Annotated in this window: 100 protein-coding genes (1 of these 100 running past the window's edge); 78 read left to right on the top strand and 22 right to left on the bottom strand. The window is 56.4% G+C overall.

The window, feature by feature from the left end:
- The 6 genes from ABD982_RS06995 to dxr form a co-directional block, all read left to right on the top strand.
- Positions 1 to 206: the 3' portion of a DivIVA domain-containing protein gene (locus tag ABD982_RS06995; protein WP_345445978.1), read on the top strand. The gene continues 385 nt to the left of window position 1, outside the view; the window shows 206 of its 591 coding nt (coding positions 386-591); its start codon lies beyond the left edge, outside the window; its stop codon occupies positions 204 to 206.
- A gap of 139 nt (positions 207 to 345) precedes the next feature.
- Positions 346 to 720: a DUF485 domain-containing protein gene (locus ABD982_RS06990; protein WP_251380780.1), complete on the top strand. Its 375-nt coding sequence runs from the start codon at positions 346 to 348 to the stop codon at positions 718 to 720.
- Positions 721 to 729: 9 nt separating this feature from the next.
- On the top strand, positions 730 to 2,364 hold the full coding sequence (locus tag ABD982_RS06985; RefSeq protein ID WP_345445976.1) for a solute symporter family protein: 1,635 nt from the start codon (positions 730 to 732) through the stop codon (positions 2,362 to 2,364).
- 170 nt (positions 2,365 to 2,534) lie between these two features.
- Positions 2,535 to 2,801: a GlsB/YeaQ/YmgE family stress response membrane protein gene (locus tag ABD982_RS06980; RefSeq protein WP_251380781.1), complete on the top strand. Its 267-nt coding sequence runs from the start codon at positions 2,535 to 2,537 to the stop codon at positions 2,799 to 2,801.
- Between the two features lie 212 nt (positions 2,802 to 3,013).
- On the top strand, positions 3,014 to 4,831 hold the full coding sequence (locus ABD982_RS06975; RefSeq protein WP_345445973.1) for an ABC transporter ATP-binding protein: 1,818 nt from the start codon (positions 3,014 to 3,016) through the stop codon (positions 4,829 to 4,831).
- 41 nt (positions 4,832 to 4,872) lie between these two features.
- Entirely contained in the window at positions 4,873 to 6,189 is a 1,317-nt protein-coding gene (gene dxr, locus ABD982_RS06970) for a 1-deoxy-D-xylulose-5-phosphate reductoisomerase (RefSeq protein ID WP_345445972.1), read from the top strand.
- Positions 6,190 to 6,263: 74 nt separating this feature from the next.
- Here the strand turns inward: dxr and pflA are convergent, their stop codons facing one another.
- The 3 genes from pflA to ABD982_RS06955 form a co-directional block, all read right to left on the bottom strand.
- Positions 6,264 to 7,136 (bottom strand): pyruvate formate-lyase-activating protein, encoded by an 873-nt coding sequence (gene pflA, locus ABD982_RS06965; RefSeq protein WP_345445971.1) that lies wholly within the window; start codon positions 7,134 to 7,136, stop codon positions 6,264 to 6,266.
- Between the two features lie 6 nt (positions 7,137 to 7,142).
- Positions 7,143 to 7,394 (bottom strand): autonomous glycyl radical cofactor GrcA2, encoded by a 252-nt coding sequence (gene grcA2, locus ABD982_RS06960; protein ID WP_251380785.1) that lies wholly within the window; start codon positions 7,392 to 7,394, stop codon positions 7,143 to 7,145.
- A 65-nt stretch (positions 7,395 to 7,459) separates the two neighbouring features.
- On the bottom strand, positions 7,460 to 9,586 hold the full coding sequence (locus ABD982_RS06955) for a pyruvate formate lyase family protein (protein ID WP_345445969.1): 2,127 nt from the start codon (positions 9,584 to 9,586) through the stop codon (positions 7,460 to 7,462).
- A gap of 670 nt (positions 9,587 to 10,256) precedes the next feature.
- Between ABD982_RS06955 and ABD982_RS06950 the strand changes: the two genes are divergently transcribed.
- Genes ABD982_RS06950 through ABD982_RS06940 form a run of 3 tightly spaced genes read left to right on the top strand, consistent with a single transcriptional unit; the run spans position 10,257 to position 13,689 of the window.
- Positions 10,257 to 11,603 carry a M50 family metallopeptidase gene (locus ABD982_RS06950; RefSeq protein ID WP_345445967.1) on the top strand — a complete coding sequence of 449 codons (1,347 nt, stop codon included), beginning with the start codon at positions 10,257 to 10,259 and terminating at the stop codon, positions 11,601 to 11,603.
- A gap of 30 nt (positions 11,604 to 11,633) precedes the next feature.
- Complete coding sequence (locus ABD982_RS06945) at positions 11,634 to 13,037, top strand: AAA family ATPase (RefSeq protein ID WP_345445966.1); 1,404 nt, start codon at positions 11,634 to 11,636, stop codon at positions 13,035 to 13,037.
- A gap of 1 nt (position 13,038) precedes the next feature.
- A complete protein-coding gene (locus ABD982_RS06940) occupies positions 13,039 to 13,689 on the top strand; it encodes a retron system putative HNH endonuclease (RefSeq protein ID WP_345445964.1) in 651 nt (216 codons plus the stop codon).
- Positions 13,690 to 14,014: 325 nt separating this feature from the next.
- Here the strand turns inward: ABD982_RS06940 and ABD982_RS06935 are convergent, their stop codons facing one another.
- The gene (locus ABD982_RS06935) at positions 14,015 to 14,686 is read right to left on the bottom strand and encodes an MOSC domain-containing protein (RefSeq protein ID WP_345445962.1); all 672 of its coding nucleotides are present in this window, start codon (positions 14,684 to 14,686) and stop codon (positions 14,015 to 14,017) included.
- A 176-nt stretch (positions 14,687 to 14,862) separates the two neighbouring features.
- Between ABD982_RS06935 and ispG the strand changes: the two genes are divergently transcribed.
- The 4 genes from ispG (at position 14,863) to ABD982_RS06915 (ending at position 20,147) form a co-directional block, all read left to right on the top strand.
- Complete coding sequence (gene ispG / locus ABD982_RS06930) at positions 14,863 to 16,029, top strand: flavodoxin-dependent (E)-4-hydroxy-3-methylbut-2-enyl-diphosphate synthase (RefSeq protein WP_345445960.1); 1,167 nt, start codon at positions 14,863 to 14,865, stop codon at positions 16,027 to 16,029.
- A 17-nt stretch (positions 16,030 to 16,046) separates the two neighbouring features.
- The gene (locus tag ABD982_RS06925) at positions 16,047 to 17,189 is read left to right on the top strand and encodes a GNAT family N-acetyltransferase (protein ID WP_345445958.1); all 1,143 of its coding nucleotides are present in this window, start codon (positions 16,047 to 16,049) and stop codon (positions 17,187 to 17,189) included.
- Positions 17,190 to 17,478: 289 nt separating this feature from the next.
- Positions 17,479 to 19,278, top strand: a complete 1,800-nt coding sequence (locus tag ABD982_RS06920; RefSeq protein WP_345445956.1) for a proline--tRNA ligase — start codon at positions 17,479 to 17,481, stop codon at positions 19,276 to 19,278.
- 83 nt (positions 19,279 to 19,361) lie between these two features.
- Positions 19,362 to 20,147 carry a TSUP family transporter gene (locus tag ABD982_RS06915; protein WP_345445954.1) on the top strand — a complete coding sequence of 262 codons (786 nt, stop codon included), beginning with the start codon at positions 19,362 to 19,364 and terminating at the stop codon, positions 20,145 to 20,147.
- Here the strand turns inward: ABD982_RS06915 and ABD982_RS06910 are convergent.
- Positions 20,144 to 20,998, bottom strand: coding sequence for a hypothetical protein (locus ABD982_RS06910; RefSeq protein WP_345445952.1), 855 nt, complete (start codon positions 20,996 to 20,998; stop codon positions 20,144 to 20,146). The two genes, ABD982_RS06915 and ABD982_RS06910, sit on opposite strands and share 4 nt — an antisense overlap.
- Positions 20,999 to 21,133: 135 nt before the next feature.
- On the opposite strand from ABD982_RS06910, the gene ABD982_RS06905 reads away from it, so the two are divergent.
- From ABD982_RS06905 to ABD982_RS06865, 9 genes are all read left to right on the top strand, one after another.
- Positions 21,134 to 21,739 (top strand): ribosome maturation factor RimP, encoded by a 606-nt coding sequence (locus ABD982_RS06905; protein WP_345445950.1) that lies wholly within the window; start codon positions 21,134 to 21,136, stop codon positions 21,737 to 21,739.
- Positions 21,740 to 21,868: 129 nt separating this feature from the next.
- Positions 21,869 to 22,906, top strand: a complete 1,038-nt coding sequence (gene nusA, locus ABD982_RS06900) for a transcription termination factor NusA (RefSeq protein ID WP_251380796.1) — start codon at positions 21,869 to 21,871, stop codon at positions 22,904 to 22,906.
- A 150-nt stretch (positions 22,907 to 23,056) separates the two neighbouring features.
- Positions 23,057 to 23,302 carry a YlxR family protein gene (locus ABD982_RS06895; RefSeq protein WP_251380797.1) on the top strand — a complete coding sequence of 82 codons (246 nt, stop codon included), beginning with the start codon at positions 23,057 to 23,059 and terminating at the stop codon, positions 23,300 to 23,302.
- Positions 23,303 to 23,534: 232 nt separating this feature from the next.
- Complete coding sequence (gene infB, locus ABD982_RS06890; RefSeq protein ID WP_345445947.1) at positions 23,535 to 26,477, top strand: translation initiation factor IF-2; 2,943 nt, start codon at positions 23,535 to 23,537, stop codon at positions 26,475 to 26,477.
- A 208-nt stretch (positions 26,478 to 26,685) separates the two neighbouring features.
- Positions 26,686 to 27,117 (top strand): 30S ribosome-binding factor RbfA, encoded by a 432-nt coding sequence (gene rbfA / locus ABD982_RS06885; protein ID WP_237203506.1) that lies wholly within the window; start codon positions 26,686 to 26,688, stop codon positions 27,115 to 27,117.
- A gap of 6 nt (positions 27,118 to 27,123) precedes the next feature.
- Positions 27,124 to 28,224 carry a tRNA pseudouridine(55) synthase TruB gene (gene truB, locus ABD982_RS06880; protein WP_345445945.1) on the top strand — a complete coding sequence of 367 codons (1,101 nt, stop codon included), beginning with the start codon at positions 27,124 to 27,126 and terminating at the stop codon, positions 28,222 to 28,224.
- On the top strand, positions 28,221 to 28,592 hold the full coding sequence (locus ABD982_RS06875) for a hypothetical protein (protein WP_345445943.1): 372 nt from the start codon (positions 28,221 to 28,223) through the stop codon (positions 28,590 to 28,592). Before truB ends, ABD982_RS06875 begins: the two co-directional genes overlap by 4 nt.
- Positions 28,593 to 28,639: 47 nt before the next feature.
- Positions 28,640 to 29,065 (top strand): hypothetical protein, encoded by a 426-nt coding sequence (locus tag ABD982_RS06870; RefSeq protein ID WP_345445941.1) that lies wholly within the window; start codon positions 28,640 to 28,642, stop codon positions 29,063 to 29,065.
- Positions 29,066 to 29,140: 75 nt separating this feature from the next.
- Positions 29,141 to 30,094, top strand: a complete 954-nt coding sequence (locus ABD982_RS06865) for a bifunctional riboflavin kinase/FAD synthetase (protein ID WP_345445940.1) — start codon at positions 29,141 to 29,143, stop codon at positions 30,092 to 30,094.
- 101 nt (positions 30,095 to 30,195) lie between these two features.
- Here the strand turns inward: ABD982_RS06865 and ABD982_RS06860 are convergent, their stop codons facing one another.
- From ABD982_RS06860 to ABD982_RS06850, 3 genes are read right to left on the bottom strand one after another with little or no spacing between them, the layout of a single operon-like run.
- Positions 30,196 to 31,020 carry an aldo/keto reductase gene (locus ABD982_RS06860; protein ID WP_345445938.1) on the bottom strand — a complete coding sequence of 275 codons (825 nt, stop codon included), beginning with the start codon at positions 31,018 to 31,020 and terminating at the stop codon, positions 30,196 to 30,198.
- A 15-nt stretch (positions 31,021 to 31,035) separates the two neighbouring features.
- Complete coding sequence (gene mtnN, locus ABD982_RS06855) at positions 31,036 to 31,779, bottom strand: 5'-methylthioadenosine/S-adenosylhomocysteine nucleosidase (protein WP_345445936.1); 744 nt, start codon at positions 31,777 to 31,779, stop codon at positions 31,036 to 31,038.
- Positions 31,776 to 32,243: an S-ribosylhomocysteine lyase gene (locus ABD982_RS06850; RefSeq protein ID WP_345445934.1), complete on the bottom strand. Its 468-nt coding sequence runs from the start codon at positions 32,241 to 32,243 to the stop codon at positions 31,776 to 31,778. Before ABD982_RS06850 ends, mtnN begins: the two co-directional genes overlap by 4 nt.
- A gap of 189 nt (positions 32,244 to 32,432) precedes the next feature.
- Here ABD982_RS06850 and ABD982_RS06845 point away from each other — a divergent pair, with 189 nt between their 5' ends.
- Positions 32,433 to 32,735, top strand: coding sequence for a hypothetical protein (locus ABD982_RS06845; RefSeq protein ID WP_345445932.1), 303 nt, complete (start codon positions 32,433 to 32,435; stop codon positions 32,733 to 32,735).
- A 135-nt stretch (positions 32,736 to 32,870) separates the two neighbouring features.
- On the opposite strand, the gene ABD982_RS06840 is transcribed toward ABD982_RS06845, so the two are convergent.
- Complete coding sequence (locus ABD982_RS06840) at positions 32,871 to 33,221, bottom strand: universal stress protein (protein WP_345445930.1); 351 nt, start codon at positions 33,219 to 33,221, stop codon at positions 32,871 to 32,873.
- A 201-nt stretch (positions 33,222 to 33,422) separates the two neighbouring features.
- Between ABD982_RS06840 and ABD982_RS06835 the strand changes: the two genes are divergently transcribed.
- The 10 genes from ABD982_RS06835 (at position 33,423) to ABD982_RS06790 (ending at position 49,519) form a co-directional block, all read left to right on the top strand.
- Complete coding sequence (locus ABD982_RS06835; protein WP_345445928.1) at positions 33,423 to 34,517, top strand: tripartite tricarboxylate transporter substrate binding protein; 1,095 nt, start codon at positions 33,423 to 33,425, stop codon at positions 34,515 to 34,517.
- A 2-nt stretch (positions 34,518 to 34,519) separates the two neighbouring features.
- Positions 34,520 to 35,080: a tripartite tricarboxylate transporter TctB family protein gene (locus tag ABD982_RS06830; RefSeq protein ID WP_345445926.1), complete on the top strand. Its 561-nt coding sequence runs from the start codon at positions 34,520 to 34,522 to the stop codon at positions 35,078 to 35,080.
- A complete protein-coding gene (locus tag ABD982_RS06825; protein ID WP_345445924.1) occupies positions 35,080 to 36,588 on the top strand; it encodes a tripartite tricarboxylate transporter permease in 1,509 nt (502 codons plus the stop codon). The genes ABD982_RS06830 and ABD982_RS06825 overlap by 1 nt, the downstream gene beginning before the upstream one ends.
- Before the next feature lie 497 nt (positions 36,589 to 37,085).
- On the top strand, positions 37,086 to 38,654 hold the full coding sequence (locus tag ABD982_RS06820; protein WP_345445922.1) for a type I restriction-modification system subunit M: 1,569 nt from the start codon (positions 37,086 to 37,088) through the stop codon (positions 38,652 to 38,654).
- Positions 38,654 to 40,711, top strand: a complete 2,058-nt coding sequence (locus ABD982_RS06815; protein ID WP_345445920.1) for a DUF262 domain-containing protein — start codon at positions 38,654 to 38,656, stop codon at positions 40,709 to 40,711. Before ABD982_RS06820 ends, ABD982_RS06815 begins: the two co-directional genes overlap by 1 nt.
- A 2-nt stretch (positions 40,712 to 40,713) precedes the next feature.
- Complete coding sequence (locus ABD982_RS06810; RefSeq protein WP_345445918.1) at positions 40,714 to 41,964, top strand: restriction endonuclease subunit S; 1,251 nt, start codon at positions 40,714 to 40,716, stop codon at positions 41,962 to 41,964.
- Positions 41,965 to 42,082: 118 nt separating this feature from the next.
- Positions 42,083 to 45,133, top strand: a complete 3,051-nt coding sequence (locus ABD982_RS06805; RefSeq protein WP_345445916.1) for a type I restriction endonuclease subunit R — start codon at positions 42,083 to 42,085, stop codon at positions 45,131 to 45,133.
- Positions 45,134 to 45,346: 213 nt separating this feature from the next.
- On the top strand, positions 45,347 to 45,616 hold the full coding sequence (gene rpsO, locus ABD982_RS06800; RefSeq protein WP_251380815.1) for a 30S ribosomal protein S15: 270 nt from the start codon (positions 45,347 to 45,349) through the stop codon (positions 45,614 to 45,616).
- 209 nt (positions 45,617 to 45,825) lie between these two features.
- Entirely contained in the window at positions 45,826 to 48,057 is a 2,232-nt protein-coding gene (locus ABD982_RS06795; RefSeq protein WP_251380816.1) for a polyribonucleotide nucleotidyltransferase, read from the top strand.
- 130 nt (positions 48,058 to 48,187) lie between these two features.
- Complete coding sequence (locus ABD982_RS06790) at positions 48,188 to 49,519, top strand: M16 family metallopeptidase (protein WP_251380817.1); 1,332 nt, start codon at positions 48,188 to 48,190, stop codon at positions 49,517 to 49,519.
- A 5-nt stretch (positions 49,520 to 49,524) separates the two neighbouring features.
- Here the strand turns inward: ABD982_RS06790 and ABD982_RS06785 are convergent, their stop codons facing one another.
- Positions 49,525 to 51,465 (bottom strand): acyltransferase family protein, encoded by a 1,941-nt coding sequence (locus ABD982_RS06785; protein WP_345445911.1) that lies wholly within the window; start codon positions 51,463 to 51,465, stop codon positions 49,525 to 49,527.
- A 309-nt stretch (positions 51,466 to 51,774) separates the two neighbouring features.
- Here ABD982_RS06785 and dapB point away from each other — a divergent pair, with 309 nt between their 5' ends.
- The 11 genes from dapB to ABD982_RS06730 all read left to right on the top strand — a co-directional run bounded on the left by dapB (position 51,775) and on the right by ABD982_RS06730 (position 63,987).
- Complete coding sequence (gene dapB / locus ABD982_RS06780) at positions 51,775 to 52,530, top strand: 4-hydroxy-tetrahydrodipicolinate reductase (protein WP_345445909.1); 756 nt, start codon at positions 51,775 to 51,777, stop codon at positions 52,528 to 52,530.
- Entirely contained in the window at positions 52,523 to 53,146 is a 624-nt protein-coding gene (locus ABD982_RS06775; RefSeq protein ID WP_251380820.1) for a hypothetical protein, read from the top strand. Before dapB ends, ABD982_RS06775 begins: the two co-directional genes overlap by 8 nt.
- A gap of 102 nt (positions 53,147 to 53,248) precedes the next feature.
- Complete coding sequence (gene dapA / locus ABD982_RS06770) at positions 53,249 to 54,169, top strand: 4-hydroxy-tetrahydrodipicolinate synthase (RefSeq protein WP_345445906.1); 921 nt, start codon at positions 53,249 to 53,251, stop codon at positions 54,167 to 54,169.
- Between the two features lie 101 nt (positions 54,170 to 54,270).
- Complete coding sequence (locus tag ABD982_RS06765) at positions 54,271 to 55,989, top strand: ribonuclease J (protein ID WP_345445904.1); 1,719 nt, start codon at positions 54,271 to 54,273, stop codon at positions 55,987 to 55,989.
- A 95-nt stretch (positions 55,990 to 56,084) separates the two neighbouring features.
- A complete protein-coding gene (locus tag ABD982_RS06760; RefSeq protein ID WP_345445902.1) occupies positions 56,085 to 59,369 on the top strand; it encodes an FtsK/SpoIIIE family DNA translocase in 3,285 nt (1,094 codons plus the stop codon).
- A gap of 51 nt (positions 59,370 to 59,420) precedes the next feature.
- Positions 59,421 to 60,026, top strand: a complete 606-nt coding sequence (pgsA, locus tag ABD982_RS06755) for a CDP-diacylglycerol--glycerol-3-phosphate 3-phosphatidyltransferase (protein ID WP_345445900.1) — start codon at positions 59,421 to 59,423, stop codon at positions 60,024 to 60,026.
- Entirely contained in the window at positions 60,026 to 60,529 is a 504-nt protein-coding gene (locus ABD982_RS06750) for a CinA family protein (protein ID WP_345445898.1), read from the top strand. The genes pgsA and ABD982_RS06750 overlap by 1 nt, the downstream gene beginning before the upstream one ends.
- Positions 60,530 to 60,791: 262 nt before the next feature.
- Positions 60,792 to 61,241: a helix-turn-helix domain-containing protein gene (locus ABD982_RS06745; RefSeq protein WP_345445896.1), complete on the top strand. Its 450-nt coding sequence runs from the start codon at positions 60,792 to 60,794 to the stop codon at positions 61,239 to 61,241.
- A gap of 73 nt (positions 61,242 to 61,314) precedes the next feature.
- Positions 61,315 to 61,536: a DUF3046 domain-containing protein gene (locus ABD982_RS06740; protein WP_237203599.1), complete on the top strand. Its 222-nt coding sequence runs from the start codon at positions 61,315 to 61,317 to the stop codon at positions 61,534 to 61,536.
- 213 nt (positions 61,537 to 61,749) lie between these two features.
- Positions 61,750 to 62,850 (top strand): recombinase RecA, encoded by a 1,101-nt coding sequence (gene recA / locus ABD982_RS06735; RefSeq protein ID WP_251380827.1) that lies wholly within the window; start codon positions 61,750 to 61,752, stop codon positions 62,848 to 62,850.
- A gap of 126 nt (positions 62,851 to 62,976) precedes the next feature.
- Complete coding sequence (locus ABD982_RS06730) at positions 62,977 to 63,987, top strand: regulatory protein RecX (RefSeq protein WP_345445892.1); 1,011 nt, start codon at positions 62,977 to 62,979, stop codon at positions 63,985 to 63,987.
- Between the two features lie 75 nt (positions 63,988 to 64,062).
- Here the strand turns inward: ABD982_RS06730 and ABD982_RS06725 are convergent, their stop codons facing one another.
- A complete protein-coding gene (locus ABD982_RS06725; RefSeq protein ID WP_345445890.1) occupies positions 64,063 to 65,286 on the bottom strand; it encodes an aromatic amino acid transport family protein in 1,224 nt (407 codons plus the stop codon).
- Positions 65,287 to 65,381: 95 nt separating this feature from the next.
- Complete coding sequence (locus tag ABD982_RS06720) at positions 65,382 to 66,497, bottom strand: hypothetical protein (protein WP_345445888.1); 1,116 nt, start codon at positions 66,495 to 66,497, stop codon at positions 65,382 to 65,384.
- A 35-nt stretch (positions 66,498 to 66,532) separates the two neighbouring features.
- Here ABD982_RS06720 and miaB point away from each other — a divergent pair, with 35 nt between their 5' ends.
- The 3 genes from miaB to dapF are packed head-to-tail and all read left to right on the top strand — an operon-like array spanning position 66,533 to position 70,060.
- Complete coding sequence (miaB, locus tag ABD982_RS06715; protein ID WP_345445886.1) at positions 66,533 to 68,047, top strand: tRNA (N6-isopentenyl adenosine(37)-C2)-methylthiotransferase MiaB; 1,515 nt, start codon at positions 66,533 to 66,535, stop codon at positions 68,045 to 68,047.
- Positions 68,044 to 69,048, top strand: a complete 1,005-nt coding sequence (gene miaA / locus ABD982_RS06710; protein WP_345445884.1) for a tRNA (adenosine(37)-N6)-dimethylallyltransferase MiaA — start codon at positions 68,044 to 68,046, stop codon at positions 69,046 to 69,048. The genes miaB and miaA overlap by 4 nt, the downstream gene beginning before the upstream one ends.
- A 49-nt stretch (positions 69,049 to 69,097) precedes the next feature.
- On the top strand, positions 69,098 to 70,060 hold the full coding sequence (gene dapF / locus ABD982_RS06705) for a diaminopimelate epimerase (RefSeq protein WP_425570034.1): 963 nt from the start codon (positions 69,098 to 69,100) through the stop codon (positions 70,058 to 70,060).
- Positions 70,061 to 70,113: 53 nt separating this feature from the next.
- On the opposite strand, the gene ABD982_RS06700 is transcribed toward dapF, so the two are convergent.
- On the bottom strand, positions 70,114 to 70,722 hold the full coding sequence (locus ABD982_RS06700) for a class I SAM-dependent methyltransferase (RefSeq protein WP_345445880.1): 609 nt from the start codon (positions 70,720 to 70,722) through the stop codon (positions 70,114 to 70,116).
- Between the two features lie 191 nt (positions 70,723 to 70,913).
- Here ABD982_RS06700 and hflX point away from each other — a divergent pair, with 191 nt between their 5' ends.
- Positions 70,914 to 72,515: a GTPase HflX gene (gene hflX, locus ABD982_RS06695; RefSeq protein WP_345445878.1), complete on the top strand. Its 1,602-nt coding sequence runs from the start codon at positions 70,914 to 70,916 to the stop codon at positions 72,513 to 72,515.
- A complete protein-coding gene (locus tag ABD982_RS06690) occupies positions 72,515 to 74,548 on the top strand; it encodes an ATP-dependent DNA helicase (RefSeq protein ID WP_345445876.1) in 2,034 nt (677 codons plus the stop codon). The genes hflX and ABD982_RS06690 overlap by 1 nt, the downstream gene beginning before the upstream one ends.
- Positions 74,549 to 74,619: 71 nt before the next feature.
- On the opposite strand, the gene lexA is transcribed toward ABD982_RS06690, so the two are convergent.
- Positions 74,620 to 75,333 carry a transcriptional repressor LexA gene (gene lexA, locus ABD982_RS06685; protein ID WP_251380836.1) on the bottom strand — a complete coding sequence of 238 codons (714 nt, stop codon included), beginning with the start codon at positions 75,331 to 75,333 and terminating at the stop codon, positions 74,620 to 74,622.
- Positions 75,334 to 75,552: 219 nt separating this feature from the next.
- On the opposite strand from lexA, the gene ABD982_RS06680 reads away from it, so the two are divergent.
- From ABD982_RS06680 to ABD982_RS06650, 7 genes are read left to right on the top strand one after another with little or no spacing between them, the layout of a single operon-like run.
- On the top strand, positions 75,553 to 76,161 hold the full coding sequence (locus ABD982_RS06680) for a LysM peptidoglycan-binding domain-containing protein (protein ID WP_345445873.1): 609 nt from the start codon (positions 75,553 to 75,555) through the stop codon (positions 76,159 to 76,161).
- A 37-nt stretch (positions 76,162 to 76,198) separates the two neighbouring features.
- A complete protein-coding gene (locus ABD982_RS06675) occupies positions 76,199 to 77,308 on the top strand; it encodes a histidinol-phosphate transaminase (RefSeq protein ID WP_345445871.1) in 1,110 nt (369 codons plus the stop codon).
- A 33-nt stretch (positions 77,309 to 77,341) separates the two neighbouring features.
- Complete coding sequence (gene hisB, locus ABD982_RS06670; RefSeq protein WP_251380883.1) at positions 77,342 to 77,974, top strand: imidazoleglycerol-phosphate dehydratase HisB; 633 nt, start codon at positions 77,342 to 77,344, stop codon at positions 77,972 to 77,974.
- Positions 77,975 to 78,655 (top strand): imidazole glycerol phosphate synthase subunit HisH, encoded by a 681-nt coding sequence (gene hisH / locus ABD982_RS06665; RefSeq protein ID WP_251380839.1) that lies wholly within the window; start codon positions 77,975 to 77,977, stop codon positions 78,653 to 78,655.
- The gene (locus ABD982_RS06660; RefSeq protein ID WP_251380840.1) at positions 78,656 to 78,826 is read left to right on the top strand and encodes a hypothetical protein; all 171 of its coding nucleotides are present in this window, start codon (positions 78,656 to 78,658) and stop codon (positions 78,824 to 78,826) included.
- Between the two features lie 24 nt (positions 78,827 to 78,850).
- Positions 78,851 to 79,582, top strand: a complete 732-nt coding sequence (gene priA, locus ABD982_RS06655; protein ID WP_345445868.1) for a bifunctional 1-(5-phosphoribosyl)-5-((5-phosphoribosylamino)methylideneamino)imidazole-4-carboxamide isomerase/phosphoribosylanthranilate isomerase PriA — start codon at positions 78,851 to 78,853, stop codon at positions 79,580 to 79,582.
- Positions 79,582 to 80,496 carry an SseB family protein gene (locus tag ABD982_RS06650; RefSeq protein ID WP_345445866.1) on the top strand — a complete coding sequence of 305 codons (915 nt, stop codon included), beginning with the start codon at positions 79,582 to 79,584 and terminating at the stop codon, positions 80,494 to 80,496. Before priA ends, ABD982_RS06650 begins: the two co-directional genes overlap by 1 nt.
- Before the next feature lie 164 nt (positions 80,497 to 80,660).
- Here ABD982_RS06650 and ABD982_RS06645 read toward each other — a convergent pair whose 3' ends face one another.
- A complete protein-coding gene (locus tag ABD982_RS06645) occupies positions 80,661 to 81,080 on the bottom strand; it encodes a DUF1844 domain-containing protein (protein ID WP_251380845.1) in 420 nt (139 codons plus the stop codon).
- A gap of 293 nt (positions 81,081 to 81,373) precedes the next feature.
- Here ABD982_RS06645 and infC point away from each other — a divergent pair, with 293 nt between their 5' ends.
- The 9 genes from infC to ABD982_RS06600 all read left to right on the top strand — a co-directional run bounded on the left by infC (position 81,374) and on the right by ABD982_RS06600 (position 90,954).
- Positions 81,374 to 82,063, top strand: coding sequence for a translation initiation factor IF-3 (infC, locus tag ABD982_RS06640; protein ID WP_345446321.1), 690 nt, complete (start codon positions 81,374 to 81,376; stop codon positions 82,061 to 82,063).
- A gap of 213 nt (positions 82,064 to 82,276) precedes the next feature.
- Complete coding sequence (gene rpmI / locus ABD982_RS06635) at positions 82,277 to 82,471, top strand: 50S ribosomal protein L35 (RefSeq protein ID WP_237203564.1); 195 nt, start codon at positions 82,277 to 82,279, stop codon at positions 82,469 to 82,471.
- Between the two features lie 122 nt (positions 82,472 to 82,593).
- The gene (gene rplT / locus ABD982_RS06630) at positions 82,594 to 82,977 is read left to right on the top strand and encodes a 50S ribosomal protein L20 (protein ID WP_251380846.1); all 384 of its coding nucleotides are present in this window, start codon (positions 82,594 to 82,596) and stop codon (positions 82,975 to 82,977) included.
- A 311-nt stretch (positions 82,978 to 83,288) separates the two neighbouring features.
- Positions 83,289 to 84,221 (top strand): TrmH family RNA methyltransferase, encoded by a 933-nt coding sequence (locus tag ABD982_RS06625; protein ID WP_251380847.1) that lies wholly within the window; start codon positions 83,289 to 83,291, stop codon positions 84,219 to 84,221.
- Between the two features lie 23 nt (positions 84,222 to 84,244).
- The gene (locus ABD982_RS06620; protein ID WP_251380848.1) at positions 84,245 to 84,667 is read left to right on the top strand and encodes a (deoxy)nucleoside triphosphate pyrophosphohydrolase; all 423 of its coding nucleotides are present in this window, start codon (positions 84,245 to 84,247) and stop codon (positions 84,665 to 84,667) included.
- Between the two features lie 334 nt (positions 84,668 to 85,001).
- On the top strand, positions 85,002 to 86,132 hold the full coding sequence (locus ABD982_RS06615; protein ID WP_345445856.1) for a VIT1/CCC1 transporter family protein: 1,131 nt from the start codon (positions 85,002 to 85,004) through the stop codon (positions 86,130 to 86,132).
- 272 nt (positions 86,133 to 86,404) lie between these two features.
- Entirely contained in the window at positions 86,405 to 87,532 is a 1,128-nt protein-coding gene (gene pheS, locus ABD982_RS06610; protein ID WP_345445854.1) for a phenylalanine--tRNA ligase subunit alpha, read from the top strand.
- Between the two features lie 4 nt (positions 87,533 to 87,536).
- Positions 87,537 to 90,086, top strand: coding sequence for a phenylalanine--tRNA ligase subunit beta (gene pheT, locus ABD982_RS06605; RefSeq protein ID WP_345445852.1), 2,550 nt, complete (start codon positions 87,537 to 87,539; stop codon positions 90,084 to 90,086).
- 196 nt (positions 90,087 to 90,282) lie between these two features.
- Positions 90,283 to 90,954, top strand: a complete 672-nt coding sequence (locus ABD982_RS06600) for a hypothetical protein (protein ID WP_345445850.1) — start codon at positions 90,283 to 90,285, stop codon at positions 90,952 to 90,954.
- 61 nt (positions 90,955 to 91,015) lie between these two features.
- Here the strand turns inward: ABD982_RS06600 and ABD982_RS06595 are convergent, their stop codons facing one another.
- Entirely contained in the window at positions 91,016 to 91,993 is a 978-nt protein-coding gene (locus ABD982_RS06595; RefSeq protein WP_345445848.1) for a quinone oxidoreductase family protein, read from the bottom strand.
- A 176-nt stretch (positions 91,994 to 92,169) separates the two neighbouring features.
- Between ABD982_RS06595 and argC the strand changes: the two genes are divergently transcribed.
- The 6 genes from argC to ABD982_RS06565 all read left to right on the top strand — a co-directional run bounded on the left by argC (position 92,170) and on the right by ABD982_RS06565 (position 98,267).
- Positions 92,170 to 93,216, top strand: coding sequence for an N-acetyl-gamma-glutamyl-phosphate reductase (argC, locus tag ABD982_RS06590; RefSeq protein WP_345445846.1), 1,047 nt, complete (start codon positions 92,170 to 92,172; stop codon positions 93,214 to 93,216).
- On the top strand, positions 93,213 to 94,427 hold the full coding sequence (gene argJ, locus ABD982_RS06585) for a bifunctional glutamate N-acetyltransferase/amino-acid acetyltransferase ArgJ (RefSeq protein ID WP_345445844.1): 1,215 nt from the start codon (positions 93,213 to 93,215) through the stop codon (positions 94,425 to 94,427). Before argC ends, argJ begins: the two co-directional genes overlap by 4 nt.
- 31 nt (positions 94,428 to 94,458) lie before the next feature.
- Positions 94,459 to 95,469 carry an acetylglutamate kinase gene (argB, locus tag ABD982_RS06580; RefSeq protein ID WP_251380856.1) on the top strand — a complete coding sequence of 337 codons (1,011 nt, stop codon included), beginning with the start codon at positions 94,459 to 94,461 and terminating at the stop codon, positions 95,467 to 95,469.
- Between the two features lie 22 nt (positions 95,470 to 95,491).
- The gene (locus tag ABD982_RS06575) at positions 95,492 to 96,709 is read left to right on the top strand and encodes an acetylornithine transaminase (protein WP_345445841.1); all 1,218 of its coding nucleotides are present in this window, start codon (positions 95,492 to 95,494) and stop codon (positions 96,707 to 96,709) included.
- A 107-nt stretch (positions 96,710 to 96,816) separates the two neighbouring features.
- Positions 96,817 to 97,776, top strand: a complete 960-nt coding sequence (gene argF / locus ABD982_RS06570) for an ornithine carbamoyltransferase (RefSeq protein ID WP_345445839.1) — start codon at positions 96,817 to 96,819, stop codon at positions 97,774 to 97,776.
- A gap of 11 nt (positions 97,777 to 97,787) precedes the next feature.
- Positions 97,788 to 98,267: an arginine repressor gene (locus tag ABD982_RS06565; RefSeq protein WP_251380859.1), complete on the top strand. Its 480-nt coding sequence runs from the start codon at positions 97,788 to 97,790 to the stop codon at positions 98,265 to 98,267.
- Positions 98,268 to 98,339: 72 nt separating this feature from the next.
- Here the strand turns inward: ABD982_RS06565 and ABD982_RS06560 are convergent, their stop codons facing one another.
- Entirely contained in the window at positions 98,340 to 98,729 is a 390-nt protein-coding gene (locus tag ABD982_RS06560; protein ID WP_251380860.1) for an ankyrin repeat domain-containing protein, read from the bottom strand.
- 147 nt (positions 98,730 to 98,876) lie between these two features.
- On the opposite strand from ABD982_RS06560, the gene ABD982_RS06555 reads away from it, so the two are divergent.
- Positions 98,877 to 100,436, top strand: a complete 1,560-nt coding sequence (locus tag ABD982_RS06555) for an AMP-binding protein (RefSeq protein WP_345445835.1) — start codon at positions 98,877 to 98,879, stop codon at positions 100,434 to 100,436.
- A 30-nt stretch (positions 100,437 to 100,466) separates the two neighbouring features.
- On the opposite strand, the gene ABD982_RS06550 is transcribed toward ABD982_RS06555, so the two are convergent.
- The 5 genes from ABD982_RS06550 to ABD982_RS06530 all read right to left on the bottom strand — a co-directional run bounded on the left by ABD982_RS06550 (position 100,467) and on the right by ABD982_RS06530 (position 106,004).
- On the bottom strand, positions 100,467 to 101,705 hold the full coding sequence (locus ABD982_RS06550; protein WP_345445833.1) for a glycerate kinase family protein: 1,239 nt from the start codon (positions 101,703 to 101,705) through the stop codon (positions 100,467 to 100,469).
- Positions 101,706 to 101,813: 108 nt separating this feature from the next.
- The gene (locus tag ABD982_RS06545; protein ID WP_345445831.1) at positions 101,814 to 103,331 is read right to left on the bottom strand and encodes an SLC13 family permease; all 1,518 of its coding nucleotides are present in this window, start codon (positions 103,329 to 103,331) and stop codon (positions 101,814 to 101,816) included.
- On the bottom strand, positions 103,328 to 103,993 hold the full coding sequence (locus ABD982_RS06540; protein WP_251380864.1) for a response regulator transcription factor: 666 nt from the start codon (positions 103,991 to 103,993) through the stop codon (positions 103,328 to 103,330). The genes ABD982_RS06545 and ABD982_RS06540 overlap by 4 nt, the downstream gene beginning before the upstream one ends.
- A gap of 3 nt (positions 103,994 to 103,996) precedes the next feature.
- Positions 103,997 to 105,574 (bottom strand): sensor histidine kinase, encoded by a 1,578-nt coding sequence (locus ABD982_RS06535; protein ID WP_345445825.1) that lies wholly within the window; start codon positions 105,572 to 105,574, stop codon positions 103,997 to 103,999.
- The gene (locus ABD982_RS06530; RefSeq protein WP_345445824.1) at positions 105,558 to 106,004 is read right to left on the bottom strand and encodes a hypothetical protein; all 447 of its coding nucleotides are present in this window, start codon (positions 106,002 to 106,004) and stop codon (positions 105,558 to 105,560) included. The genes ABD982_RS06535 and ABD982_RS06530 overlap by 17 nt, the downstream gene beginning before the upstream one ends.
- A gap of 225 nt (positions 106,005 to 106,229) precedes the next feature.
- Between ABD982_RS06530 and ABD982_RS06525 the strand changes: the two genes are divergently transcribed.
- The 6 genes from ABD982_RS06525 to tyrS all read left to right on the top strand — a co-directional run bounded on the left by ABD982_RS06525 (position 106,230) and on the right by tyrS (position 114,960).
- The gene (locus ABD982_RS06525; protein WP_251380867.1) at positions 106,230 to 107,432 is read left to right on the top strand and encodes an argininosuccinate synthase; all 1,203 of its coding nucleotides are present in this window, start codon (positions 106,230 to 106,232) and stop codon (positions 107,430 to 107,432) included.
- 122 nt (positions 107,433 to 107,554) lie between these two features.
- Positions 107,555 to 108,997, top strand: a complete 1,443-nt coding sequence (gene argH, locus ABD982_RS06520; RefSeq protein WP_345445820.1) for an argininosuccinate lyase — start codon at positions 107,555 to 107,557, stop codon at positions 108,995 to 108,997.
- Positions 108,998 to 109,074: 77 nt separating this feature from the next.
- Positions 109,075 to 110,403 (top strand): DUF2254 domain-containing protein, encoded by a 1,329-nt coding sequence (locus ABD982_RS06515; protein ID WP_345445818.1) that lies wholly within the window; start codon positions 109,075 to 109,077, stop codon positions 110,401 to 110,403.
- A 102-nt stretch (positions 110,404 to 110,505) separates the two neighbouring features.
- Complete coding sequence (locus tag ABD982_RS06510; RefSeq protein WP_345445816.1) at positions 110,506 to 111,057, top strand: adenine phosphoribosyltransferase; 552 nt, start codon at positions 110,506 to 110,508, stop codon at positions 111,055 to 111,057.
- Positions 111,058 to 111,237: 180 nt separating this feature from the next.
- On the top strand, positions 111,238 to 113,541 hold the full coding sequence (locus ABD982_RS06505) for a HelD family protein (RefSeq protein ID WP_425570033.1): 2,304 nt from the start codon (positions 111,238 to 111,240) through the stop codon (positions 113,539 to 113,541).
- Between the two features lie 114 nt (positions 113,542 to 113,655).
- Complete coding sequence (gene tyrS / locus ABD982_RS06500; RefSeq protein WP_345445812.1) at positions 113,656 to 114,960, top strand: tyrosine--tRNA ligase; 1,305 nt, start codon at positions 113,656 to 113,658, stop codon at positions 114,958 to 114,960.
- Positions 114,961 to 115,343 lie beyond the last annotated feature (383 nt).

Genomic DNA, 115,343 nt, shown 5'->3' with positions numbered 1-115,343 from the left:
ATCGACGAACCAAGGGTTACTTGACTGAGGATGTTGACGAACTCTGCCGTCTCATCCTGCGCACGGTTGAGCAGGGTGAAACTTTGCTACCGCAAAAAATTCGCTCAGCGGCTTTCAGAAGTGCGGTGGGCAAGAACAGCTATGACGAAACGCAGGTTGATGCTTTTATGAGCCGGTGTCTCGAATATTTACAAGACATGCTATAAAAGTTACGAGCTTATTTTTACTAGTGAGGGCAGGTTTACCGGGTTATTACGGGAACCTGCTCTTTTTGTGTCATCTGTACTTGCAAGTGATGTGCGATACAGACTAGTGTGTTCACAGTTACATATTAGGAGGTAGTTGATGTCACACACATCACCCGAACCCATCAAACTACCGGTCGACGCCGACCATGTAGATTTCGCTGCCGCCCAACGGGGCGAAGATTTTGTTAAGCTACGCAAAACCCACCGTTCATTCGTTATGCCCATGACCGTTGCCTTTCTTGTCTGGTACCTGGCATATGTAGTCCTGGCCGTTTATGCGCCAGGACTAATGGGCATCCAGGTGGTAGGAAACATAAACCTCGGTATTCTTCTGGGGCTGCTGCAGTTTGTCACAACTTTCGGTATCACAGCACTGTACGTATCTTTCGCAAATCGCAAACTTGACCCCCTGGCACTGAAGCTACGCACCGACATTGAAGACGGTCAGTACGCTCACGGCAAGACCAACTAAGAGGCAACTATGAACATAACTACTGTGCAGGCCAGCGCCCTGCAGGCAGCAGACACTGCAACCAAAACCGTGGGTACCCCCTGGATTAACATGACCATTTTCGGCGGTTTTGTGCTCATTACTATGGTGGTGGTGTTGAGAGCGTCGAAGAATAATAAAACTGCAGCCGACTACTATGCCGGCGGGCGCTCCTTCAGTGGAACCCAGAACGGTCTAGCTATCGCCGGTGACTACCTTTCGGCGGCTTCCTTCTTGGGTATCGTTGGTGCAATTGCTTTGACTGGCTACGATGGCTTCCTTTACTCCATCGGCTTCCTCGTGGCCTGGCTGGTAGCACTTCTTCTGGTAGCTGAGCCCCTGCGTAATACGGGTAAGTTCACCATGGCTGACGTTCTTTCCTTCCGTCTGCAACAGCGTCCGGTGCGTATCGCAGCCTGTATCTCAACCCTTGCTGTCACACTTTTCTACCTGCTAGCTCAGATGGCGGGTGCCGGTGCGCTCGTCTCCTTGCTCATGGGTATTAGCTCCCAACTCGGCCAGTCGTTGATTATTGTCGGTGTTGGTCTGCTCATGATTGTATACGTCATGATCGGTGGCATGAAGGGTACTACCTGGGTGCAAATCATCAAGGCTTGCCTGCTGCTTTTCGGTGTTGCCGTGATGTCGGTCTGGATTCTAGCTCTCAACGGTTTCAACCTCTCAACCCTCTTGGGAGCAGCTGTTGAAACCTCCGGTGATCCTAGAATTCTAGAGCCCGGCCTCAAATACGGTGTGAGCGAAACCTCCAAGCTGGACTTCGTTTCCCTCGCTATGGCGATGGTCTTCGGCGCCGCTGGCCTGCCGCACGTTTTGATGCGCTTCTACACCGTGCCCACCGCTAAAGAAGCACGCAAGTCTGTGGTGTGGGCTATCGTCCTCATTGGTTGCTTCTACCTCTTTACCCTAATCTTGGGCTTCGGCGCTGCAGCAATGGTTGGTGCGGAAGCCATCCAGTCAGCACCCGGTGGCGTCAACTCAGCGGCACCCCTGCTGGCCTACGAACTCGGTGGTTCTCTGCTGATGGGCGTCATTGCAGGTGTTGCTTTCGCAACCATCCTGGCAGTAGTTGCCGGTCTCGCAATTACAGCATCAGCTTCTTTCGCCCACGATATCTACACCAATGTCATCTGCAAGGGCAAGTCTGATCCTCTCAAGGAAACCCGCATCGCAAAGGCAACCGTGGTAGTCATCGGCTCACTGGCCATCCTCGGTGGTCTTGGTGCCCAGGGTCAGAATGTTGCCTTCCTGGTTGCCCTTGCCTTCGCCGTTGCAGCATCGGCTAACCTGCCCACCATCGTCTACTCCCTCTTTTGGAAGGGGTTCAAGACACGCGGTGCGCTCTGGTCAATGTACGGTGGTCTGAGCATCTCGGTTCTCCTGATTCTCTTCTCGCCGGTGATGTCCGGTGCAGAAACCTCCATGATCAAGGGAGTAGATTTTGCCTGGTTCCCGCTGGCAAACCCCGGCATCGTCTCTATCCCCGCCGCCTTCCTGCTGGGCTTCCTGGGCTCACTAGGTGGCAAGGAAGAGTCAAGCGCTAAGCAGTCAGAGATGGAAGTTCGCTCACTCACCGGCGTCGGTGCAGAAGGCGCAATCGATCACTAAGAGCTGTATCTAGCATTATCATTGGTGGGCGCCCCGAACGGGGTGCCCACCAGTGTTAACCCAACTGTGACCAAAGCATAAGCAAGAAACTAACAGATTGCTTAGTGTTTCGTGTAGGCTTAAAAACGTACAGCTGATAATAATCAGCACAGATGAAAGGACATACACTCATGGGTATCCTCGGTTGGATTATTCTTGGCCTCATTGCAGGTGCGCTCGCTAAGCTCATTATGCCCGGTAAGCAGGGTGGCGGCATCATCGTCACTATGGTCCTGGGTATCGTAGGCGCTATGCTCGGTGGCTGGCTGGGTAACTTCCTGCCCTTCCTTACCGCTGGTGTCGGTGGCGTAACCCTCGGTTCAATCTTCACCGCTGTTATCGGCGCCCTGATTGTCCTGTGGATCTACGGTATGATCACCAAGAAGAGCGCTCGCTAGCCTCTACCGTTAAGGCTCCCCGCCAGTGTCCCTCACGGGTGCACGGCGGGGATTTTTTGTTAATGTTTCTCGTTATACTCAGGTAGGGCATGCAGGGTGGTGAATAACGCACCGAAGGGGAGGGTCAGCCCGGCGGGGTAACGGGTAGTGTTTGGTGGGCAGAGCTCAACTCCACGAAGAGCCTACCGTCGATACTACGCACAGGGAGAGCCATGAAGAGCATACTTAGAATTATCCGTGCCACCCGAGAACTTTGGCCCCTTTATACCGGCATTGTGGTGTGTGCTGTGCTGACCTCAGTTAGCTCCCTCTTAGCGCCCTTTATTATCTCGGGTGCGACCGATACGGTGGTAAACCACCTCAACGGCTCTGAGCCCACTACCGGTATGGCAATTGCCTGGTTCGCAGTGGCCTACCTGGTAGCCCAGCTCTTTAACGTGATCACCAGCAACATTGGTGGCTACATCGGTGATGTGATGAGCCAAAAAATGCGAACCATCCTATCAGTTCGCTACTTTGAGAAGCTACTAACACTGCCGCTCTCGTACTTTGATACAGAGCTGACCGGCACCATCATTTCGAGGCTTAACCGTTCAATTACCGAAGTAACTAACTTCGTGAAGGCCATGAGCAATACCTTTATCTCGCTCATTATCACCACCGTCTCGGTTATCGTTATTAGCTCTATCTACTACTGGCCGCTGGGTCTGCTCCTTATCATCATTTTCCCCGTCTACCTGTGGCTAACCTCAAAAACTAGCGCCAAGTGGCAGGTCTGGGAGGGTAAGAAAAACCAGAACATCGATATAGCTTCAGGCCGCTTCAACGAAGTCATCGGTCAGATTCGAGTGGTCAAGTCTTTCGGTGCCGAGCGCCGCGAACTAGACCTTTTCCGCACCCACTTTGGCAATACGGTAGGGCTAACCCGTGAGCAGTCCCGCTTCTGGCACTCCATGGATGTCGCCCGCCTCGCCTTCCTAAGCCTCATCTTCTTTGGACTCTACCTGCTCATTTTCCTGCAAACTCTGGCGGGTAACTTCAGCATCGGTGACATGGTGCTCCTTATTCAGTTACTTGCCATGGCAGTAGCCCCCATCAATTCGCTGTCCTGGATTGTTGACAGTGCCCAGCGCGCCATCACCGGCTCAAAGGACTACTTTGACGTGATGGAACGGGACTCCGATGCCCGTGCCTTGGCCATTACCGCTGGCACTGACGTTCCCACCCGCCCGCACACCATCCAGGCCGAAACCGGGCAAGAGCTGGTGCGTTTTAATGAGGTCACTTTCGGTTATAACGGTGAAGAGGACGTACTGCACAAGATCGACCTCTCCATCAAACGCGGTGAGCGCATCGCTTTCGTGGGTGAATCCGGTGGCGGTAAGTCCACGCTGATGGCTCTTCTTGAAGGCCTCTACGATGCCCGCAACGGCTCTATCACGGTCGATGGCATGGATATTGCCGGCAGTGACCTTGAAACTGTGCGTTCACTGATTGGCATGGTCTTCCAGGATGCCTCACTCTTCTCGGGCACCATCGCAGAGAATATCGCCTACGCCAACCCCGCTACCAGCCGCGAGCAGATTATCGCTGCTGCTAAAAAAGCCAATGCCCACGAATTCATCTCAAAATTTTCGGACGGCTATGACTCACTGATTGGAGAACGCGGCCTCAAACTCTCTGGTGGTCAGAAGCAACGCGTAGCGGTAGCCCGCGCCATCCTCAAAGATGCTCCCATTCTCATTCTCGATGAAGCTACATCGGCTCTAGATATTAAGGCTGAACGAGCTGTTCAAAAGGGCCTTGAAGAGTTGATGGTGGGGCGTACCTCTCTGATCATTGCCCACCGCCTGTCGACTATCGCCACTGTTGACACCATTGTCACGCTCAAGGACGGCCGTATCGAGGAGATAGGCGCCCCTGCCGAGCTGGCGGTGTCCGGCGGCATCTATGCCGAACTGCTGGGTCTGCAGAACCAGGGCGGTAAGGCTTCTAAGAAGAAGCTGCAAAGCTTCGATATCGTGGGCTAGCTCGGCCCTGGTGTAAGGGCTAGGTGTGAGAAAATGAAGCCATGCGATTTGGTTCAACACAAAACCTCAGCCCCAACACCACAGCCCTCACCCCTGAACTGATTGATTTCTTGGGTCAGGGCCGCACCGTTGCGTTGCTGGGTTCTACCGGTTCTATCGGCACCCAGGGTATTGAGGTCATTGACTACCTCAATTCACTAGCTGATAGCAGTAGCGGTGCACAGGATGCCCCCCTACGGGTGCTTGCACTATCTGCTGGCAGCAGCTCTCTACCTGCTCTAGCACAGCAGGCCGTGAAACTGCGCGTGCAGTTGGTCGCGACCAGCGGTAGCGAGCAGGACGCCGTCCGGCTGCGCGAGCTCATTGCTGATGCAGCTCGCACCCAGGGTTTATCTCGTTATCAACCGGATATCGCCTACGGTCCTGAAGCTTCAGTGCAGGCTGCCTCATCTGGGGCGGACGTAGTACTCAATGGCATTACCGGTTCCATTGGCTTATGCCCCACCCTGGCCGCTCTTGAAGCAGGTTCTCAGGTGGCTCTGGCAAATAAAGAGTCTCTCATTGCTGGTGGCGCCCTGGTACGTGCCGCGGTAGATGCCTCACCGCTAGAGCAGCCCATGGTGCCCGTTGACTCTGAACATTCTGCACTGGCCCAGGCGCTAGCCTCAGGTACCGACCGGGAGATTGACCGGCTGGTTCTCACCGCCAGCGGTGGGCCCTTTCGTGGCATGAGCTATGAACAGTTGCGCGAGGTTACCCCAGCTCAGGCACTGGCACACCCCACCTGGGATATGGGCTTGGTCGTCACCACCAATTCTGCGTCTATGGTCAATAAAGCGTTGGAAGTTCTTGAAGCCCACCACCTCTTTGGCATCGACCTAGACCGGATTGACGTGACGGTGCACCGCCAGTCAGTGGTGCACTCCATGGTGCAGTTTGTGGACGGCTCTACCGTTGCTCAGGCATCCCCACCGACCATGCTTCTTCCTATCGCACTGGGACTAACGTGGCCGCACCGTATTCCCGGTGTCGCCCAACCCTGTGACTGGACGCAGGCGTCCGAATGGACTTTTGAGCCCCTGGATCACAAGGCCTTCCCCGCTGTGCAGATGATTAAGCGGGCAGGAAAGCGCGGCGGTACTTTCCCGGCAGTTTTCAACGCCGCCAATGAGGAAGCCGTAGCTGCCTTCCATGCCGGGGCTATCCGCTTCACAGACATGATTGAGAGCACCGCCCGGGTGCTAGAAGACCACGAGGATTCCAGTGCTAAGGCTGAAACCTCTGAGCTGACGCTGGACGCCGTGCTGGAGGCCGAGCGCTGGGCGCGCGTTCGCGCTCACGAGATTTTGGCTCGCTAGGGCTTTAATTGCACAAAAACCGGTACTGGAACGATCCAGTACCGGTTCTCATCTCGACCTCAGAAAATCGCGGTTTAGTAAACCTCAAGACCGCGAGCGCGGAACTGATCGCGCACCCGCTCAACGTCCTCCTTGGAGGGTGGCTCAACGCCCGCAAGTTCGTACTTGAGACCCAGAGATTCCCACTTATCGGTGCCCATCTGGTGGAAGGGGAGCACCTCAACGCGCTCGACCACGTTCTTCCAGCGGCAGACGATATCTGCCACCTGCTCAACGTTCTCTACCGAATCGCTGTAACCCGGCACAGAGACGAAGCGAACCCAGATTTTCTTGCCCAGAGCGGAAAGCCTGTCGCCGAAATCAATGGTGGGCTGTAGCTCGCGACCGGTGAGTTTCTTGTAAACCTCTTCTGAACCGGACTTTACATCCAGCAAGACCAGGTCCACGTTTTCCAGGAACTCATCCGATGCGCTCTTGCCCAGATAGCCAGAGGTGTCGATGCAGGTGTGAATACCCAGAGACTTAGCACTTATCAGAATATTTTCTGCAAAAGCGCGCTGCATCAGCACCTCACCACCAGAGATGGTGATACCGCCACCGGTGGCGCGGAAAATCTTGCGCATCCGCTTAATCTTCTTCATCAGGTCGGCTGCCATAATAGGCTGGCCGTCCCGCATTTGGAAGGTATCAGGGTTGTGGCAGTAGAGGCAGCGCAGGGGGCAACCATTCATAAAGATGGTCATGCGTGTGCCGGGGCCGTCCACGGCAGTGACCAGCTCCCAGGAATGCACCGAACCCAGCTGACCTTCACGCATCATCTTGAGTTGCTGTGCGCGTTCAAGTTCAGTCAGTTCACCTAGGCCCCAGGTGCCTGCACCCTTATGTCGATCCGTCGGCGGAGCAAAATCTTGCTCGCCGACGGATACAGTGGCGTCTGTTGTTGTCACTACAGCTTATGCACCGTGGTGGAAGGTGCGTGAGAGCACGTCCATCTGCTGTTCGCGGGTTAGACGAACAAAGTTCACGGCGTAACCTGAGACGCGCACGGTCAGGTTGGGGTAGTTATCGGGGTTCTCCATCGCGTCCTCGAGGGTTTCGCGGTTTAGAACGTTGATGTTGGCGTGGTAGAGACCCTTGGGGGTGGTCTTTGCGGCGCGGTTTGCCTTCATGGATGCTAGGCGCTCTTCGTATGACTTTACTGCCATGATGTTCTCCTTGGGGTGGGGTGGGGTGGGGTGGGGTGGTGCGGTGCACGGGTTGTTTATAGTTTTTAGTCTTCTTCAGGGATGAAGCCGGCGTCAAGGATGCCGACCAGGTTTCTGACCTGTTCTTCTTTAGTGCGCCCCAGTGCGGTGGGGGTGATGGTGTTGGTGAGCGAGATGCCGTCCAGAGCGTCCTCGTAGTCCAGCTTGCCGACCGATAGCATGGAAGCGACCATGCCGTGGGTGTCCATACCGTTTTCGGGGTTGGCGCCGGGTGAGAAGGGCTCGCCTGCGCGGTGACCTGAGGGGAAGCTACCGGTTGCCTTGCCGTAGACCACGTTGGAGGTGATGGTCAGGACGGACTGGGTGGGGATCGCGTCGCGGTAGAGGGGGATCGCCTTGATTTTCTCCATGACGGTGTGGACGATGGTTGCGGCGATATCATCGGCGCGGTCATCATCGTTGCCGTAGGCGGGGAACGAACCCTCGGTGATGTAGTCAACGATCAGGCCGGTCTCGTCGCGCACGGGGGTGACCTTGGCGTACTTGATAGCTGCCAAAGAGTCGGCAACAATCGACAGACCTGCGATACCGCAGCCCATGGCACGGATGATATCTGAATCGTGCAGTGCCATTTCGATGGACTCGTAGGCGTACTTGTCGTGGCTGTAGTGAATGATGTTCAGAGCCTCAACGTAGGTGCCGATCACCCAGTCCAGCATTTCTTCGTACTTAACCCAGACCTCGTCAAAGTCGAGGGGGCCGTCGCCGGTGATGGGCTCGTAGCCGTTTACAATCTGTTTGCCGGTCATTTCATCACGGCCGCCGTTCATGGCGTAAAGCAGCGCCTTAGCAGCGTTGACGCGAGCGCCGAAGAACTGCATCTGCTTGCCGATCTTCATGGGGGAGACACAGCAGGCGATAGCGACATCGTCACCCCACTGTTCGCGGATCTGGGGGTCTGATTCGTACTGAATTGAAGAGGTCTCAATGGAGATAGCGGAGCAGAATTCCTTGTAGCCGGTGGGCAACTCTTCATCCCAGAAAATGGTGATGTTGGGCTCGGGAGCAGGGCCCAGGTTACGCAGAGTCTGCAGCAGACGGAAGGAGGTCTTGGTGACCAGGGCGCGGCCGTCAGCGGAGAAGCCGCCGTCTGACCAGGTTGCCCAGTAGGGGTCACCTGAGAAAATCTGATCGTAGTCGATGGTGCGCAGGAAGCGGACGATGCGCAGCTTGATAACCAGAGCATCAATCATTTCCTGGGCGTCGGTCTCAGTGATGAGACCGGCTTGCAGGTCGCGTTCGAAGTAGATATCCAGGAAGCCGGAGAGGCGACCGATGGACATCGCAGCGCCGTCCTGAGACTTAACCGAAGCTAGGTAAGCGAAGTAGGTCCACTGCACTGCTTCTTGGGCGTTGGTAGCGGGGCCTGAGATGTCGAAGCCGTACTTTTCAGCCATCTTCTTGAGGCGTTGCAGAGCACGAATCTGCTCTGAGTGCTCCTCGCGGTAGCGTGCCCAGTGCTCACTGAAGCCTTTGCTCAAGGTGGCGTCTTTAGCGCGCTCTTTATCAGCAATGAGATTATCAACGCCGTAGAGAGCTACACGACGGTAGTCACCGATGATGCGGCCGCGGCCGTAAGCATCGGGCAGGCCGGTGATGATGTGGGAGGAACGGGCCGCACGGATGCGTGGGGTATAGATGTCAAAGACAGCCTGGTTGTGGGTCTTGCGGTACTCGGTGAAGATCTTCTTAATATCTTCGTTGGGTTCCTTGCCGGCCTCACGGATAGCGGTCTCGACCATGCGCCAACCCCCGTTGGGCATCATGGCACGCTTGAGAGGTACGTCGGTCTGCAGACCAACGCAGACGTTATCATCCTCAGAAATGTAGCCAGCCGGGAAAGCGTCAATTTCAGCCGGGGTATCGGTATCAATATCGTAAACACGCTGCTTACGCTCAACCGAGAGGTATTTCTTCTCAAGGGTGTCCCAGACCCGCAGGGTTTTATCGGTGGGACCAGTAAGGAACTCGGCATCACCTAGGTAGGGGGTGAAATTATTGAGCACAAAGCCGCGAACGTCAATTTCATGCTGCCAAGCACCGGGGGTGAACCCCTCCCATGCCTTGGTTGACTGCTCATTGACGAATACGCCGTGGGCTGCAGAGCTTTCAGCTTGCACCTGTGCGGTCATGTGAACTTCTCCTTGTGAAGATTTCTATGGTTTGAACACACCCGTAGTGGGTGTTCCTTCATGAATAAGTCTGTCGTGAAGAAGGGCTTAAATCAAATCTGGTACTAAATATACTATAAATGATAGACCTTGAATACATAAGATATATTACCTAGTCAACTCATATTTTGTGGTTTTTAATAGCGGGCCGTAGGTAAGATTTTCAATCCCATGTGCACGCTTTGTTTCGCGTTCAAAGCGGTTTATGAAGTAAGTGTTTTTTTGACCTAAAAGTAAAGGTGCAAAACACTCAAAAGTTGGGGTGGGTTCCACCTAAACTTGTCTGACACTTGAACCGAAAAGCAAAACCCGCTGTGTGAGCAAAACATATGTGTAGCTTCAGCGAGAGAGAATACGGGATAGCGGCAGCAGGCCGACCCTCTCGCAAGATTCGCTAGCGCTCCCGCGGCGATTCACGCCAGCCCCGAGCCAGCCTGCTACCGCTATCCCATATTCTCTCCCTGGGATGCGTCAGTCCCACTGTTGGCAAATTCAAAGACTCATCAGCTCGCCAAGAGCGTCTAATCTCTAGCCGGTGGCGTAGGCTAAAAAGCTGGTATATCCCGACGCCACCCCAACTCCCCGATAAGAGAGATGGGCACCGGCGTCCTACCGCGATTCAAGGAGTTCTGTGGGTATTCTGCTCTTCATTCTGGGTGTTGTGCTGATGGCGCTCGCTATTGCCGTATCCATTGCCCTGCATGAGGTGGGGCATCTGGTGCCCGCCAAGCTCTTTGGGGTGCGGGTGCCGCAGTACATGATTGGTTTCGGTAAGACCATCTTCTCCTGGCGGCGCGGTGAAACGGAATACGGTTTCAAGGCGCTACCTTTGGGCGGCTACATCTCCATGATCGGCATGTACCCGCCGGGTCGGGAAAACCAGGGAGGTCGAGCCGGCGGAACCAGCCCTTTCCAGCAACTTGCCACCGATGCCCGCGAGGCGGATGCTGAACGCATCTTACCGGGGGACGAAAACCGTCTCTTCTATAAGCTACCGGTCTACAAACGCATCATTATTATGCTGGGTGGGCCCACCATGAACCTGCTAATTGGGCTGATGTGTACCGCCATTTTGGTGACCGGCTTCGGCTCCTACCAGCCCACCGCAACCGTTAGTACGGTATCCGAGTGCGTGCAGCAAGTGAGTGCTACCGATGCTGACAGCGCATCTGCAAGTGAATGCGGCGCAGAAGACCCGGTATCACCTGCCCTGAAAGCTGGTCTGCAGCCGGGCGATGTGATAACCAGTTTTGACGGCGAACCGGTGACTGGCTGGGAGCAGCTCAGCTCTATGATCCGAGACCGTGCCAATCAGACCGTGCCAGTCACCGTGCAGCGTGATGGTCAGCTACAAGAACTGCAGATTACTCCCATACTGACCGTCCGCCCGGTGATGGATGAGTTATTAGGGGCCTATACGGTGGATAGTGATGGCAACCTAGAAACCGTTGATGTTGGTTTCATTGGTATCAGCCCCAAAACTGAGCTGACCCCCGGTACGGTAGGGGAGGTGCTGCCCACGGTTGGGCAGTCTCTTGAGCGAATCGGGGCTACCCTCATTAAGCTACCCGCCCGCGTCTACGGAGTGGCGCAAACCCTACTCACTAACGGGGAGCGCGATATCAACAGCCCGGTCTCAGTGGTGGGTGTGGGGCGTATTGCCGGTGAAATCGCTGCCCACGACGAAATCATGCTGCGCGATAAGGCCGCCTCCCTGGTTTCACTGATCGCACAAATGAACCTCATGCTCTTTGTCTTTAACCTGATACCGTTACTGCCTCTGGACGGCGGGCACGTGCTAGGTGCACTCTGGGAGGGCTTCCGCCGCAAGACTGCCCGCCTGTTAGGGCGTAAGGATCCTGGCCCCTTTGACCCGGTGAGGCTGCTGCCGCTGACCTACGTAGTGGCAGGTTCCTTCTTGGTGATGACCGTTATTCTGGTGGCTGCTGATATTTTCAAGCCGATTAGCCTGTTGTAAGATTGAAACAATTACTGAGAATGGAGAAAAATGTATATTTCTAAACTGGAACTGAATAACTTCCGCAAATTTGAGAAGCTAACCCTCAAATTCGATAAAGATAGCACATCAAATATAAATGTCTTCATCGGCTCTAACGGAAGTGGAAAAAGCACAGCTCTTGAAGCTATCGAATACCTGCTCCAGCGGTTCACTCAAAGAAGCGCTCGCCAAAGTTATAAAAACCCTTTTACATTCGCGGACATCACCAATACCTATGATGGTGGTTATGGAGAGTCAAGTATTGAGTTAGAAGTGATTTTAGGGAATCAATATAATTCTAATTACGAAAAATCTGATATATTTAGTTGGAAAATACCTGTTAATAGGTTTGACAGAGTTTATTCTGAAAAAGTCTCAAGGGTTTCTCTAAATGAGATTGATAGACTGGTAAGCAAAGTGAATTCTGATGCTAATCTCGAATCTGATATTCAAGAGCTTCCTGCGATAATGTCATATCGTGTGGATAGAAGTTCTATTGTAATACCTAGACGAAATACAGGCAGATCGCTAAAAACACCGATTGGCTATTATAAAAGTTTGTTTTCAAAACAAACTAGTTTTAGAAATTTTTTTGAATGGTTTGAAGATATTGAAAATATTGAAAACCAATTTAGGGTAAGTGAAATCAATGGCTACGGAGCCCGAATAACCCCAGAGCTGAGAAACTCCGTGGAGCAAATAAAGGCGGTACGCTATGCCATTGAGTCGTTTATGGACGGGTTCTACGGCCTGCATGTTGATAGAACCTCACCTAAGTCTATAAATATATATAAAAATGGAGAAATGTTTACGATTAACCAGTTATCTCATGGTGAAAAAATCCTGCTAGCCCTTGTCGGAGATATTGCAAAAAATCTTGTTATCTGTAATCCCCAGAACGAGAACCCGTTGGATGCTACAGGGATTGTGCTTATTGATGAGGTTGATCTTCACCTTCATCCTAAATGGCAAATGGATATTCTGGATAAATTGAGTAAAACTTTTAGAAACTGTCAATTTATTGTAACAACGCACTCGCCACTAGTAATCAATACCGCCGATAACGTAAACGTATATAATTTCGATGACATAATTAATGGTGAGAAACTTCGACCACAAACATATTTGGGTTGGAGCGCTAACCAAATGTATAAACAAATGGGTGCAAACTTTATGGAGAACCGAATTTATGAAACGCTAAACCAAATTTCGTATAAGATTGATCAAGCAGCTAATGATAAAAAGGCTATTGCTTCGGCTAAATCAAAATTGAACGATCTTGTGGATGAGATCCCAACTGCCAAGAATGAAAAATTAGACGAGTTGCGGGAAAGGGTAAATCTGGTCTCATCGATTGTCTCAAGTGATGAAATAATATCATCTGATGCATTTAATCGGATTTTTGGGGAATAACATGCGACCCATATCCAAGTTTAATGAACCCTACGAACTGATTAATTTCAAGTCCAGGCGTCCCACAGCCAAATATGAAGATCTTTACCAAAATGTGAGGAGGGAAGTTAAAAAATCACTAATCGCAGAGCAAAAATTTTTTTGTTGTTATTGTGAGGATCTTATTAACTACAACACTCATAATCCGTCGGGAGAGCAGGTTATAACGGCTCATATCGATCATTTTAAACCTCAGTCAAAATATAGAAACATTACCTTAGATTATGATAATCTGTTTGCGTCCTGTCAGTCCACCAAGACGTGCGGACACAAAAAAGATGATTCTGAACTGAATATCGACTTGCTTGATTTGTCTCTGTTCACTAGGTTTTCATATGAATTTACTGGAGAAATAAAAGGTAAAGATCCAGGGGCTCAAGCTGCGATTGAAATATTAAATCTAAATGAAGTAAATCTATTAACCCACCGCAAGGCGCAAATTGATAGCTCCTGGGAAACCTTCCTCAAGATAAGAAAATCAGAAAATGCTACCATAGCTTACTTTAAATTTTTGAAAGGAGACTCCCCTGTAAATAGTTCTAAATTTGTGCGGGTGCCGTATTCAAACTTTGTATATATGGCTATTCGTCAGAACCTTTATAAATTGATTTAGAGTATCCTTTTAATTAGTTATTGAATTTTATATTAAAGAAATTGAACTAAATATGCTTTATGATAGATGATGAAATATGTTCATTGTACGAGAATTCGATTTATTCAATTCATATTGTAATTAATGAATTTATAATAAATTGCTGATTTTTACCTTATAAAGCTATATTTTTTCAAGGGTTTTATTCGAAGTGGGTTGATGAATCTAGTTGACTACGGCGGACATGCTACCTTTGATTCAACTAATTTACTACCGATGATATGAGCGTTTATAAGTGAGCTAGGTGGCTGCTGATATTTTCAAGCCCATCAACGTTTTCTAGTAGCTAGCTTGTGATGCCCGCCAGCTTTTCTACTTTTGACTGGTAGAAGGGCGGGTAACAGTTCGCTTCTGCCACGGCACGAGCTGCCTGCTTATCGCCCATGGCGGCGGCGAAAGCCGTGCCCAAGGTGACCCCGTGAGCGGGTGCGTCCAGAAACTCCACGGTGTCGCCGGGGCTAACGGTGCCCGCAGTGATAACGCGCATGTAGGCGCCAGCGTCCCCGCGGGCGGTGAAAGTTTTGACCCAGCCGCGCTGATTCAGCCAGGTGGCGAAGGTGCGGCAGGGGGAGCGCGGCACACTCACCTCGAGCACTGCCGTTCCCACCTTAATACGCTGATTGATCCGTACCTCAGCCCAGGTGATGCCTTCGGTGGTGAGGTTTTCACCAAAGTAACCATCAGGGAAGTTTTGGCTCAGGTGCGCGCCCCAGTAGTCCAGCTCTTCGCGCGCATAGGCGTAAACCGCCTTGTGCTGCCCGCCGTGGTGCTTTGTATCGCCGATCGTATCACCTGCAACCCCGGAGCCATCCCCATAGTGAGGCCCCGGCGTAAAGACCTCAATAAAAGGCTGCGCCACCTTGTTAATGCCGGTTATTTTCTGGGTTCTCGTCTGATAGGGCACAGGGGCAGCGAGATTGGTTGAGAGGACGCGGGGCAAGGGTGAGGTCTGGATCATAGGACTCAGTATAGGTGGACGTTGCTCAATGCGGAGTCTGATACATGGACTGTGACCTGACCTCTATGTGCATGTGCGCTAGCTCAAGCGCCCCCAGCGCAGAAGCGTGGCACAATATATAGTTGAAACAACGCGCGCCACCGCCGGTGTGCCTGTAAGTCTTTTGGAGGATTATCTTGACCTCAGTCGCTCTTGGAATGCCCGCCGCACCGCCGCCCGTGCTGGCGCCGCGCCGCAAAACCCGTCAGTTCAAGGTAGGTAGCGTAGGGGTAGGGTCAGATTCCCCCATCTCGGTGCAGTCGATGACCACCACCAAAACCTACGATATTGGCTCCACTTTGCAGCAGATTGCTGAGCTGACCGCGTCCGGTTGCGACATCGTACGCGTGGCTTGCCCCACCGATAAAGACGCCGAGGCGCTGCCCATTATCGCCAGGCAATCCCAAATCCCGGTGATTGCTGATATTCACTTCCAGCCCAAGTACGTCTTCCAGGCGATTGAAGCCGGTTGCGGTGCTGTGCGCGTGAACCCCGGTAACATCCGTAAGTTCGATAACCAGGTCAAGGAAATCGCTGCTGCAGCTAAGGATCACGGCACCTCCATCCGCATCGGTGTCAACGCTGGTTCGCTGGACCCCCGCCTGCTGGAAAAGTACGGTAAGGCAACCCCCGAAGCACTGGTGGAATCCGCTGTCTGGGAAGCATCACTCTTCGAGGAGCACGGCTTTAACGACTTTAAGATTTCTGTGAAGCACAACGACCCCGTCATTATGGTGGAGGCCTACCGTCAGCTGGCGGCTGCCGGCGACTGGCCCCTACACTTGGGGGTCACCGAAGCAGGCCCAGCTTTCCAGGGAACTATCAAGAGTGCTACAGCATTTGGTGCCCTTCTTTCAGAGGGTATTGGCGACACCATTCGCGTCTCCCTATCAGCTCCTCCCGTTGAAGAGGTTAAGGTTGGTTCGCAGATTCTTGAATCACTCAATCTGCGCCCCCGCAAGCTCGATATTGTTTCCTGCCCCTCCTGCGGCCGCGCCCAGGTAGATGTGTGGGAACTTGCAGAGAACGTCAGCAAGGGCCTTGAAGGGATGAAGGTGCCCCTGCGCGTTGCCGTCATGGGCTGCGTAGTGAACGGCCCCGGTGAAGCTCGCGAAGCCGATCTTGGCGTTGCCTCCGGTAACGGTAAGGGGCAGATTTTCGTCAAGGGTGAAGTTATTAAGACTGTGCCCGAAGAGGACATTGTGCAGACCCTCATCGATGAGGCCAACCGCATTGCCCGCGAAATGGAAGAACGCGGCGAAATCGACCTCTCCGGTGACCCCACTGTTTCAGTGAGCAACTAAACCACCGCACACCCACCGTGTCAGTTTTATCAAAAATCCAGCGCAATGCTGCGGACGCCATCATACGCCCGCTCACTCTCGATGACCGAGATGAGCTGGAGGCCCTGATTAGCACTGACCCGGTGGGTTTTTTATATGCTGCTGAACACCTCAACATTTTTGGCTTGCCTGCACCCAGCACCCTGAACGCCCTCAAGACCCCCCGCGGGTTTATCGGAATATTTGCGCCCCGCCATGCCGCAACTGCTGAGGGCTCACCCAAGGACGCTGCGCCGCGAGAACCAGTGGTAGCTGGCCGCCTGCCGCGGCGAGTGCTCAACGTGCTAGAGGCAACGTTCGCGAGGACTACAGAAACGGTAGGCAGAGCGCAGGGGAGTCACACCGAAGCTTCTCTACCTGGTTATGCCGAAGCGGTGTCACCAGAAAACCGTGAACCCCGCTACGCTCTGGTGGGTGCACTGTGGCTGGGCGCTAATTGCGTACCCCTGACCATACCTGCTGAGTATCAACGCCAGGTTGCCCAGTACGTCCTGAGGCATCACCGCAGAATCGGATCTATCTTTGGGCGCCGTGAAGCTGTGATGGGTCTGTGGGAATACCTAGTCCAGCGTATGCCCACGCCCTTTGACGTGCGAGAAGATCAGCCCCTGCTGGAGCTGCCCGAGCATGTTGACCTGACCGAACTTGCAGACAGAGAACTGCACCGCCCTAACCTAACAGCTCCGCAAATTGCCGAGAAGGTGCGGTGGGCACGCACTTCTGACCGACAAAGCCTACTGCGCGCTTCGGTGGCCATGTTTACTGAAGAAGTGGGTTATGACCCCATGACCCGTGACCCCGCAGGCTACACCCGCCGTATCGATGACCTGACCCGCAGTGGGCGCACCCTGGTGGCCGTCAACGATGAGGGCGTGGTCGTCTTTAAAGCAGATCTAGGGTTGGCTCACGGGGACGCCTGCCAACTGCAGGGCGTCTGGTTACACCCTGCTTATCGGGGGCAGGGGCTGGCACCCACCTTGCTGGCGCAAGCGTCCGAACTCATTCGCACTCGCTTTCCCCAGCTCTCGCTCTACGTCAACAGCTATAACACGGTTGCCAGGGCACTATATCAACGCACAGGCTGGCAGCAAACAGGCACTTTCTCCACCATCCTGTTCTAAACCTGACAACGGGTGGAAAGTGCCCTATAAGTGGGGGTGGGCAACACCTTGTCATCGACAAAGAACCCTCTGAAACTGAGGTTTGGGATCTGGCCTGAACGAGCGAGACCTTACCAAGACACACTGGTGCGCATCACTGAACCTCGCCCAAACAATCTGTTGGAACTGCGGGCGGCACACAGGAGGTGTGCCGCCCACAGCTCTAGGCGGTAAACTGGGAGCAGACTGTGGCCTGCCTCAGCTGAGACAGGCATCTTAGACCACTTACGAGAAACGGAACAGCAGCACCTTGGTACAGCGCCTTTCTAACCTATTCCTGCGCACTTTGCGCGAAGACCCGGCTGATGCCGAAGTCGCCAGCCACAAACTGCTGGTGCGCGCCGGCTACATTCGCCGAGCAGCCCCCGGTATCTACTCCTGGCTACCTTTGGGCCTCAAGGTTCTAGCCAAGGTAGAGAACATTGTGCGCGAAGAGATGAATGCGATCGGCGCCCAGGAAGTGCACTTCCCGGCGCTGCTACCCCGCGAACCCTACGAGGCAACCAACCGCTGGACCGAGTACGGTGATAACCTTTTCCGCCTACAGGACCGCAAGGGCACTGACATGCTCCTGGCCCCGACCCACGAGGAAATGTTCACCCTGCTGGTTAAAGATCTCTACACCTCTTACAAGGATCTGCCCGTCTGCCTCTACCAAATTCAGACCAAGTACCGCGATGAGGCCCGCCCCCGTGCCGGTCTACTACGCGGCCGCGAATTCATCATGAAGGACTCCTACTCCTTCAACATTGATGACGCCGGTTTGGATGAGGCCTACCAGGCTCACCGTGCCGCCTACATCAAGATTTTCGAGCGTCTGGGTCTTAAAATTGTGATTGTGAAGGCTCAGTCTGGTGCTATGGGTGGCTCCCGCTCAGAAGAATTTCTGCACCCCACCCCCATCGGTGAGGACACCTTTGTGCGTTCAGCTGGTGGCTATGCAGCAAACGTTGAGGCTGTGACCACTGTGGTTCCTGAGCCCGTGGACGCAACCAATACCCCTGCCGCTATCGTGCTGGAGACTCCCGAGTCACCCACCATTGAAACTTTAGTAGACCAGTCCAACTTCTTGCACCCCAGGGCGGATGGCGCCTGGACCGCGGCTGACACGCTCAAAAACGTCGTGGTTGCTGTTATCCTCCCGGACGGCGAGCGTAAGCTGGTCGCCATCGGTGTGCCCGGTGATCGTGCCGTAGATATGGATCGTGTTGAGGTTAACGTCGGCGCCCTGCTGGGCGTTGGTGGCGAGGTTGAGGTCGAGGCTGCAACCGAAGAGGACTTCAAGAAGTTCCCCCAGCTGGTCAAGGGCTACATCGGCCCCGGCAACACGCTGGATGCCAAGCTTCTGGGTGAAGAGTCTGCTACCGGCATCCCCTTTTACCTGGATCCCCGCGTGGTACCCGGCTCTGCCTGGATTACCGGCGCTAATGAGGCCGGCAAGCACGTTTACTACCTGGTCGCGGGCCGCGACTTTGAAGCGGATGGCGTCATTGAGGCCTGCGAAGTGCGCGAGGGTGACCCCGCTCCGGACGGCTCAGGTGAGTTGATGACTGCCCGCGGCATCGAGATGGGCCACATCTTCGCGCTGGGCACCAAGTACGCTGAGTCACTGGGCCTGAAGGTGTTGGACCAGAACGGCAAGCTGCAGACCGTCACCATGGGTTCTTACGGCGTGGGTGTCACCCGCGCACTGGCTGCCGTTGCTGAGGGCAACCGCGATGACCGCGGCCTCATCTGGCCCCGCAACCTTGCACCGGCCGATGTGCACGTGGTGATGACCGGTAAGGGCACTGAAATCGTTGATGGCGCTGAGGCACTGGTCGCTGACCTTGAAGCCGCAGGGCTTGAGGTCATTTTTGATGACCGCCCCAAGGCGTCCCCCGGCGTTAAGTTCGGCGATGCTGAGTTGCTGGGTGTTCCCACCATTGTGGTCGTTGGGCGTGGCTTTGCCGAAGGCAAGGTTGAGGTCAAGGACCGCCGCAGTGGTGAGGCACGTGAGGTCGCTGTGGCCGATGCGGTTGCAGAGATCCTAGCTGAGGTTCAAGGCTAGAACTTAGCTTTGCGTTAGGTTTGAGAGGTGGAAGGGGTGCCCCTTCCACCTCTTTGTTGTTGGTGTAAAAGGACGGTGGTGCGGTGCTGGGGCTTGAAGGGCTAGATTTGCTGACTCTGAGTTTGTTACTGCTGGCTGCTTTCGCGGCTGGCTGGGTGGACGCCGTGGTCGGTGGCGGCGGAATGATTCAGCTGCCCGCTTTGCTCATGGTGCCCGGGCTAACGCCGGTGCAGGCGCTGGCAACCAATAAGGTGGGCTCTGTCTTTGGCACTCTCACCAGTGCAGCCACCTACTTACGGCGTGTGCCGGTGGACCGGCGCACGGCACTGCCCACAGCCCTCCTTGCTTTTGGAGCTAGCGTGATGGGAGCTCTGCTAGCAACGATTCTGCCGGTGGTTCTCATTAAGCCGCTTATCATTCTTGCTCTGCTCGGAGTGCTGGTATATACCCTCCTCAAACCTCAGCTGGGGGAGTTGAGCCGCCCCAATCATACCGGTGGGCGGTTGCTACTGACGAGCCTGGGGATTGGTGCAGTCATCGGTTTTTACGACGGGGTGCTGGGCCCCGGCACAGGCTCTTTCTTGATGATTGCCATGATTTCACTGCTGGGCTATAGCTTCTTGCAGGCGACCGCTCACGCGAAAATCATTAATGCTGCAACTAACCTGGGTGCTATCGTACTTTTTAGCCTGGGTGGGCACACTGTCTGGTGGCTGGGGTTGGCCTTGGGGGTTGCCAATATGGCTGGTGGCTACCTAGGTGCTCGCACCGCCATAGCACGGGGCAACGGTTTTATACGGGTGATGATGCTCTGCGTGGTGAGCGCCCTGATTCTTAAGCTCAGCTACGATCTGCTCACCGGCGCCTAGCTGGCGCTGCCGGCATCCAGCAGGGTTTTGACCAGCAGAAGCTCTACCCGGTCAGCCTCCGTTGGTAGGGCAGAATCGCCGAGGGCAGCCTGCGCGTCGGTGGTAATAGCTGCAAGCGCAGCATCCAACTGAGTAGAAGCGTCCGCGGGTTCAGCCAGAGGGTAGGACGCCGCCGGGGCTCGCAAGAGCCCCTCACAGCTCAAAATCGGGGAAAGTTCACCTTCAAGAGTGTCAGCAAACTTAGCCCGATTGCCAGCAGTCTCGGCTACCTCGCCGTATTCCTGACCGGCGCGGGCAGCGTAAACCTCTGCGACATAGCCCAGCTGTCCTAACGCATCTTGCAGATGAAGAACTGGCTCAGAAACCGCCCCTTCTGCGGGAGCTGGGTTTGGGTCATCGCAGACAAAACCTTCCAACCCCTCTAAACGCTGCTCTAGCGCGGGAGGGTAATTTCCCTCAACGAGACCATCAGCTGCTGCTCCCTGCCATACCCTCACCGCAGCCATGAGTGCGCGCTCGCGGTCAGCTGCAGTTTGCGCATCAAACCCGAGTGAGAGCAGGGCATCAAGGCTCTGCTCTAGACGGCTCCCGGAACCTTCTGAGACTTGAACTGCTTCAATGTCTCGGGCAGCCGGTGCCAAAGTCTCCAAAGATGCGGTGATTGCCGCACCTAGCTCACCGTCCTCACCGGTTTGCCGCAGAGAAAGGAGCTGAGCTGCAATTGCGCTCTGAGTCTCAAGTTCTGCCCGGGTCTGATCGCTCTTCTTCTGCGCTGTTAAGCCAACTGCGACCAGAGCAAGAAGTATGAGGGCCAGAAGAGCGGCAAAAATCTTGGGAAGAGGGCGGGGCATAGGCAACCTTGGGACGGCGGGAAGGACACACCCCATTCTGCCAGAAAGATCAATGCCCAGGCAGAGCTAACTGACCGGCCCCGGGATATCGGTTAGGGTAGAGAAGACGACAAACCGTGAAAGGTAAGAAAAGCTATGGCGAACGGCCCCAAGGCTTCAAAAAAGGACGCTCCTAATGCTCGCGAGCGCAGGGCATCGGCCCGTGCCGCTGAGGGTATTTCCACCCCAAAGGCTGCGTCCGGCTCTTTTCTTGTGCTGGATGAAGTGCGCGGTGCTATCGAGAAGGTGGTAGCCGAAGACTTTAAGCTGGTGCTTGAAAAGGTCACAGCCCAGGGCAAGGGTGCTAACCGCACCCTTGAAATCGTGATTGATTACCCAGAAGACCGCACCGATGCTCTCTCGCTGGACACCATCGCTGAGGTTTCACAGGCAATTTCATCGGCGCTCGATGAAGCGAACGACGGTGAGGCTCCCTACAGGTTAGAGGTCTCATCCCGCGGCGTCACCAGCCCGCTAATCGAAACCCGTCACTGGAAACGCTCGATTGATCGCCTGATTGATATCACCGAAAAGGGCGGAGAAAACTACCTTGCCCGCCTCGATTCAGTGAGTGATGAGGGCCCGGTCCTGCGCCGTAAAAAAGAAACCAAGAAGGGTCAGCCGGAGTCTTACCGCGATGCGCATACCCTTCACTGGGACGCGATTTCTGCCGCAAAGGTAGAAATTGAGTTTAACCGTTAGCTCCTAGTCGGTAGAATAGCTAGCAACGACGCATAACCTCTTTAGGTTGCACCCCTAGGGTGCGCATACAACTTAGCGGGGCCGGGGTGTGAAAACGCCCCGGCGCCGTGCTACATAGAAGGGCCCGCCATGGACATTGATTTGAGCAACCTTCGCCTGCTCGAAAAAGAGCGCGACATCTCGATTGACGACCTGATCCCCATGATCGAAAGTGCCCTTCTGCTGGCATACCAGAAGCAGCCCGGTGCAATCCGAGGCTCACGGGCAGAGATTGACCGTTCCAGCGGCATCGTCACCATCTGGGCTCCTGAGCTCGATGAAGATGATCAGCGCATCGGCGAATTTGACGACACCCCCAACAACTTTGGGCGTATCGCGGCCTCAACCGCTCGTCAGATCATTCACCAGCGTCTGCGCGATGCTCAGGACTCCCAAGTTCTCGGTGAGTTCAAAGACCGTGAAGGTACCCTGGTGTCAGGTGTTATCCAGCAGGGCCCTAACCCCCGCATGATTCACGTTGACCTCGGCACCCTCGAAGCGGTCTTGCCGACCGCTGAGCAGGTGCCCGGTGAACGGTACACCCACAACACCCGCCTGCGCGCCTACATCCTAGAAGCCCGCCGCGGCCCCAAGGGCCCCTCCATCGTACTTTCGCGTTCACATCCCAACCTGGTGCGCCGCCTCTTCGAGCACGAAGTGCCCGAAATTCAGGACGGCTCAGTGGAAATCATGGCCATCGCCCGTGAAGCTGGTCACCGCACCAAGATGGCAGTACGCGGCACCAAGCCCGGCATCAACCCCAAGGGTTCTTGCATCGGTGAGATGGGCTCTCGTGTGCGCGCCGTGATGGGTGAGCTGAATAACGAGAAGATCGACATCGTTGACTACTCGGATTCACCTGAAGAGTTCATCGCCGGAGCGCTCTCACCCTCCAAGGTGAGCGAAGTAACGGTGACCGACCGCAAAACCTTCTCAGCCCGCGCTATTGTGCCCGATGACCAGCTCTCACTGGCTATCGGCAAGGAAGGGCAGAACGCCCGTCTGGCTGCTAAGCTCACCGGCTGGCGTATCGATATTATCGCTGAATCTAAGTACCGCGCGGCTCTAGCAGCAGCCGAAGAAGCCGCAGCAGAGGCCGAGACTGAAGCTTCGGATAGCGAGAGCTAACTAACATAGTTGCCGTTAGCCCCCGTAAGGGGGCTAAACTGGTCTATAGAGGTTATTAACAGGGAACCAGTGCGCCCACTCTTGCCCCTCTACTCTATGGAGATGAAGCAAGCGGTAGCGTCCTGGTAACAGAACTAAAAGGAGGGGCACATGCACACCCCTCTTCGTACCTGTATCGGCTGCCGCGCCACTGCTGCGCAGTCAGACCTCATCAGAATTGCAAAGGTTGACGGCGAGCCCCCGCGGCTCACCTTTGACCCGGCAAAAAACCACCCGGGTAGGGGAGCATGGCTCCACCACACTCAGGAATGCCTGGCGCTCGCAATCAAAAAGAACGCGTTCAGCAGGGCCTTTCGCACCCGGGTACAGCCAAATGAACTGGTGATCACAGCATAGTGCTGCACACCGGTTCAGGGGTAAGACCCAGGCGAACCAAGAAAGTCAAACGAGTTTGACGGCTTACCTTGTAAGAAAGCGAGTCAGAAAACTGATGGAAACCCGATGAGTGCCGCGCAATGAGTGCTTTTCTGTGCTCAGACACCGGCAACACCGCAGCTCACCATGAGCTACCACCCCCAATAAACTGAAGGTTCGCGCCTGTTCTGGTGCGAATCAGAACAGGAGAAAAGTGGCTAAGCCCCGCGTTCACGAGATCGCTAAAGAACTCGGAATCCCCTCTAAAGAAGCAGTAGCAAAGCTGCAAGAACTTGGCGAATTCGTCAAGGGTGCTTCTTCAACTCTCGAAGTACCGGTTGTTAAAAAACTCCGCGCTGCTTTCCCCAACGCCAAGCCGGCTGCGGCCCCCCAGACTGAGGCTGCTAAGCCCAGCGCTTCTAGGCCCACAGCAGCAAAGCCCGGTGCCATGAAGCCCGCCGCGCCCAAGCCTGCCGCAAAGCCCGCTGATGCCCCCAAGGCTGAAGCTGAAAAGCCGGCACCTGCCGCACCTAAGGCAGCAGAGCCTCAGGCTGAGACCAGCAAGCCTGCTGGCCCCCGCCCCGGCAACAACCCCTTCTCAACCTCACAGGGCATGCAGGCATCTGCTCCTAAGCCCGGTGCACCTAAGCCTGCAGCTCCCAAGCCCGCAGGTAAGCCCGGCCCCCGCCCCGGCAACAACCCCTTCTCAACCTCACAGGGTATGGGTAAGCGCGGCGACCGCCCCGAGCGTGGCGAACGCGGTGAAGGCCGTACCGGTGGTCCGCGTCCCGCAGGTGGACGTAACCCCCGCGGCGGCGCACCCCGCCCCGCAGGTAACGGTGGTCCCCGTCCTGCTGGTGCAGACAACCGCGCTCCCCGCCCCGCAGGTGGACGCAACACGCGTCCTGCCGGTGCAGATAGCCGCGCTCCCCGCCCCGCAGGCGCAGGTGCCGATAATCGCGCACCCCGCCCCGCAGGCGCAGGTGCAGATAACCGCGCTCCCCGCCCCGCAGGCGGCGGTGCAGGTGGCAACCGCCCCTCACCCAACATGATGCCCACCAAGATGAGCGGCAATGTCGGTGCCCGCGGTGGCGCTGGTGCTCCCGCAGGCGGCGGCAACGGCCCCCGTCGCGGTGGTGGTGGCCCCGGTCGCCCCGGTGGTGGCCCCGGTCGCCCCGGTGGTGGCCCCGGTCGCCCCGGTGGTGGCCCTGCAGGCCGCGGCAATGCACAGGGTGCATTCGGCCGCGGTGGTGGTAAGCGCAAGAAGGGCAAGACTAAGTCAGCTCTGCGTCGTGAAGAGCAGCTGCGTCAGCCGACTGTTGGTGGCGTCGCCGTACCTCACGGTGACGGTACCACCGAGATTCGCTTGCGCCGCGGCGCCTCCCTCATGGACTTCTCCGAGAAAATAGGCGCAAATGCAGCGGCACTGGTAACCGTTCTCATCCACCTGGGTGAAATGGCAACCCAGACCCAGTCACTGGACGAAGAAACCTTCGAACTGCTCGGTGCTGAACTCGGTTACGTCATCAAGATCGTTTCCCCCGAAGACGAAGAGCGCGAGCTGCTCGAATCCTTCGACATCGACCTTGAAGCTGAAGCTGAAGGCGAAAACGACGACGTGCTCGAATTCCGCCCGCCCGTAGTGACCGTTATGGGTCACGTTGACCACGGTAAAACCCGCCTGCTAGATGCTGTGCGCAACACTAACGTCATCGACGGTGAAGCTGGCGGCATTACCCAGCACATCGGTGCTTACCAGATTCACACCGAGGTTGACGGCCAAGACCGTGCGCTGACCTTCATTGACACCCCCGGTCACGAAGCCTTCACCGCTATGCGTGCTCGTGGTGCCAAGGTCACCGACATCGCCATCCTGGTTGTCGCAGCGGACGACGGCGTCATGCCCCAGACCGTTGAAGCCCTGAACCACGCCCAGGCAGCAGAAGTGCCGATCGTGGTGGCAGTCAATAAGATCGATAAGGAAGGCGCTAACCCGGAGAAGATCCGCGGTCAGCTCACCGAATACGGTCTGATCCCCGAAGAATACGGTGGCGACACCATGTTCGTTGACGTTTCAGCACGTCAGGGCCTCAACATCACTGAGCTCCTCGAAGCTGTCTGCCTCACCGCTGACGGTGCTCTGGAACTCAAGGCTAACCCCAACAAGGAAGCCCGCGGTGTTGCCATTGAAGCTAACCTGGACAAGGGCCGCGGTGCAGTTGCTACCGTGCTCGTCCAGTCAGGTACTCTGCGCGTCGGTGACGCTATTGTTGCCGGTGCAGCTCACGGCCGCGTCCGCGCCATGTTCGATGATAAGGGCACCAGCGTTGAAGAAGCTGGCCCCTCACGTCCCGTCCAGGTCCTGGGTCTGTCTACCGTGCCCCGCGCAGGTGACACCTTCCTGGCCACCGAAGAAGAGCGTACCGCCCGTCAGATCGCTGAAAAGCGTGAAGCAGCAGACCGCAACGCTCAGCTGGCTAAGCGCCGCAAGCGCGTCACCCTCGAATCCTTCGATGCCGCAGTGGCTGAAGGCAAGATGGACACCCTCAACCTCATCATCAAGGGCGACGTCTCCGGTGCTGTTGAAGCACTGGAAGAATCCCTCATGAAGATCGAGGCTGGCGGCGACGAAGTTCAGCTGCGCGTCATCCACCGCGGCGTAGGTGCAATCACCCAGAACGACGTCAACCTGGCAACCGTCGATAACGCAGTGATCATCGGCTTCAACGTCCGCCCCGCAGAACGCGTGGCAGAACTGGCTGACCGAGAAGGCGTAGAAATGAAGTTCTACTCCGTCATCTACCGCGCCATCGAAGAGGTCGAAGCAGCCGTCAAGGGTATGCTCAAGCCCGAGTACGAAGAAGTTGAGCTCGGCTCAGCTGAAGTACGCGAGGTCTTCCGCTCCTCCAAGTGGGGCAGCATCGCCGGTTCAATCGTCCGCAGCGGCACCATCAAGCGAAACACCAACGCTCGTCTGGTCCGCGACGGCGCTGTGGTTGCAGACAACCTCAAGATTGAGTCACTGCGCCGCTTCAAGGACGACGCCACCGAGGTCCGCGAGGGCTTCGAATGTGGTATCGGTCTTGGGTCTTTCAACGACATTAAGGACGGCGACATCATCGAGACCTGGGAGATGCAGGAAAAGCCCCGCGTCTAAGCCTTCCCTAAGGGTACCGGTGCCTAACCCCACCGGTTAGGCACCCGATGATGGGGGTGGGGTGGTCGCACAGCGGCCACCCCACCCCCATTAGAATTTATAGAGAACAAACTTCGAGGCTTTCTCACAAGACTAAGCACCGCCGCTGTGTCCGGCAGCTGCTGTGTTGTGGAGAAAAGCCGCAGACCTTCTTACAAGGAGAAAACTCATGGCTGATCCAGCCCGCGCCGCCCGGCTCGCTGACCGCATTAAGGTCATCGTCGCTCAGGCACTAGAACGCCGTATCAAAGACCCCCGCCTGGGGTTCATCACCGTCACCGACGCCCGCGTGACCAACGATCTTCAGCACGCCACCGTCTACTACACCGTATTTGGGGACGCCGAGGAGCAGAAGGCAACTGCTGCTGCTCTAGAAAGCGCCAAGGGCGTCCTGCGCTCAGAGGTCGGTAAGAACATCACCGCCCGCCTGACTCCCACCCTCACCTTCGTGCCCGACGAGGTGCCGGTTAACGCCGCCCACATTGAGGACCTACTGCGCAAGACCAAAGAACGCGACGCCGAAATCGCCGCCACCGCAGAAGGCGCTGACTACGTCGCAGGTGCAGATGCCTACAAGACCGAAGAAGACGACGAAGCGTAAGTAAACGTGGCGAAGAAAAGTGCGACCGGCCCATCGGGGCTCATTGTTGTTGATAAACCCGCAGGGATGACCAGCCACGACGTGGTATCAAAAATGCGGTGGATTGCTGGCACCCGCAAGGTAGGCCACGCAGGCACACTGGACCCGATGGCAACCGGGGTACTTATTCTGGGCGTCAACAAAGCAACCAAGCTGCTGACCTGGGTGGTGGGGGAGACCAAGACCTACACCACCGTCATGCGCCTGGGGCTGAGCACCGTGACTGATGACGCCGAAGGTGATATCACTGAGGTTGCCAGCGCGGCTGCGGTTGATACCATCACCGAGGACATGATTGCTGAGCAGGTAGCGAAGCTTACCGGCGCGATCGAGCAGGTACCTTCGTCCGTTTCAGCCATCAAGGTTAATGGTGTGCGCTCCTACGCCAGGGTACGCTCCGGCGAGGACGTTCAACTGGATTCCCGCCCCATCACCGTGCACAGTTTTGAGGTTCACTCGGTGACCCCTCAGACCGTACAGGTAGAACGCGTGCTTCAAACCGACGAGGACGGCGCAGCTACCTCAACCGAGACGGTCACCGCTAGCGTGCTGGATGTGGCTGCGACCGTCACCTGCTCAGCTGGCACCTACATCCGTGCCCTGGCACGCGACCTGGGCGCTGCTCTGGGTGTGGGTGCTCACCTGACTCAACTGCGCCGCACTGCTATCGGCGAGATGTCGGTGGAGGATGCCTACAGCCTTGATGCCCTCATTGCGGGACGGGAAGCTGAACAGGCAGTGCCCCTGCTACCCATCGAAGAAGCAGCACGCAGGCTCTTTACCGAACGTCTGCTCACCGCAACGGAGGCAACTGACCTGTCGAACGGCAGGCGCATCAGCCCCAGCCCGGTGACCATCGAGCACACCCCGGCGTCCTCACCCAATCACCAACAGGCCGGTAGCAAGGGTGGGCACGACAAGCCCACCACCGCCGGTATCAGCGCCGCCTTTGCTCCTGATGGCACGCTCGTCGCCCTGATTGAGAACACCCGCTGGAAACGCGAGGACGTCGCCACCCCCATCCTGGTCTTCGAATCAGGCAAAACCTTTGAGGAGAACCCTGCATGATCGCTGGCCTTGACCTCTGGTTCTGGGCATGCCTAGTGCTCTCAACCCTCAGCTTCGCCATCTGCATCTTCCAGTTCCTGCGCGGTGCTGCCCCCGACGACTACTCACAAGGCTCTGTGCTCGTACTCGAAGCCTTCTTGATAATCTACCTGGTCGGTTCCATCATCATGCAGGCCCTCACCGACGGGCCCAGCGGCGACTGGCTAGAATTCTACGGCTACCTCATCACCGCCATGATCATCCCAGCCGGCACCTTCATCTGGTCGCTCACCGAACGCAGCCGCTGGTCCACCCTGGTCCTCGGACTGACCGGGCCAGTACTTATTATCATGCTGCACCGCATGAACATGCTCTGGTACTACTACTAAAAATCAGTTGCTAGACGCGAGCCCCCCCGCTATCCCTGAGGAAAATAATGGAACAGCCATCAACAGCAACTCTCGACAAGAAGACCAGCGGATTTGGTCGCCTTCTAGTAGTGGTCTATGCAGTCTTCACACTCTCTGCAGGGGCGCGTTCCCTCTACCAGGTCATCCGCAAATTTGATGAGGCACCGCTGTCCATCACCCTCTCAGCTATCTCAGCCCTGATTTACCTGGTTGCGACCATCGCTCTCGCCAAGAAGGGGGAGGGGGCTTGGAAAGTGTCCCTGGGAGCGGTGGGCATCGAGATGGCTGGCGTCATCTTGGTAGGTATCTTCAGCTACATCCAGCCCCAGCACTTTGAACTTGCCTCGGTGTGGTCCCACTTCGGCTCTGGCTACGGATACATCCCCCTCGTCCTCCCCATGGTGGGGCTCTGGTGGCTGTTCAACACCAGGCCCGTCCGGGTCAACGCGTAAACCAGGCGTTGCGTGTGCGGGCCAACAGCAAACCGCGTATCATAGACACGAGCAAGACACCCCCCAAGGAGTACCGTGAAGCGCTATACCGACCTTGCCCAGGTCCCCGCCGGCTTTGGCCCCACCGTGGTCACCATCGGCAACTTCGATGGCGTACATATCGGTCACCAAAAGGTGCTCTCAACCCTGGCAGAGACTGCTCAGCACCACGGGCTCACCTCCGTTGCCGTCTCTTTTGACCCCCACCCTGCTGTGGTCCACAACCCCGCCGGGCATCATGTGGAAATCATGGACCAGGATTCCCGCCAGCGCATCATGGACTCCCTCGGGATCGATGTCTACCTGCTCCTTCACTACAACCTGGACTTCGCGGCCCAGAGCCCCGATGAGTTTGTACACCGCACGTTTGTTGAAGCGCTGAACGCCCGCTACGTCGTCATCGGTGATGATGTCCGCTTTGGCGCCGGCAACTCCGGGGACCTCAACACCATGAAAGAGCTCGGCCAACAGTACGGGTTTGACGTCATCGTGGTTGAGGACCTCCTAGCAGATGGAACCCACCGCTGTTCATCTACCGGCATCCGCTCACTGCTCACCGAGGGCAAAGTGGCCCAAGCCGCTGAAATTCTGGGACGAAACCACTTTATGCACGGCGAAGTCGTTCACGGTGCAGCCCGCGGCCGCGAACTCGGTTTCCCCACCGCTAACATGGACGCCGATTCCACCGGCCTTGTACCAGCAGACGGCGTCTACGCCGGCTGGCTCACTGACGAGGCAGGTACCCGCCACCCCGTTGCAATCTCCGTGGGCACTAACCCCACCTTCGAAGGAATCACCTGCCGCCAGGTCGAAGCGCACGTCATCGGCCGCCCCCAAGAAGCAGTAGAAGCCTTCGACCTCTACGGCCAACACATCACCCTAGAATTCGTGGACTACCTGCGTGGCATGGTCGCCTACACCGGTGTTGAAGCGCTCATTGAACAGATGAACCTGGATGTCGCCCGTGCCTCAGAAGTCCTCGGCGTCTAGGGTGGGCCTTACTCATTCCCTCCGGGAATTCAGCACAAAAAGTTGCCCCGCGCATCCTTAGAGAGGACGCACGGGGCGGCTTTTTTCCTTAAAGAAGGTTTTTACATTTCTTCGTGGGTGTTGGGGTCAAAGCCCCTGCCCACACCCGCTTCGAGGGCGGTAATGGCGTCCATCTGGTCGTCCGTCAGCTCCCAGTTGAAGACATCCAGGTTAGCTTCCATCCGCTCAGTGTTAGAGGACTTAGGGATGGGAAGGTAGCTGTTCTGCACCTCCCAGCGCAGAATTACCTGCGCCACGCTCTTACCAACCTCAGCTGCGATACCCGCCAGCACGGCGTTCTTCAGCATATCGGTCTTACGCCCCAGCGGTGACCAGCACTGGGTCAAGATCGCGTGGTCGGTATTGTACGCAGCCCAATCCTTCTTCTGGGAGTAAGGGTGCAGCTCAATCTGGTTGATCGCCGGGGTTACACCGGTTTCCTCCACCAGACGGTCAATGTGCTCCGGGAGGAAGTTAGAGACACCAATGCTTTTGACGGTGCCCTCCTCCTGCAGCTTGATGAGTGCTCGCCAGGTATCCACGTAGAGGTTTTGGGAGGGATTGGGCCAGTGAATCAGGTAGGCATCCAGATAGTCCAGACCCATCCGTTCCAGGGTCCCCTCGATGGAACGCATGGCACCCTCATAGCCGTGATCACGCCCGGGCAGCTTGGACTGCACGAAGATATCGCCACGGTCGGTACCTGAGCGCAGCACGCCGCGGCCCACGCCGGTCTCATTCTCGTAATTAACGGCAGTGTCGATCAGGCGGTAGCCGCGAACAATAGCTTCAGAAACCGCCACCTCAGCCTGAGCATCAGTCATGGGGTAGGTGCCCAGACCCAGCTGGGGGATTTCGTTGCCGTCTCGCAAGGTGTGCTTATTCATGGTGTCTCTCTATTCCTAGGCGGGGGTATTAATGAGGGCTGTTACGAGCTGAGCGCTCCGCGCAGCGACGATGGGGGCATCCATATGGAAGTCCTGGTCAGCTGCCGGGCCGCAAAGATCAGAGACGCCGCGCACCGAGATAAAGGGCAGATCGCGAGATACGCAGATCTGGGCCAGCGCGGTGGTTTCCATGTCGGTGGACAGCGCCTCGGGGAAGATCTCGCGGGTGTCCTTAACGTTGTGGGCGGTAACGAAGGAGCCACCTGCCAGCATGGTGCCATAACGCACCTGGCCTTCACCGGTGTAGACCTGGGCCGCAGCCCGCGCCTGCTCCAACAGCGACTCGCTGGCCTGGTAGCGTGCGGGCATACCGGGCACCTGCCCGTACTCATAGCCAAAGGCGGTGGCGTCCGCGTCAGTGTAGGTGTAGTCGGCGCCGATTACGATGTCACCCACGTTGATGCTGGTGTGCAGGCCACCTGCGGTGCCAGCTGAGAGGACGGCGGCGGGGTGGGAGACCAGCCCCAGTGCAGTGGTGAGCGCGGTAGCCGCATTGACCAGACCAATTTTTGAGCGGACCAGCAGAACCGGCTGGGTGGTACCTGCGGTATTCAGGGTGCGGGGGTAGAACTGAGCGACGCCCACTCCGAAATCATCGGCGGCGGGCTCGGTCAGTTCAAGGAAGGGAGCAGCCTCTTCGTCCATAGCCACCTGAACGATGACCGCGGTGGCGAATTCCTGGGGTAGCAAGGAATTCATGAGGCCATGACCTCTTCCCACTCATCCTTGCGGTCCAGGAAGGCTGCAACGGCTGCCTGCGATTCTTCGAGTGAGTGGTTAGCACCCCAACCGCACTGCACCTCGTTAGCTGCAGGCACTTCGGTGGCGTCCAGAAGATCCTGCATGGTGGCTACGAGGATCTGCACGAAGTCTGCGGGCTCGATCCCCAGAGTGAGGGCGTAGAAGCCGGTCTGGCAGCCCATAGGGGAGAAGTCGATGAGCGCGTCGGTATGGTTGCGCATGTGGTGGGCGGTCATGTGCTCGATGGAGTGCACCGCCTTCATGCCCAGGTGCCCCTTGTTGGGCTGGGTGAAGCGCACATCGTACTTAATGAGGGTATCCCCGCCGGGTAGCTCCTTGCGCCCTGCTACGCGAACATAGGGGGCAGCAACTTTGGTGTGGTCCAGGTCGAAGGACTCCACATTGGTTTTCTGTTTTTCCACTGATTTCATCTATCTATTCGGTGGGTTAGTTTGTCTGCTTACCATTCTTTCGCATCTAGTGGCAGGACGCTAGCCGAGAGCGGGTTTCTGGCAGGGAGTTTTCGGGTAACACCCAGGCCCACCTAGCTTCGTGCGGGCTGACGGAGGGGTAATCTGGAATCTGACCCCGCTGTATCGAAGGAGAACTTCATGAACGTTTTGATCCCCACCATTGCTGCCGCTGCCGGCCTGACGGTTGGCTATAAGGTTGCCCGCCTCACCGAGGTGCGTGCCCTGGGCGGTGTTGCCCTGGCCGCCGGTGGCGTAGCTGCCTTCAAAGGGTGGCAGGAAAACGCAGGAACCGGCACCGCTGCAGCCTTGACCGCTGTATACCTGGGCGGCTTTGGCTACTCCCACGCGCTGCACAAGAAGATTGGCCCCTGGCCCGCTGTCTGTGCCGTCACCGGTGCCACCGTGCTGGCCTCCCTGGCTTTTGGGCGCGAAAAGAAATAGCGCACCTCTGACAAAAGTGGCATAAGCTCCTCATTGACCTATGCTGTAAAAGAAAACTTCACTGGCATGTTCTTACTTCATGCCAGTGAAGTTTTCTTGTACACGGCCTGCACGGGGCGCTGGTCTCAGAAGGTTTTAATTGGCGGGCTTGACCGCTACCACAGGGGCGTTAGCTTCAAGGATGATACGTTGTGCTGCTGAGCCCAGCAGCATCTTGCCCACCGGGCTGCGGCGTCGTACGCCCACCACTACAAAGAGGGGTTTGACGCGCTCCACTGCGTCAATCAGATCGCCCACAGCATCGCGGCTGCGGTGTACCTCGGTTTCAACGGTGTAGGCCAGACCTCCAAAGTCGAAGTCTGCAGGCTCGCTGCCGTCCAGAGGGCAAATAACGAGGGATTCGCCGGTCTCCTGGGCTCGCTCAATGGCGTAGAGGCGGGCTGCTTCTCCGGGTTCGGTGGCGGTCAGGGCTAGAAGAATGCTCATACAACTCCAATCGTAGTGTGACTCATCATACTCGCATTGTAGCGAGCTATTGCCGACCAGGGGAGGTGTGGGTGTTGTGTAGGCTCAACATCTCGTCAAGTGAGAGCGCATTAGGTGATGTGACGCAGGACAAGCAATCATGTAGGGTGAATCACAATATTTTTAAATAATTACCCTGGTCATTTACATAATCCACGGAGCATGATGAGTTCACATCAAAACCCTGCTCAAGGCGGTGACGTTACCCCGCCCTGGGCTACCTCAAACGGTACGCCGGATACCCCAGCTAGCGTTGGGGTTCACCGCGCTGAGCCTTCAAAAAAGTCGCCCCTGTTTAAGATCCTCGGAGCAATCATTGCTGTGGGTGCCATTGGCACAGCCACCGTTGGATCTTTTGCCTCAGCCCACCAGGGCGATAGCTTACGCACTTCTATGACGATTGTGGCACCGGCAGGTGCCGGGGGTGGTTGGGATACCGTCGCCCGTGAAATGCAGCAGGCACAGCGGGCCAACGGCATCGTTAATAACACCCAGGTGGTCAATATGCCCGGTGCCGGTGGCACCATTGCGCTGGGGAACCTCGCCAATCTTGAAGGCGACCCCAGCACCATCATGGTCGGTGGCACCGGTCAGCTGGCTGCCACCATCCAGTACGACACCGATACCACGTACGCAGATATCACCCCTCTGGCAATCACCGTTGAAGAGTACAACATGGTAGTCGTTCCGGCTGACTCTCCCTACCAGAGCCTTGAAGAACTCATGACTGCGTGGGCGGCTGACCCTGCTTCAGTGCCGTGGAGTGGTGGCGGCTCCTTTGACCGTCTAGTAGCCACAGAGTTGGCTACCTCGGCGGGTGTGGACCCCAAAGAGATGGTGTTCGTATCCTCGGACGGCGGCGGTGAAGTGACTGCGGCCCTGCTGAATGGCACGGTCCAGGCTGCAGCCTCTGGTTTCTCTGACTCCATCGACCAGGTGGAATCGGGCCGTCTGCGTGCTCTAGGCCTGGTCTCTAAGGAACGCTTTGAAGGCGTGGACATTCCCACCACCGTGGAGCAGGGTTATGACGTGACCCTCTCTAACTGGCGCCTCCTGGCTGCCCCAGGTGGGCTGACCGCTGAAGAAGAGGCAGAGCTAACCGATATCGTGCTTGAAACGGTCGAAACCGAAGAATGGTCAACGGCGGTAGGGCGCTATAACTGGGCCGAACGCGTCATCACGGGCGATGAACTTGATGTCTTCTTGGAAGAGGAAAAAGAGCGCATTAGCTCCCTCTATGAAAGTTTGGGGGTCTAGTCGTGGCTGAAACACTCAGTGCCCGTCAAAACAGGGCTCACATGATCAGGGATCTCAGCATGCCCCTGCTGATTATTGCCCTGGCTACCTACCTTTTGGTCGGCATGCTCACTATGACGGTGCCCGATTCTGTAGCCTTCCCTGGCCCCCGTTTCTTCCCGGCGATTATCACCGCCGTGCTCTACATACTGGCACTGGCTGACATCTTTGCTGTGATCAGAAAACACCGCACACCGGATACTCTGCAGACGGTGGAAAGCTCAGGCACCTACCGCGATGGAGACCCCGCTGCAGCAGCCCACGATGACGTCATTACCCGCGTGGATATTCGTTCCCTTGCCTGGGCCGTTGGAGGCTTCCTCTTCTTTGCCCTCACCCTCGAATATTTGGGCTGGGTCATCGGCGCTGGCCTGCTCTTCTGGTGCGTTGCCCGCGGATTCGGGGCCAAAAACCCTCTGATGGCACTCATCGTAGGGCTAACCGTCAGCTCACTGGCCTACATCGCTTTTGACATGGGGCTAGGGCTCAACCTCCCCTCTGGAATTCTAGGAGGCGGTTTCTAGTGGACGCTCTCTCACTGCTGGCCGACGGCTTTGCCGGCGCCTTCACCCTGCAAAATTTGCTGTGGGTGCTCATTGGCTGTTTGCTGGGCACCGCCGTGGGCGTCATGCCCGGGTTAGGTTCATCGATGGCGGTGGCTCTGCTGCTGCCCGTCACCTTCGCCCTTGAACCCACAGCCGCGTTTATCATGTTCGCCGGTGTTTACTTCGGCGGTCTTTTCGGTGATTCCACCATGGGTATTCTGATGAACACCCCCGGCCAGGCTTCTGCGATTGCCTCCACCTTTGAGGGGCATCGCATGGCCAAAAACGGACGCGCCGCCCAGGCTCTAGCGGTAGCTGCTATTGGTGCCTTCATCGGTGGTTTCATTTCCTCTATTCTGGTGGTCTTCCTCGCACCCGTGCTGGCAGACTTCTCCACCAAATTCGGCCCAGCGGAATACCTGGCGCTCGCCATCTTTGCTTTCGCAGCGACGTCCTCAGTGGTAACCGACTCGGCGGTCAAGGGTTTGCTCTCACTGGCTCTTGGTTTAGGTGTGGCTGTGGTGGGCATCGATGGCGTGACTGGTATTCCCCGTTTCACCATGGACTCCAACTATCTCTTTGACGGTATTTCCCTGGTCACCGTGACCGTAGCGATTCTGGCCCTGGGCGAGGTGTTCTACAGCGCTTCGGTTGCCCGCCACCAAGAAGAGGGGAAGATTATTCGACCCAAAGGCCGTGCTTGGCTGACCGGCGCAGAGTTCAAAGAAGCAGCCCCTGCTTGGGGGCGCGGTACCCTGATTGGTCTGCCCTTCGGCATTATCCCTGCCGGTGGTGCAGATATCCCTACTTTCTTGGCTTACGGCACCGAGCGTAAGCTGGACCGTCGCCGCAAGAACCCCCAGTTCGGTGACAAGGGCGCCATCCGTGGTCTTGCTGCCCCTGAGGCGGCAGGTAACGCAACCACCGGTATGGCCATGGGTGCTTTGTTGGCGCTGGGTCTGCCCATCTCTGCAACGGCTGCGATCATGCTGGCGGCCTTCCGCCAGTACGGTCTGCAACCTGGCCCGCTGCTCTTTGAGCGTTCGCCGGAGCTGGTTTGGGCGCTGCTGGCTAGCTTCTTCATCGCTATGGTGGTGTTGCTGGCGATTAACCTGCCGTTTGCGATGCTCTGGGCTAAGTTGCTGCTGATTCCTGCGCCCTATCTCTATGCGGGGATTACGGTCTTCTGTGGGCTGGGTATTTACGCCACCTCATCTTCTACCTTTGACCTCTTAATGCTGCTGGGCATCGGTCTGCTGGGCTTCTTGATGCGCATGAACGACTACCCGCTGGCACCGCTGATCATTGGTATGGTGCTGGGCCCGCTGGCTGAAACCAGCCTGCGTGATGCGCTGACCTCCTCCAGCGGTGACTTCTCGGTGCTCTTCAGTGGCCCCATTGTCATCACGCTCTACGCAGTGCTGGTGCTCATGTTGCTGCTGACCCTGCGCAGTAAGGTCACTAAGAAGACCGGTAACGACATTTAGAGCACCTAGCTGCTGACAGCGTCCGTACGCTGACCTACCCCCCCGTACATTCTCTCTTCTACCCGGTGTTTATTTCCGGTCGAAGAGAGAACGTGCGGGGGTGTTCTTTTTGGGTGAGAGAGACAGTGCAGGACGCCGGGGGCGAAGCGCAGCTGGGATGTGGCAAAGGCGTGCTGCCGTGGGCGGAACTGGTTAGTAGTGCGCCACTTTATGAACGGTTTGGGTCTCTAGCAGCAAGGTAATCTCTATACCAGTGCCAGGCAAACTCTTGGTTGGCGTGCTGATTGATTGCGCTGTAGGCACTCCACACTACTCAATCTGCTATCTGAATGAGCTGTGAGTTCTTAGAACTAAGCGTCAAAGGGTTCTCAGGCATCCGTATGATGCCGATCTTTTGCAGGCACAGCTTTACTATGTGCGGCGGTAGTCTCATACAAGTTTGTAAAAAGTTATGATGAGCCCAGGATAGAACTGCGCATTAAGGAAAAAATAGACCTATGAGTCAAAATATTGAGCGGGCTGAATTGCACCGAGCACTGTGGAAGATTGCCAACGATTTGCGCGGTAGCGTGGACGGGTGGGACTTCAAACAGTATGTCTTGGGGATTATGTTCTACCGGTTTATTTCGGAGAACCTCACGGACTACCTGGACAGCGATTTGGCTGAGGGGGAGAGCGGTTACGCTTCTATGAGCAACGTTGACGTTGCTGCTAACCCCGAAGAAATACAGGATGTGGTCCGTGAAAAGGGCTTTTTCATTCTGCCCGAGCACCTCTTTGAGAATGTGCGCGCTCGCGCCAACCTCAATAACGAAAACCTCAATGAAGAGTTGCAGGAGGTCTTCCGTAGCATTGAGGCGTCGGCAACCGGGGTTCTTCTTGAAGAAGATAATAAGATTCGTGGCCTATTTGATGAGCTCGACGTCAATAGCAATAAGCTGGGTTCTACCGTTTCAAAGCGTAACGGTCTGCTGCTGAAGCTGCTCAACGAGGTGGGCAATTTCAAGCTTGGACGCTACGCAGAATCCCACAACGATACTTTCGGCGATGCCTACGAGTATCTGATGGGCATGTACGCGTCCAGCGCGGGTAAATCTGGCGGTGAGTACTACACCCCGCAGTCGGTGTCTGAGCTACTGGCGCATATCGCGGTGGACGGAAAGAAAACCGTCAATAAGGTCTACGATCCTGCCTGCGGTTCGGGCGGCATGCTTTTGAAGTTTGCCAAGGTGCTGGGTAAAGAAAACGTCAAAGAGGGGTTCTTTGGGCAGGAAATTAATCTGACCACCCGCAATCTTGCAGTCATCAACATGTTTTTGCATGATTTGAACTTTGAGAAGTTCGATATTGCCCATGGTGATACTCTGCTTGACCCGGTGCACACCGATATTGAGCCGTTTGAAGCGATTGTTTCTAACCCACCCTATTCGGTCAAGTGGGAGGGTGACGCTAACCCCCTGCTCATTAACGACCCCCGTTTTGCTCCTGCTGGTGTACTGGCACCCAAGTCAAAGGCTGACTTGGCATTTACCATGCACATTCTGCACTGGCTGGCTGAGAATGGCACCGCTGCCATCGTTGAGTTCCCCGGCGTGCTCTACCGTGGCGGTGCTGAAGCAAAGATTCGTAAGTACCTGATTGACGGTAACTATGTGAGCGCTGTTATTCAGCTACCATCAGATCTCTTCTTCGGTACCACCATTGGCACCTGCATCATCGTGTTGAAGAAGTCGAAGAGGGACAACAAGACCCTCTTTATTGATGCGTCGGCACTCTTTGAGCGGGCAGGTAACAAGAATACGATTACTGAACAACACCGGGCAAAGATTTTAGGTGCGCTGGCTCAGCGTGAGGACGTCGCCTACTTCGCTCAGCTGGTTGATAACAGCGTAATTGCTGAGAACGACTACAACCTGTCGGTGTCTTCCTACGTTGAGGCTGAAGACACCCGCGAGGTAGTCGATATTGTGGCTCTGAACGCTGAGATTGAGCAGATTGTTGCCCGCCAGGCGGTGCTTCGCACAGAAATTGACGCTATTGTGGCTGAATTGGAAAGCGGTAAGTAATGAAAGCTGTAGATACCAACCTCTTGGATTTGCTGAAGAAGAGCGAACGCTTCGTTGTTCCTATCTACCAGCGCGTGTATTCCTGGGGCAAAGATGAGTGTGCTCAGCTGTGGAAAGACATGATGAGGGCTGGCTCCAGGGATTCTCTGGCAAATCACTTTACTGGCTCCATTGTGTACATTGAACGTGACCAGGGTTCTAATACTGCTAAGGAACCGGACTTACTGATTGATGGTCAGCAACGAGTCACTACCGTTACTTTAGTGCTTGCCGCTTTAGCTTCCCACCTGCAGCAGCTTCCACCAGGTCAGCAGGAACCCGTGGAAGGTTTTTCGTCTCAGAAAATTCGCGGTAAGTACCTTACTAATGTGTATGAAGAAGGCGATGAATTCTTCAAGCTGACTCTGACGAATCGTGACAAAGACGCCCTACAGCGGGTCATCAAAGACCTTGAGCCTTTTGAGGAAGACTCTCGCGTGACCGTGAATTTTAGGTACTTTGTCGAACAAATTGCTGCTCTGGATGATGCTGGGTTGAAAACCTTGTGCGAGGGCTTGAATAAGCTGGTTGTTGTTGACGTTAAGCTGTCGAGGGGGCAGGATGACCCCCAGCTAGTTTTTGAGTCAATGAACGCAACGGGGAAGAAGCTGACCCAGGCTGATCTGATTCGCAACTTTGTGTTAATGGACCTTGCCCAGGGGCTTCAGGCTCAGTTGTATAACGATTACTGGTACCCCATGGAACGTGTTTTTGCAGAACACGGTGAGCGCCGGTTTGATGAGTTCGTGCGCCACTATTTGACTATGAAGACCCGCAAGATTCCGCGCCTTGATGATGTGTATGAGGCCTACAAGGAGTTTGCTTTTGGGTCGGATTCATCTGACCCGGCGTGGAAAGAGAAGCTGGTCGCTGACCTGTACGTATTTTCGACTTACTTCTCAAACATGGCATTCGGTAGGGAGCCAGATCGGCAGCTGAAGCAGCGTTTTGATGAGGTGGAGCAGCTGGCTACGGTTGCCTACCCCTTCCAGTTGCGTTTGTATTCGGATTACGAGAGCCAACGGCTTTCTCATAGTGATTTTGTGCAGGTGCTGGATGCCCTGATTTCCTATCTATTTAGGCGTAATATCTGCGGTATTCCCACGAACAGCCTCAATAAAACTTTTAATACCCTGGTGCACCGGGTGAACCCTGATGACTATGCAGCTTCTGTTTTGGGCTACTTGTTGTCTTTGCCTGATTACCGCAGGTTCCCCAATGACGAGGAATTCGTTGAAAAGCTGGAGAGCGAGCAACTGTACTTCCATAAAAAGAGGAACTATCTTCTGCACAAGCTAGAGAACTTTGATAGTAAAGAGGTGGTGCCTACTGCCCAGTACACAGTGGAGCATATTATGCCGCAGAAGGTTACTCCGGAATGGAAGGCTGAGCTGGGGGATAATTGGGAAGAGGTTCACCGCTCCTTCTTGCATACCCTGGGCAACCTGACGCTAACGGGCTATAACCCTGAGTACTCCAACCGCTCTTTCGCTGAGAAGCGGGAGATGAAGGGTGGCTTTAAGGAGAGCCCCTTGCGCCTCAACCAGTTCTTGCGTGAACGCACCACGTGGAGCCAGGCAGATATTGAACAGCGCGCCAGTGATCTCTCGGCTAAGGCTGTGAAGATGTGGGGCTACCCCGCTGTGAATCAGGAAGTAATTGAGCGTTATTCCAGCTCTGATCGTCATACTTTTGACTGGTCCCTGACCCATTCAATTTTGGAGGCGCTGCCTTACGGCACTTGGACCAACTACCAGGAACTGGCGGAGGCGGTGGGCACGGGCCCCCAGGCTCTAGCTCAGCACCTGTCTAACCACGCTGGTTGCCATCATGCTTACCGGGTGATGACCTGGGACGGTCATCTGGCTGATCGCTTCCGTTGGTCTGATGAGCAGGATGACCGTGACCCCTTGGTTGTTTTGAAAGAGGATGGGGTACAGATGATTGATGGACTGGCGGACGCCGACCAGCGGCTCAACTCAGCCCAGCTACTAGAACTAGTGGAAGAGGGAGAATAGGCGTGTCTAACATTTCGAAACTAATTGAAGAGCTGTGCCCGGACGGGGTTGCTCATTTATCTATGGGAGAAACTGGTTCCTTTAGACGGGGTAGTGGTATTCAGAAGAAGGATTTTCTTGAAGATGGTTTCCCTGCAATCCATTATGGGCAAATCTTTACTAGGTACGGTTTATGGGCTGAAGAAACTTTCGTGTTCGTTAGCGAAGGAGTTGCTCAGAAGTCACGATTTGCAGAATTTGGTGATGTAATAATTGCAACGACAAGCGAAAATGATGAAGACTTGGCGAAGGCTGTGGCTTGGCTTGGTGAGTCTCAAGTCGCAGTGAGCAGCGATGCGATGATTTATTCCCCTGAAAATCTTCTCGCTAAGTTTGTATCATATTTTTTGAACTCAACTGATTTTCAGATTCAAAAAGAAAAGTATATTACTGGAACAAAAGTTCGACGAATTTCTTCACAAAATTTTGAAAAGATAAAAATACCAGTTCCGCCGTTAGTCATTCAGGAAGAAATTGTTAGAATTTTAGATAGATTCACCTTGCTGGAGGCTGAGCTGGAGGCTGAGCTGGAGGCTGAGCTGGAGGCACGGAGAAAGCAGTATGCCTTCTATCGGGATTCTCTATTGAATCAAAATGATATAGCTTATGAAACTTATAAATTGGGTGATTTGGGTGTCGTCAGTACCGGTAAAACACCTGCGGCAAAAGAAGCTAACGCTTGGAATGGTAGTTTATTGTTTACAACCCCGAGTGATATTTCTAATGGTCAAAAGTATATTGTTAAAACCAAGAGGAATGTCAGCTTAGAGTGGGTCAAAAGTAAAAGGTGGAAAACATTTGGAGATAATGCGATCTTTATTACCTGCATAGGTGCTGATATGGGGAAAAGTTCGATGCCATGTGCTGAAGGTATTGTGAATCAGCAAATTAATGTAATACAGGTAAATGATGATCTAGACCGTGAATACTTGTATTACTGGTTGGTTTCTAAGCGTAATTTCCTTTTGTCTTTAGGGAAATCGAATGGTTCGACTATGCCAATCTTAAATAAGTCTAACTTCTGCAACATAGAGGTTCCTTTGCCCGTTGTAGAAATACAACGCAACGTTGCAAAGAAGATTGCTGTGATGGACACTCTGGTCAATGACATTAGCTCCGGTCTGCCCGCTGAAATCGCTGCCCGCCGCAAACAGTACGAACACTACCGCGACCAGCTCCTGACCTTCAAAGAACTCCAACCAGCAGGTAGCTAGCCCAGCCAGCTAACCTGCCCCGCGCCTGCGTCCACCCTGCCCAGCCCGGTGGGCGCAGGTGTCCAACACTCACACACCACACGCACCAGCCCACCTGCTTCGCCCCGAAAGACCCCCCATGGCAATCATCCACAACCCGGCAACCACCGTCACCCCCGTCCTGCTCACCGATGAGCACACCGTTGCCGCGCAAGCGCCCGCCGATGACACCAGGGAACTGACCTACCAAAGTGAAGCCCAACTCGAAAACCACTTCATCGAAATCCTGAAGGGTCAGTCCTACGACTACCTGCCCATCACCAGCAGCGATGACCTCAAAAACAACCTGCGCACCCAGCTCCAAAAACTCAACGGCTACACCTTGACCGACACGGAATGGGAACGCTTCTACACCACCGTCATCGCTAACCCCACCGCCACTGTCACCGACAAAACCGAAATCATCCAGCGCGAGCCCATCCAAAGTTGCCTGCTCGATGACGGCACCGTCAAAAACTTCAAACTGATCGACCGCCGCAACATCCACAAGAACACCCTGCAAGTCATCAACCAGTACGCCACCAGTGGCGGATCAGCCTCAAACCGCTACGACGTCACCATCCTGGTCAACGGCCTACCCATGGTGCACCTAGAACTCAAACGCCGCGGCGTAGAAATCAAAGAAGCCTTCAACCAAATCGGCCGCTATCAACGCGACAGCTTCTGGGCTGACTCCGGCCTCTACGACTACATCCAAATCTTTATTATCTCCAACGGCTCTCGTACCAAGTACTACTCCAACACTGTGCGCTACAAGCACGTCAACGCTTCAGGCCGCCGCCGCAGGCAAGCCAGCGCAGACTCCTTTGAATTCACCAGCTGGTGGGCAGATGCCAACAACAAACGCATCAGCGACCTCATGCCTTTCGCCAAAACCTTCTTCGCTCGCCACACCATTCTCAACATACTGACCCGCTACTGCGTCTTCACCGTAGACAAAGATCTGCTGGTCATGCGCCCCTACCAAATCGTCGCCACTGAACGAATCCTCCGCAAAATTCTCATTGCCAACTACAACAACAAACTCGGTAGCGTAGATGCCGGCGGCTACATCTGGCACACCACCGGCTCCGGTAAAACCCTCACCAGCTTTACAACAGCCCAGCTCGCCAAAGACCTCGATACCGTGCACAAGGTGCTCTTCGTGGTTGACCGCAAAGACCTGGACTATCAAACGATGAAAGAATACGACGCCTTCCAAAAAGGCGCCGCCAACTCCAACACCTCAACACGGGTGCTGACCAGCCAGCTTGAAGACCCCCAAGCTCACATCATCATCACCACCATCCAAAAGCTGGCAAACTTCATCAAGCAGAACCCCGGGCATGCCATTTTTTCTCAGCCCGTTGTGCTGATTTTTGATGAATGCCACCGCTCCCAGTTCGGTGATATGCACCGGGCCATTACCCGAAACTTCAAAAAGTATTCCCTCTTTGGCTTTACAGGCACTCCGATTTTCGCGGATAACGCCCGCTCCGGTGGTAACCCCAGGCTCAAAACCACCCAGGATGCTTTCGGTGAGCAGCTCCACACCTACACCATCGTCGATGCTATTCAAGACAAGAACGTGCTGCCCTTCCGCGTCGAATACCACAACACCGTCAAAACAGCAGATACCGTTGCCGACGCTGAAGTCTACGGAATCAAGGCGGAAGAGGCTCTACGATCGCCCGAGCGCATAAAAACCGTGGTGCGCTACATGCTCGATCACTATGACCAGAAAACTAAGCGCAACGAAACCTATAAGCTCAAAGACAAGCGCGTCAGCGGCTTCAATTCCATTCTGGCAACCGCCTCCATTGACGCGGCTAAGGTTTACTACAATGCTTTTTCTACTGAACAGGCAGAACGGCTCCACCGAGACGGGCTAGAGCCCCTCAAAGTTGCCACTCTCTTTTCATCCGCCCCTAATACTGAGAGTGACGGGGGTTTTCTGGCGGAAGAAGGGCTCGACGCTAGCGGTCTAGACAGCAACAGCTTTGAGTTCTTACAGGATGCTATTTCTGACTACAACGAAATGTTTGGCATGTCCTATGATCTGACACCCGCTGGTTTTGAGGGTTATTACAAGGACGTCTCAAAACGAATGAAGAACCGGGAACTTGATCTACTGATCGTGGTCAATATGTTCCTGACCGGTTTTGACTCTAAAACCATTAACACCCTCTGGGTCGATAAGAACATGCAGACCCACGGGCTCATCCAGGCATTTAGCCGCACCAATCGTATTCTGAACTCGGTCAAGACTTATGGAAACATTGTCTGTTTCAGAAACCTCGAAACAGCCACTGACGAAGCCCTTGCCCTTTTTGGTAATAAGGACGCCCGTGCGACTGTTCTTCTACGCCCCTACACTGAATATTTAGAGGACTACCGGGAGAAGCTGGATGCCCTTAGCCACGACTTTAGCTTGGACACTCTTAGCGCTGGAGAACTGGGCGAACAATCCCAAAAAGACTTCATTAAACTCTTTGGTGAAATTCTGAGACTGCGCAACATCCTCTCAGCCTTCGACGAATTCGAGACCGATGATACCCTGGCGGCAAGGGACGTTCAGGATTACCAGTCTCACTACCTCGATCTCTACCGCGAGATGCGAAGCAGCGAGGGTACAGAGAAAGCTGACATCACAGAAGACCTAGTCTTTGAAATTGAGCTCATCAAACAGGTTTCAGTGGGCGTAGACCATATTCTGATGCTGGTTGACCAGTACCGTAAGGGCAGTGGAGACCCCGGCGAAATGCGCGCCCAAATCACCCGTGCCGTGGACTCAAGCCCCACCCTGCATAATAAAAAAGACCTTATCGAAGATTTCATCGACAAAATCAGCTTCGACAAGGGCGACGTGCAAGGAGAGTGGCAGAAACATATCGAAGAGCAGTCACTGGCTGAACTCGACAAAATTATCGAGGAAGAAAAACTTAACCCCGAATCTACCCGCGCTTTTATCGCAGACGCTTGGAAAGCCGGTGGCATCCAGGTCTACGGTGAAACCATCGGTAGACTGCTGAAAGCCGGTGGCCCCCGATTCGGTCGAGCCGCAAACGGAGAAAGCAGAGCAACCCGTAAACAGCGGCTCATCACCCGCCTGCAAGGGTTCTACGACAGGTTTAGCGAAATTATCAGCTAACCGCACCCCGTCGTCCCGCCGGTGTGTGGTAGCTAGCACAGGGCGGGTCTTTCGGCGGGGGAGTCTGTGCGGTAAAGTGGGGAGCGCATGTGACTGCAGTCCGTGGCAGTTTCATGCAGAAGCCACCTCGCGCCTAGCGCTAGGGCAGGCCCTCCACCCGGCAGTAAAAATATTGACCGGGCCGCACACGGCACTAACTCTAGGAGTTACACAGTGGCACTCGATCCCGCCATCAAGCAGGAAATCATGAAGGAATACGCAACCCACGAAGGTGACACCGGTTCACCCGAGGTTCAGGTTGCAGTTCTGACTCGTCGTATCACCGACCTGACCGAACACCTCAAGTCCCACAAGCACGACCACCACTCACGTCGTGGTCTGATGATCCTCGTTGGTCGCCGCCGCAACCTGCTCGGCTACCTCAAGAGCGTTGATATCGCACGTTACCGCGTCCTCATCGAGCGTCTCGGTATCCGCCGATAAATCAGTAGCGTAAGGGCGACACCTGGGCACCCCCTTCTCGAAAGAGGAGACAGCTAAGGTGCCGCCCTTGCCTTACACCCCAACAGAAAACCCAAGCCGCCGCGTGCTTTCGCGGTCCTCGGTAGCGGTTTACAGAACACCCAACGTAGGGGTCTGTGAGCCTCAATCGATGACCGAAAGCGCGGCGCACCACACGAAATGGAGGAACCTTGGAAGGTCCCGAAATTCAGTTCGCTGAAGCAATTATTGATAACGGCACGTTCGGTAAGCGCGTAGTTCGCTTCGAAACCGGCCGTCTAGCCCAGCAGGCAGCAGGCTCAGCCCTGGTGACCATCGACGATGAAACCACCCTGCTCTCCGCTACCGCCATTGGCAAGAACCCCCGCGAGGGCTTCGACTTCTTCCCCCTGACCGTTGACGTTGAAGAACGTATGTACGCAGCGGGCAAGATTCCCGGCGGCTTCTTCCGCCGCGAAGGTCGCCCCTCCACCGAAGCGATCCTGGCTGCGCGTCTGATTGACCGCCCCCTGCGTCCCGTCTTCAAGAAGGGCATCCGCAACGAGGTTCAGGTCGTTGTCACCGTTCTCACCATTGAGCCTGATGAAATCTACAACACCGTAGCCATCAACGCTGCGTCCGCTTCAACCACCCTTTCGGGTGCGCCCTTCGCTGGGCCCATCGGTGGCGTACGCGTAGCACTGATTGACGGCCAGTGGGTTGCTTTCCCCAAGCACTCACAACTGGAAAACGCTGTCTTCGACATGGCTGTAGCCGGCCGTGTCATCACCAAGGCTGACGGCACCGAAGACGTAGCCATCATGATGGTTGAAGCTGAAGCAACCGATAACTCCTGGAAGCTCATCAAGGAAGACGGCGCAACCGCTCCTACCGAAGAGGTTGTAGCTCAGGGTCTCGAAGCTTCAAAGCCCTTCATTGCAGCTCTCTGCAAGGCTCAGTCAGACCTGGCTGCCCGCGCGGGCAAGCCCGCCATGACACTGCCCGTCTTCGGCCAGCGTGAAGCTGACGTGGACGAAGCCGTCAAGGCGTACGAGTCCAAGGTGGTAGAGGTCTACTCCATCGCAGGTAAGCAGGAGCGTGAAATCGCTTCCGGTGACCTGCAGCAGCAGATTGCTGAAGAGCTCTCCGGTGAAGGCAAGCCCTTCGAAGGCCGTGAGGACGAAGTCAACGCAGCATTCAACGCTCTGACCAAGCACGTTGTGCGTCAGCGCATCCTCACCGACCAGGTACGCATCGACGGCCGCGGTCTGACCGACATCCGCCAGCTGACCGCTGAGGTTGAGGTTCTGCCCCGCGTCCACGGTTCAGCTATCTTTGAGCGCGGCGAAACCCAGATTATGGGCGTCACCACCCTCAACATGCTCAAGATGGAACAGCAGCTTGACTCCCTTTACCCGGTTAAGTCAAAGCGCTACATCCACCACTACAACTTCCCACCCTACTCAACCGGTGAAACCGGCCGCGTAGGCTCACCCAAGCGCCGCGAAATCGGCCACGGTGCCCTTGCAGAGCGCGCGATCACCCCGATCCTGCCCTCACGCGAAGAGTTCCCCTACGCCATCCGCCAGGTATCAGAGGCATTGGGCTCCAACGGCTCAACCTCCATGGGCTCAGTGTGTGCTTCAACCCTGTCCCTGCTGAACGCCGGTGTGCCCCTGCGTGCGCCCGTTGCAGGTATTGCGATGGGCCTGGTATCAGACGAGGTCGACGGCGAAACCCGTTACGCAGCTCTGACCGACATCCTCGGTGCAGAAGACGCACTGGGCGATATGGACTTCAAGGTCGCAGGTACCAGCGAGTTCGTTACCGCTATCCAGCTGGACACCAAGCTCGACGGTATCCCCGCATCCGTTCTGGCCGGCGCCCTGACTCAGGCACGCGAAGCCCGTCTGCACATCCTCGAGGTCATCAATGCAGCTATTGATGCACCCGATGAAATGAGCGACTTTGCACCCCGCGTCATCTCCGTTCAGGTCCCCGTTGCCAAGATCGGTGAGGTCATTGGCCCCAAGGGCAAGATGATCAACCAGATCCAGGAAGATACCGGCACCGATATCTCCATTGAGGACGACGGCACCGTCTACATTGGCGCAACCGACGGCCCCTCAGCTGAGGCTGCACGCTCAGCCATCAATGCAATCGCTAACCCCCAGGTTCCCGAAATCGGCGAACGCTACCTGGGCACCGTCGTCAAGACCACCAGCTTTGGTGCTTTCGTGTCACTGACCCCCGGCAAGGACGGTCTGCTGCACATCAGCGAGCTGCGTAAGCTCAACGACGGCAAGCGCGTTGAAGATGTTGAGGACGTTGTGGGCGTAGGCCAGAAGGTTCAGGTCGAAATCTCCAAGATTGATGACCGCGGCAAGCTCTCACTGGTTCCCGTGGTCGCCGACGGCGAAGAGGCTGGAGCCGACGAAGAGTAAGTAGGGTCAGCCCTCACTGTAACCACCATCAACGGGTGGGGTGCCGAAAGGCTCCCCACCCGTTGGGGTTTTAAAGCCTGCAAAAGGGTATATTGAACTAAAAGCCCAAAGATTTAAACCAGAGAGACCTATGCCCGTCCTTCTTCCCACCTCCCTCACCCAGCTCACCGATGAGCTCAACTACCATACCGGCAAGCTCATTCACGCCGGTGGCGGCGGCAACGATGTTCGCCGTAGCATTTTACCCGGCGGTGTGCGCGTGATCACCGAGCGCATGCCCTCCCAGCGTTCTGTTTCAATTGGCTTTTGGGTAGGGGTTGGCTCACGCGATGAAGCCCCCGGTATGCTGGGCTCCACTCACTTCCTCGAACACCTGCTTTTTAAGGGGACCGGCCAGCGTACCGCACTTGATATTGCCCACGCCTTTGACAGGGTGGGCGGCGAATCCAACGCGCTCACCGCTAAAGAGCACACCTGCTACTACGCACGAGTGTTGGACGAGGACACCTCCATGGCCATTGACGTCATCGCCGATATGGTGACCGGCGCTGTCATTGACCCCGAACTGCTGGAGCAAGAGCGCGGCGTCATCCTCGAAGAGATCGCCATGGACCAGGACGACCCCACCGATGTTGCCTTTGAGTCATTCATCGAGCAGCTCATGGGAACCCACCCGCTGGGACGCCCCATCGGGGGTACCCCGCAAGAAATCACCGATGTCTCCCGCGAAGCGGTGTGGGACCACTACAAAAAGTTCTACACCCCCGACCGGTTAGTTATCTCTGCTGCGGGTAGTCTCAACCACGGCGAAATCGTCAAACTGGTCATGGAATCACTGGCCCAGCGCGGCTGGGACTTGAACGAGGGCACCGCCCCGGCACCCCGCCGCGAGCGCCTGCGCGCTGACATCACCCCGGGCGCTGAGAGTCTGACCCTGGAGAAGAATTTTGAGCAGACCAACATTGTGATGGGTTGCCCCGGTTTGATAGCAGGTGATGATCGCCGTTTTGCCATGAGCGTGCTCAACAGCGCCCTGGGCGGCGGCATGTCTTCGCGTCTTTTCCAGGAGATTCGCGAGAAGCGCGGTCTGGCCTATTCGACCTTCTCTTTCTCTGGCTCTTACTCAGATGCGGGCTACTTCGGTATGTACGCGGGTTGCCTGCCAGCCAAAGCAGAGCAGGTAACTGAGCTGATGCAGAAGACCTTTGACGATCTTGCACGCGATGGGCTGACCGCCGATGAACTGGAAAAGGTCATTGGCCAGCTGGGTGGGTCAACCATACTGGGCAGTGAAGACGCCGGTAGCCGTATGAGCCGCCTGGGTAGGGCTGAGCTAGATTCGGGTCGCTTTATGAGCCTAGATGAGCTCCTTGAAGGTGTCCGTGCGGTCACCCTAGATGATGTTCAAGATCTTGCCCGCTACCTGGCACAGCAGACCTGGGTAACAACGGTTGTCAAATAAAATCCCTACTGGCCCTGGACGTGTTCCGGGGCCAGAGTGCTGTGGGCCAGGCTAGCTTCTGCCTGCTGGACGGCGTCCGCAATAATCTGGGCGTAGACTTCAAGGCCCTGCCCGTGCGGGTGCACGCCATCTGACACCAGGTATTCCGGGTGACCTTCACTGGCTGCCTGCCAGTCGGCGATGCTCACCGTGTCGGGGTGAGCTGCGGCAAAGGAGCGAATTGCCTGGTTGGAGGGCTCAATCCAGGGCAGGCTATCAGGGCCTCGGCCCGTCACAAGAACCAGCCGGCGCTTGCCATCTGCTACGACCGTTTCGTAGAGCTCCTCAAGTTCTTCAGTCGAGAAAGTGGAATTGGCAGTCACCGAAAGCACCACCACCGTGGGTAGCGTACCTTCGTTTGCCTGCTGCTTGATCAGGGGTATGGCCTTACTGCTGGTGCGGGAAACTTCCCCGTCAATAGCTGCATGAGGGAGCATGTTTGCCAGCTCACCGGCGGCGGCCAGCGTTACCGAGTCACCCACCACACTTACCCCGTCTGGAATTGCAAGGGCAGTAGGCGTCTCAGCCGGTTGCTGGTCCTCTGGAGCAGAAGTAACCGGCTGTTGCTGGTGTTGATCTTGGGCAGCTTGGCCGGCAGCAATGAGAGCCTGGGCCTGCGTCATGTTCGGTGCTGTACGAACAGCAAAAACCGTTGCAATGAGAGCTAGACAGGTCAGTACCGCAGCAGCCACGGGCACCACTTTGCCGGTACGAGCAAACATAGCGGTCAGCCAAGAACTCAGGGCCCCGCGGAAGCCTAGAGCGCGAACAGGTTGTTCCACATAGATGTAAGAGACACCTGCGCAGAGCAGAGTGAGCAGCAGGACGACGGCATTGACCCAGGGAGAGCGCACGGGGCCAAACATATAGTGGGCCAGCACCATCAGTGGCCAGTGCCAAAGATAAATACCATAAGACCTCTGACCCACCCAGACAAGAGGGGGGAAGGAGAGCAGAGCGCGAAAAGCACCTGAGGTGCCGCCCCGGACATCCGGTAGGAGCGCCTGAATCATTCCCAAACCCAAGAGGGAACCGGCAAGAAGCCCCCAGGGCATCAAAAGACCCGGGTTAGCGTCAGAAAGGGTGAGGGCCAGGGGGACTACGAGCAGGAGGGACACCCAGCCCGTTGCCTGGCGGATCCAACCCTGAGCGCCGTTGCCGTAACCGACGATGGGGTAGAGGCGTTCATCTGCCGGCGGGTACATGGACCAGGGCAGCAGCATAGCGAGTAGTACGCCCACCATTAGGCCGTAGAGGTGGGTATCGGTGCCGTAGTAGAGGCGGGTAGCTGAAGCGCCCAGCGCCCCTAGGATGAGCGTGAGCAGCAGGGAGAGTGTGCCCAAAATTGCCGGGACCAGTGAACGCTGCCACCACTTGGCGGTAAACATGAAAACAAAGACCATGATGACCGGCCAGAAGAAATAGAACTGTTCCTCAACAGCCAGGGACCAGAAATTGGTCATGAGTTCGGGGGATGTCTGGGTGAAATAGTCGTTACCTGCCCTAATGAGCAGCCAGTTAGAGGAGTAGGTGAAGGCACCCAAAATTTGGCGCCCCAGACCCACCTGCGCGTCACCGCCCACGATCAGGGCCACCGTGGAGATAAAGAGCACCAGCACAGCGACGGCCGGGATAAGACGGCGCAGACGCCGCACCCAGAAAGCAACGATGTTCATCTTGCCGGTATAAGCACCCTCGCGCAGGAGCAAGGCAGTAATCAGATAGCCGGAGATAACGAAGAAGATATCAACACCGATCATACCTCCGGGCAGAGCTTGGGGCCAGAAATGGTAGACCACAACCAGCAGCACGGCGATGGCTCGTATACCGTCGAGCCCGCGCAGCACAAATTTTCTCTGCCCTTCGTGCGGGTGCACGGCAGAATAAAAGACGTGGTCTTCTTTCACCGAAAAGGTCCTCTGGTTTTATTAGGGGGAGATGTGCAGGCGCACCTCACCAGTTTAGGGGGTAGAACCCTAAAAAGCAGGGCGCGTAGAACCTATCCGGTGGGGGTGTTCTGCCATACCCGGTCAGCCGAGTTTCGTATGATGAAACAGCCTGCACCGGGTGGGTAAACTGTATGCGCTGGTGAAAGTGTCTTTTATGAAGTGAACCCCTGCGCCGGGCAAGGGTTTTCGCTAGAGTGGTAGGCAGTAGTAGCGCCCCACTGAGCGCTACACACAAGAACTCGGGTTGCTGGGAGACAGGGCAGGTAAATGAGCAAGATCTGGAAGGTTGCTGTAATCGGTGCAGCTGGCCGTATGGGGTCAGAAGCCGTAGCAGCGGTGAATCAAGCTGATGATATGGAGCTGGTAGCGGCCCTGGGCAACGGAGATTCCCTTGAACTCCTGGTGGAATATAGCGCAGAAGTCATGATTGACCTGACCGTTCCCGCTGTCACTGAACAGAACGTCCGCTTCGCAGTAGAGCACGATATTCACGCCGTAGTAGGCACCACCGGCTGGGACCAGGAACGCCTCAGCAACCTTGAAACCCTCCTCAAAGAGCACCCTAGCGTTGGTGTACTCATTGCCCCTAACTTTGCCATCGGCTCCATTTTGGCCACCGAATTCGCTGCCAAAGCTGCCCGCTTCTTTGAATCGGTAGAAGTTATTGAGATGCACCACCCTAATAAGGTGGACGCCCCGAGCGGTACCGCTGTGCACACCGCCCAGAAAATTGCCGAATCCCGAGCTGTCGCTGGTGTCGGGCCTTCACCCGACGCGACCGAAACCGACCCTGATGGTTCGCGCGGTGCCGTGGTCGATGGCGTCAACGTGCACGCCGTGCGTCTGCGCGGGCTGACCGCCCACCAAGAAATCCTGCTGGGAGATGCTGGCCAGCAACTGGTCATCCGCCACGACTCCTTTGACCGCACTAGCTTCATGCCCGGCGTCCTGCTGGGTGTGCGCCAGGTAGCTGAGAATCCCGGCCTATCAGTGGGCCTTGACCGGTACCTTAACCTTGACTAGCGCAGCCCCCAGCACCTCCCTCAGACTTTTTAGCGCCGGCACTATTGCCCTGGCTGTGCTCACCGTGCTCATTCTTCCCCTGGGCTGGGGCACCAAACTCTTCCTGCTCACGGTAGGTGTTTTCTGCGCCGTCTTCATCGCGGTGGATGCCGGAGGCAGAGGCAAAATCTTTGCAGCTCTGATTACCGGGGCGCTCGCCCTCTACCTGGCACTGACCGTGCAGCGCGGGCTGATCTTTATTGAACACGCTGGAACAGTGGGGCTAGTTCTGGGTCTTGCCCTCATTGTCCTGCCGATTTTAGGTGTCTGGTCCATCGTCCGAGAAATTACCTTTGGCGCCCGCACCCAAAAACTGGGTGAAGAACTGGCGCGGGCCGGTGAGCTTCCAGAAGACCACCTACCCCGCAGCGCTTCGGGGCGGATCGATCGGGCAGCTGCCGATGAACAGTTCACCCAGTACGCCGGCGCGGTAGAAAATGATGGGTCCAGCTGGAAGAACTGGTTCAAACTATCTTTAGCCTACGACGCTTCGGGCGACCGCAAACGTGCCCGAAAGTCCATGCGCACCGCCATTGACCTTTACCGGGGTAAAACACCCCAGAACCTCACCGTCTAGAGAATTTCAACCGATCACACGGGTAGCACCGGGGGAGCAAGCTCACACGAGATGGGCTACTTTCTAGGGACTAGCCCCAGCACATAAGGTAACGTATTAACTATGTCTGAGACTGCAACCACCACCTCACCCATCTTTGGTCGACTGCTGACCGCTATGGTCACCCCTTTCACCGAGTCTGGTGACGTTGACGAAAAAGCCACAGCGGCTCTTGCCCAAAATCTTGTGGACCGCGGTCATGACGGTCTCATCGTCTGTGGCACGACCGGCGAATACTCCACCATGACCGATGAAGAAAATGAGAACGTTTTCCGCATCGTCAAAGAGGCAGTGGGGGAGCGGGCCCACATCGTGGCCGGCGTGGGCTCTAACGACACTCACCACACTCTTCACCTGGCCTCCCGCGCCGAAGCGGTTGGTGTAGACGGCCTGCTGGTAGTGACTCCCTACTACAACAAGCCCACTCAGACTGGCCTTGAAGCCCATTTCCGCACCGTAGCTGATGCCGTCAAAACCCCCGTTATGCTCTATGACATTCCCGGGCGAGCTGGCATTCCTATTACTCCTGCGGTCTACCGTTCACTGGCTAGCCACGAGAACATCGTGGCTGTTAAGGACGCTAAGGCAGACTTCACCGCAGCCACCGAGGTCATGGAAACCACCGACCTGCAGTACTACTCCGGTGATGATGGTCTGACCCTGCCCTGGATGGCGGTGGGAGCTGTCGGTCTGGTCGGTGTGACCAGCCACGTGGCTCCCGAGGCCTTCCGCCAGCTCATCGACGCGACCGTTGCAGGAGACCTTGCGACAGCTCAGAAGCTGCACCTTGAACTGGCACCGGTAATTCGAGCTGCTATGAGCCGCGTGCCCGGCTGTGTAGCTGCCAAGCAGATTCTTTCGTGGCAGGGAATCCTAGATTCTCCGGCCGTGCGTCTACCGCACGTGCTAGCAACCGATGAAGAAGCGGCACTCATGCGGGCAGACCTTGAGGGTTCCACCATCGCTTCAACACTCATCCGTTAAAGACGTTACAAGGGGTTAGCGGGCTTACCTAAGACACTAGGTTTTAGGCAGGCCCGCTTTGCCCGTAGAAAATACAAAAAGAAAAGTAAGAAAGAGAGACTATGGCTCAAACTGTTACTAGTCCCCATATGCCGCCCAAGCTCAAGAAGGACACCCTGCGCGTTGTACCGCTCGGTGGTCTGGGTGAAGTAGGCCGTAACATGACCGTTTATGAGATCAACGGCAAGCTCCTCATCGTTGACTGCGGCGTGCTCTTCCCCGAAGAGTCCCAGCCCGGTGTTGATCTGATTCTGCCGGACCTCAACTACATCAAGGACCGCCTAGATGACGTGGTAGCTGTGGTGCTGACCCACGGTCACGAAGACCACATCGGCGCTGTACCTTACCTGTTGCGCCGCCGCCCCGACATCCCCCTGGTGGGATCACAGCTGACCCTGGCCTTGGTAGAGGCTAAGCTGCAGGAACACCGCATCAAGCCTTACACCATGGACGTGGTCGAGGGGCAGGTCGAGAAAATCGGCCCCTTCGAGTGTGAATTCGTTGCCGTTAATCACTCCATTCCTGATGCCATGGCAGTCTTCATTCGTACCGTTGCGGGTAATACCCTGCACACCGGTGACTTCAAGATGGATCAGCTACCCCTGGACGGCCGCATTACCGACCTGCGCCACTTCGCGCGTCTGGGTGAAGAAGGTGTTGACCTCTTCTTGCCCGACTCAACCAACGCTGAAGTTCCCGGCTTCACCCCGACCGAGAAGCACATTGGTCCGGTGATTTCCAACGTCATCCGTGATGCCAAGAAGCGTGTCATCGTGGCTTCCTTCTCCTCTCACGTACACCGCGTACAGCAGGTGCTGGACGCCGCCGAAGAACGGGGCCGTAAGGTCGTGCTAGTGGGCCGCTCGATGGTGCGAAATATGACCATCGCTGAAAAGCTGGGCTACCTGACCGTGCCCAAGGGCCTGCTGGTTGACCTCAAGAAGGTCGATGACTACCGCCCCGAGCAAATCGTTATGATGTGCACCGGCTCCCAGGGTGAGCCCATGGCTGCTCTTTCTCGCATGGCTAACGGCGATCACAAGATTCAGATTGAACCCGATGACACCGTCATCCTGGCGTCCTCTTTGATCCCCGGCAACGAGACCTCTGTCTACCGCGTTATCAACGGTCTGATGAAGCTGGGCGCTAACGTGGTGCACAAGGGTAACGCTAAGGTTCACGTTTCAGGTCACGCAGCAGCCGGCGAACTGCTCTACTGCTACAACATCCTGCGCCCCCGCAACGTCATGCCCGTGCACGGCGAAGTCCGCCACCTGCAGGCCAGCGGCAAACTGGCCGTTGAAACCGGTATCAAGGAAGACCGCGTGCTAATCTGTGACTCCGGCACCGTGGTTGACCTCAAGGACGGCTTGGCGAATATCGTGGGTCAGGTACCTTGCGAATATGTTTATGTTGACGGCAAATCCGTAGGCCATGTAACCGAAGACGACCTCAAGGACCGCCGCGTCCTGGGCGAAGAAGGCTTCGTGTCCATCGTGACCGTTATCGACCGCGCCACCAAGCGCGTTGTGACCGGGCCGGACATCCACGCCCGCGGTATCGCTGAAAACGATTCCGTCTTTGATGACATCACCCCCAAAATCACTGCGGCTCTTGAAGACGCCTTGCACCGTGCACCTGAGCGTGTGCATACCGTGCACCAGCTGCAGCAGATTGTCCGCCGCACTATGGGAGCCTGGGTGGCCCGCCGCCTGCGCCGTAAGCCCATGATCGTGCCTGTGGTGATTGAAACCAACACCCCTGAAGCCCGCAAAGGCTAACAAAAAAGCTATCTAGCGTAGCTATGGTGCGAAGCTCCTCCACACCGGAGCTTCGCACCTCTTGCCCTATCAACCCACGAAACTGTACTGGAAGAATGGCTCCGAGAAACTCACGATTGAGCAAATCAGCACCCCGTTCAAACGGTTCCCGCGCGAGCGCGTCCAAACGCGCGTCCGCTCGGAAGGGCAACCGCAGAACCGCTACACCCCAAGAGAGCAACGCCCTGGTGCGTGCCCTGGTAGGGGCGTGGCAGGGCCTTGCCTTCACCGTGGGTGGAGCCGTGCGACGTATGGGCGCCCTACGCACCGATATTGAGCTGAACGAACGCAGGGACGGCGGAGCCCTCTTGATCCTGGCTATCGGCCTTCTCACAGCTGCTGTGGAGTGGTGGGGTTGGCGTGCTGACGCCAACGCCGACCTGGCCTGGTACGAATGGCCCCTGAACATCTGGCACATTATTGTTGGTGGTCTCTTCGGCCAGGGATCATTGCTCATTCCCATTTTGTGCTTTATCTTTGCTATCCGTATCTTCCGGCACCCCTTGGAGGTTCGGGAGAATAACCGTATTGCTTTGGGCTTTACCATCATGACCGTTTCGGCTTCAATGATGGGCGCCAAGGTAGCTGATTACCCCACCTTCTCTGATTCCTTTGAACATTTTTGGGGCGGCGGCGGTACCGTTGGCGTACTCATCGGCACCCCTGCCAGCCGTATCGTGGGCGGGGTTAACGCCCTGGAATGGATTCTCATTAGCCTGGTCTTTCTGGCCGGGTTCCTGGTCGCTACTCGTACCCCTCTTCGCCAGGTCTGGCCTAGGACAGTTCACATCTTTGGGATTCTGCTGGGGGAGCGCCACCATCACGTTTCGCCCTCAGCCGGTTCTCGTGCTACCTCCCACACTGCTGACGATCAGCCCACTAAAGTCTTTGACGAGGGCGAGCATGACCGCTCCTACCTCTATGACGGTGACTATGAAGAGTCACCGGCACCCCAGCGTCGCGGCGGTTTGCTCGCTTGGTTGGGCTTTGGTCACCAGCCAGCAGTAGACACCCGCCTCGATGCTTATGATGGGGACGAAGCTTACCGCGGTGCTCTATTTGAGGAGCCTGCTGCAGATACCGCACCGGTGGCTCAGACTGCCCGCGGTCAGCAGAGCTCAACCGTTGCTTCTACCCGCCCGTCTGTTGATGCCTTTGATGTTGAAGCTTCCCGCAAGCAAACCCGCAGCGAAAAGAAGGCAGCTAAGAAAGCCGCTCAGCAACGTGCGGAGCTCTTCGATCAGGGGGCCTGGGCTGAGACCCCAGCAGGCGAGCTCGGTTCAGGTACCTCTGACGCCCCAGCTCAGCGCCTGGATGAGACCCGCCGGGCAGCTGCCCAGCGCGGCAATCTAACCGAGACGCTCACCGAGCCTGAAGAAGCCTCTGAGCGTAAAGCTCAAGTTCAGGGCGAAGCTGGTGCTTTAGGGGCTCCTCGCACCCACACCGTACCTCGGCCCTCATCTCACAAGAGCGCGGCTACCGGTGGTGCACTAGGCGCTAGCCTCGCTAGCGCTGCCGCTGGAGCAGCAGGAGGCACCGCCTCAGCCAGCGCTGCCTCTGGAGCAGTGAGCCCCACAACCCCAAACTCCTCAGCACCCGCTCCTTTGGCACCGGCTGCTCCCGCGGCGTCCGCGCCCCATGCTGCGCGTGGCGCTGAGCGCACTTCCCGCATTCATAACAGCACCCGCGTGGAATTAACTGAACAACCCCGTGAAGCTCAGGTGGTTGAAGCCGCCGGGCGCGATTACACCCTGCCCGCAGAAAACATGCTGGACGCGGGCCCTCCGGCCAAGGAGAGTAGCGAGGTCAATGAGCAGGTCGTTGATGCTCTGACCAATGTTTTGCAGCAGTTCAACGTAGACGCTGAAGTGACCGGCTTCTCTCGTGGCCCCACAGTTACCCGCTATGAAATTGAACTGGGCGCTGGTACCAAGGTAGAGCGCGTTACCGCCCTGTCCAAGAACATTTCTTACGCCGTAGCATCGGCCGATGTGCGCATTCTTTCGCCCATTCCGGGCAAGAGCGCTATCGGCATCGAAATCCCCAACACCGACCGTGAAATCGTGGTGCTGGGCGATGTGCTGCGCTCGGCTAAAGCTCACGCCACCGATCACCCCATGGTAATGGGCGTTGGTAAGGACGTCGAGGGTGGCTTCGTGATTGCCAACCTGGCCAAGATGCCCCACATGCTGGTCGCAGGCGCTACCGGTGCCGGTAAGTCCTCCTTCGTGAACTCCATGATTACCTCCATTCTCATGCGTTCAACCCCTGACCAAGTGCGCCTGGTCATGGTAGACCCCAAGCGCGTGGAACTCACCGCCTACGAGGGCATCCCGCACCTGATTACTCCCATCATCACCAACCCCAAGAAGGCAGCCGAAGCACTGCAGTGGGTGGTCCGCGAGATGGACGCCCGCTACGACGACCTCGCCCACTACGGCTATAAGCACGTGGACGACTTCAACAAGGCAGTCAAGGCAGGCAAGATTCAGCCCGAACCCGGCTCCAAGCGCAAAATCAAGGCCTACCCTTACCTGCTGGTGATTGTGGACGAGCTGGCTGACCTCATGATGGTTGCCCCGCGTGATGTTGAAGAGTCCATCGTGCGTATCACCCAGCTGGCGCGTGCCGCCGGTATTCACCTGGTTCTAGCTACCCAGCGTCCTTCGGTGGATGTCGTCACCGGCCTTATTAAGGCCAATGTGCCCTCCCGTATGGCTTTTGCTACCTCCTCGGTCACCGACTCCCGCGTGGTGCTAGATCAGCCCGGCGCTGAGAAGCTGATTGGCCAGGGCGACGCCCTCTTCCTGCCCATGGGCGCCTCCAAACCCATGCGTGTGCAGGGTGCCTGGGTCTCTGAATCCGAGATTCACGAGGTGGTAGAGCACGTCAAAACTCAGATGCCGGTTTCCTACCGCGATGATGTGGTGGCTACCGCTCCTTCGAAGAAGATTGCCGATGATATTGGTGATGACCTCGATGACCTGCTGCGTGCCGCGGAACTGGTGGTGAATACCCAGTTCGGTTCGACCTCCATGCTGCAGCGCAAGCTTCGCGTGGGCTTCGCTAAGGCAGGCCGTCTCATGGACCTTCTTGAATCCCGCGAAATCGTTGGCCCCTCTGAGGGGTCAAAGGCACGTGACGTGCTGGTTCAGCCTGATGACCTGCCGGGTGTACTGGCTAAACTGCGCGGTGAAGATCCCCCTGCTCTGGCCGAAGACTACGATGACCCCTACGCTGGTGACCCCGTGGGGAAGATGAACGCGGGCGTCCCTGAAACCGTTGATGATTACGACGGAGATGATGGCGATGAGGATGCCTGGAGCCTTACCGGGCGATAATAGAAGTACCCGACACCGCCAGTGACCATTTACGTAAGGACGTGATACGAGATGGCAGAACAAACAGCTACCACCTCATCTAACTGGAACCTTCCCAATGCTTTGACCGCTCTGCGTATTGTCATGGTGCCCCTCTTTATCTGGCTGCTTTTGGCTGGTGGTCAGCACGGTGAAACCGATATGGGCTTGCGTTGGTGGGCTGTTGCTGTCTTCATCATCGCTATGATCACGGACTGGCTGGACGGGTATCTGGCTCGCTCCCGCAATCTGATTACCAGCTTTGGCAAGATTGCTGACCCTATTGCCGACAAACTTCTTACGGGGGCGGCTTTCGTGGTTCTCTCTCTGCTGGGGGAGCTGTGGTGGTGGGTCACCATCGTGATTCTGGTGCGTGAATGGGGCATTACCGTGATGCGTCTTTTCATCATCAAATACGGAGTTATGGCAGCGTCCAAGGGTGGCAAGATGAAGACCGTTCTGCAGACGGTAGCACTGGTGCTCATGATTATGCCTTTGGGGCAGCTGGGTACCTGGGCACTATGGCCGGGCTGGATTGCTATGGCAGCCGTCGTGGTGATTACCGTGGTGACCGGCATTGATTACGTTATCAAGGCAGTGCAGCTGCGCCGGGACTACTTAGCAACTCAGGGGCGCTAATGCTGCCACGTGAGCAAGACCTTGAACTAGCCGCAGCCAGGCTGGTGGCAGCAGCTTCGCTGAGAGGGGTGACGTTGGCTACCGCTGAGTCTCTGACAGGTGGCTTGCTGGGGCAGCTTATTTGCTCGGTTCCTGGGGCCTCTGCTGTCTACCGAGGCGGCGTTATTTCCTATGCTTCGGAGGTGAAGGCGTCGGTGCTGGGAGTCCCCGTTGGTCTGCTAGCTAGTAGAGGCGCAGTTGACCCAGAGGTAGCCCAACACATGGCACAGGGTACCGCCCGGGTCTGCGGGGCGGACTATGGTGTTTCCACAACCGGCGCTGCTGGGCCCGAGCCCTGGGACGGTAAACCCGTTGGCCGAGTCTATCTAGCTGTGGCTGGTGATGGGCAAGTCTTTTCAGTTGAAAGAAACTACGCAGGTGATCGCCAGAGCATACGCCAACAGGCAGCTCACGATGCGCTGGTGCTCCTGTCAGATGCTCTTGAGGATGAACTATCCAGCTAGGGGGCTCGTATGTGTGAGGTTTGCCAGCAAGCCCCACCGTAAGCTGTTAACCTAATTCCCAGTGATTCTTCAGATAAATTTCGGGAAAACGGGGAATGAAAGCACAGGTTATTGGGTTTCAATAGATGTAACAGGAAAAGGTCGTAAGTATACGAAATATTCTTGATTTTCAGCTGACTGCGCAGATTGAGTGCGCTAGGCTGAATAACAACCAGCTTTTGAATCTATCAAAAGAAAATACCCATAGGAGATAGGTATAAAAATGACGAAGCAGCCCGTATCCGTGAACGGTGTCGTCCGTTGGAAGGATGTGGGTCAGACAGAGAATGCTGCCCCAGTCCACGAGACCGGCAAGGTTATCCTTCTGCGTCACGCCATCGGCGAAGTTTTGCGTAATGTTCGCCAGCGCCAGGGCCGCACCCTCCGCGAAGTTTCACATTCAGCTCGAGTATCATTGGGCTACCTCAGCGAGGTTGAGCGCGGTCAGAAAGAAGCCTCATCAGAGCTTCTTGCTTCCATCTGCCAGGCACTCAATATCACGCTTTCAGCTATGCTGGCCGAAGTTTCCGCCCGCATGGCAACTGAAGAAGGTTTCTCTGTGCCTGATACTGTTCCCGCTGAATTTTCAGAACAGTTCAAGCGCGAATACGGCATTGCAGCTACCTCTAGCCGTGACATCCCCGCTGTAGAGCGCCCCGTAGTGGCTCGCTAAGAAATCTAGAGAAGAGGAGCTGGACCCGTAGGGGGGTTCAGCTCTTTTTCTATTCAGGTATGTAAAGGCAACTATGAAGCTCAGTGAATTTTGGGTAGCGATGGAGCATGAATTTGGGTCAGCCTATGCCCGGCATCTTGCTAGAGACCTGGTGCCGGGAGACTTTGGCGATCTGACGGTTGAGCAGGCATTAGCCGCGGGTAAGGACGTGCGCGCAGTGTGGCTTGCCGTCTGCCGCATCCAAGACTTGCCTGAAGATCGGTGGCTGGGCCCCGACGTGGCGCAGCGTGCCTAGACTGGCGAATCACTAGAACACTCTCGTACTTAATAGAAAATATGTTCGAATGTGTGTAGAATGTGTACACATGAAGCTTAAACGCTGACACATAAAACGGTTATCCACAGATTTTCAGAAAATATACCGAGACTCCCTAAAGTGTCAGCCACAGGTATTACCGTGGTGACTAGAGGAAAACACTCCGCCACGATAAGAGATGAGGAAACGTAGATGGCAGCTAAAACCCGAATGCAGACAGTGAGCCAGGTGCCCGCCGAAGGCCGAGAAAAAGCACTTGAAGCTGTACTTGCGCAGATTGATAAGAACTATGGAAAAGGCTCAGTCATGCGACTGGGCGACCGTGAGACTCCTAAGGTTGACACCATTTCAACTGGTGCTCTTGCTCTGGATGCCGCCCTGGGTATCGGAGGTCTGCCCCGTGGCCGCGTCGTAGAAATCTACGGCCCTGAATCATCGGGTAAAACCACCGTTGCTCTTCACGCTGTTGCCAGCGTCCAGAAGGAGGGCGGCATCGCCGCTTTCATCGATGCCGAGCACGCTCTTGACCCTGTTTACGCAGCTAAGCTGGGCGTTGATACTGACTCCCTGCTGGTCTCCCAGCCGGACACCGGTGAGCAGGCCCTTGAGATTATGGATATGCTGGTGGGCTCCGGTTCGGTCGATATTATCGTCATTGACTCCGTGGCTGCTCTGGTGCCCCGCGCTGAAATCGAAGGTGAAATGGGTGACTCCCACGTGGGTCTGCAGGCTCGCCTGATGTCCCAGGCGCTGCGTAAGATTACCGGCCGTCTTGCTTCAACCAACACCACAGCGATCTTTATCAACCAGCTACGCGAAAAGATCGGTGTTTTCTTCGGCTCACCTGAAACCACCACCGGTGGTAAGGCGCTCAAGTTCTACGCTTCGGTCCGTATTGACATCCGCCGTATTGAGACACTCAAGGACGGGGCTAACCCCATCGGTAACCGCACTCGTGCCAAGATCGTCAAAAACAAGATGGCGCCTCCCTTCAAGCAGGCTGAATTCGACATCCTCTACGGCGAAGGCATTTCGGTAGAAGGTGGCATCCTGGACCTGGCAGTAGACCACAACGTGGTCAAGAAGTCCGGTGCCTGGTTCACCTATGAGGGTGACCAGCTGGGCCAAGGTAAAGAAAACGTTCGCCGCTTCCTCAAAGACAACCCTGAGCTCTGTGAGGAAATTAAGTACAAGACCATGGTTAAGCTCGGCATCGTAGAAGCTGAAGAAGAGCCTGAGGAAGTAGCTAGCGACTCGGTTGATCCGCTGGATGACATTTCAGAGAACTTCTAGCCACCAAGTTCTCCACCCCATCTCTTCAGAAGCTCTCCACCTAGGGGTAGTGAGGGCCGGTTGAGACAGAGCAAGCCGCTCCTCCCTCTGGGGAGGGCGGCTTCGCTCATATGAGAAAGTAGAAGCATGCAGAGTAGCAATTTTTCAGAAGAGACCTTTCTACAGCCAGAGGAGTACCCTGCTTGGCACCCGGCTGCTCAGGGCATAGCCCAGGACCTTCCCCACGAAAACGGGGTTGATGCCGCGACTTCTGCACCTGCGACCCCCTACACCGGCAAAAACCTGCCGAATGAACCTAATGGGCAGCAACAGCGTCCAGCTTCGAACGAATCTGTTTCGGGTACTAACCGCTACACCAAGCGGCGCAATCCCAACCATAAGAAGGGATTCCGCCGCCCGCCAGCAAAATATGCTGCTACTTCACCGTTTGCCCCCGCTATTGGGGCAGCCAGCGCCGGGGAGCCAGACGTTCAACAAAAACGCCCGCGGAGCACGCCGCTCTTCCGCGAAGGCTCCGCCCTTAATGAGCCGGTCAGCGACGAAGCGATGTTGCTTCAAGGGGTTACGCCCTTACCGGAACCCGGGCAGGGCCGACGCCGCGCTAAAGAGCCTGAGAGCGAGTTCAGCCGTGCAAAGAATGTGGTGCTCAACCAGCTAGCAGCCTCCCCTAAATCCAGGTCTATGCTCTATAAGAAGCTGGTTGAGAAAGAGATTTCTGAACCTGTCATTGAAGATGTGTTGGCTCGTTGTGAAGCTGTAGGTCTTGTGAACGATGCTGAGTTTGCCGATGTCTACGTGCGCACTCGCATGAACGTAAAGAAGCTGTCTCGAAGCGCTATTCGCAGGGAACTGAAGCAAAAAGGTGTGGAGGGGGAGACCGCAGAGATTGCACTGGAACAGCGCACCGACGATGACGAACGCAACGATGCCCACGAGCTGGTGCGTAAGAAGTTGCGGCCCTCCATGGACCTCGCCGACCGCCAGGAGAAGGATAAAATCATGCGCCGCCTAGTAGCTATGCTGGCGCGGAAGGGCTACCCATCGGGGCTGGCTTTCAGTGTGGTCAAGCAAGAGATTGAAACGTATATAGAAGAGAACGGCATAGAGAACTCAAGTTCGGGAAGCTACTACGAATAAAAACTAAGGGCGCCGCCCGCACTTGTTAGTGCAAGCGGCGCCCTCGTGCTGTATCAGTGACTGCGGTAAAGGTTTTTAAGCCCAGCCGGTGGGAAGTAGGCCGAAGATGGCAGCCAGGGAGTAGATGAAGGCGACCATATAGGTGACGATGAGCAGGCCCTGAATGAGGGGGTGAGCCTGCCAGGTGACCGCCCAGACTGGCTGTAGCTCACCCTTCTTGCGGGCAGCATGGAGCATGAGCACCGGCAGAATAGACATGGCAGCACCGGCAAAGCCGCCGGCGTAGCTGAGTGCCGAAACGAAGCCACCTAGACCCGCGAGAGAAATCGCTAGAGGCGGCACAACGGTCAGAAGCACAGCGATGAGACGCTTGCGGCTTTTCTCATTCCAGTGGGCAATATCTAAGATGTTGCGCATCGCGGTGTAGCCAATTGCAACGAAAGAAGTGAACATGGCGAGGAGCGCGAAGATGTTAGCGAGGTAGTAAGCCACAGGTCCTAGAGCTTCACCCCAGGAGAGAGTGACAACTTCTGAGACGTTGTCGCCCAGCAAACCGAGTGCCACAAAGGGAACCAAAGCCAGGGTGAAGCCTGTGGCCGCCATGCCACCCACTAGAGCGGTGGGGATAGCACGAGGGTTGGTATCGCCTAGGCCGCGCACTAACTCAGGTACGACGTACTGGGCCATAAAGGTGAAGACCGCCAGGTTCATGATGGGGATGATGAAGAAGGGGTGTAGCACCAGTAGGTTTTCGAAGGTGATACCGGGGCCCAGAATGGTCCAGAGCGAAAGAGCAAGGATGATGGCCGCCATGCCGGTAGTGATAAGGCCCTCGACCAAGCCTGTAGCGTGCAAACCCTTGTACATGATAAAGGAGCCTGCCAAGAAGAAGAGGAGGCTCCCGGCCAGTGGAGGAAGCCCGGTGAGATTGCTCAGCAGAGAACCTGAACCAGCCGCGTAGGCGATGAGCGCCCCAATGCTGTTGACCATGATGGCAGCGAAGATAATCCATCGGCCTGTCTGGCCCAAGTATTTTTCTGCAAGGCCTGAAAGCTGCAGGGGCTCTTTGGTGCGCTGGGAAACCTCGGCAATGTACATCATGGAAAAGGTGGTGAGCAGACCCGCGATGGCCAGGGCAATGGCGAGCGCTAAGAAGCCGCCGTTTCGGGCGGCGTAGGGCAGGCTGAGAATACCGGCGCCAATATTGGTGCCGAAGATGAGTGCGATACCCTGCAGGACGCTCAGGGTGGGGGCAGGGCGCTGGTAGGCAGCTCCGTTGGAGGTGACGCTATGAGGCATAGGTTAGCTTTCGAGAGAGGGCAGGTGTGTTTTATCTTAGATTGTACGGGGAGAATTTTAGTCTCCGAGTGGTCAGCGGTGTAGCGTGTGGTGGATCAGTTTGATGCTGGTGGCGAGTTGCCGGCTTGTTCGGCGCGAATGCCTTGAATAATCAGCAACGCGGCTTCCACCTCTGGCAAGCCGGTCAATTCTTCTACGGTAGGGATGCCGGGGTAGATGTGCTGTGCCAGCATAAGGGCTGCCTCCTGAAGCTGTCTTTCGTTCAGGTAGGTGGTCAGTGATGGGCCTGGTGTTGATGGGAAGCCTAGGAGAACTTCAGCAATGAGTAGGGCGGGGTGATGCCATGCGCTACCCTCAGCATCTAGCGCCCTGACTGCTAGGTTCCCCGTGCTCAGGGCAGGGGGCTGGGCAACGGATAAGACCACATTGAGAGGCGAGAAGTCTCCACTGGTTAACACAGACTGGTGGGGGCTGACTGCCAAAAGGGTCTCGAGGTTACCCCGTACCCGGGCAAGGTGATCTGCAGGCAGATCACCGCTAACCACCATTCGCTCTAGCCCTTTGAGCACCAAAGCGGGGGAAGTGAGTGAACCGGGACTGCTTGCTTTGGGGTCAGCTAGCGCCAGCTGCTGCCTGAACCCTTCAATCACCTTCTGCTGGGCAGGGGAGCGGAGCACTGCCGTCCACAGGTCTAGGTAAGCTCGCAGAGCTAAAGCAGCCTGCTGAGACCCCTGGGCCATGAGTTCAGCGCAGCTTTTCAGTTTGCTGGACGCACCTGAAGCTAGGTCTTCCATCATGAGGGTGCGGCGGCCATCATCGGATGCACGTAGCTGCGGGTAGACACCGGGCACCAGCTCACCTAAGGCGGCTAAACCGTGCTTTTCCCTCAGGTAACCAAAGCCCCCAGAATTACTAGCAGCATCGCGACGGCGGAAAAACTTGACGATGCGACTGCTCGTAGCGCTCGCGGTGCCGCCCGGGGAAGTATCCGAGCTTTCGAAGACCAGGCGTAAAACCACCGACCGCATACCGGCTGACAAAATCTCTACCGCGCCCACCCGGCATCCTGATGTCTGTTCAGCGAAATCAAGCATGGCGGCCGCTAGGCGCGCAAAAGCAGCCGAGGTCACCGGTGACTCAGTGCTGGACGGAGTGTAGGCGTCAGCGGCAGCCGCTATCAGTGCGGCGAAGCGAGGGGATGAAGCTGACATGGTCACCATTATCGCCTATCTAGTACCCTAGAGAAGTGAGTATTGACGTATCAGTAGTGAAGCCAGAAGAAACAACCACAACCCGCACCTACGAGGTGCGCACGTTTGGTTGTCAGATGAACGTACACGATTCAGAGCGCATGAGCGGTCTGCTGGAATCCAGCGGCTATGTGCCTGCTGAGGACGGCGAGCGCGCTGACCTGGTGGTTTTTAACACCTGCGCGGTACGCGAGAACGCCGATAACAAGCTCTACGGCAACCTGGGCATGCTCAAGCAAGTTAAAGATGTTCACACCGATATGCAGATTGCTGTGGGTGGCTGTCTGGCGCAGAAGGACCAAAACACCATTATTGAGAAGGCTCCCTGGGTCGATGTGGTCTTCGGTACCCATAATATTGGCTCACTTCCCACCCTGCTTGAACGTGCTCGCCACAATAACAAAGCTGAGGCTGAGCTGCTGGAATCCCTTGAGGTTTTCCCCTCAACCCTGCCCACCAAACGCGATAAGGTCTACTCCGGCTGGGTCTCTATCTCGGTGGGCTGTAACAATACCTGCACCTTCTGCATTGTGCCCTCCCTGCGCGGTAAGGAACAGGACCGCCGCCCCGGCGAGATCTTGGCTGAGGTGCAGGCACTGGTAGACGACGGCGCTATTGAGGTCACTCTGCTGGGCCAGAACGTGAATTCCTACGGTGTAGGCTTTGGCGACCGCCAGGCTTTTTCTAAGCTTCTGCGGGCCTGCGGTGAGATTGAGGGTCTAGAACGCGTGCGTTTTACCAGCCCTCACCCTGCCATGTTCACCGATGACGTCATTGACGCAATGGCAGAGACCCCCAACGTCATGCCTGTGCTGCATATGCCTCTGCAGTCCGGTTCGGATAAGGTGCTCAAAGATATGAAGCGCTCCTACCGCTCTAAGAAGTTCTTGGGCATTCTGGAGAAGGTGCGCGAGCGCATCCCTGAGGCTGTTATTACCACCGATATCATTGTGGGCTTCCCCGGTGAAACTGAAGAAGACTTCGCTGAGACTCTGCGCGTGGTTGAAGAGTCACGCTTCTCCTCGGCTTTTACTTTCCAGTACTCGATTCGCCCCGGCACCCCGGCTGCTACCATGCCTAACCAGGTGCCCAAGGCTGTGGTGCAGGAACGGTATGAGCGCCTGACTGCCCTGCAGGACCGCATTGCCGGTGAAGAGAACCGTAAGCAGATGGGCAAGACCGTCGAGCTCATGGTCACCGCTGAATCAGGGCGCAAGGCTGAGCAGACCCACCGACTTTCTGGCCGTGCCCGAGATCAGCGTCTGGTGCACTTCTCTGTGCCTACCGGTTGCGAAATACCCCGTCCCGGTGACCTGGTCACCCTACCCATCACCGAAGCCGGTTCCTTCCACCTGATTTCAGACCCGGACGCCAGCCAGTACTCGGTGCGCCGCTCGCGTGCAGGGGATGCCTGGGACCGAGCACAGGCTGATTCGTGTGGTACCGGCACCACCCAGGTTCCTGGCTCCCCGGTATCTTTGGGTCTCCCGACCATCGTGAAGCGCTCATGACATCTTCCGCTGATGGAACCGCTGAGCTGGAGCACCCCACTGTCGCTAGTGCTCTGCCGGTCATTGCCATCGTCGGCCCAACGGGTAGCGGCAAGTCTGATCTTGCTATCGACCTCGCCCTCACCTTAGGAGGGGAGTGCATCAACGCTGATTCTATGCAGTTTTACCGCGGTATGGACATCGGCACCGCTAAAATTACCGCTGAGGAAATGCGCGAGGTGCCCCACCACATGCTGGATATTCTGGACGTCACCGAGGAAGCTTCGGTCGCCGTCTTTCAGCAGCAGGTGCGTCAGAGGATTGCTGAAATTCAGGGCCGTGGCCGTTATCCCATCGTGGTGGGCGGCTCTGGTCTCTACGTACGAGCAGCTCTAGATGTGCTGGAATTCCCAGATACGGACCCGGCTGTACGTGCTGCCCTGGAAGATGAACTCAAAGCCAAGGGCCCCGGTGTTTTACACGCCCGGCTACTGCAGGTAGACCCTGAATCAGCGGCACGGGTCAAGGACGACCGCCGGCTGGTGCGAGCCTTGGAGGTCTACCAGGTGACCGGTCGGCCCTTTTCGTCCTTTATGCCTACCCGTCAGTATGTCCAGCCTTCCCTGCAAATTGGTCTTAACGGAGACCGGGCACAGCTGCACGAACGCCTGCATGAGCGCGTGGTTCTCATGGAAAAGGCCGGTCTGCTGGCTGAAGTAGAGACACTGGAGGCACGTGGACTACGTCAGAGCAAGACGGCCTCTAGAGCTATCGGCTACCGTGAATTCTTGCGTCTTTTGGATGCTGAGCGCGGCCAGTTGCCTCAGGGCGAGAAGTACACGGTGGAAAAAGCCATCGACGATACAGTGACCGCAACTCGCCAGTTCGCACGCCGGCAGATCACCTGGTTCTCGGCTGATCCTAGGGTGACCTGGCTGGATTGGTCAGATGCTGAGAACGCCGACCGAGCGATAGAGGCGATCCGACAGTTTGAGGCTACAAGCCCTGCCCAGAGCAACTAGACTGAGGGGCAGATGAAGAGGTCTATTGTGAGACCAACGACCGAAAGGGATACCAGTGGCTACCCACGTATATGAAGCTCCTGTCTGGGGAGATCTCACCGCCAAAACCCTGACGAAGGGGCATGCAACGGGCAACGATTTTATTTTTATCACTGACCCCTTAGGTGAGCTGGACCTTCCTGCTGAACTGATTGCACAGGTAACTGACCGCCACTTCGGTATTGGTGCAGACGGATTTATCCGCGCGGTCAAAACCAAAAACCTGGACTTTGCCAGCCACTTGCTAGAAGCCCATCCCGAGGCCACATGGTTTATGGACTACCGTAACGGTGATGGTTCCATCGCTGAGATGTGCGGCAACGGCGTGCGCGCTTTCGTGGACTACCTGCTCAGTGAAGGCCTAATTGAACTTGAAGAAGGTGGACGCCTCCTCATCGGCACCCGAGCAGGTGTCAAAGCCGTGGCTAAAACTGATACTGGCTACGCCATCGATATGGGCCCCTGGGGCTTCATCAACGGTGACATGGCACGCGATAACGGCACTGACGCCCAGGTTACCGCTAAGGGCCTCAAAACCCCGCGCGGCGCACTCTCCATCACCATGGGTAACCCCCACACCGTGGTCATGTTAGGGACCGACGGCAAACTGGATGGACTCAACCTGCACGAGGCCCCTAAAGTTTCACCCCGACCACCTGAAGGTACCAACGTCGAATTCGTGGTCCCCGAAGAAATCTCAGCAGAAGACGGCGACCCAGCCACCGAAAATATCGGCCAAATCCGCATGCGCGTCCACGAACGCGGCGTCGGCGAAACCCTCTCCTGCGGCACCGGCGCCTGCGCAGCTGCAGCAGCCACCCGTTTCTGGGGCGGAGACGAGGCCCCCGATGAGTGGTTGGTGCGTGTCCCCGGTGGCACCTTAGCAGTCACCTTCGTGCTCGGACCGGACGAACTTGAACACGTCGTCCTCGCCGGGCCCGCCACCATGGTAGGTAAAATCCTTCTCGGCTAGGAAGAAAACGGGAGATAGCGGCTGCTAGAACGCGGCCGCTCAAACTCTCATGGTTATTCTGCGGGGTTGTGTACCTGCAGGATGCGGAAGCCCTTGGAGGTAGCGTAGCGGCTAACCTCCAGGGCCGGGAACTGAGCGCTCAGCCACTTTTGCAGAGAATCAGAGCCCAGATTCTTTTGGACCACCAGGTAGGCAGATCCACCGGGGGAGAGCCGGGGCAACCACCGGTGCATGATGTCGTGTAAGACCTCTTTACCTACCCGAATGGGAGGGTTAGACCAGATCGTGTCAAAGGTGAGATCCTCGGGTAATGACTCAGGGCTACCCACCGTCACGTTGGACAGCCCCAGCTTAGCTGCATTCATCTCGGTGAGTTGGGCTGAACGAGAGTTCACATCAACGCCGTAGACCGCAGCTGCTGGTGCCCGCATCGCTAGGGTAAGGGTAATGGGGCCCCAACCACAGCCAATATCCAAGAGGTGGTGGCCGGTAGGTTCGGGAGCCTCGTCCAGCAAAATCTTGGTGCCCTTATCGACGCCACCGGGGCTGAAAATACCGCCCGCTGTCATCACAGTGACTTTCTGCCCTGCCAGCTCAACAGAGAGGGGCTTTGGGGTGAAGTCTCCGGTGGGGTTTTCAGAAAAATAGTGCGCTGAACTCATAGACTACTATTTTACGCCACCCGGCGAACCAAGTAGACAGTGGTGACTTCCTGGTAAGAACAACACGATACCCGGTAGGCACGGGGCTTAAGCCACCAAAGAACACCCCCACCTTTTAGCCCGCACCCACTGCCCCTAGCGCTCTCACCCCGGTAGAATAGAACACAGTTTCTAAACCTGAGAAAGGCACTATGACCGAAAACGCAAACCCCAGCCAGACCGCACATCTGCCATCTGATGAGCAGCTCCGCCTCACCGTTGACAGGGTGCTAGGTAGGGCAGAAAGCAGCGGGAACGTGCTGGGCGAACGCGCTCGCGAGCTTTCAAATAACCAGAGCGAACATTCCTCCTATGATGGTGAACAGCAGGATCTTGAAGAACGTCGTGCGCTACGCCGCGTGGCCGGTCTGTCTACCGAGCTTGAGGATGTCACTGAAGTCGAGTACCGCCAGCTACGCCTTGAACGCGTGGTGCTAGCAGGTGTCTGGAGTGAAAGGACCTTGGCTGAGGCAGAGAACTCTCTGCGAGAGCTCGCCGCACTGGCTGAGACCGCTGGTTCTGAGGTTCTAGACGGTCTGGTACAGCGCCGCCTCAAGCCGGATCCCGGTACTTTTTTGGGCTCCGGTAAAGTGCTTGAACTCAAAGATATCGTTGAATCGACAGGTGCCGATACAGTCATCGTGGACGCCGAGCTGGCCCCCTCCCAGCGTCGTGCTATTGAAGATATTGTCAAGGTTAAGGTCATTGACCGAACCGCTTTGATTCTGGATATCTTTGCCCAGCACGCTAAGTCCCGTGAAGGTAAAGCACAGGTTGAGCTCGCTCAGCTAGAGTACATGCTGCCCCGTCTGCGCGGTTGGGGTGCTTCCCTTTCTCGCCAGGCCGGTGGCCGTGCTGCCGGTGGTGAAGGTATTGGTTCACGTGGACCCGGTGAAACCAAGATTGAGCTGGACCGCCGCCGCCTGCGCGCCCGTATGGCTAAGCTCAAGCGCGAAATCGCTGCGATGGCACCGGCCCGCGAAACTAAGCGTCTTAACCGCAAGCGAAACCGGGTGCCCTCGGTGGCTATTGCCGGCTACACCAACGCCGGTAAATCCTCGCTTCTTAACCGCCTCACGGATGCTGGCGTGCTGGTTGAAAACGCTCTCTTTGCCACCCTTGACCCCACTGTGCGTAAGGCGCAAACTCCGGACGGGGTTGGCTATACCCTCTCTGATACCGTAGGTTTTGTACGATCACTGCCCACTCAACTCGTGGAGGCCTTCCGCTCCACCCTCGAAGAGGTAGCGGATGCTGATGTGATTGTGCACGTGGTCGATGTGTCCCACCCTGACCCCGAGGGGCAGATTCACTCGGTGCGTGAAGTCATTACAGAGGTTGAGGCTCAGAACATTCCTGAGATTATCGTGCTCAACAAGGTTGATGCTGCGGACCCCTACGTAGTTGAACGCCTGCGTCAGCGCGAACCCAACCACGTGGTGGTCTCTGCCCGTACCGGTGAAGGCATTGAGGAGCTGCAGCAGAAAATTGCTGACACCATTCCTCGCCCCTCCATCGAACTAAACCTGCTGGTGCCCTATTCCCACGGTGAGATTGTTTCCCGTCTGCATCAGTGGGATGCCGAAATCCTGCGCACTGCCTTTGTCTCCGATGGAACCTACGTTCAAGCGCTGGTGCGCGATGAGGTTGCCTCAGAACTATCGGAGTTTGTTCTAGATGATGAACTCTTTGAAATTCTGCAACTCGAAATCGATGAGGCGGTGGCTGCTGGCGCCGTCGAAACCACCCGTTAATGAGTGAAACCGTCAGTGCACCTACCGGGCAGGAGCTAGAAACCCTGCCCGGTGCTAAATCTGCTCTAGAACTTCTTGACACGGTGGTGGAGCGCAGCGGAGGCCAAAAACGGGACGGCCAGCGCACCATGGCAGCACACGTTGCCCGCTCGCTGGAGACTGAAAAGCACCTGCTGGTTCAGGCGGGCACCGGCACTGGTAAGTCCTTGGGGTACCTGGTCCCTGCCATTGTTTCGGCCCAGCACAGCGAGAAACCCATCATCGTTGCCACCGCTACTCTGGCGCTACAGTCCCAGATTGTACACCGAGATATCCCGCGCCTTCTCGAGGCGCTGGGGGACCAACCCGAACACGAAACTGATGTAGCCATCCTCAAGGGTCGCAATAACTATGCCTGCCTGCACAAGGTTGAAGGCGGCTACCCTGATGACGACGGTGACACCCTTTTCGAAATGGACGCTACCACTGGCGCTACCGGCAAATTGGGTGAAGAGATTCTCCGCCTGCGCTCCTGGGTGCAGACCACCGATACCGGCGACCGCGATGAGCTGCTTCCCGGTGTCAGTGACCGCGCCTGGCGACAAGTTTCAGTAACTGCCTCGGAATGTCTGGGACGTAAGTGCCCCCTCATTGAGGAATGCTTTAGCGAAAATGCCCGCACCCAGGCAGCCGATGCAGATATCGTCATCACTAACCACGCGCTCTTGGCGATCAACGCCTTTGAGGGCGTCAACGTTCTGCCTGAACACGAGGTCGTTATTATCGACGAGGCTCACGAACTCGCGGACCGAGTGACCGGTGCGGTGACTGGCGGGCTTTCACCTCTCATGATCAGCAAGGTTGCTCGCAGCGTCCGCAAACACACCACAGCCGACCACAAAGCCTTAGAACAAGCGGCTTTGAAACTGGATGATGCTCTCAACGGTGTGCCTGCTGAACTGATGGCCAGGGGGTTGCCTGACCGCGTCGCTGCGGCCATGGAGCAGGTGCGCGATGCCGCTCGTTCTGCCCTTACTGATACTAAGTCGGGTGAAAAGGATGCGGATGCTGGCCGGCAGATGACGCGGGCTAGCCTCACCGAGGTACACGACACCGCCGAGAAAATGCTGCAGGCAGACCCTCAACACCAGGTAATTTGGGTGTCCCGCCAGGGCTCGTGGGAGCCGGGTCGTGGTTACGTGGCAGCCTCCGATGATGATCCTGCAACCCTCAACATCGCCCCTATTTCTGTTGCGGGTTACCTGCGCGAAGGTCTCTTTGACGGCCGCACCGTGGTGCTCACCTCGGCAACGCTGGCACTGGGGGAGTCCTTTGAAGCAACAGCTGGCGCCCTGGGTCTCATGGGTTCAGGCGCGCCGCGCTGGGATGCTATCGATGTGGGTTCGCCTTTCAACTACCCCAAACAGGGGGTTCTCTACCTAGCATCAGACCTACCCAAGCCCGGACGTGGGGTATCAATAGAACAGCTGGACCGCATCGTTGAGCTGGTGGCTGCCTCCGGCGGCGGTGCACTGGGCCTCTTTTCTTCCAAACGAGGTGCGGAACTTGCCGCCGAATATGTGCGTGAGCGAACTGACCTCAACATCCTCTTACAGGGAGAATCATCCCTGCGAGCACTGGTTAAGGAATTCGTGGAAGATACAAATTCCTGCCTCTTTGGCACCATGAGCCTGTGGCAGGGAGTGGACGCCCCGGGGGATTCCTGCCGCCTGGTCATTATGGATCGTATCCCCTTCCCTCGGCCGGATGACCCGCTTTCACAGGCACGTTCGCGTGCTGTCGCCAAGAACGGTGGTAACGGTTTTATGGCGGTATCAGCCACTCACGCGGCTGTTCGTATGGCTCAGGGTGCTGGACGTCTGGTGCGCTCAGTGAACGACCGCGGTGTTGTTGCGGTTCTAGATTCGAGAATTGCTACCCAGCGGTACGGTAGTTATCTGGTGAAAACGCTGCCGCCTTTTTGGGCTACCCAGAATAAGAACGTGGTGCTGGGCGCCTTAGAGCGTCTGGCGCAGATTGTTGAGACCCCCTAAGGGTATGGGTATATAAGAAGGGCTAGGTCAGCATGACCTAGCCCTTCTTGTGTGAGATGGTACTTAGCGCGTTAGAGGCTACGCAGAACCGAGACGACCTTACCCATGATGGTGGCTCGGTCACCCAGGATTGGTTCATACTGGGTGTTCTGGGGCAGAAGCCAGGTGTGGCCGTCACGCTGGCGGAAGGTTTTGACCGTGGCCTCGTCCTCTAAGAGGGCTGCAACGATGTCACCATTTTGAGCGGTATTTTGGGTGCGGACTACGACCCAGTCACCGTCACAGATAGCGGCGTCAACCATGGAGTCGCCCTTGACCCTCAGCATGAAGAGATCGCCGTTTCCCACTAGCTGGCGGGGCAGGGTCATGACATCTTCGATTGATTGTTCGGCGGCGATCGGTGAGCCAGCTGCGATACGGCCAACTAGAGGTACCGTTGCTAAGTCTTCGCTGCTCTGTTCGAAGGTCGGTAGGAGGGGTAGCCGAAGCACAGACGTCTCTGTAGCGGGTTCAGCCTGCTCACCCTCACCGAGAATCTCGATAGCGCGCGGACGTTTGGGGTCACGGCGAATGTAGCCCATCTCTTCAAGACGGCTCAGCTGATGAGTCACCGAAGAAAGAGACGCCAAGCCCACCAGGTCGCCAATTTCTCGCATGGATGGCGGGTAACCGTGCTCGTCGATGGCCTCTGAAATGGCCTCCAGAATATTTTTCTGGCGGGCAGTAAGCGGGCGAGATCCCTTATTTCTAGGGCTGGCCGGAGTGTGCTGGGTGCGTTCGCTCACGGTGTGCTCGTCTCTGTTGGTCCTAAAATGTCAGCCACCTATTGTCTAATGATCCAGGTGGTCTTCTAAGACTATGCCACCAAAACAGTTTATTCAAACACTTGTTCTAATTTTTCTCGACTATGTTCGAGTTTTCTGATAGAACATAAGTACTAGATTTTTTAGAACATTCATTCGACCATGGGTTGAATGTTTGAGCAGTCGTTAGGAGAAGGACAAATGAGCGCTATCGCCCTACCGGATTTTATGGCTCCTGCTTCTTCCAAGAAGCCCCTCAACTCATTGCAGGCACAGGCTGACGCCCAGCGTTCACGAGCAAAAGCTAACTCGACTTTCACCACCCCCCAGTATCGAATTCGTACCGTTGAGCCTGGAACTTTCAGACGCCACCAGGGTGCTCAAACTGCGGTAACACGACCGACCCAGCAGGGGCAGCTCCTCGCCCCAGTTTCTGCAGCACAGACTTCTCAGGGGGTAAACCAACAGAAGAAGCGTGGTTTGCTAGGAGGAGCCGTGCGTTTAACACGTAAGGGTCGCTTGGTGTTCCGCGGCATCCCTGCGCTGACTCTTGCTGTCCTCATCGTGCTGGGAGCCTTGACTTTCATCAACCCGGGCGAAGCGAAGAGCTCAACCGGTGAAATGGCAACTCAGGTTAGTTCTACTATGACGGTTATGCACGGTGACTCACTCTGGTCCATTGCCGCAAAAGTTGCCCCGGGCCAGGACAATCGAGACGTTATTAACCACATTATGCAAATCAATGATTTGAGCACTGCCCGGGTCGAGCCTGGCCAGGTGCTTGAGGTACCGGTCTACACTTCGAAATAAAATGTTCGATATGAGCTAGCGCGGCTAGACTGGTGGGGTGACTAATTCTATGGACTCTCTCTCTGCCCTCCCTCTGCGCGATGATCTGCGGGGCCGTTCACCCTACGGTGCGCCCATGATTGATGTGCCCGTGACTCTCAACGTCAATGAGAACACCCATCCCATGCCCGGTGAGGTTGTAGATGCGATTAGTCGCGATGTAGCTGCTGCAGCCCTCACGCTCAACCGCTACCCCGATCGCGAATTCTCATCGTTGCGCCAGGAATTAGCAAGCTACCTTGGTCACGGTCTGACCGCAGAGAATCTTTGGGCAGCAAATGGCTCCAACGAAATTCTGCAGCAAATCATGCAGGTCTTTGGCGGCCCCGGGCGAAGCGTCATGAGCTTTGTGCCCACCTACTCTATGTACCCCCTCCTCGCGGACGGCACCAACACTACTTTTATTGCCGGCTACAGGGCTGAGGACTACTCCCTGTCCACCGAGTTGGCTCTTGCTCAGATTCAGGAGCATCGACCCAACATCGTCATCCTCTGCTCACCTAATAACCCCACCGGCACCGGTCTTGAGCTTGGCGTGATCGAGGCTGTCTATGAGGCGGTGGCCGCTTATAACGGCATTGTAGTGGTCGATGAGGCCTACGCTGAATTCGCCCAAGACCGCTCCCGCAATGCTTTGACCCTACTCTCTGGGCGCCCCAACCTGATTGTTACCCGAACTATGAGCAAAGCCTTTGCCCTTGCAGGTGCTCGTCTTGGGTATTTCGCCGCAGCTCCCGCAGTCTGTGACGCTGTCCGCCTCGTCCGTCTGCCCTACCATCTTTCGGCGGTCACCCAGGCGACGGCTGTAGCTGCGCTTCGCCACCGCCAGCAACTCCTGGCTAATGTTGATGATATTCGAGCACAGCGCGACCGCATCGTAGATCACCTGGCCGGCTTAGGGCTAAAGCCCGCCGTATCAGACTCAAACTTTGTCTTTTTTGGTGGGTTGAAGGATGAGAAAGCGGCTTGGCAATACTTGCTGGATGCCGGCGTTCTGGTACGTGATAACGGTATACCCGGCTACCTGCGCGTCACCGCCGGAACAGAGGCAGAAACCAGTGCATTCTTAGAGCATATGACGGCATACATCGAGACATTCGAGCGATAATTTTTCTTGACCACACCATACATTGAGGTAGACATGGCAGTACCCCACCAAACATCAACTGGGCTAGGCCCCCGCATTGCAAAGATGGAGCGCAAGACCAGTGAATCATCGGTCAGCGTCGAGATCAATCTGGACGGTACCGGAGTGTCAGACATCGACACCGGCGTACCCTTCTATGACCACATGCTGACCGCACTTTCTAAGCACTCACTCATTGATATGACCATCAAGTGCTCGGGGGATACCCACATTGATGTGCACCATACCGTTGAAGACACCGGGATCGTGCTGGGCGAGGTTCTACGTCAGGCCCTGGGTGATAAGGCCGGTATTCGCCGCTTTGGTACCGCAACGGTGCCCCTAGATGAAGCGCTGGCGTCGGCAGTCGTTGATATTTCAGGGCGCCCCTATCTGGTGCACACCGGTGAACCTGCCGGCTTCGAGTTCCACCTTATCGGCGGGCACTTTACTGGTTCGATGGTGCGCCATGTATTTGAAGCTTTTGCTTACCATGCCGGTATTTGCCTTCACATTACCTTGTTGGGTGGCCGCGATCCCCACCATATTGCTGAAGCTGAGTTCAAGGCACTGGCACGGGCCCTGCGTCAGGCAGTAGAACCAGATCCCCGTCACGCAGGTATTCCTTCCACTAAGGGAGCACTCTAAATGGCAGAGCCCCAGCAGAAACCTTTAGTTGTCGTTCTGGATTACGGCGCGGGAAACGTCCGTTCAGCGGTTCGTGCCCTTGAAGAAGCCGGAGCAGAAGTGCTCCTGTCACGTCGCGAGGCTGATGTGCTGGGTGCTGATGGTCTGGTAGTGCCCGGGGTAGGTGCCTTCCAGGCGGTGATGGACGGTCTGAAGCAAGCAGATGCTATCCGTATGATCGGACGTCGCGTGGCCGGTGGGCGCCCCGTTCTGGGGATCTGCGTTGGCCTTCAGGTGATGTTTGAGCACGGCGTTGAACACGGCATTGACACCGAAGGTTTGGGTGAGTGGCCTGGAACCGTCGAAAAGCTACAAGCTGATGTGGTACCTCACATGGGCTGGAATACGGTGCGCCCGCCGGCTGGCTCCCGCCTCTTTGCGGGGATTGAAGAGGAGCGCTTCTATTTCGTGCACTCCTACGGCGTGCAGAGCTGGGACTTTGATCAGAACATCGAATCTATGGTGCCCCCTCAGGTCACATGGTCCCATCACGGCACTGACTTCATCGCCGCCGTTGAAAATGGACCTTTATCGGCTACCCAATTCCACCCCGAAAAATCAGGGGAAGCTGGCCTAAAGCTCTTGCGCAATTGGCTGAACACATTGCCCGTGACCGGCCGTATCTCAGTGCAGGAGGACTAAATGTCCGCTTCTACCTCAGGCCTGCTGCTGATGACCATTGGCATGATGTTCGTAGGCGGCGCTTATTCTTTTTATCGACAGAAAATTACTTGGATAGCCCAGCTTATTTTGCTGCTGGTGGGGCTCGGCTTCGCTGGCTATGGCCTCTACATTGTGCTCAACTACGGGTAAAAAACCTCATTTTTAGGAGAAACTATGACTGAACGACTTGAACTATTGCCCGCAGTAGATGTTGCTGACGGTCAGGCTGTGCGTCTGGTCCAGGGTGAGGCTGGCTCTGAAACCAGCTATGGTAGCCCGCTTGAAGCGGCTCTTGAATGGCAGAATGCCGGCGCTGAATGGTTGCACCTCGTTGACCTGGATGCCGCGTTTGGTCGCGGCGATAACATTGATATTCTGACTGAAGTAGCTCAGGAACTGACCATCAAGATTGAGATGTCTGGTGGTATCCGCGACGATGCTTCTTTGGAACGCGCGCTTTCCCTCAACCCTGCCCGCATCAACTTGGGCACCGCCGCACTGGAAAACCCCGAATGGACCCGTAAAGTTATCGCTGAACACGGGGATGTCATCGCTGTTGGGCTGGACGTCCGCGGGGATATTCTTGCTGCTCGCGGCTGGACTCAAGAGGGCGGCAACCTCTGGGAGGTACTGGACCGCCTGAACGAGGACGGCTGTGCCCGCTACGTGGTCACCGACGTCACCAAGGACGGCACCCTGCAGGGCCCTAACCTGGAGCTACTACGCAAGGTTGCTGAGCGCACCGACAAACCGGTAGTTGCCTCCGGGGGTATCGCTACCCTCGATGACATTGCCGCTCTGCGCACTATGGTTTCCCACGGCGTTGAAGGTGCCATTACAGGTAAAGCCCTCTACGCAGGTAAGTTCACCCTGCAGCAGGCACTTGATGTAGCAGGCCGTCCCTAATGGCCGACTTCTCGGACCGAGTGCACCGTGCTCACACCCACGGGCACGGTGGGGGAGGTGGAGACCAGCGGAATCTGCCTACCCACATCGCCGCGCAATTGGCCAGTGCCGGGCAGAAAACTGATACCGGCGGGCAGCCTTGGGAAGGGCGAAACCTTGCTGAGGGTACCAGCCACACTCACCAGTACCCGGGCGATCAGGGCACGACTGACCCGGCTCTGCAAGAGGTGTTTGACGCTTTTGTTGCTGGTGAGATTGATGAAGCTGCTGTGGTCGATGCCTTGCGCAATGTGCGTATTTTCGCCCCGGTCGTTGCCCAGCTTTCCCAGGCAGAAATTACCGAAGCTGGGTTAGTCTCGGATAAAGAATCAGATATGGCTCTGGTCAGCATTCAGGCACCGGACGGTCGTAAGGCCTTGCCAATCTTCACGGCGGTCGATGCTTTGACTGGCTGGCACGATTTGGCTCGCCCGGTGGCCGCTGACATGCGTAAAACCGCTCTCTCAGCGGTGGAAGATGATAACCAGCTCATCGTTATCAATCCCGGTCAAAACCTGACCTTTGTACTGCGCCGCCCGGCCTTCTGGGCCATTGCTAAAGGTCAAGAATGGGTGCCCTCCTACCGCAACTCGCAGGTAGCCCAGGCACTCCAAGACATTGCCGCCCCCATCTCAGCAGTGACTGCTGTCGAGGCTGCCCCGGGGCAGGGAGTCTATAGCCGTACAGCAGACGGCATTGTGCTGGCAGGCGGTGGTCACGGGCCTGAACTAAAAATTACACTGCGTTTAGCACTCGGTCTTACACAAGATCAGCTTAACCACACGGTGCAGACCTTTCAGCAGGGGCTGGCCATTAACCCGGTCATCTCGGAGCTGGTTGATTCCGTGCAGATCTCCCTAGCGTCTGCCTCATAGCGAGGGCTGATAGGGCGCCATCAGCACTAGCTATGCAGAGCAAAAGCGGGTACCCTTCCGTCGACTGACTCTCTCGCAGGCTCGCACGCAATGCGCGCCAGCTTGGAGCCGTCGATTTCTGGGATGCCCGCCTTTACTCTTCTACGCGGGGCAGTAAGGTCCTTTTAGAAGACGGGGCCGGTGAACTTTTCGCCTGGGCCCTGACCTGGCTTGTCGGGGAAGGCTGAGGCTTCGCGGAAGGCCAGCTGGAGCGAGCGCAGACCGTCGCGCAGGGGCGCAGCGTGCTGTGAGCCAATTTCGGGCGCCGCCGCGGTGACGAAACCTGCAAGGGCGGTGATCAGTTTGCGAGCTTCGTCCAGGTCTTTGAGGTCAGCTGCGTTTTCTTCTGCACCTAGCCCGCATTTGACCGCGGCGGCACTCATCAGGTGGACGGCGGCGGTGGTGATGACCTCAACTGCTGGCACCTCGGCGATATCCCGCATCTGGGCGTTGACTTCTTCGAGTTGCTCAGCGGTCACACCTTCTGGGAGCTGGGTTTCATCGGGCTGCTGGTCTTCAAAACGGTAGGTAGATTCGTTACTCATGGTTACTAGAATCTCACATAGGTTGCAACCGGTGTGAATCGCTGGTCACACTCTGGCATTTTGTTGCCTATTAATCCTTGAAAGTGGTCTTTAAGTCTTGATAAATAGGGCCAAAGCACGTAGAGTTCTAAGGTGTTTGCAAGCGGAACGTTTTAGTTCCCACCCGCATCAGCTCTAGCGTTGACGGGTTATGGCCTTAAGGTCGCAGTGTTTTGTTGCGTGCAGTTTAGGTTAAGGGTTACAGGCCTCCGTTTGCTTTACCACAACGGGGGCTTTTTTAGTCCCCGAGAGAAATTCACGGGTATAACCCTACAAGCAACAGGAGCTTAGTCATTAGCGATCCCCGCATCAACGACCGTATTCGCGTTCCGGAAGTCCGTCTCGTCGGCCCCGGTGGTGAACAGGTCGGTATTGTCCGTGTAGAAGATGCACTGCGTCTTGCTCAGGAATCCGATCTCGACCTGGTTGAGGTTGCCCCTAACGCTAAGCCGCCCGTGTGCAAGTTGATGGACTTCGGCAAGTACAAGTACGAAGCCGCTGTTAAGGCTCGTGAATCTCGCAAGAAGCAGGTTAACGCCTCGCTGAAGGAAATCCGTTTCCGCCTCAAAATTGACACCCATGACTACGAAACCAAGGTAGGGCACGCACGTCGTTTCCTTGCCGGTGGTGACAAAGTCAAGGCTATGATTCAGTTCCGTGGTCGTGAACAGCAGCGCCCCGAGATGGGTGTGCGTTTGCTCGAGCGCATGGCGAATGACCTGGTTGAGGTGAGCTCGATTGAATCGAAGCCTCGCGTTGACGGTCGTAACATGGTGATGGTTCTTGCCCCGCTGCGCGGCAAGCAGGATGTTCGCCGTGACGCCCAGCAGGAGAGCAGCCGCAAGGGTCGCGAACGCGTTAACACCACTGAGGCAACCCCTGTAACTAACTCGCTGGCAGATGCAATGCCCGCTGAGCTCAAGGCGCAGGCGTCAGCCGAATAAGGAACTGGTTAGACTACCGGCCCCGCATGCAACATGTGCGGTGCAAGGTCAAAGATTTACGCATAATCCCGCCGTCCCCCACGGTCAGGTGGTTGATGCAGCGTGAAAACCAAACCCCTTTCATAGACGAACCCAATACAGCGGTGTTCGTTTAGTGTAGAGTTCCTCATCGCCCGAGAGGGCGGGAGGGTAGAACGTAAGGAGAATCGGCTCATGCCGAAGCAGAAGACCCACTCTGGTGCAAAAAAGCGCTTCAAGCTCACCGGTACCGGCAAGGTTAAGCGCCAGCAGGCCAACCGCCGTCACTACCTTGAGCACAAGTCATCACGCGTGACCCGCCGTCTGGCATCTGACCAGATCGTTGAAGGCGGTCAGGCCAAGGTCATCAAGAAGATGCTCGGTAAATAAAACCGTCTTCTTTTTGAAGCTCTGACCTCAGAGACATGAGGTCGCACCAAAGTAGATAATTATTTCTCTCCTGCGCAACGCTAGATTATTGGTTGCCAGGACATAGATGTTAGGAGACACACGTGGCACGTGTGAAGCGCGCGGTTAACGCGCACAAGAAGCGCCGAGTAGTTCTTGAACGCGCATCCGGCTACCGTGGCCAGCGTTCACGCCTTTACCGTAAGGCTAAAGAGCAGGTCATTCACTCACTGGTTTACAGCTACGACCACCGTCGTAAGAAGAAGGGCGACTTCCGTCGTCTCTGGATTCAGCGTATCAACGCAGCTGCCCGTGCAGAAGGCCTGACTTACAACCGTTTCATCCAGGGCCTGAAGGCTGCTGAGGTTGAAGTTGATCGCCGTATGCTGGCTGAGCTGGCTGTCAACGAGCCCGCTGCTTTCTCAGCACTGGTTCAGGTTGCTAAAGATAACCTGCCTGAGGACACCTCAGCTCCCAAGGCTGCCTAAGCTCTAGCTTTCTCAGCTGATAAGGACGCCGCTGCTCCCCGTTTGGGGAGTGGCGGCGTCCTTTTGTGTGCCAGTCAGAAATACTTGAACGAAGGAAGGAGATGTGGCATCCGCCAACTGATCCTCTGACGGCCTCGTGCCAAGCGCTCGCCCGTACTTCACGCCAGCCCCGACCAGCTAGCGGACATACCCCTCATCCTCACCTGTAGTTGGCTTACCCACTACCCCCTAACCTTCTGCCATCGCTCGGTCTTTGCGCCCTTGCCCACACCTGGCTGCTTGGCCGGGGCGGGCGTGAGACAATGGAGGCTATGGATTTTTTTGAGCGTCTTGCTACCCCCGTCATTATGAACAACCCCTCCGCTGATCGTGTGAAGGATGTGGCCAAGCTAGCTAACCGCAGCGGTCGCACCAAGAGCGGCCAGTTCCTCGTGGAGGGGCCGCAGGCGGTGCGCGAGGCGCTGCTGGCTCACCAGAAGAAGCCCTTACTGGATGCGGTCTACATTACTGAGAAGGCTTTTGACCGTCACGAAGATTTGGTTGAACTGTTGGAAGAAGTGCACGGTAGCCCTACTCCTGAGCCCGGCCGTAAGGTCTTTATGCGTATGGTGACCGATGAGGTTCTGGCGGCTATGGCTGAAGCAGTGACCCCGCAGGGCATTGTTGCCGTGGCTTTCCAGCGGGAGATTTCTCCGGCTGATATCTGGGGTGAGGGCGCTATCAACCCCAAGCTGGTTGCTGTGCTGACCCGTGTGCAGGATCCGGGTAATGCTGGCACGATTGTGCGTGCGGCTGATGCTGCCGGTGCTGACCTCATTATTACCACCAAGGGAACTGTTGATCTTTATAACCCCAAGGCAGTGCGCTCTACCGCTGGCTCTCTCTTCCACCTGCCGCTGCTACAGGGCATCGATTTAGAAGATTTTGCCGAGGATGCAAAGGGCCAGGGCATAGGAGTGCTGGCTGCGGACGGTTACGGGCGGGTCAGCCTTGATGACCTGCAGGACGCCGCCTTTGCTGCCCGCGCTGGTGTTGAGCCGCGCAAGAAGGTCAAGTACGACCTTGCTGCCCCCACTATGTGGCTTTTCGGTAACGAAGCTCAGGGCCTGAACGATGAAGAGAAAGCTGCCGCTTCGCTGAGAGTAGCTGTGCCCATCCACGGTGCTGCTGAGTCGCTAAATGTAGGTATGGCTGCTGGTGTTTGCCTCTATGCTTCGGCGCTGGCTCAGAACCGTAAACGGTAATCGCAGGGTGTAGGGCTAGTTCTATGACAGACACGGTTTACCCTGTTCAGGTAGTCGGGGCGGCACTGGTTGACTCGCTGCAGAACCCCACCCGAATACTGCTGGGGCAACGGTCTGCACCACCTGCTCTGGCCGGTCTTTGGGAGTTCCCCGGCGGGAAGGTTGAACCGCAGGAGAGTTGCCAGGAGGCACTGAAACGAGAGCTGGTCGAAGAGCTGGGGGTAGAGATTATTCTGGGGCGCGAAATCAGCGGCCCGCACCCGCAGGGGTGGCCACTGAACGAGAAAGCCTCCATGCGTGTCTGGTTAGCTGAAATAATTGACGGCCAACCGGCAACCCTTCAGGATCACCTGGCTCTGGAATGGTTTCCCCTTGATTCTGAGCTCCTCAAGGTTGCCTGGATTCCGGCTAACCTACCTATCACCAGAGCGATACTGAGCCTCTAAGTGTGATCACCCAGCGTCGCTGAAGATTGTGCCCCTGACCTCATGTGAGGTCGGGGGCTTTGCCTTACTTGCATCATCAACTAGTATGGTGAAGAAACGAAGGGGAGTAGCTCCCACACTGGCACCTCGCAGGTGCCCAAGCGGTGTATCGACATACTGGTTGCTTCTCAAACCCGGTGCACCACCTGCCGTATCACCCCAGATACCGGCAGGCGAGCAAGACCTTCGGCAGACGACTTTAACCCCAGTGACGTGGGTAGCCGCTGCCGAAGTGTGCGCTCGCATAACGGTACGGTCTACCGGCTCAATCACTGACTGAACAGACAGCGAGCTCATGCCCAGTACACCGCACCCAGTCCAGCTTCACCACGCTGCCACCAACCCCACATCCGCTCAAATTCGCAGGTGGCGCCGCTACCTGGCAGAAGAAATCTCCGAAGCCCAGGTTTACACAGCACTGGCAAAACTCTCCACAGGCCACGAGGCAGAAATCTTGCAGTCGGTGGCAGATGCTGAAAAGCGGCACCAGAACCATTGGCGTGCACTGCTGGGTGAACACGCCCACCCCGAACCGCGTCCGTCCGCTTCTGCAAAACTCCTCGAACTGCTTGCCAAAAACTTCGGTACCGTTTTTGTGCTAGCTCTTGCCCAGCGAGCAGAGGGGCGCTCACCCTACCGCGAGGATCCGGACGCCACCGAAGCGATGGCAGCCGATGAAGCGATTCATGAAGAAATCATTCGGGCGCTCTCGACGAGCGGACGCGAAAAACTGTCGGGCAACTTTCGCGCCGCCGTCTTCGGCGCTAACGATGGTCTGGTCTCTAACGTAGCTCTCATTATGGGTATCGGGGCATCGGGTGCCTCTAACTCGATGGTCCTACTCTCCGGTATCGCCGGCCTGCTAGCAGGTGCCCTCTCCATGGCAGCCGGTGAATTCGTATCAGTGCGCTCGCAGCGAGAACTGCTAGACGCCTCCCGCCCCACCCAGGTGACCCTATCGGTGGCTAAGGATCTTGATATTGATCAGAATGAGCTGGTTCTCATTTACAAGGCACGCGGCATGAGTGAAGAGGCCGCCCAGCATCGTGCCATGGAACGTTTTGGGCACTTAGACTGTGACTGTGACCCATCACTGTCTTTCAAGGAGGTTGTTGAGGGAGAAGAGCACGAAGAAGAGCACGGGGCTCTTGGCTCAGATATCGGTGCTTCAGCCTCAAGCTTCGCCTTCTTTGCGTCCGGTGCCCTGGTTCCGATTCTGCCCTATATCTTTGGAGCCAGTGGCACCTTCGCTATGGTGCTGTCCCTAGCGCTGGTCGGTATTGCCCTCATGATTACCGGCGGCGTAGTGGGTCTGTTCTCTGGTGCCTCACCAATGAAGAGAGGCCTGCGTCAGCTGGCAATCGGTTACGGTGCAGCGCTAGCAACCTACCTGCTGGGGCTCCTCTTTGGTGCGACGGTAGGTTAGGTGACCTGATGATGTATGGGTAAGTCGGTGTTGTTTCTTGAGCGCTTCTCACGCGATGCGTGAACGGTGAGGTATGCCTCGATTGGCTGATGACAAAGCGCACCGATTATGTTCACTAAGACCTAAACCCACTTACCTTAATGTCCCGTTGCAATCAGCGGGACGCTTCTTTATGTCGCGCGCGCAAAGTGCTCTAAAATAAAGAACTGATGCCCTGGGCGCCCGGCGAAAAACCCTGTGCCCGCCAACAACAGATGTGAAGAGATGTGTCTATGACTGATTCTTTGCCCGAGGTACCTGAAAACCCCACTCCTTTTCAGGTTCTGGCTAATATCCGAGCAATTTTAGACAAGGACCCCCAAAACGGTCTTGAGACCGTTAAGCAGGCATGTGCCGCTGAGCTTGATCGAGCGCTACACGAGATTGCAGAAAAGGCTTCTGATTTCGAGGAGCTCAAGCGTGTGCGTCTTGAGTTCACCGGCGACAAGGGCGGTTTCACCCTAGCTAACAAGCAGATGCGAGATCTGGCTAAGGAGCACAAAGCTGAGGTTGGCAAGCTCATGGGCCAGGCTCGCGGACGTCTGGCTAAGGCACTAGAGACCCGCAACGCGGAGCTTGAAGAAGAGCGCGCTGCTCGCATTCTCGTGGAAGAGGCAGTAGACGTCACGGCCCATACTCCCCGCCGCCGCGTGGGTGCGCGTCACCCCATCAACGTGCTCCAGGAGCAGATGTGTGACATCTTCGTTAGCATGGGCTGGGAGGTTGCCGACGGCCCCGAGCTGGAATCCGAGTGGTACAACTTTGACTCCCTCAACTTCCCGCCGGACCACCCTGCCCGCGAACTGCAAGATACTTTCTTCGTTGAGCCGGTCAGCTCACACCTGATGTTGCGCACCCACACCTCACCGGTGCAGATGCGCTCGCTCCTGACCCGCGACGTCCCGCTCTACGTGGTCTGCCCCGGCCAGGTCTACCGCACCGACGAGTTGGACGCCACCCACACCCCGGTCTTCCACCAAATCGAGGGCCTGGCCGTCGACAAGGGTCTGACCATGGCAGACCTCAAGGGCACCCTGGAACACATGGCACGCGCCATGTTCGGCGAAGACGCCAAAATCCGCCTGCGACCTAACTTCTTCCCCTTCACCGAACCTTCCGCTGAGCTGGATGTCTGGCACCCTGACGCCAAGGGCGGCCCCCGCTGGATTGAATGGGGTGGCTGTGGCATGGTCAACCCCAACGTCCTGCGCGCAGCAGGCGTGGACCCCGAGGTCTACTCCGGCTTCGCCTTCGGCATGGGCATCGAACGTACCCTCATGTTCCGCAACGGCGTTCAGGACATGCGTGACATGATCGAAGGCGACATCCGTTTCTCACAGCAGTTCAAGATGGAGATCTAACCCAATGCGAATTCCCCTTTCCTGGCTCCGTGAATACGCGCCCGTCCCGGCAGACGCAACCGCCGAAGATGTCATGGCCGCCCTAGTTAAGGTTGGCCTTGAAGAAGAAGGCGTCCACCGTCCCACCGACGAGCTCACCGGCCCCATTGTGGTCGGCCAGGTGCTTTCGATGGAACCTGAAACCCACTCCAACGGTAAGACCGTGAACTGGTGCCAGGTGCGCGTGGTTCCCGAGGGCCAGACACAGACTCTGACCGGCAAAGGTATTGAAGAGTCCGGCGTGCAGGGCATTATCTGCGGTGCTCACAACTTTGCACCCGGTGACAAGGTAGTAGTTACCCTGCCTGGTGCCGTCCTCCCCGGTGGCTTTGCTATCACTGCCCGCAAGACCTACGGCCATAAATCCGCTGGCATGATTGCATCCGTGCGTGAGCTGGGGATTGGTGATGACCACGACGGCATCCTGGTACTCTCCACCCTGGGCCTTGACCCAGAACTTGGCTCGGACGCCATGGAATTGCTGGGCCTCTACGACGAGGCTGCAGAAGTCAACGTCACCCCCGACCGCGGCTACGCCTTATCGATGCGCGGCATCGCCCGCGAATACTGCCACGCAACCGGTGAGACCTTTGATGACTTCGTGCTGGATCTGGCAGCCAAGGCACCTGCGGCTAATGCCGGCGGCCTGCCTGTCACCCTCACTGACTCCGCCCCCATCCACGGCAAGGACGGCTGTACCCGCTTCGTCACTCGCCAGGTGACCGGTGTCAACGCAGCAGCCCCCGTGCCCACCTGGATGTCATCACGTCTGCGCCTGGCTGGCGTCCGATCCATCTCACTGCCGGTTGATATCTCCAACTACGTGATGCTCGAAACTGGCCAGCCGCTGCACTTCTACGACGCAGATAAGCTGGATGGCGGTATCACCGTTCGCCGTGCCCAGGCGGGGGAGAAGCTCACTACTTTGGACGAGAAGGTCCGCGAGCTACACCCCGAAGACCTGCTCATTACTGATTCGACGGGACCCATCGGCCTTGCCGGCGTGATGGGTGGGGCTAGTACCGAGGTCGGCACCGAGACCACCAACATCCTTATTGAAGCTGCCCGCTTTGACGAAGTCTCTATCGCCCGCACCTCCCGCCGTCACAAGCTCTCTTCGGATGCTTCCAAGCGTTTTGAGCGCGGCGTTGATCCCGAGCTCCAGGCTGCAGCCGCCCAGCGTGCCGTTGACCTGCTGGTTGAACTGGCAAGTGCCACCGTGGAAGAAGGCGTGACTGACACTGGTTCTACCGTCGAACCTACCGTCATTGACCTGCCCGCAGACTACACTGCAGGCCGCATCGGCATCGACTACACGGAAGCTCAGATTACTGAGTCCCTGGAACAGATCGGTGCTCAGGTAGAGCGTACCGAGACCGGCTACCGCGTCACCGCACCGTCCTGGCGCCCTGACCTAACGGATAAGGAGCACCTCACTGAGGAAATTGCCCGCCTAGTCGGTTACGATCTGATCCCCTCAACCCTTCCCGTAGCACCCCCCGGTCAAGGCCTGAGCACTGAGCAGCTCCTGCGCCGTCGCGCCCTCAACGCGTTGGCCGCGTCGGGCTTGACCGAGGTATCGGCTTACCCCTTTGTTTCGGAGGACGACAACAACCTTTGGGCAAGCCCGGTTGCCGGGGAAACCGTGAAGTCAATACGCCTAGCTAACCCCATTGCTTCCCAGCAGGGCTGGATGCGCCGTTCACTGCTGCCCGGCCTGACCGAGGTGCTCAAGCGTAACCTATCCCGTGGCTTCAAGAACCTTGCAATTTACGAAACCGGCCACGTCTTCATCCCCGGTGCTCAGCACGGTTCATCTCAGATTCCCGGTCTGGGTGTGCGGCCCTCCGATGAGGTCCTAGCAGATCTTAACGCCGGCATCCCGGACCAGCCTCGCCACATCGCAGGTCTTTTCTGCGGTCTGGTGCACGAAGAAACCCCCGGTGCCGTTCCCCATTCTCTGGACTGGCGTGACGCCCTTGACTCTGCCACCCTGGTAGCAGATGTTATCGGTGTGAAGCTAGAGGTTGTAAAGGGTGAGCACCAGGCCTTCCACCCCGGCCGTACCGCAGCCCTAACCCTGGCAGATGGCACCGTCATCGGTTACGCGGGTGAACTTCACCCCAAGCTTCTAGCAGAACTGGACATGCCCGAGCGCACTGCCGCTTTCGAGCTCAACTTCTCAGCACTGCTGAACGGTCGCGGTGGTCCGACCATCGCCACCGGCATCTCCGGCTACCCGGCCACCAACCAGGACGTCGCGCTAATCGTTGACGCTGATGTCCCGGCTAAGGCTGTTGCTGCTGCCCTGGCTGAGGGTGCAGGTGACCTGCTGGAGGACGTCCGCGTCTTTGATGATTACCGCGGCGCCGGTATCGATGAAGGTAAGAAGTCCCTAGCCTTTGCACTGCGCTTCCGAGCCACCGACCGAACCCTAACCGCTGATGAGGCAAGTGCAGCCCGCTCCTCAGGTGTAGCTGTCGCAGCAGACCGGTTTGGAGCTGTCCAGCGCTAAGGCACAGCTAGAGACATAATCTGCGCCCGGCTTCTGCCCGCCCACCTAGCGCGGGCAGAAGCCGGGTGCTCATCGCTCCTCCACCCACCAAAGCGCAAAGAAAGTTTCGCCCGGGTTGCCGCCCCTCTTTGAGCTCAAGTAGTCTTGAAAGACCACCTGCCCAACCGAGTAGACCTTATCCAACGAAAGCGATACCGTGAGCCCACAGCGCGAATCAGAAAATAACGACAACCTACAGGGAGAAGACCTCCTTGCCGGTGAGCGCGCAGGCGGGTTCTTTGGCCTCAACGATGAAGATGAGCTTGAGGAAACTCGCGGCCCCATTCTGCCCAAGCTCATTGCGGCGGGGCTCATGCTACTGGTGTCGCTCATTGCCCTGCTCCTGCTTGTGAGCGGCGTACGCACCTACAGCGAAGCCCGCGAAAATGAGGGCTACGAAAACAAGTCCTGGGTGATTCAAGGCACCCTTGAAGATCTCACCAAAGATTTGCAGGGCGATAAGAACGTGGGTATCTACGCGGGAGCTCTTCCCGATGATGAAGCCATGAACGATAAGACTTTTGTCTCTGATGTAGCGGATTCAGTTTCCGTTGACCCCAATCAGGGCGTTAAGTTCCGTGGCTCCCAGACTGGGCGCGTCAAGAGCGACTTCCCCGAAAAGGTCGATGCCCTGCTCGTTGAAAACGCTGACGGCAACCTCACCGTCGCCCGCACCGGCGAAACCGGCACCCTGGTGCCCGTCACCGAAAGCACCGTAGGCTCCCAGAAAGCCAACGCGATGTTCAAACTGGGCGGCGCCATCCTGGTCTTCGGCGCTGGAGTAGTCGGCACCTTCTTCATAATCCGCAAGAAAAAAGAAGAGGTTTAGCAACAGATGGAGGCTAGGCGCGCTCGCAGCCGACTGACTTTCTGAAGTGCGGCTCATAAGACTAGGGGAGCAGGAGCACCTTGCCGCGAGTCTTGCGGGCCTCTAGATAGGTGTGAGCTTCCGCTGCCTGGGCCAGTGGGAAGGTCTGATCCACGGTTAGGTTGAGGTCACCTGATTCAATTGCGTCAAAGAGTTCACCCATGCGCCAGCTAATTTCCTGGCGGTCTTGGGAGTAGTGCGCTAGGGTGGGGCGGGTGACGTAGAGAGAGCCTAGCCCGTTGAGCTTTTGCAGGTCAAAGGGTGCTACCTGCCCGGAAGCCCCACCGAAGAGCACCGCCATGCCGCGGGTTTTTAGCACAGTCAGTGACTGTTCAAATGTATCTTTACCCACGCCATCGTAGACGACGTCTAGACCGGCACCATCGGTAAGGTCCTTAATATTTTCTGCAAAACCTTCATAGCGCAGAACATGGTCAGCCCCGTGAGCTGTCGCAATTTTAGCTTTCTCATCGGAGGAAACAGTGGTGAAAACTGTGGCTCCACGAGCCTTGAGCAACTGAATGGCGATGCCACCCACTCCACCTGCACCGGCGTGAATAAGGACCTTATGTCCTGGCTCCACCCGGAAAGTGGAGCTGATGAGGTAGTGAGCTGTCATGCCCTGGAGAGGGAGAGCCCCGGCGTCCTCCCAGCTGATACTCTCGGGTACCTGAACAGCGAGCTCTTGGTCCACTAGAAAATACTCAGCATAGGTAGCCGTCGCGTTGGCAGTGGCTAGCCGATCACCCACCGAGAAATGAGTGACGTCAGAACCCACTGCCACCACTTCACCGGTAGACTCAGTGCCGGGAACGAAAGGGAGTGGCACCGAGTACACACCGGCACGCTGGTAGGTCTCAATGAAGTTAATGCCCACTGCACGAGTCTTCACCAGCACCTGGGTGGAGCCGGGGGTAGGGAGGGGAAGCTGTGCTGGAACCAGGACGTCAGGCGCCCCTGTTGCTTCAAAATGTACTGTGGTCATAGTGGTATTAGTCATGATTTTAAGCCTACTCCCAAATCTAAGATTATCGATGTTAATGGCTAATTGTTTGGACTGGGCTTGGGTTAGCGCATCTTCACCCTAGCCTGCCTCTATCTGAGGTAAAGCGTCCGTATCCCGAAACAATCTGTATAAATATTTACTGCATTGCAAAAAAATGCAAAGATGGTGTCATGACGATTACAGTAGCTGTTTCTGGAGCCACCGGCTATGCCGGTGGCGAGGTCCTGCGTTTGCTGGCAACCCACCCCCACGTGGAAGTTAAGACGGTTGCCGCTCATTCTTCCGCTGGGCAGAAGTTGGGGGATCTTGCTCCCCACCTGCGAAAGTACTCACACCTGACGATTGCTGATACCACCGCTGAAGCTTTGGCGGGGCACGACGTTGTTTTCCTTGCCTTGCCGCACGGGGCTAGTGCCGAGGTTGCCGCCCAGTTACCTGAAGGCACTCTGGTCATTGATGCCGGTGCCGACCACCGCTTAGATGACGCGGAGGCTTGGCAGAAATTTTACGGCACTGACCACGCAGGTACCTGGCCGTATGGGCTGCCAGAGTTCCCAACGTCTGCAGGGCGGAAACAGCGCGAACAGCTGCAGGGCGTAAGTCGTATCGCTGTGCCTGGCTGCTACCCCACATCTTCCATTCTTGCGCTGGCTCCCGGTTTTGCTGCCGGTCTTTTAGAGCCTCAGGACGTTGTCATTGTGGCTGCATCCGGCACCAGCGGGGCAGGTAAAAGCCTCAAACCTCACCTGCTCTCGGCAGAAGTTATGGGTTCCATGAGCCCCTACGGGGTGGGTGGGGCACACCGTCATACCCCTGAGATTGAAGAGAAACTTTCTGCAGCAGCGGGAGAGCGGGTGCAGATTTCCTTCACACCCACTCTTGTCCCCATGCCGCGCGGGATCCTGGCAACCTGTACAGCGCGGGTCAAGCCAGGTGTTACCGAAGCCCAGCTGCGCGATGCCTGGGGTAGAGCCTATGAAGGTGAGCGCTTTGTGCACCTGCTCCCGGAGGGGCAGTGGCCCAGCACCAAGAGCGTGCAGGGGTCTAATCACGCTGAAATGCAACTGGCTTTCGATGCGCACGCTGGGCGGGTCATCGTTACTAGCGTCATCGATAATCTGACCAAAGGCACCGCTGGTGGTGCCATTCAATCCATGAATATTGCTTTGGGTCTGCCCGAATTCGAGGGCCTTGAGCAGGAAGGGCTGGCACCGTGACCGATCTGAAGCACCATGTTGAGGGTATCGAAAGTAGCGGGGTTACCTACCCTGCTGGCTTCAAAGCTGCCGGTGTAGCCGCCGGGATCTCCAGTGTCACCGGTAAACGCGATGTTGCCCTAGTGGTCAATGAAGGGGCGCAGAAGAACGCCGCCGCAGTTTTTACCACCAATAAATTCGCTGCAGCGCCCGTGCTCTGGAGCCAGCAGGTGATCACCGACGGGCGGGTGGACGCTGTGCTGCTCAACTCGGGCGGGGCTAACGCCTGCACCGGTGCCCCCGGTTTTCAGGACACCCATGCCAGCGCCGAGCAAGTTGCAGAGGTTCTGGGTGTTTCAGCCGGGGACGTCCTGGTGTGTTCAACCGGGCTGATTGGTCAGCGTCTACCCATGGATAAGTTGGGTGCCGGTATTAGCGAAGCTGCGGCTTTGCTGGGTGCTGGTGCGGCGTCCTGCCAGGAGTCCGCCCAGGCGATTATGACCACTGATACCGTGCACAAGCTAGCCGGGCAAGAGCTCACAGCAGCTGGTGGCACTTACCGTATCGGCGGTATGGCCAAGGGCGCTGGCATGCTAGCACCCGGGTTGGCAACTATGCTGGTGGTCCTGACCACCGATGCTGCCCTCACCAGCCAGCAGCTTGATACCGCGCTGCGTGAGGCCGTCCGCTTGAGCTTCAACCGGGCTGATTCCGATGGGTGCATGTCCACCAACGACACCGTGGCGCTACTGGCGTCGGGGGAATCTGGTGTTACCCCCGATCCGCAAGACTTTACCCAGGCGCTGACCGCTATCTGCCAGGACCTCGCCCTTCAGCTGATTGGAGACGCCGAGGGAGCCAGCCATGATATTCATGTGCGTACCCTGGGGGCAGCTACCGAAGCTGAGGCTGAGGAAGTCTCCCGCGCAGTTTCCCGCTCAAACCTCTTTAAGACGGCGATTTTTGGCAACGACCCCAACTGGGGCCGCATCCTCTCTGAGGTGGGCACCACCAGTGCACATTTTGAGCCCGAAAACGTGAATGTCACCATCAATGGTGTTATGGTCTGCCGGGGCGGGGGTATCGGTGAAGACCGCTCCCTGGTCGATTTGACCGCTGACCGCAAGGTTACCGTAGACATCGATCTGGCGGCAGGGGAGCACCAGGCAACGATCTGGACCAATGACCTGACCCACGACTACGTCCACGAAAACAGCGCTTACTCCAGCTAACATCTCCCCACCAACGGCCCAGAAAGAAGACATGGCACAGCAGAACAACGCCGCCGCCCGTTTTGATACGGCGCAGGAAAAAGCTAAAACCCTGACCGAAGCCTTACCCTGGATCCAGCAGTTTCGGGGCAAGATTATGGTGTTCAAGTACGGCGGGAACGCTATGATTTCTGAGGATCTGCGCGCAGCTTTTGCTGAAGATATGGTTTTTCTACGTACCATCGGCATTTGCCCGGTGGTAGTACACGGTGGTGGACCGCAGATTACTGCCATGCTGGACAAGCTGGGGATTGAGAGCGAGTTCCGGGGCGGCCTGCGCTACACCACACCTGAGGCAATGGACGTGGTGCGCATGGTACTCACCGGTCAGGTGGCTCGCGAGCTGGTGAGCCACATCAACCGCCATGGCCCTTTTGCTGTTGCGATGAGCGGGGAGGACGGCGGGCTGCTGCGTGCTCGACGCATCACAGCTCAGGTCGATGGGGTTGAGACTGACCTGGGGCTGGTGGGTGAAGTGGTTGGAGTTAACACCACGGCCATTACCTCCATGATTGAAGCTGGAAAAATCCCGGTGATTTCATCGATTGCCCCCGAGATACATGACAGGGAGAAACACCCGGATCATCATCACGGTCTGGCGGGTCTTACCGGTGAAATCCTCAACGTCAACGCAGATACAGCGGCGGCCGCCGTGGCCGCTGCGCTGGGCGCTGAGAAGCTGGTGGTGCTAACCGACGTTGAAGGGCTTTATGCCAACTGGCCTGACCGTAACTCTCTGATTAGTTCCCTCACGGTCAGCGAACTGAGGGAGATGATGCCCAGCCTCGTTTCTGGCATGATTCCCAAGATGGGTGCCTGCTTGCAAGCTGTAGAACAGGGGGTGCCGCGAGCATCGATTGTTGATGGCCGCCTACCGCACTCGCCTCTGCTTGAGATTTTCACCGATACTGGCATCGGCACTCAGCTCACACCGGACGGCCTGACTGAGGGCGCCTGGAAGCACCCAGAAGCTGACTACCGGGTACAACCGGTGACCTACTAGAGCCTGAAGAAAAGAGATAAATGTGAGTCAGCAAAACTATCTTGAAACATATTCCACCGACCTCTTGGGTGTCTTTGGTGACCCCAGCCTGGTGCTGGTACGCGGTGAGGGCTCGCGCGTCTGGGATGCAGACGGCAAACCCTACCTTGACCTGCTCGGCGGTATTGCCGTAAACGCTCTGGGCCATGCCCATCCCGCGTGGGTGAAGGCGGTGGGGGAGCAGGCTGCTACGCTGGCCCATGTTTCTAACTTTTTTACCACCCCGCAGCAGGTGGCGCTAGCCCATAAACTGCGTGCTCTGCTGGGGGCTGAGGACGCCCGTGTCTTCTTTTGCAACTCCGGTACCGAAGCGAATGAGGCTGCCTACAAGCTAGCTCGCCGCCACGGCAATCTCCATGGCAAGGGAACTATCATGGCGCTGGAGCAGGGGTTTCACGGTAGGACCATCGGAGCTTTGAGCCTGACTCATAAGCCCGCCTACCGGCAGCCTTTCGAGCCTCTGCCTACCGGCATCCAGCACATCCCTGCCACCCTGGAGGCTCTAGAAGAACACTTCACCGATGACGTCGCGGCGCTGATTGTTGAGCCCGTTCAGGGTGAAGCTGGGGTGCTGCCTCTACCTGAAGGTTATCTAGGACGAGCCCGTGAGCTAACCCGCCAGCACAATGCCTTACTTATTGTTGATGAGGTGCAAACCGGAATGGGCCGTACCGGCCGCTGGTTTGAGCACTCCCGCGAGCTAGGCGCCGCTGAGCTGCCCGATGCTATTACTCTAGCCAAGGGGCTGGGCGGAGGTTTTCCCGTGGGTGCCATGATGGTAGTTGGCGCTAAGAATGGCGCAACTCTACAGGCCGGCATGCACGGCACAACCTTTGGCGGTAACCCTCTAGCTACCGCAGCGGCGCTCGCCACCCTGGAAACCATTGAGGCCGAAGGGCTGCTGGAGCACACTGAAAATATGGGAAGCTATCTGCAACAGCAACTGGAGCAGCTAGCCGGTATTCAAACAACACGCGGGGCGGGGCTGCTTATTGGCATTGTTCTAGAGGATGCAAAGACGGACGCCGGAGCTCCGCTCGCCCCCACCTTTGTAGTGGCTGCGCGAGAAGCTGGTTTCATCGTCAACGCTCCCAATGAGAATACCGTGCGTCTGGCTCCAGCCCTGACTCTGAGCCACGAAGAAGCCGATGAGTTCATCGCTGCCTTCCCCCAAATTCTTGCCCAGGCCCTCCAGGCGTAGTGACCGGGGCGCCGCGCCCAAACTCACTATTCATCAAACGAATAAATATTAAAAATTATGCATATAATCGTTGGGGTGCACTCGTAGCCCCAGTAAAGGAGACCACCGTGGTACGTCATTTTCTCAAAGACACCGATCTCACCCCCGCCGAACAGGCTCGTGTGCTGGACCTTGCCGCTGAGATGAAGGCAGACCGCTTTGGCTTTGCCCCTCTCGCTGGGCCGCAGACCGCAGCGGTGATCTTCGATAAGACTTCTACTCGCACCCGTTTTTCCTTTCATACCGGTATCGCAGAACTGGGCGGTAACCCCCTCATTGTGAACCCGGGTGAAGCGCAAATCGGGCATAAAGAAAGCGTTTCAGACACGGCTAAAGTCATTAGCCGAATGGTCTCAACAATTATCTGGCGTACTTTTGAACACCGCGGTCTTGAAGAAATGGCGCAGCACTCTACTGTGCCGGTCATCAACGCCCTTTCTGATGACTACCACCCCTGCCAGATTCTTGCTGATCTACTCACGATCCGTGAGCACCTGGGGGAGCTGGCGGGTAAAACCATGGTCTACCTGGGGGACGCCGCTAACAACATGGCTAACTCCTACCTCCTGGGGGGAGCGACCGCCGGCATGCAGGTACGCATAGCCGGCCCGTCCAGCTACCTACCTGCCCCTGAGGTGGTAGCAGAAGCAGAAGCCCGCGCCCAGCAAACCGGCGGGTCAATCCTGGTTACCACCGACCCCGCAGAAGCACTAGCTGGGGCGGACGTAGTCATTACCGATACCTGGGTTTCCATGGGCCAGGAAGACCAAAAAGAGGCCCGCGCCCAGGTATTCAAGCCCTACACCGTAGATACCGCAGCGATGGACCAGGCAGCTGAGCACGCTATCTTCTTACACTGCCTGCCAGCCTACCGCGGCTTTGAAGTGACCGCAGAAGTTATTGACGGGCCTGCTTCGGTTGTCTTTGACGAGGCAGAAAACCGCCTTCACGCTCAGAAAGCTCTCATGGCCTTCCTCCTGGCAGAATCTGGCCTAGCTGCCAACTACCGCGCAGCTCTTACCCACTAGAAAGAACATCAATGGCAATTCCTTCCACCAAAACTGCCCGCCAGGCTCGCATTATTGAGTTACTACAAACCCACCGGGTGCGCTCGCAGGCTGACCTGGCGCAATTGCTCACCAATGACGGTCTCAAAGTTACTCAAGCCACTCTCAGTCGCGATCTAGTTGAAATTGGTGCTGAGCGGGTACGCGATGAAAAATCTGGGCTAATCTACGCAGTGCCCAACCACCCTGTGCGTCGCAGTGCCCAGGACGGCCCTGACGCTCGACTGGTTGGGCTTTTCAAGGAGTTGCTGGTGACAGCTGAGGCCTCAGCTAACCTGGTGATTCTGCGTACTCCGCCCGGGGCGGCGCAGTTCCTGGCATCGGCCATCGACCAGGCTGGTCTTGAACCGCTGCTCGGGTCCATTGCCGGTGATGATACGGTCATGGTTATTACCCGCGACCCTCTCGGGGGGGAAGCGGTAGCTGAACTCTTTCTCAGCTGGGCCGCGTAGGAATCCATCATTCCAAGCAGGCTTTGACCCTGCCCACTCGTCTCTCGCGTCTATTCCCGGGTGGTGAAGGGGTTAGCTGAAGAGCTTTTGCATATCCTCAAGCTCAAAGAACTGGGCCACCTGGGCTGGTGTTTGGGTACCTAGGGTTTCGTCCGCTCCGGCGTCCAAGAGCATGCGAGCGATGGGGAGGTTGTTGCGGAAGACAGCGCAGACCAAGGCAGTTTGCCCTCGGTCGTTCATCCGATCCAAATCAGCGCCTTCGTTGATGAGGATCTGTAGCAGGTCGGTGTGCTGATGGTAGGCAGCAAGAATGAGCAGAGTATCGCCCTTTGCGTTGGTGAGGTCAACGGGAACGCCTTGGTCGAAGAGTGACTTGAGAGCTACCGGCTTATTGTCCCGGGCTAAATCGAAGACTGAGTTAAGGAATTCGTGTTCTGTCTCGGTGAGGGCGTTATCTGTCATGCCTATACTTTGGCAGATAGCTTTACGCTGTGCAAACCTGTCGGTACTTTTCTGACAGTCTCTCCGATCGTGCTGCCGTGTTCACAGGGCTTTGTCCACACTTTATGGGAAGATGTTGTACCAAGCAGGTTAGCTAACCGAAAGGGCATGATGATTCAGTCTTTGACTTCTAAACCTACCGAGCAGAGTAATCTCTGTTTTTTGCTGACCCGTCAGGCATCTTCGCGGGACCTGGCCTTGCAGTGGGAAGGCGGGCAGCTTACCTATCAAGAGCTGGTGGGTAAAATTGACGTTGCTCGCGAATGGCTGGTTGATAGGGGAGTAAGTCACGGTGATCGTGTGGCTCTTGCCCTGCCCAATGTGCCTCAGATGGTAGCTCTTTACTATGCCACGCTTGCTCTGGGCGCCATTGCTGTGCCACTGCACCCGCTTTTGTCAGCTCGTGAGGTCCAATACCAGGTGCAGGACGCCGGAGCTCGGCTGCTGCTGGTTTGGGCCGGTACCCGGGTAGCCGGTGAATTGGCTGACCTTGATATGACAGCGGTTAATGCAGGTCTTAGTGCTGTTGAGGTTATTGATGGCAGTGTAATTTTTGAGGGGAAAGCAGAAACGCACTTTAGGCCCTGCGCTGTCGAAACTGATGCTCCTGCCGTCCTGCTCTACACCTCTGGTACAACCGGCCAGCCTAAGGGAGCAACCCTAAGCCACGCCAATATGCTGTCTAACGCGCGTTCCTGTGCTCAAGTTTTTGGTTTTAAACCAACAGATACCATCTTTGGTGGGCTTCCCCTCTTCCACGCTTTTGGACAGACCGTATCGATGAATGCAGTGTTTGCTGCTGGAGCCAGCATTGCCCTACTACCCCGTTTTACTCCCCAGGGCGCTGCGGCTTTGTGTGCAGATACTGGGGTCACTGTTTTTGCGGCGGTGCCCTCCATGTACAGTGCTATAGCTAACTATCTGGAAACAGATACTGCACTTGCGGATCGGCTGAGGGGCTCTCTACGGTTCGGTATTTCTGGAGGGGCAGCCTTGCCATCCTCGGTACACGCTGATATTGACCGCTTAGTTGACTTTCCCGTCTATGAAGGGTACGGGCTGAGTGAAACCTCCCCGGTAGTATCTTTTAATCAGGCTGAATTTGGTCTTGTCATTGGCTCGGTGGGCCGCCCCCTGCCCGGTGTCCTGGTTGAGGTCCGTGATGAGCAAGGGCATCCGCTCGGCGCAGACCAGCCGGGGCAGCTGTGGGTCAGCGGCCCTAACGTAATGACCGGTTACTGGCAGAACCCTGAGGCTAATGAGGCGGTATTTGACGGTGACTGGTTCGCAACGGGGGACGTGGCCAGATTAGATAGCCAGGGCAATATTTACATTGTGGACCGTCTCAAGGACATGATTTTGCGCAATGGTAATAGCGTCTACCCTCGTGAAATTGAGGATGTTCTCTACACTCACCCACAGGTCAGCTTAGCTGCTGTGGTGGGCACGGCAGACCTGCAAGTGGGTGAAGAGATTGTGGCTGTCATTGTGCCCCGCACTGCGGATTTGACCGAGAGCGAAGGTGATGAGCTGGTTGCTGAACTTGATCACCTGTGCCGTCAGCAACTCGCTTCCTACAAGTACCCCCGGAGTTTCCTTCTGCGTGCAGAGCTGCCGCTTGGCCCCACCGGTAAAATTCTCAAGAGGCAACTAGCGGCCTCACTGTAGAAATCTTGCCCATCTTCCAGTTACATGGTCTTAGGCGGCTGCCTTCAGGTTTCGGTTCTGCATGGAAGCACTCAGTGATGCCCCCAGGAGAATCATACGAAAACAGCGCTCGGTAGAATTGGTGAGCAGCTCTTCACCATTTTCTAGGGCATCATCTAGGCCCATGGGCAGGGGCATGATGCTGGCAAAAGCGTCAATACCAGCATCGTGAACCCGGTAGGCTTTCTCTCCGATGGATCCGGCGAGGGCGAGCACGGGGACTCCCGCGGCCTGCGCTCGAGCGGCAATTTCTGCAGGAACCTTGCCCTTGGGCGTCTGATAATCGATAGCGCCTTCTGCCGTAACCACCAGGTCAGCCTGTTGAATTTCTGTAGTGACGCTGAGGCCGGCCAACCCGGAATCAATGAGAGCCTCAAAGCGTGGGGTAAGTTCGGCTCCAATCAGTGCTAGTCCAGCACCCAAGCCTCCTGAAGCACCGGTGCCTGCTCCCGTATGAAAATCCGTAGATACTCTACCGCCGGTCATCTCATTCTGGGTGCTCTCAAGAAGGTTAGCCCAGTGAGTTAGCGCCTGATCCAACTCTTCGACCTGCTGAGGGGTGGCGCCCTTTTGGGGGCCGAAGACGCGAGCTACCCCCTTGGGTCCGGTCAAGATGTTGTGCTGGTTGAGGGCCAGTATAATGCGAACCTGTGAAAGGCGGGGGTGCAAGCCGCTGTAATCTATGCGCTCAGCGTTGGAAAGATTGGCTCCACCAAGCTGCACTTCCTGTTCGTCGGCGTCTAGAATTTTTGCACCTAGGGCAGAAAGGGCACCAGCACCTCCATCTGAGGTCCCTGAATCTCCGCAACCCACCAAAATGGTGTGTACTTCCGGGTTTGAGAGTGCAGCGGCTATTGTTTCTCCTACCCCGTAGGTAGTGGTGGCGCCAGGGTTCCTCATGTCTTTGGGAACCAGGGAGAGACCTGCTGCAGCAGCCATCTCTACCACGGCAATTCCGCGTTGAGAGCCTCCCAAAAGAGCGTAGTGAGAGTTGACGCGCTCGCCAACAGGCCCGGTGACCCCAAGCGAAACCAGGGTGCCGCCGGTTGAGGATGCTAGGAGCTTGGCGGTTCCTTCTCCTCCATCGGGGATAGGTAGGACAACGGTGTTGACTCCGGGAATAACCCTGCGGATACCTGCTGCGATAGCGTCGGCTACAACATCGGCATCAAGGCTTCCTTTGAAGCCAGAAGGGGCGATGAGGATGCGCTGGGGAATGGACATAATCATGATAGTTCTCCTTATATTGGGGCGCCGAGACATGGTGGGTGCAAGCGTCTTCGCTAGTGTTGCCACTAGGTCTTTTAGTGTTTTAAAAATTTCGCTGGGTGGTGCGATTTAGGTGTAGAGAGGCAAACCTAAGAGGGGCCAAATGAAGAAAGAAAAGAGTGCGATAAGCATGGCATGTAGCGGAGCGAGCCAGGCGCTGAGTTTCAGGAGGTCTGCTGGAGTGTAGGTTGGTCTTCCGTCCATGTTGGCAAAGAGAGCAACCGGTTTAGCGCTGGAGGTGAGGGTGTGACAGAAGCCTGCTGCAGCGGTTGAGATAAAGGCGGCTGCCACTGGATTCACCCCTAACGGTAGCGCCGCTGTGATGACGAGGGGAATAAGCACTGCGCTACGAGCACTTCTGGACTGAATGACCAGGTGAGCTGCAGTTGAAATCAGAATCACCATAAGTATGAAGATGGCTGATCCGCTAGACCCCAGTTGACTCACTGGGGCAAAAAGGGATTCAGCCAGCCAGCTTGCCGCACCTGAATCTGCTAGACCGGTTCCGATGGCTAGAGTCGCTGCCATGAAGAGCAACATGGGCCAGGGTGCTTTCTTGAGGGCTGCGCCCAGCTTGATGGAGCTAACCCCCGGAGCGGTGGCCGCCAGGGCGCCCAGTACCGCTACGATCACGGGTGTCAGACCGTGCAGAGTTTCGGTGCACCAGAGAAGTACAGCAACCAAGAGGACCAGGGCAATGTTCCGTTCGGGAGCTGTGAGCGGCCCACGGACCGGGGTATCTGATGCTTGCTCAAAATCAGCAACCGTTACTTCGATGGGACCCTGCTCCTCTCGGGAAGGACCAAAGAGCTGTAGCACTAGCTCAGTAACGACTAAGGAAGCCAACAGACCTAGACCTGAGCCCAGAATCATCCACTCCAAAAAGCCAATGGTTTCCAAACCGTAGGCGGTTAGGATTTCTGAGGTGACTAGGTGGGCGCCAGCACCAATAAAAGATGCTACAGCCGAAACCAGGATGCTGGCCGGGGCTAGGATACCCAGAGCTTTTACCAGGGCTGGGCGGTTACCCAAGGCATCCGCCAGGGCCTGGTAGATGGGCAGAGCGAGCGCAGCGCGTCCCGAAGGTGAGGGAACCAGATATACCGTCAGAAAGAGAGCTAGATTGAAAAGGTAGGCGAGCTGCCTGGGGGTCCGAGCCCGGGAAACCAACTGGGCGGTCAACCTGCGGGTGAGGCCGGAGGCAGTGAGCACCTGAGCCATAACTACAGCAGCAACCAGTAGCCACACCGCTGATGTCCCTAAGGACGCAGTGAACCGTTCCGTTGAGATGATACCGGTCAGTACCAGAGCAACAGCGGCTGCCAAAGACACATAGGTATCCGTCAGCGGGCTAAAAACCCATGCCCAGATTGCAATGATAAAGATGCTCAGGGCTAGCGCTCCTTGAAGGCTGAGTGAGGCAGACCCAAAACCAGTCCAGGTTACCGCAGCCACCAGGGTAACGGCACCAGCGAGAGAAACAACTAGTCGACCAGTGATGAAGCTGCTGTTGACCTGATTCAGAGGAGCGGTCACCGGCAACCTTTCGTCAGGGCGTTCTTGAGAGGAATAAAGTAGCTTGCTCATACAAATCGGTACCCTGCTCCACGAACGGTCACAATGTAGTCCTCCCCAATTTTTTTGCGTAGTGCTCTGATATAGACATCAACGATGTTGGAGTTGGGATCGAAGTCCACACCCCACACCTGACCCAGTAGCTGTTCGCGTGAAAGCACTTGATTCTTGTGACGCATCAGTGTTTCCAAGAGAGCAAATTCTCGAGTAGTGAGCTCTGCTGACTGTCCCGCTACCGAGACCTGGCGGCTCAGAATGTTAAGAACAAGGTCGCGGTGAGTGAGCTGGGAGGTTGGGGTCGTATCATCGGAGGCTGTATCGCGAAGACGCAGCCTAATACGAGCAATCAGCTCAGCGAACTGGAAAGGTTTGGTCATGTAGTCATTTGCCCCGTTCTCCAGACCTTCTAACGTATCGGAGACTGAGTCCCGGGCAGTCAGCATGATAATAGGGGTTTTGAGACCCTCAGCTCTCAGCGCTCGCATGATGGAGAACCCGTCCATGCCGGGAAGACCCACATCGAGGATAATCAGGTCAAAATTTCCCACTTTGGCCAGAGCATAAGCGCTACGGCCCTCATCAATTAATGTGGAGGTATAACCGGCTGATTTCAGCCCCTTAACAATAAAGGACGAGATACGCGGGTCATCTTCGATAATGAGGATGTGGCTCATCGGTTAGCTCTTTTCTGGTTCATTCTGAGGTGGGTATGTTGCTGTAATCGACTGGGTTTTTTTCGGAGGGCTAGGGGCAGGAAGGCTGATGCCAAAGATTGAGCCGGGGCCGTCTTCTGGCGCTGCAATCCATACCCCACCACCGTGGGCTTCTGCTATCGATCGAACGATGGCTAATCCCAGACCGGCTCCCATTGAGTGCTGTTTGGCAGTGGCAGGATTTTTAGCGTTATTGCGTCTGAACCTTTCAAAGAGGATCGATGCGTCCTCGGGGCTAACACCCGGGCCACGGTCCTGGACCCATAGCTTCAGTTGCCGCTCACCGCCCTGACCATAAAACTCCGATCCGATGGTGATTGCGCTTCCACTGGGGCTATACTGCGCTGCGTTGGCTGCCAGCTGAAGCATCGCCTGAGTAATGCGCTGTTCGTCCAAGCCGACCTCTCCCTCGGCAATGTCAGCAATAATCCACCGGTGGTTAGCAAAAACCTGAACCTTGGAATCGAGGGAAATCATGAGCTCGGAGACCTCAGTGGGGTGAGGCTGAACGAAGTCTGGGCGTTCAGATTTAGCCAAAGTTAGAAGGTCCGATACGATCCGCCCCATACGCTCTAACTCATCATCCACCAGGAGCAGAGTCTGTTCCTGTTCCTCGGTGCGCTCCATGAGCTCAAGGTGGCCGCGCACAATAGTGATGGGGGTGCGGAGTTCATGGCTGACCTCGTCCATGAACTGCCGTTCGGTGAGCGTTGCTTCTTCGAGACGGTCTAGCATCTTGTTGAAAGTATGACTCATTGCTGCCACGTCATCGTCTCCTTTAACCGTTACTCTGCCACTAAAATTCTTGTCGTTAATGTGCTCGGCTACCTGTCGGAGATTACGGATGGGTTTAGTAATCTGAGTAGCGATGAGCCAGGACACCAAGAGAGTGAAAGCGAGGCCAGCAACGCCAACCCAGATCATGATAAAGACGGTGTGTTGGACCGCATCTAGTTCGGGTTGAATATACTCCAGAACCAGTAGATGGCCTGTTGTTGTGCCTTGGTCGGTTCGTAGCTCAACAGCGACCTTGCCCCAATGCACTGGCCCGGCAGGTGTCTGCTCAATTCCTGAGTTGGAGGGGTTTTCCCTGAGCCCGGTGAGTAGAGCCTGATCCTGATGTAGCCGGTACCCGGTGGTTAGAGCATAGTGGTCCTGTTCTTCGAGAAAAATGATCTGGTGAGGGGTTAGACCGATGACTTGTTCCTTGTAGCCTGTGTATTGCCGGGTCACGTACGAGCCCAGCATGTCTTCTAGCGTTTCAAAAGGTCTGGCTGTTTGAGGATTGACCCCAATCTGTGCAAAGTTTCGGAACTCACCGATTTCACTTTCGGTGCTGGAATTGGCTCCCCTTCCAACATCGCTAATTAGTATTTCTCGCACGGTAAAGATGAGCCCGGTAATGATGAAGCTGGTGAGCAGAAAAGTCCAGGCAACGATGCGCAGGCGGACTGACCCGCTGCGTTCCGTGCGGGCGGATTTAGCTCGATGTTTTTCTAAGGTAGAGCGCCAGCGGGGCTTGAGGCTAATCATCGTCGTCATCCCAATCATCTTCACCCAAGTCATCGTCATCATCACTGCCTGGAGAGTACTGCGGAGCGGATGCCGGAGGTAGGGGCTGTTCAATATAAGCCGGTTCTGGGACTACAGCTGCGGGCGCTGGTGCCACCTCTTCTGCTGGCGCTGGTGCCACCACTTCTGCGGGCGCTGGTGCCACCACTTCTGCTGGCTGCGGCTCTTCTTCTGCAGCGGGTGCCTCTTGCTGACCCGCGTCATCTGCCTGATCATTATCTGTAGGAGTTGCGGAGACACTGGGCGAGGAGTTTTCTGCCGGGGTGGTTTTGATATCAAGCACCACAGGCTCGTCATCAATCTGGGGAGTAGCACTGCTGAAAGAAGTAACGAGGGCCAGGGTGGCGATGAGACCGGCCAGCGCCAGAACCAGCAGGCCAAAGGTGTATTTCTTGAACATAATTCCAGTCTGTAGGGTCTTTATAAAAGTTTCGTGAGTCCTGCATTAATGTTTTTTAATAAATACCTCTTTTTGCAGGTTAGCTCTGGGTAGAGTGGTCTTTGGTCACGGGGCGTAGCTGGTGCCTAACGTCCGCATTGTGGCAGGGTTTGAATAATTATGTTTATATGTGCATAATTATTTATAGAGAAGCGGCTCGTCCGCACCACACCATTTAGGAGCATTATGAAAGAGCGTATCGTTCTTGCCTACTCAGGCGGTCTTGACACCTCGGTAGCCATCGGTTGGATTGGCGAAGCCACCGGCGCAGAAGTTATCGCTGTGGCTGTAGATGTAGGCCAGGGCGGCGAGGACCTCGAAACAATTCGTCAGCGTGCTCTCGATTGCGGCGCCGTTGAAGCATACGTTGCAGACGCTCGCGACGAGTTCGCTAACGATTACTGCATGCCTGCTCTTAAAGCTAACGCTCTTTACATGGACGCTTACCCGCTGGTTTCGGCTGTTTCCCGGCCCGTCATCACCAAGCACCTGGTCGCTGCAGCTCAGCAGTTCGGTGCCACCACTGTGGCACATGGTTGCACTGGTAAGGGCAATGACCAGGTTCGTTTTGAGGTTGGTATTCAGACCCTGGGCCCCGAGCTCAAGTGCATCGCACCCGTGCGCGACCTCGCTCTAACTCGCGAGAAGGCTATTGATTACGCAGAGAAGAACAACCTGCCGATTGCCACCACCAAGAAGAACCCCTTCTCCATCGACCAGAACGTTTGGGGCCGCGCGGTTGAAACCGGCTTCCTAGAAGACATCTGGAACGGCCCCACCAAGGACGTTTACGACTACACCGATGACCCCACCTTTGCTCCCGTGCCGGACACCGCCGTGATTACCTTCAAGGAAGGTATTCCTGTAGCGATTGACGGCCAGGCTGTCACCCCGCTGGAAGCCATCGAAATCATGAACCGTCGTGCAGGTGCCCAGGGCATCGGCCGCATCGACATCGTTGAGGACCGTCTGGTTGGCATCAAGTCCCGCGAAATCTACGAGGCACCCGGTGCCATGGCACTGATTGCAGCCCACAAGGAACTTGAGAATGTCACCATTGAGCGTGAACAGGCTCGCTTCAAGAAGACCGTAGGGCAGCGCTGGACTGAGCTGGTCTATGACGGCCAGTGGTTCTCACCGCTGAAGAAGTCACTAGATGCCTTCATCGAGGACACCCAAAAGATGGTCAACGGCGAAATTCGCCTGGACATGCACGGCGGTCGCGCCGTTGTATCGGGCCGCCGCTCTGATACCGCGCTCTACGACTTCAACCTGGCCACCTACGATGAGGGCGATAGCTTCGACCAGTCACATGCTCGTGGTTTCATCGAGCTCTTTGGCCTGTCCTCCAAGGTTGCTTCAGCCCGCGATCAGCGTCTGGGCCTCTAAAATCCTAGAGTGATTCACCCCGCCGGCCCCGGTGCCTTCCCTCCCCAGAAATGAAAGGGTAGGGGGTCACCGGGACGGCTTTTGACTCACACCCCTGCTTTTACCACCGAAAGAGTTGAGATATGTCTGCTGATAAGCACGGCACAAATGACGGCGCTCTCTGGGGCGGACGCTTCGCTGGCGGCCCTTCTGATGCCTTAGCTGCCCTCTCCAAATCAACCCAGTTTGACTGGCGTCTGGCGCCTTATGATATTGCAGGTTCTCGTGCTCACGCGCGCGTGCTGGCTAAGGCCGGCTTGCTGACTGAAGAAGAACTGACAGGCATGATTGCTGCCCTTGACCAGCTAGAAGCAGATGTGCGTAGCGGTGTCTACACTCCGGCTGAGTCCGATGAAGACGTACACGGTTCACTGGAAAAGGGTCTTATCGAACGCGCTGGTGCTGATTTGGGCGGTAAGCTCCGTGCCGGGCGCTCGCGCAATGACCAGATTGCAACTCTCGGCCGTATGTATCTTCGTGATCATGCCTCCATTATCGCTCAGGGCGTGGTAGATGCCATTGATGCGCTCATCGCCCAGGCTGAGGAGCACCCCTATGCTCCCATGCCCGGCCGCACCCACCTGCAGCACGCGCAGCCGATTTTGCTCTCCCACCAGCTACTGGCTCATGCGTGGGCCCTGTCTCGCGACCTGGACCGTTTACTGGACTGGGACAAGCGCGCTGCTGTCTCACCCTACGGCTCGGGTGCTCTTGCCGGGTCATCTTTGGGGCTTGACCCCGAAGCTGTGGCCCACGACTTGGGCTTTAGCTCGGCTGTCCATAATTCGATTGATGGCACTGCCTCACGCGATGTCTACGCTGAGTTCGCTTGGATCTGCGCCATGATTTCGGTGGATCTTTCCCGCATCTCAGAAGAGGTTATTCTTTGGGCAACGAAAGAGTTCTCCTTCGTAAAGCTACACGATAGCTTCTCTACCGGCAGCTCGATTATGCCTCAGAAGAAAAACCCTGATATCGCTGAACTGGCTCGCGGTAAAGCTGGCCGCCTCATCGGTGACCTTACCGGCTTACTGGCAACCCTCAAGGCTCTGCCTCTGGCCTATAACCGTGATTTGCAGGAGGATAAGGAGCCGGTCTTCGATGCTATTGACCAGCTTGAGGTACTTCTACCTGCGGTCTCTGGCATGATTGCCACCCTGACCTTCAACACTGACCGTCTAGCTGAGCTGGCCCCTCAGGGCTTTGCTCTGGCAACCGATATCGCTGAGTGGCTGGTGCGTGAGGGAGTGCCCTTCCGTGTGGCTCACGAGCTGGCCGGAGAAGCGGTGCAGGTGTGCGAAGACAAAGACTGCGAGCTGTGGGATTTGACGGACGAAGAGTACCTAGCAATTTCACCCCACCTACATGCGGGTGTCCGCGAAGTGCTCACCGTTGAAGGGTCTCTGAACTCCCGCAGCGCCCAGGGCGGCACTGCCCCGTCTGCTGTGGCTACTCAGTTGGAAGCGCTTAAGAGTGAGCTAGAACCTGCGCGTGCTTTCGCCGCCCGCCCTCAGATCATCAGCTAATACTTTTGTCTTTCAACGGACTACCCGCGCTACAGTAGTGGGTAGTCCGTTGTTATTTTTACAGTAGAAAAAGAACTATGCACCTTCTCGATAGACTCAGAACCTTGAGGGACTCCTTTGTAATGATTCCAGCCCTGTTCATCACAACGGCAATCGTTCTCTCTTTCGCACTGGTGGCTCTTGACCGCTCTGTAGCCTACGGGCCAGAAGCCACGAGCGTCTTTTTCTTCACCGTAGGGCCAGAAGGTGCCCGCGGCATCCTCTCGGCTATTGCCTCAACGGTGCTCTCCGTAGCAACCATGGCCTTCTCCATTACCATCTCGGTGATGTCTACAGCCAGTAGTTCATTCGGGCCCCGCCTCGTCCGTAACTTCATGTCGGATCGTGGAAACCAAATCGTGCTGGGTACCTTCACATCTACCTTCCTCTATTGCCTGATGGTTATGCGCACCATTCAAAGTGATGACACTGACGTATCGCAAGGATCTTTCGTACCTCACCTGGCTGTTAACTTTTCCATGGTGCTGGCTTTAGCCTGTGTTGCTGTGCTGATCTACTTCATTAACCACATCGCTTCGGGCATTCAAGTCTCCACGATCGCTACTACTGTTCAGCAAAAATATCTCAAGCTCATTGAAAAACGCTTCCACGCTGAAGAGGCCGCAAGCGAAGCCTTTGAAAGCTACAGCGACAATCACCTGCCAGATGCCTTTACCTATCAGGTGCACGCAGAGACAAACGGCTACGTCGTCGATATTGAGCGCCTAACACTGGGCAAAAAACTGGCAAAGAGTATAGCTGGGGTTCACATTTTCGTGTGCCCCGGCGACCACCTGGTCAAAGGCCAGCTCATTGCAACTATCCAGGCACCGCGAGAACTTGATGACCAGCAGGTGGAGCAAATTTCCTCAACTGTGCGTCAGCTCTGCTCAGTGGGGGAGTCGAGAACTGAGTACGATGACATTCGCTTCCTTCAAGACCAAATCGTAGAGCTAGGTGTGCGTGCGCTGTCACCCGGAACAAATGACCCCTTCACGCTTACTAATTCCACCCACGAATTGACTGTGGGGCTCATCCGTGCTGCCCAGGCAGAGCACGCCAAAAACTCCGTCTTTGTGGGTGGCGAACTCAAGGTCCGTTTTGAGCCTGTTGAGGCGAGTGAACTGGTGGATTCAGCCTTCGATAATTTCAGGTCGTATGCTCTAAACCATGAACAGTGCGTGATTGACCTACTGAACATGGCTGGGAAAGTCATTGCCCTGGGTGATAACGAGCCGGCCGTGGCCCGTGCCCGCTGGCACGCGGCCGTCCTGCTGGAATACTTTAGGGCTACTAAACCTCATGATTATTCGCTAGCGCTGGTGACTGACGCCTATGAACGGTATGTGGTAGAGCACCGGTTCTAGTCTGTTTTCGGCGTAAGGGCTGCCAACCCAGACCGCGTATACTAGCTGATGACGTTTTTTGCGCATGAGCGTAACCACTGATGATTGAAGGCGTAACCGTCCATGATTAAGCCCGTTGATTCCTTCCTGCCTCTTGAAGAGCAGATTCCTTCTGCCTGCGCGCAGATTCAGGACTACCCTAAGGAGGGCATCCTCTTCTACGATGTAACCACCCTTTTTGCTAACCCTGAGGTTTTCCGCCGTGCTATGGACGAGCTGGCAGCCCGTTTTGAGGGTCAATTCGATATCGTGGCTGGCGTTGAGGCGCGCGGTTTTCTCATGGCTTCCGCCCTGGCGTATATTGCCGGAACCGGTGTGATGACCGTGCGTAAGGCGGGAAAGCTGCCCCGCGATACCTATATGAAGGAATACGAGCTGGAGTACGGTTCGGCTGCCATCGAAATTCATAAGGAAGATATCCCTGCAGGCACTCGCGTGATGCTGGTTGATGATCTGCTGGCAACCGGCGGCACTTTGGAGGCTGCAACCCATCTGATGAAGATGGCTGACCTTGAGGTTGCCGGTATCGGTGTGCTCCTTGAGCTGGAAGGCCTCGGTGGCCGCGAGCTTTTAGCCGGTAACCGTGTTGAAGCGCTGGCATTGGTCTCTGAGTAAACCAAGAATTTTTTGTGAAGGGCCGTTGACGGTCCATCATTTTTTCGGCGGGTCCATCCCATGCCGGGCCCCTCGAATTTTCATCGACCATTATCTCTGCACCTTCTGAATGCGGCCATCCCGGCGCCCTTTTGCTTTACCCCAAGCCCGGTATAGAATAGAGGGCTTTACTTTTCCGTGATGAAGGGTGCCCTCTTGACTGAGAACACTAACGCTAGCCCCACCCAGACAACGTCTGAAGCCGCTTTTGAGCGGGAACTTGCGGGGGAGCGAGCCTACGTTGGACAGCTTTATCAGCGTCTCGATCAGTTGCGTGAGGCCACCGAGTCTAAGCTGCGCAGCACCCGCAAGAACCAGTCGGTAGGCAACCACCAGAACCGTTCTGAACGCGATGCCTATGCCAGTTTCTACGAAGATCGGTTGGCACAGTACAATGCAGTCGATCACCGCCTTGCCTTCGGACGTCTAGATATGGACGACGACGCGGTGCGCTACGTCGGCAGAATCGGCCTTGCCACCGAAGAACACGAACGGCTGCTCATTGATTGGCGTGCCCCGGAGGCAGGCACTTTCTACCAGGCAACCGCTTTCAATCGCCAGGGCGTGCGCCGCCGCCGCCACCTCATGCTAGAGCGCCGTGAGGTGACCGGTTTTGAAGACGATGTGCTCGATTCAGCCATGCTTGACGATGAGGATGCTAGCCTGCACGGTGAAGGGGCTCTGCTGGCAGCACTCAACCGCAAGCGCACCGGTCGCATGGGGGATATCGTTGCCACCATCCAGGCTGAGCAGGACGCTATTATCCGTGCTGACCTTGCGGGGGTTCGCGTCGTCCAGGGTGGCCCCGGTACTGGTAAGACGGCAGTAGCTTTGCACCGCGCCGCCTACTTGCTCTATACCTTCAGAGAACGCCTGAATAATTCGGGCGTTCTGGTAGTCGGTCCTTCATCATCCTTCATGTGGTACATCGAGCGTGTGCTCCCTTCCCTGGGCGAAACCGGCGTTGTGATGTCCTCACTCGCCACTCTCTACCCGGGGCTCCGGGCAGTGCCTGAGACTGATCCGGCAGTCGCCCGCGTTAAAGGTGATTTGCGCATGGCTGAAGTTATTAAGAAAGCCGTTGCTGACCGCCAAAAAGTGCCAGCTACTTCCGTTCGTCTGGCCGTCGATTCAATGGATATCACCCTTAGCCCCAAGCTGGTCAAGCACGCCCGTGCCACCGCTCGGTCTACCGGAAAACCCCATAACGAGGCGCGTGAAACCTTCGTCAAGGTTTTACTTAAAGAGCTAACCCGGCAACTCAACGAAAAATTGGATGCCGCTGCTGGGCACGCTGTTGACCGTCCCTACCTAGAAGAAGACGTCCGTAACTCTCTGGATGTCCGCCGTGCCATCAACCTGGCCTGGATGCCCCTGTCCGCTGAGACATTGGTGCGCTCACTTTTCTCTAAACCTGAGTACCTGGCCTCAGCCACCCAGGGTATTCTGACCGATGCTGAACGCCAGGTATTAGTTCGCTCTGCAGATCAGCCTTTCACCGAGTCCGATGTCCCTCTGCTAGATGAAGCAGCTGAGCTTTTGGGTGACTTTTCTAAGATCACTGGTGCCGCTGCCGCCCAGCGTGCTGAGGCTGCCCACCAGGCAAACCTAGAGAATGCCCGCAAGGCGCTAGAGAACGCTAACCAGCAGTTAGAAGATATCGGCGTGGACGGTGTCATCACCGCTGAGCAAATTGCTGAACTTAACGAAGAAACCGGTGAACGCATGACGGCAGCTCGAGCTGCTAAGAGCGACCGTACTTGGGCCTACGGTCACGTAGTGATTGATGAGGCTCAGGAGCTTTCTGCTATGCAATGGCGTTTGCTGATGCGCCGTTGCCCCATGAAGTCGTTCACCGTGGTGGGCGATATTGCTCAGGCGTCCAGCGCGGCGGCAGCTTCATCCTGGGCACAGGCTCTAAAGCCTTTCGTTGGGGAGCGCTTTCACCTAGATGAGCTGACCGTCAATTACCGCACACCTGCCCAGATTTCGGACGCCGCGGTGTCGGTGGCACGAGCTGCGGGCCTTGAGATCAGCGCCCCTCGAGCGATTCGTGAGGGAAACTGGTCGCCGTCCACTCGCGTGGTGGGGGCAGAGAACCTCATTCCAAGCGTTGTTGCTACCGTGAGCGAAGAGGTTGCTCAGACCGGGGGAGGACTCATCGGCGTTATCGTTGCTGATTCTCGCTACCGTGAGGTTGCCTCTGCGATTTCAACTGCTCACCGTGATAACACGGGCACTTCAAAATCTGCCCTTGAACATCAGATTCTTGTGCTCACTCCCTGGGAGGCCAAGGGCTTGGAGTTCGACGTGGTAATTATTGTTGAACCCATGGACCTTATAGAAGCGGCCAACGGCTCGGTGGGCGATCTTTACGTGTCTATGACAAGACCTACTCAGCGTCTGCACCTAATTGCTGGAACCGATTTGCCGGCCGGTCTCTAAACTTCTCACAGAGAGAAAGCCACTGCCTACCGTTACCGCGTGCTTCTGCCCAGCTGGTAACTTTAAGGGCAGTGGCTATTGCTACCACCGTATTCACACTAAACAGGAGTAACCGTGTCTGAAGAGACTCTTGCAGCTCAGCACAACGACGATTCCTTCGCCAACGTTTGGCAGGAATTGAAGTGGCGTGGCCTTGTGCACGTCAGCACCGATGAAGAAGCGCTGGAAAAGGCCCTGAGCGAAGAGTCCATCAATTTCTATATCGGCTACGATCCCACTGCTGCCTCCTTGCACCTGGGGCACCTGGTTCAGCTTTTGCTGATGCGTCGCCTGCAACTAGCTGGGCACAACCCCTTCGGTCTCGTCGGCGGTGCCACCGGTCTGATTGGTGACCCCCGTCAGACCTCCGAGCGCGTGCTGAACTCACGCGACGTTGTTGAAGGTTGGGTCGATCGTCTGCGCGGTCAGATTGAACGCTTCCTCTCCTTTGAAGGTGAACACGCAGCTCGCATGGTCAATAACTTGGAATGGACCAGCGAACTGTCAGCTATCGACTTCCTGCGTGAAATCGGTAAGAACTTCCGTGTGGGCACCATGATTAAAAAAGAGATCGTGGCTAAGCGCCTGAACTCAGACGAGGGTATCTCTTACACCGAGTTCTCCTACCAGATTCTTCAGGGCAATGACTTCTTAGAACTTAACCGTCGCTACGATATCTCCCTGCAGTGCGGTGGCTCAGATCAGTGGGGCAACCTAACTTCAGGTACTGAGCTAGTCCGCAAGGTAGAAGGCAAGTCTGTTCACGCTATGGGCACCCCGCTCATCACTAACTCAGATGGCACCAAGTTCGGTAAGTCGGAGGGCAACGCTATTTGGCTAGATCCTGAGATGTGCTCGCCTTACGCTTTCTACCAGTTCTGGCTGAACACAGCTGATGCGGACGTGGCTGACCGCCTTAAGGTCTTTACCTTCAAGACTCGTGAGGAAATTGCCCAGCTGCAGAAGTCAGTAGAAGAAGAACCTTTCAAACGTCTTGCCCAGAAGACCTTGGCCTACGACGTTACCTCATTGGTGCACGGGGTAGATGCTACCGAAAAGGTCATTGCTGCATCCGAAGCACTTTTCGGTAAGGGAGATTTCGCTGCACTTGATGAAGCAACTCTGAAGGCAGCAACCGCTGAGTTGCCTCATGCTGTTTTGAATCGGGATCAGCTGGACATGATTACCGTCTTAACCGAGACGGGGCTGGCAGAGTCTAAGTCTGCAGCTCGCCGAACCCTCAAAGAGGGCGGTGCAGCGATCAACAACGTAAAGGTGCAGGGTGAGGACGCCGCCCTGGCAGAGCCCGATCTGCTCTTAGGTAAGTACGCTGTGGTCCGCCGCGGCAAGAAGAACATGGCAATGGTAGAGGTTGCCTAGTACCTTGAAAAATTCAATAATCTAAATTTCCGTGGGTGGGAGCGAGCTAGAGCTTGCTCCCACCCACACTTTTTAAAAAGGAGTGATCACTGTCAATGAACTGAATCACGAAAAAGGGTGCTTTTAGGTGCTGAAACAGTGGAATAGAAAAAATTCTAAAAATATTTTCAAACGTTTAACCCTGTGTTCACTAGTAAATATATAAATCTGCACTCTCTAAAAGTAGCCTGCATCACCTCAATGGGGTGCAGATCAGGTTGCGCCCCTGTTTGAACCTGCGTAAAGTATTACCAGTCGCCGCGGCACAGGGATAAAAACCTGAAGGCCACGGAAGGACAAAACGCCTAATCACATAGTGTTTCCCACTGCTTGAAGAAGAAGAA

Origin of the sequence: Rothia endophytica, from assembly GCF_039543885.1 — a bacterium.
Taxonomy (GTDB): domain Bacteria; phylum Actinomycetota; class Actinomycetes; order Actinomycetales; family Micrococcaceae; genus Rothia; species Rothia endophytica.
The sequence above is the reverse complement of the archived record's forward strand: the minus strand, read 5'-3'. Positions and strand labels throughout refer to the sequence as shown.

What these genes read in the sequence shown, in the direction of transcription:
- ABD982_RS06990 (WP_251380780.1), top strand. Translation starts at nt 346, where the DNA reads ATGTCACACACATCACCCGAACCCATCAAACTACCGGTCGACGCCGAC.
- ABD982_RS06985 (WP_345445976.1), top strand. Translation starts at nt 730, where the DNA reads ATGAACATAACTACTGTGCAGGCCAGCGCCCTGCAGGCAGCAGACACT.
- ABD982_RS06980 (WP_251380781.1), top strand. Translation starts at nt 2,535, where the DNA reads ATGGGTATCCTCGGTTGGATTATTCTTGGCCTCATTGCAGGTGCGCTC.
- ABD982_RS06975 (WP_345445973.1), top strand. Translation starts at nt 3,014, where the DNA reads ATGAAGAGCATACTTAGAATTATCCGTGCCACCCGAGAACTTTGGCCC.
- dxr (WP_345445972.1), top strand. Translation starts at nt 4,873, where the DNA reads ATGCGATTTGGTTCAACACAAAACCTCAGCCCCAACACCACAGCCCTC.
- grcA2 (WP_251380785.1), bottom strand. Translation starts at nt 7,394, where the DNA reads ATGGCAGTAAAGTCATACGAAGAGCGCCTAGCATCCATGAAGGCAAAC.
- ABD982_RS06955 (WP_345445969.1), bottom strand. Translation starts at nt 9,586, where the DNA reads ATGACCGCACAGGTGCAAGCTGAAAGCTCTGCAGCCCACGGCGTATTC.
- ABD982_RS06945 (WP_345445966.1), top strand. Translation starts at nt 11,634, where the DNA reads ATGTATATTTCTAAACTGGAACTGAATAACTTCCGCAAATTTGAGAAG.
- ABD982_RS06940 (WP_345445964.1), top strand. Translation starts at nt 13,039, where the DNA reads ATGCGACCCATATCCAAGTTTAATGAACCCTACGAACTGATTAATTTC.
- ABD982_RS06935 (WP_345445962.1), bottom strand. Translation starts at nt 14,686, where the DNA reads ATGATCCAGACCTCACCCTTGCCCCGCGTCCTCTCAACCAATCTCGCT.
- ABD982_RS06910 (WP_345445952.1), bottom strand. Translation starts at nt 20,998, where the DNA reads ATGCCCCGCCCTCTTCCCAAGATTTTTGCCGCTCTTCTGGCCCTCATA.
- ABD982_RS06905 (WP_345445950.1), top strand. Translation starts at nt 21,134, where the DNA reads ATGGCGAACGGCCCCAAGGCTTCAAAAAAGGACGCTCCTAATGCTCGC.
- nusA (WP_251380796.1), top strand. Translation starts at nt 21,869, where the DNA reads ATGGACATTGATTTGAGCAACCTTCGCCTGCTCGAAAAAGAGCGCGAC.
- ABD982_RS06895 (WP_251380797.1), top strand. Translation starts at nt 23,057, where the DNA reads ATGCACACCCCTCTTCGTACCTGTATCGGCTGCCGCGCCACTGCTGCG.
- rbfA (WP_237203506.1), top strand. Translation starts at nt 26,686, where the DNA reads ATGGCTGATCCAGCCCGCGCCGCCCGGCTCGCTGACCGCATTAAGGTC.
- ABD982_RS06875 (WP_345445943.1), top strand. Translation starts at nt 28,221, where the DNA reads ATGATCGCTGGCCTTGACCTCTGGTTCTGGGCATGCCTAGTGCTCTCA.
- ABD982_RS06870 (WP_345445941.1), top strand. Translation starts at nt 28,640, where the DNA reads ATGGAACAGCCATCAACAGCAACTCTCGACAAGAAGACCAGCGGATTT.
- ABD982_RS06860 (WP_345445938.1), bottom strand. Translation starts at nt 31,020, where the DNA reads ATGAATAAGCACACCTTGCGAGACGGCAACGAAATCCCCCAGCTGGGT.
- mtnN (WP_345445936.1), bottom strand. Translation starts at nt 31,779, where the DNA reads ATGAATTCCTTGCTACCCCAGGAATTCGCCACCGCGGTCATCGTTCAG.
- ABD982_RS06845 (WP_345445932.1), top strand. Translation starts at nt 32,433, where the DNA reads ATGAACGTTTTGATCCCCACCATTGCTGCCGCTGCCGGCCTGACGGTT.
- ABD982_RS06840 (WP_345445930.1), bottom strand. Translation starts at nt 33,221, where the DNA reads ATGAGCATTCTTCTAGCCCTGACCGCCACCGAACCCGGAGAAGCAGCC.
- ABD982_RS06835 (WP_345445928.1), top strand. Translation starts at nt 33,423, where the DNA reads ATGATGAGTTCACATCAAAACCCTGCTCAAGGCGGTGACGTTACCCCG.
- ABD982_RS06820 (WP_345445922.1), top strand. Translation starts at nt 37,086, where the DNA reads ATGAGTCAAAATATTGAGCGGGCTGAATTGCACCGAGCACTGTGGAAG.
- ABD982_RS06815 (WP_345445920.1), top strand. Translation starts at nt 38,654, where the DNA reads ATGAAAGCTGTAGATACCAACCTCTTGGATTTGCTGAAGAAGAGCGAA.
- ABD982_RS06805 (WP_345445916.1), top strand. Translation starts at nt 42,083, where the DNA reads ATGGCAATCATCCACAACCCGGCAACCACCGTCACCCCCGTCCTGCTC.
- ABD982_RS06790 (WP_251380817.1), top strand. Translation starts at nt 48,188, where the DNA reads ATGCCCGTCCTTCTTCCCACCTCCCTCACCCAGCTCACCGATGAGCTC.
- dapB (WP_345445909.1), top strand. Translation starts at nt 51,775, where the DNA reads ATGAGCAAGATCTGGAAGGTTGCTGTAATCGGTGCAGCTGGCCGTATG.
- dapA (WP_345445906.1), top strand. Translation starts at nt 53,249, where the DNA reads ATGTCTGAGACTGCAACCACCACCTCACCCATCTTTGGTCGACTGCTG.
- ABD982_RS06765 (WP_345445904.1), top strand. Translation starts at nt 54,271, where the DNA reads ATGGCTCAAACTGTTACTAGTCCCCATATGCCGCCCAAGCTCAAGAAG.
- ABD982_RS06760 (WP_345445902.1), top strand. Translation starts at nt 56,085, where the DNA reads ATGGCTCCGAGAAACTCACGATTGAGCAAATCAGCACCCCGTTCAAAC.
- pgsA (WP_345445900.1), top strand. Translation starts at nt 59,421, where the DNA reads ATGGCAGAACAAACAGCTACCACCTCATCTAACTGGAACCTTCCCAAT.
- ABD982_RS06750 (WP_345445898.1), top strand. Translation starts at nt 60,026, where the DNA reads ATGCTGCCACGTGAGCAAGACCTTGAACTAGCCGCAGCCAGGCTGGTG.
- ABD982_RS06745 (WP_345445896.1), top strand. Translation starts at nt 60,792, where the DNA reads ATGACGAAGCAGCCCGTATCCGTGAACGGTGTCGTCCGTTGGAAGGAT.
- ABD982_RS06740 (WP_237203599.1), top strand. Translation starts at nt 61,315, where the DNA reads ATGAAGCTCAGTGAATTTTGGGTAGCGATGGAGCATGAATTTGGGTCA.
- recA (WP_251380827.1), top strand. Translation starts at nt 61,750, where the DNA reads ATGGCAGCTAAAACCCGAATGCAGACAGTGAGCCAGGTGCCCGCCGAA.
- ABD982_RS06730 (WP_345445892.1), top strand. Translation starts at nt 62,977, where the DNA reads ATGCAGAGTAGCAATTTTTCAGAAGAGACCTTTCTACAGCCAGAGGAG.
- ABD982_RS06725 (WP_345445890.1), bottom strand. Translation starts at nt 65,286, where the DNA reads ATGCCTCATAGCGTCACCTCCAACGGAGCTGCCTACCAGCGCCCTGCC.
- ABD982_RS06720 (WP_345445888.1), bottom strand. Translation starts at nt 66,497, where the DNA reads ATGTCAGCTTCATCCCCTCGCTTCGCCGCACTGATAGCGGCTGCCGCT.
- miaA (WP_345445884.1), top strand. Translation starts at nt 68,044, where the DNA reads ATGACATCTTCCGCTGATGGAACCGCTGAGCTGGAGCACCCCACTGTC.
- ABD982_RS06700 (WP_345445880.1), bottom strand. Translation starts at nt 70,722, where the DNA reads ATGAGTTCAGCGCACTATTTTTCTGAAAACCCCACCGGAGACTTCACC.
- hflX (WP_345445878.1), top strand. Translation starts at nt 70,914, where the DNA reads ATGACCGAAAACGCAAACCCCAGCCAGACCGCACATCTGCCATCTGAT.
- ABD982_RS06690 (WP_345445876.1), top strand. Translation starts at nt 72,515, where the DNA reads ATGAGTGAAACCGTCAGTGCACCTACCGGGCAGGAGCTAGAAACCCTG.
- ABD982_RS06680 (WP_345445873.1), top strand. Translation starts at nt 75,553, where the DNA reads ATGAGCGCTATCGCCCTACCGGATTTTATGGCTCCTGCTTCTTCCAAG.
- hisB (WP_251380883.1), top strand. Translation starts at nt 77,342, where the DNA reads ATGGCAGTACCCCACCAAACATCAACTGGGCTAGGCCCCCGCATTGCA.
- hisH (WP_251380839.1), top strand. Translation starts at nt 77,975, where the DNA reads ATGGCAGAGCCCCAGCAGAAACCTTTAGTTGTCGTTCTGGATTACGGC.
- ABD982_RS06660 (WP_251380840.1), top strand. Translation starts at nt 78,656, where the DNA reads ATGTCCGCTTCTACCTCAGGCCTGCTGCTGATGACCATTGGCATGATG.
- priA (WP_345445868.1), top strand. Translation starts at nt 78,851, where the DNA reads ATGACTGAACGACTTGAACTATTGCCCGCAGTAGATGTTGCTGACGGT.
- ABD982_RS06650 (WP_345445866.1), top strand. Translation starts at nt 79,582, where the DNA reads ATGGCCGACTTCTCGGACCGAGTGCACCGTGCTCACACCCACGGGCAC.
- ABD982_RS06645 (WP_251380845.1), bottom strand. Translation starts at nt 81,080, where the DNA reads ATGAGTAACGAATCTACCTACCGTTTTGAAGACCAGCAGCCCGATGAA.
- rpmI (WP_237203564.1), top strand. Translation starts at nt 82,277, where the DNA reads ATGCCGAAGCAGAAGACCCACTCTGGTGCAAAAAAGCGCTTCAAGCTC.
- ABD982_RS06625 (WP_251380847.1), top strand. Translation starts at nt 83,289, where the DNA reads ATGGATTTTTTTGAGCGTCTTGCTACCCCCGTCATTATGAACAACCCC.
- ABD982_RS06620 (WP_251380848.1), top strand. Translation starts at nt 84,245, where the DNA reads ATGACAGACACGGTTTACCCTGTTCAGGTAGTCGGGGCGGCACTGGTT.
- ABD982_RS06615 (WP_345445856.1), top strand. Translation starts at nt 85,002, where the DNA reads ATGCCCAGTACACCGCACCCAGTCCAGCTTCACCACGCTGCCACCAAC.
- pheS (WP_345445854.1), top strand. Translation starts at nt 86,405, where the DNA reads ATGACTGATTCTTTGCCCGAGGTACCTGAAAACCCCACTCCTTTTCAG.
- pheT (WP_345445852.1), top strand. Translation starts at nt 87,537, where the DNA reads ATGCGAATTCCCCTTTCCTGGCTCCGTGAATACGCGCCCGTCCCGGCA.
- ABD982_RS06595 (WP_345445848.1), bottom strand. Translation starts at nt 91,993, where the DNA reads ATGACTAATACCACTATGACCACAGTACATTTTGAAGCAACAGGGGCG.
- argC (WP_345445846.1), top strand. Translation starts at nt 92,170, where the DNA reads ATGACGATTACAGTAGCTGTTTCTGGAGCCACCGGCTATGCCGGTGGC.
- argB (WP_251380856.1), top strand. Translation starts at nt 94,459, where the DNA reads ATGGCACAGCAGAACAACGCCGCCGCCCGTTTTGATACGGCGCAGGAA.
- ABD982_RS06565 (WP_251380859.1), top strand. Translation starts at nt 97,788, where the DNA reads ATGGCAATTCCTTCCACCAAAACTGCCCGCCAGGCTCGCATTATTGAG.
- ABD982_RS06560 (WP_251380860.1), bottom strand. Translation starts at nt 98,729, where the DNA reads ATGACAGATAACGCCCTCACCGAGACAGAACACGAATTCCTTAACTCA.
- ABD982_RS06555 (WP_345445835.1), top strand. Translation starts at nt 98,877, where the DNA reads ATGATGATTCAGTCTTTGACTTCTAAACCTACCGAGCAGAGTAATCTC.
- ABD982_RS06550 (WP_345445833.1), bottom strand. Translation starts at nt 101,705, where the DNA reads ATGATTATGTCCATTCCCCAGCGCATCCTCATCGCCCCTTCTGGCTTC.
- ABD982_RS06545 (WP_345445831.1), bottom strand. Translation starts at nt 103,331, where the DNA reads ATGAGCAAGCTACTTTATTCCTCTCAAGAACGCCCTGACGAAAGGTTG.
- ABD982_RS06540 (WP_251380864.1), bottom strand. Translation starts at nt 103,993, where the DNA reads ATGAGCCACATCCTCATTATCGAAGATGACCCGCGTATCTCGTCCTTT.
- ABD982_RS06535 (WP_345445825.1), bottom strand. Translation starts at nt 105,574, where the DNA reads ATGACGACGATGATTAGCCTCAAGCCCCGCTGGCGCTCTACCTTAGAA.
- ABD982_RS06530 (WP_345445824.1), bottom strand. Translation starts at nt 106,004, where the DNA reads ATGTTCAAGAAATACACCTTTGGCCTGCTGGTTCTGGCGCTGGCCGGT.
- ABD982_RS06525 (WP_251380867.1), top strand. Translation starts at nt 106,230, where the DNA reads ATGAAAGAGCGTATCGTTCTTGCCTACTCAGGCGGTCTTGACACCTCG.
- argH (WP_345445820.1), top strand. Translation starts at nt 107,555, where the DNA reads ATGTCTGCTGATAAGCACGGCACAAATGACGGCGCTCTCTGGGGCGGA.
- ABD982_RS06515 (WP_345445818.1), top strand. Translation starts at nt 109,075, where the DNA reads ATGCACCTTCTCGATAGACTCAGAACCTTGAGGGACTCCTTTGTAATG.
- ABD982_RS06510 (WP_345445816.1), top strand. Translation starts at nt 110,506, where the DNA reads ATGATTAAGCCCGTTGATTCCTTCCTGCCTCTTGAAGAGCAGATTCCT.
- ABD982_RS06505 (WP_425570033.1), top strand. Translation starts at nt 111,238, where the DNA reads ATGAAGGGTGCCCTCTTGACTGAGAACACTAACGCTAGCCCCACCCAG.